Origin of the sequence: Photobacterium makurazakiensis (assembly GCF_050336715.1) — a bacterium.
Classification (GTDB): domain Bacteria; phylum Pseudomonadota; class Gammaproteobacteria; order Enterobacterales; family Vibrionaceae; genus Photobacterium; species Photobacterium makurazakiensis.
On the sequence record NZ_JAKJSJ010000009.1, the window covers coordinates 57,672 to 173,014 of the forward strand.

At 44.0% G+C, this 115,343-nt stretch carries 100 protein-coding genes and 1 pseudogene (2 of these 101 cut by a window edge); 41 read left to right on the forward strand and 60 right to left on the reverse strand.

Features of this window, described 5'->3' with window-relative positions; all coding sequences use genetic code 11:
* From L4D09_RS00610 to L4D09_RS00620, 3 genes are all read left to right on the forward strand, one after another.
* Nucleotides 1-812, forward strand: the 3' portion of a protein-coding gene (locus L4D09_RS00610; RefSeq protein ID WP_428455549.1) for an FMN-binding protein. 433 nt of this gene lie to the left of the window's left edge; 812 of the gene's 1,245 nt are visible here — the last part of the coding sequence; its start codon lies beyond the left edge, outside the window; the stop codon is at nucleotides 810-812.
* Entirely contained in the window at nucleotides 809-1,027 is a 219-nt protein-coding gene (locus L4D09_RS00615) for a hypothetical protein (RefSeq protein ID WP_428455550.1), read from the forward strand. The genes L4D09_RS00610 and L4D09_RS00615 overlap by 4 nt, the downstream gene beginning before the upstream one ends.
* Nucleotides 1,028-1,121: 94 nt before the next feature.
* Nucleotides 1,122-1,994: an AraC family transcriptional regulator gene (locus L4D09_RS00620; protein ID WP_428455551.1), complete on the forward strand. Its 873-nt coding sequence runs from the start codon at nucleotides 1,122-1,124 to the stop codon at nucleotides 1,992-1,994.
* A 168-nt stretch (nucleotides 1,995-2,162) separates the two neighbouring features.
* Here the strand turns inward: L4D09_RS00620 and L4D09_RS00625 are convergent, their stop codons facing one another.
* The 6 genes from L4D09_RS00625 to L4D09_RS00650 all read right to left on the reverse strand — a co-directional run bounded on the left by L4D09_RS00625 (nucleotide 2,163) and on the right by L4D09_RS00650 (nucleotide 8,947).
* Nucleotides 2,163-2,843, reverse strand: a complete 681-nt coding sequence (locus L4D09_RS00625) for a GntR family transcriptional regulator (RefSeq protein WP_428455552.1) — start codon at nucleotides 2,841-2,843, stop codon at nucleotides 2,163-2,165.
* Between the two features lie 230 nt (nucleotides 2,844-3,073).
* Nucleotides 3,074-4,357 (reverse strand): hypothetical protein, encoded by a 1,284-nt coding sequence (locus tag L4D09_RS00630; RefSeq protein ID WP_428455553.1) that lies wholly within the window; start codon nucleotides 4,355-4,357, stop codon nucleotides 3,074-3,076.
* A gap of 68 nt (nucleotides 4,358-4,425) precedes the next feature.
* Entirely contained in the window at nucleotides 4,426-5,931 is a 1,506-nt protein-coding gene (locus L4D09_RS00635) for a tripartite tricarboxylate transporter permease (RefSeq protein ID WP_428455554.1), read from the reverse strand.
* Nucleotides 5,932-5,946: 15 nt separating this feature from the next.
* On the reverse strand, nucleotides 5,947-6,414 hold the full coding sequence (locus tag L4D09_RS00640; RefSeq protein ID WP_428455555.1) for a tripartite tricarboxylate transporter TctB family protein: 468 nt from the start codon (nucleotides 6,412-6,414) through the stop codon (nucleotides 5,947-5,949).
* A 34-nt stretch (nucleotides 6,415-6,448) separates the two neighbouring features.
* Entirely contained in the window at nucleotides 6,449-7,429 is a 981-nt protein-coding gene (locus L4D09_RS00645; RefSeq protein WP_428455556.1) for a tripartite tricarboxylate transporter substrate binding protein, read from the reverse strand.
* Between the two features lie 567 nt (nucleotides 7,430-7,996).
* A complete protein-coding gene (locus tag L4D09_RS00650) occupies nucleotides 7,997-8,947 on the reverse strand; it encodes an RDD family protein (RefSeq protein ID WP_428455557.1) in 951 nt (316 codons plus the stop codon).
* A 301-nt stretch (nucleotides 8,948-9,248) separates the two neighbouring features.
* Here L4D09_RS00650 and L4D09_RS00655 point away from each other — a divergent pair, with 301 nt between their 5' ends.
* Nucleotides 9,249-10,016 (forward strand): hydratase, encoded by a 768-nt coding sequence (locus L4D09_RS00655; protein ID WP_428455558.1) that lies wholly within the window; start codon nucleotides 9,249-9,251, stop codon nucleotides 10,014-10,016.
* A 32-nt stretch (nucleotides 10,017-10,048) separates the two neighbouring features.
* On the opposite strand, the gene L4D09_RS00660 is transcribed toward L4D09_RS00655, so the two are convergent.
* The 6 genes and pseudogenes from L4D09_RS00660 to L4D09_RS00685 all read right to left on the reverse strand — a co-directional run bounded on the left by L4D09_RS00660 (nucleotide 10,049) and on the right by L4D09_RS00685 (nucleotide 15,937).
* A complete protein-coding gene (locus L4D09_RS00660; protein WP_428455559.1) occupies nucleotides 10,049-11,227 on the reverse strand; it encodes a hypothetical protein in 1,179 nt (392 codons plus the stop codon).
* Nucleotides 11,224-11,907: an ABC transporter ATP-binding protein gene (locus L4D09_RS00665; protein WP_428455560.1), complete on the reverse strand. Its 684-nt coding sequence runs from the start codon at nucleotides 11,905-11,907 to the stop codon at nucleotides 11,224-11,226. The genes L4D09_RS00660 and L4D09_RS00665 overlap by 4 nt, the downstream gene beginning before the upstream one ends.
* Nucleotides 11,908-11,920: 13 nt before the next feature.
* Nucleotides 11,921-13,137, reverse strand: a pseudogene (locus L4D09_RS00670) (ABC transporter permease).
* On the reverse strand, nucleotides 13,127-14,356 hold the full coding sequence (locus tag L4D09_RS00675) for an ABC transporter permease (protein WP_428455561.1): 1,230 nt from the start codon (nucleotides 14,354-14,356) through the stop codon (nucleotides 13,127-13,129). Before L4D09_RS00675 ends, L4D09_RS00670 begins: the two are co-directional and overlap by 11 nt.
* Nucleotides 14,357-14,396: 40 nt before the next feature.
* The gene (locus L4D09_RS00680; RefSeq protein WP_428455900.1) at nucleotides 14,397-15,161 is read right to left on the reverse strand and encodes an outer membrane lipoprotein-sorting protein; all 765 of its coding nucleotides are present in this window, start codon (nucleotides 15,159-15,161) and stop codon (nucleotides 14,397-14,399) included.
* Between the two features lie 92 nt (nucleotides 15,162-15,253).
* On the reverse strand, nucleotides 15,254-15,937 hold the full coding sequence (locus L4D09_RS00685; RefSeq protein WP_428455562.1) for a TetR/AcrR family transcriptional regulator: 684 nt from the start codon (nucleotides 15,935-15,937) through the stop codon (nucleotides 15,254-15,256).
* Between the two features lie 177 nt (nucleotides 15,938-16,114).
* On the opposite strand from L4D09_RS00685, the gene L4D09_RS00690 reads away from it, so the two are divergent.
* Nucleotides 16,115-16,429, forward strand: a complete 315-nt coding sequence (locus L4D09_RS00690; protein WP_428455563.1) for a hypothetical protein — start codon at nucleotides 16,115-16,117, stop codon at nucleotides 16,427-16,429.
* A gap of 100 nt (nucleotides 16,430-16,529) precedes the next feature.
* Entirely contained in the window at nucleotides 16,530-16,841 is a 312-nt protein-coding gene (locus L4D09_RS00695; protein ID WP_428455564.1) for a hypothetical protein, read from the forward strand.
* A 78-nt stretch (nucleotides 16,842-16,919) separates the two neighbouring features.
* Here the strand turns inward: L4D09_RS00695 and ygjK are convergent, their stop codons facing one another.
* From ygjK to L4D09_RS00740, 9 genes are all read right to left on the reverse strand, one after another.
* The gene (ygjK, locus tag L4D09_RS00700; RefSeq protein ID WP_428455565.1) at nucleotides 16,920-19,493 is read right to left on the reverse strand and encodes an alpha-glucosidase; all 2,574 of its coding nucleotides are present in this window, start codon (nucleotides 19,491-19,493) and stop codon (nucleotides 16,920-16,922) included.
* A 679-nt stretch (nucleotides 19,494-20,172) separates the two neighbouring features.
* Nucleotides 20,173-20,940, reverse strand: coding sequence for a uridine phosphorylase (udp, locus tag L4D09_RS00705; RefSeq protein ID WP_428455566.1), 768 nt, complete (start codon nucleotides 20,938-20,940; stop codon nucleotides 20,173-20,175).
* Between the two features lie 334 nt (nucleotides 20,941-21,274).
* Nucleotides 21,275-23,737 carry a zinc/cadmium/mercury/lead-transporting ATPase gene (locus L4D09_RS00710; RefSeq protein WP_428455567.1) on the reverse strand — a complete coding sequence of 821 codons (2,463 nt, stop codon included), beginning with the start codon at nucleotides 23,735-23,737 and terminating at the stop codon, nucleotides 21,275-21,277.
* Between the two features lie 203 nt (nucleotides 23,738-23,940).
* Complete coding sequence (locus L4D09_RS00715; RefSeq protein WP_428455568.1) at nucleotides 23,941-24,414, reverse strand: response regulator; 474 nt, start codon at nucleotides 24,412-24,414, stop codon at nucleotides 23,941-23,943.
* A gap of 9 nt (nucleotides 24,415-24,423) precedes the next feature.
* Nucleotides 24,424-25,749: an ATP-binding protein gene (locus L4D09_RS00720; protein ID WP_428455569.1), complete on the reverse strand. Its 1,326-nt coding sequence runs from the start codon at nucleotides 25,747-25,749 to the stop codon at nucleotides 24,424-24,426.
* Between the two features lie 11 nt (nucleotides 25,750-25,760).
* Nucleotides 25,761-27,176 (reverse strand): SLC13 family permease, encoded by a 1,416-nt coding sequence (locus tag L4D09_RS00725; RefSeq protein WP_428455570.1) that lies wholly within the window; start codon nucleotides 27,174-27,176, stop codon nucleotides 25,761-25,763.
* Between the two features lie 260 nt (nucleotides 27,177-27,436).
* Nucleotides 27,437-28,936, reverse strand: coding sequence for an MATE family efflux transporter (locus L4D09_RS00730; RefSeq protein ID WP_428455571.1), 1,500 nt, complete (start codon nucleotides 28,934-28,936; stop codon nucleotides 27,437-27,439).
* A gap of 65 nt (nucleotides 28,937-29,001) precedes the next feature.
* Nucleotides 29,002-29,418 carry a CBS domain-containing protein gene (locus tag L4D09_RS00735; RefSeq protein WP_428455572.1) on the reverse strand — a complete coding sequence of 139 codons (417 nt, stop codon included), beginning with the start codon at nucleotides 29,416-29,418 and terminating at the stop codon, nucleotides 29,002-29,004.
* 246 nt (nucleotides 29,419-29,664) lie between these two features.
* Complete coding sequence (locus tag L4D09_RS00740; RefSeq protein ID WP_428455573.1) at nucleotides 29,665-30,966, reverse strand: DUF945 family protein; 1,302 nt, start codon at nucleotides 30,964-30,966, stop codon at nucleotides 29,665-29,667.
* Between the two features lie 334 nt (nucleotides 30,967-31,300).
* Between L4D09_RS00740 and L4D09_RS00745 the strand changes: the two genes are divergently transcribed.
* The 4 genes from L4D09_RS00745 to L4D09_RS00760 all read left to right on the forward strand — a co-directional run bounded on the left by L4D09_RS00745 (nucleotide 31,301) and on the right by L4D09_RS00760 (nucleotide 35,675).
* Nucleotides 31,301-33,247, forward strand: a complete 1,947-nt coding sequence (locus tag L4D09_RS00745; protein ID WP_428455574.1) for an ATP-binding protein — start codon at nucleotides 31,301-31,303, stop codon at nucleotides 33,245-33,247.
* Nucleotides 33,248-33,255: 8 nt separating this feature from the next.
* A complete protein-coding gene (locus L4D09_RS00750; RefSeq protein WP_428455575.1) occupies nucleotides 33,256-33,756 on the forward strand; it encodes a response regulator in 501 nt (166 codons plus the stop codon).
* A 135-nt stretch (nucleotides 33,757-33,891) separates the two neighbouring features.
* Entirely contained in the window at nucleotides 33,892-34,884 is a 993-nt protein-coding gene (locus L4D09_RS00755; protein WP_428455576.1) for a 2-hydroxyacid dehydrogenase, read from the forward strand.
* A gap of 242 nt (nucleotides 34,885-35,126) precedes the next feature.
* Nucleotides 35,127-35,675 carry a hypothetical protein gene (locus tag L4D09_RS00760; protein WP_428455577.1) on the forward strand — a complete coding sequence of 183 codons (549 nt, stop codon included), beginning with the start codon at nucleotides 35,127-35,129 and terminating at the stop codon, nucleotides 35,673-35,675.
* A 90-nt stretch (nucleotides 35,676-35,765) separates the two neighbouring features.
* Here the strand turns inward: L4D09_RS00760 and dsdC are convergent, their stop codons facing one another.
* Entirely contained in the window at nucleotides 35,766-36,680 is a 915-nt protein-coding gene (gene dsdC / locus L4D09_RS00765; protein ID WP_428455578.1) for a DNA-binding transcriptional regulator DsdC, read from the reverse strand.
* Nucleotides 36,681-36,800: 120 nt separating this feature from the next.
* A complete protein-coding gene (locus tag L4D09_RS00770; RefSeq protein WP_428455579.1) occupies nucleotides 36,801-37,388 on the reverse strand; it encodes a TfoX/Sxy family DNA transformation protein in 588 nt (195 codons plus the stop codon).
* Between the two features lie 252 nt (nucleotides 37,389-37,640).
* Between L4D09_RS00770 and L4D09_RS00775 the strand changes: the two genes are divergently transcribed.
* The 3 genes from L4D09_RS00775 (at nucleotide 37,641) to L4D09_RS00785 (ending at nucleotide 40,397) form a co-directional block, all read left to right on the forward strand.
* Nucleotides 37,641-38,246, forward strand: a complete 606-nt coding sequence (locus L4D09_RS00775; RefSeq protein ID WP_428455580.1) for an LON peptidase substrate-binding domain-containing protein — start codon at nucleotides 37,641-37,643, stop codon at nucleotides 38,244-38,246.
* Between the two features lie 81 nt (nucleotides 38,247-38,327).
* Nucleotides 38,328-39,251 carry an HDOD domain-containing protein gene (locus L4D09_RS00780; RefSeq protein ID WP_428455581.1) on the forward strand — a complete coding sequence of 308 codons (924 nt, stop codon included), beginning with the start codon at nucleotides 38,328-38,330 and terminating at the stop codon, nucleotides 39,249-39,251.
* Between the two features lie 246 nt (nucleotides 39,252-39,497).
* Nucleotides 39,498-40,397 (forward strand): LysO family transporter, encoded by a 900-nt coding sequence (locus L4D09_RS00785; RefSeq protein WP_428455582.1) that lies wholly within the window; start codon nucleotides 39,498-39,500, stop codon nucleotides 40,395-40,397.
* A gap of 87 nt (nucleotides 40,398-40,484) precedes the next feature.
* On the opposite strand, the gene ptsG is transcribed toward L4D09_RS00785, so the two are convergent.
* The 14 genes from ptsG to yceD form a co-directional block, all read right to left on the reverse strand.
* Entirely contained in the window at nucleotides 40,485-41,915 is a 1,431-nt protein-coding gene (ptsG, locus tag L4D09_RS00790) for a PTS glucose transporter subunit IIBC (RefSeq protein ID WP_428455583.1), read from the reverse strand.
* A 460-nt stretch (nucleotides 41,916-42,375) separates the two neighbouring features.
* On the reverse strand, nucleotides 42,376-43,152 hold the full coding sequence (locus L4D09_RS00795; RefSeq protein ID WP_428455584.1) for a TatD family hydrolase: 777 nt from the start codon (nucleotides 43,150-43,152) through the stop codon (nucleotides 42,376-42,378).
* A gap of 50 nt (nucleotides 43,153-43,202) precedes the next feature.
* Complete coding sequence (gene holB, locus L4D09_RS00800) at nucleotides 43,203-44,165, reverse strand: DNA polymerase III subunit delta' (RefSeq protein ID WP_428455585.1); 963 nt, start codon at nucleotides 44,163-44,165, stop codon at nucleotides 43,203-43,205.
* Between the two features lies 1 nt (nucleotide 44,166).
* Nucleotides 44,167-44,796, reverse strand: a complete 630-nt coding sequence (tmk, locus tag L4D09_RS00805) for a dTMP kinase (RefSeq protein WP_428455586.1) — start codon at nucleotides 44,794-44,796, stop codon at nucleotides 44,167-44,169.
* 2 nt (nucleotides 44,797-44,798) lie between these two features.
* Nucleotides 44,799-45,809: an endolytic transglycosylase MltG gene (gene mltG, locus L4D09_RS00810; RefSeq protein WP_428455587.1), complete on the reverse strand. Its 1,011-nt coding sequence runs from the start codon at nucleotides 45,807-45,809 to the stop codon at nucleotides 44,799-44,801.
* Nucleotides 45,803-46,612, reverse strand: a complete 810-nt coding sequence (gene pabC, locus L4D09_RS00815; RefSeq protein ID WP_428455588.1) for an aminodeoxychorismate lyase — start codon at nucleotides 46,610-46,612, stop codon at nucleotides 45,803-45,805. Before pabC ends, mltG begins: the two co-directional genes overlap by 7 nt.
* A gap of 77 nt (nucleotides 46,613-46,689) precedes the next feature.
* Nucleotides 46,690-47,928, reverse strand: a complete 1,239-nt coding sequence (fabF, locus tag L4D09_RS00820; protein WP_428455589.1) for a beta-ketoacyl-ACP synthase II — start codon at nucleotides 47,926-47,928, stop codon at nucleotides 46,690-46,692.
* 85 nt (nucleotides 47,929-48,013) lie between these two features.
* Nucleotides 48,014-48,250 carry an acyl carrier protein gene (gene acpP / locus L4D09_RS00825; protein ID WP_016961388.1) on the reverse strand — a complete coding sequence of 79 codons (237 nt, stop codon included), beginning with the start codon at nucleotides 48,248-48,250 and terminating at the stop codon, nucleotides 48,014-48,016.
* A 157-nt stretch (nucleotides 48,251-48,407) separates the two neighbouring features.
* Nucleotides 48,408-49,142 (reverse strand): 3-oxoacyl-ACP reductase FabG, encoded by a 735-nt coding sequence (gene fabG, locus L4D09_RS00830; RefSeq protein WP_428455590.1) that lies wholly within the window; start codon nucleotides 49,140-49,142, stop codon nucleotides 48,408-48,410.
* A gap of 69 nt (nucleotides 49,143-49,211) precedes the next feature.
* A complete protein-coding gene (fabD, locus tag L4D09_RS00835; protein ID WP_428455591.1) occupies nucleotides 49,212-50,135 on the reverse strand; it encodes an ACP S-malonyltransferase in 924 nt (307 codons plus the stop codon).
* 87 nt (nucleotides 50,136-50,222) lie between these two features.
* Complete coding sequence (locus L4D09_RS00840; protein ID WP_428455592.1) at nucleotides 50,223-51,179, reverse strand: beta-ketoacyl-ACP synthase III; 957 nt, start codon at nucleotides 51,177-51,179, stop codon at nucleotides 50,223-50,225.
* Between the two features lie 5 nt (nucleotides 51,180-51,184).
* Complete coding sequence (plsX, locus tag L4D09_RS00845) at nucleotides 51,185-52,210, reverse strand: phosphate acyltransferase PlsX (protein WP_428455593.1); 1,026 nt, start codon at nucleotides 52,208-52,210, stop codon at nucleotides 51,185-51,187.
* Nucleotides 52,211-52,219: 9 nt separating this feature from the next.
* A complete protein-coding gene (rpmF, locus tag L4D09_RS00850; RefSeq protein WP_107349559.1) occupies nucleotides 52,220-52,390 on the reverse strand; it encodes a 50S ribosomal protein L32 in 171 nt (56 codons plus the stop codon).
* Nucleotides 52,391-52,409: 19 nt separating this feature from the next.
* Nucleotides 52,410-52,928: a 23S rRNA accumulation protein YceD gene (gene yceD, locus L4D09_RS00855; protein ID WP_428455594.1), complete on the reverse strand. Its 519-nt coding sequence runs from the start codon at nucleotides 52,926-52,928 to the stop codon at nucleotides 52,410-52,412.
* 301 nt (nucleotides 52,929-53,229) lie between these two features.
* Here yceD and L4D09_RS00860 point away from each other — a divergent pair, with 301 nt between their 5' ends.
* Nucleotides 53,230-53,811, forward strand: coding sequence for a Maf family protein (locus L4D09_RS00860; RefSeq protein WP_428455595.1), 582 nt, complete (start codon nucleotides 53,230-53,232; stop codon nucleotides 53,809-53,811).
* A 110-nt stretch (nucleotides 53,812-53,921) separates the two neighbouring features.
* Here the strand turns inward: L4D09_RS00860 and rluC are convergent, their stop codons facing one another.
* Nucleotides 53,922-54,875, reverse strand: a complete 954-nt coding sequence (gene rluC / locus L4D09_RS00865) for a 23S rRNA pseudouridine(955/2504/2580) synthase RluC (protein WP_428455596.1) — start codon at nucleotides 54,873-54,875, stop codon at nucleotides 53,922-53,924.
* A gap of 545 nt (nucleotides 54,876-55,420) precedes the next feature.
* On the opposite strand from rluC, the gene rne reads away from it, so the two are divergent.
* The gene (gene rne, locus L4D09_RS00870; RefSeq protein WP_428455901.1) at nucleotides 55,421-58,711 is read left to right on the forward strand and encodes a ribonuclease E; all 3,291 of its coding nucleotides are present in this window, start codon (nucleotides 55,421-55,423) and stop codon (nucleotides 58,709-58,711) included.
* Between the two features lie 367 nt (nucleotides 58,712-59,078).
* Complete coding sequence (locus L4D09_RS00875) at nucleotides 59,079-60,638, forward strand: SulP family inorganic anion transporter (RefSeq protein WP_428455597.1); 1,560 nt, start codon at nucleotides 59,079-59,081, stop codon at nucleotides 60,636-60,638.
* Between the two features lie 82 nt (nucleotides 60,639-60,720).
* Here L4D09_RS00875 and L4D09_RS00880 read toward each other — a convergent pair whose 3' ends face one another.
* Together L4D09_RS00880 and L4D09_RS00885 are read right to left on the reverse strand one after the other, a co-directional pair.
* Nucleotides 60,721-61,179 (reverse strand): low molecular weight protein-tyrosine-phosphatase, encoded by a 459-nt coding sequence (locus L4D09_RS00880; RefSeq protein WP_428455598.1) that lies wholly within the window; start codon nucleotides 61,177-61,179, stop codon nucleotides 60,721-60,723.
* Between the two features lie 68 nt (nucleotides 61,180-61,247).
* Nucleotides 61,248-61,943 carry a DUF3313 family protein gene (locus L4D09_RS00885; RefSeq protein WP_428455599.1) on the reverse strand — a complete coding sequence of 232 codons (696 nt, stop codon included), beginning with the start codon at nucleotides 61,941-61,943 and terminating at the stop codon, nucleotides 61,248-61,250.
* Nucleotides 61,944-62,079: 136 nt separating this feature from the next.
* On the opposite strand from L4D09_RS00885, the gene L4D09_RS00890 reads away from it, so the two are divergent.
* The 3 genes from L4D09_RS00890 to L4D09_RS00900 all read left to right on the forward strand — a co-directional run bounded on the left by L4D09_RS00890 (nucleotide 62,080) and on the right by L4D09_RS00900 (nucleotide 64,016).
* A complete protein-coding gene (locus L4D09_RS00890; protein ID WP_428455600.1) occupies nucleotides 62,080-62,847 on the forward strand; it encodes an adenosylcobinamide-GDP ribazoletransferase in 768 nt (255 codons plus the stop codon).
* 12 nt (nucleotides 62,848-62,859) lie between these two features.
* Nucleotides 62,860-63,465 (forward strand): cob(I)yrinic acid a,c-diamide adenosyltransferase, encoded by a 606-nt coding sequence (gene cobO, locus L4D09_RS00895; RefSeq protein ID WP_428455601.1) that lies wholly within the window; start codon nucleotides 62,860-62,862, stop codon nucleotides 63,463-63,465.
* Between the two features lie 116 nt (nucleotides 63,466-63,581).
* On the forward strand, nucleotides 63,582-64,016 hold the full coding sequence (locus L4D09_RS00900; RefSeq protein ID WP_428455602.1) for a phosphate-starvation-inducible protein PsiE: 435 nt from the start codon (nucleotides 63,582-63,584) through the stop codon (nucleotides 64,014-64,016).
* A gap of 404 nt (nucleotides 64,017-64,420) precedes the next feature.
* Here L4D09_RS00900 and L4D09_RS00905 read toward each other — a convergent pair whose 3' ends face one another.
* Nucleotides 64,421-65,464 carry a metal-dependent hydrolase gene (locus L4D09_RS00905; protein WP_428455603.1) on the reverse strand — a complete coding sequence of 348 codons (1,044 nt, stop codon included), beginning with the start codon at nucleotides 65,462-65,464 and terminating at the stop codon, nucleotides 64,421-64,423.
* 245 nt (nucleotides 65,465-65,709) lie between these two features.
* Between L4D09_RS00905 and L4D09_RS00910 the strand changes: the two genes are divergently transcribed.
* A complete protein-coding gene (locus L4D09_RS00910) occupies nucleotides 65,710-66,162 on the forward strand; it encodes a CBS domain-containing protein (protein WP_428455604.1) in 453 nt (150 codons plus the stop codon).
* Nucleotides 66,163-66,226: 64 nt separating this feature from the next.
* On the opposite strand, the gene L4D09_RS00915 is transcribed toward L4D09_RS00910, so the two are convergent.
* From L4D09_RS00915 to apbC, 3 genes are all read right to left on the reverse strand, one after another.
* Nucleotides 66,227-68,368: an AsmA family protein gene (locus L4D09_RS00915; RefSeq protein ID WP_428455605.1), complete on the reverse strand. Its 2,142-nt coding sequence runs from the start codon at nucleotides 68,366-68,368 to the stop codon at nucleotides 66,227-66,229.
* Between the two features lie 188 nt (nucleotides 68,369-68,556).
* On the reverse strand, nucleotides 68,557-69,201 hold the full coding sequence (gene udk, locus L4D09_RS00920; protein ID WP_428455606.1) for a uridine kinase: 645 nt from the start codon (nucleotides 69,199-69,201) through the stop codon (nucleotides 68,557-68,559).
* A gap of 216 nt (nucleotides 69,202-69,417) precedes the next feature.
* Nucleotides 69,418-70,509 carry an iron-sulfur cluster carrier protein ApbC gene (gene apbC / locus L4D09_RS00925; protein ID WP_428455607.1) on the reverse strand — a complete coding sequence of 364 codons (1,092 nt, stop codon included), beginning with the start codon at nucleotides 70,507-70,509 and terminating at the stop codon, nucleotides 69,418-69,420.
* Between the two features lie 180 nt (nucleotides 70,510-70,689).
* Between apbC and metG the strand changes: the two genes are divergently transcribed.
* The 10 genes from metG to L4D09_RS00975 all read left to right on the forward strand — a co-directional run bounded on the left by metG (nucleotide 70,690) and on the right by L4D09_RS00975 (nucleotide 83,816).
* Nucleotides 70,690-72,738: a methionine--tRNA ligase gene (gene metG / locus L4D09_RS00930; RefSeq protein ID WP_428455608.1), complete on the forward strand. Its 2,049-nt coding sequence runs from the start codon at nucleotides 70,690-70,692 to the stop codon at nucleotides 72,736-72,738.
* A 582-nt stretch (nucleotides 72,739-73,320) separates the two neighbouring features.
* On the forward strand, nucleotides 73,321-74,685 hold the full coding sequence (locus L4D09_RS00935) for a V-type ATP synthase subunit B (RefSeq protein WP_428455609.1): 1,365 nt from the start codon (nucleotides 73,321-73,323) through the stop codon (nucleotides 74,683-74,685).
* A 3-nt stretch (nucleotides 74,686-74,688) separates the two neighbouring features.
* A complete protein-coding gene (locus tag L4D09_RS00940; RefSeq protein WP_428455610.1) occupies nucleotides 74,689-75,312 on the forward strand; it encodes a V-type ATP synthase subunit D in 624 nt (207 codons plus the stop codon).
* The gene (locus L4D09_RS00945) at nucleotides 75,309-77,114 is read left to right on the forward strand and encodes a V-type ATP synthase subunit I (RefSeq protein WP_428455611.1); all 1,806 of its coding nucleotides are present in this window, start codon (nucleotides 75,309-75,311) and stop codon (nucleotides 77,112-77,114) included. Before L4D09_RS00940 ends, L4D09_RS00945 begins: the two co-directional genes overlap by 4 nt.
* Before the next feature lie 3 nt (nucleotides 77,115-77,117).
* Complete coding sequence (locus tag L4D09_RS00950; RefSeq protein WP_428455612.1) at nucleotides 77,118-77,567, forward strand: ATP synthase subunit C; 450 nt, start codon at nucleotides 77,118-77,120, stop codon at nucleotides 77,565-77,567.
* Between the two features lie 10 nt (nucleotides 77,568-77,577).
* Nucleotides 77,578-78,258 (forward strand): hypothetical protein, encoded by a 681-nt coding sequence (locus L4D09_RS00955; protein WP_428455613.1) that lies wholly within the window; start codon nucleotides 77,578-77,580, stop codon nucleotides 78,256-78,258.
* 45 nt (nucleotides 78,259-78,303) lie between these two features.
* Nucleotides 78,304-78,984 carry a DUF2764 family protein gene (locus L4D09_RS00960; RefSeq protein WP_428455614.1) on the forward strand — a complete coding sequence of 227 codons (681 nt, stop codon included), beginning with the start codon at nucleotides 78,304-78,306 and terminating at the stop codon, nucleotides 78,982-78,984.
* A 34-nt stretch (nucleotides 78,985-79,018) separates the two neighbouring features.
* Nucleotides 79,019-80,842 (forward strand): V-type ATP synthase subunit A, encoded by a 1,824-nt coding sequence (locus tag L4D09_RS00965; RefSeq protein WP_428455615.1) that lies wholly within the window; start codon nucleotides 79,019-79,021, stop codon nucleotides 80,840-80,842.
* A 553-nt stretch (nucleotides 80,843-81,395) separates the two neighbouring features.
* Complete coding sequence (locus L4D09_RS00970; protein WP_428455616.1) at nucleotides 81,396-82,715, forward strand: dicarboxylate/amino acid:cation symporter; 1,320 nt, start codon at nucleotides 81,396-81,398, stop codon at nucleotides 82,713-82,715.
* Nucleotides 82,716-82,943: 228 nt separating this feature from the next.
* Complete coding sequence (locus tag L4D09_RS00975) at nucleotides 82,944-83,816, forward strand: hypothetical protein (RefSeq protein WP_428455617.1); 873 nt, start codon at nucleotides 82,944-82,946, stop codon at nucleotides 83,814-83,816.
* A gap of 58 nt (nucleotides 83,817-83,874) precedes the next feature.
* Here L4D09_RS00975 and L4D09_RS00980 read toward each other — a convergent pair whose 3' ends face one another.
* The 6 genes from L4D09_RS00980 to lrp all read right to left on the reverse strand — a co-directional run bounded on the left by L4D09_RS00980 (nucleotide 83,875) and on the right by lrp (nucleotide 93,166).
* Entirely contained in the window at nucleotides 83,875-85,248 is a 1,374-nt protein-coding gene (locus L4D09_RS00980) for a YjiH family protein (protein ID WP_428455618.1), read from the reverse strand.
* A 247-nt stretch (nucleotides 85,249-85,495) separates the two neighbouring features.
* Nucleotides 85,496-86,788 (reverse strand): serine--tRNA ligase, encoded by a 1,293-nt coding sequence (gene serS, locus L4D09_RS00985; RefSeq protein ID WP_428455619.1) that lies wholly within the window; start codon nucleotides 86,786-86,788, stop codon nucleotides 85,496-85,498.
* Nucleotides 86,789-86,914: 126 nt separating this feature from the next.
* Entirely contained in the window at nucleotides 86,915-88,255 is a 1,341-nt protein-coding gene (locus tag L4D09_RS00990; protein ID WP_428455620.1) for a replication-associated recombination protein A, read from the reverse strand.
* Between the two features lie 130 nt (nucleotides 88,256-88,385).
* A complete protein-coding gene (lolA, locus tag L4D09_RS00995; RefSeq protein ID WP_428455902.1) occupies nucleotides 88,386-89,000 on the reverse strand; it encodes an outer membrane lipoprotein periplasmic chaperone LolA in 615 nt (204 codons plus the stop codon).
* A 67-nt stretch (nucleotides 89,001-89,067) separates the two neighbouring features.
* The gene (locus L4D09_RS01000; RefSeq protein ID WP_428455621.1) at nucleotides 89,068-92,271 is read right to left on the reverse strand and encodes a DNA translocase FtsK 4TM domain-containing protein; all 3,204 of its coding nucleotides are present in this window, start codon (nucleotides 92,269-92,271) and stop codon (nucleotides 89,068-89,070) included.
* Nucleotides 92,272-92,671: 400 nt separating this feature from the next.
* Complete coding sequence (gene lrp, locus L4D09_RS01005) at nucleotides 92,672-93,166, reverse strand: leucine-responsive transcriptional regulator Lrp (protein ID WP_428455622.1); 495 nt, start codon at nucleotides 93,164-93,166, stop codon at nucleotides 92,672-92,674.
* Nucleotides 93,167-93,322: 156 nt separating this feature from the next.
* On the opposite strand from lrp, the gene ald reads away from it, so the two are divergent.
* The 4 genes from ald to cydC all read left to right on the forward strand — a co-directional run bounded on the left by ald (nucleotide 93,323) and on the right by cydC (nucleotide 99,165).
* The gene (gene ald / locus L4D09_RS01010; RefSeq protein WP_428455623.1) at nucleotides 93,323-94,444 is read left to right on the forward strand and encodes an alanine dehydrogenase; all 1,122 of its coding nucleotides are present in this window, start codon (nucleotides 93,323-93,325) and stop codon (nucleotides 94,442-94,444) included.
* A gap of 186 nt (nucleotides 94,445-94,630) precedes the next feature.
* Nucleotides 94,631-95,596 (forward strand): thioredoxin-disulfide reductase, encoded by a 966-nt coding sequence (gene trxB, locus L4D09_RS01015; RefSeq protein ID WP_428455624.1) that lies wholly within the window; start codon nucleotides 94,631-94,633, stop codon nucleotides 95,594-95,596.
* Between the two features lie 82 nt (nucleotides 95,597-95,678).
* Nucleotides 95,679-97,451 (forward strand): heme ABC transporter permease/ATP-binding protein CydD, encoded by a 1,773-nt coding sequence (gene cydD / locus L4D09_RS01020; RefSeq protein ID WP_428455625.1) that lies wholly within the window; start codon nucleotides 95,679-95,681, stop codon nucleotides 97,449-97,451.
* Nucleotides 97,444-99,165 carry a heme ABC transporter ATP-binding protein/permease CydC gene (cydC, locus tag L4D09_RS01025; RefSeq protein WP_428455626.1) on the forward strand — a complete coding sequence of 574 codons (1,722 nt, stop codon included), beginning with the start codon at nucleotides 97,444-97,446 and terminating at the stop codon, nucleotides 99,163-99,165. Before cydD ends, cydC begins: the two co-directional genes overlap by 8 nt.
* Before the next feature lie 147 nt (nucleotides 99,166-99,312).
* Here the strand turns inward: cydC and rimJ are convergent, their stop codons facing one another.
* The gene (gene rimJ, locus L4D09_RS01030) at nucleotides 99,313-99,894 is read right to left on the reverse strand and encodes a ribosomal protein S5-alanine N-acetyltransferase (protein ID WP_428455627.1); all 582 of its coding nucleotides are present in this window, start codon (nucleotides 99,892-99,894) and stop codon (nucleotides 99,313-99,315) included.
* A 192-nt stretch (nucleotides 99,895-100,086) separates the two neighbouring features.
* Here rimJ and L4D09_RS01035 point away from each other — a divergent pair, with 192 nt between their 5' ends.
* A complete protein-coding gene (locus L4D09_RS01035; protein ID WP_428455628.1) occupies nucleotides 100,087-100,563 on the forward strand; it encodes a methylated-DNA--[protein]-cysteine S-methyltransferase in 477 nt (158 codons plus the stop codon).
* Between the two features lie 87 nt (nucleotides 100,564-100,650).
* On the opposite strand, the gene tyrR is transcribed toward L4D09_RS01035, so the two are convergent.
* The 6 genes from tyrR to pspA form a co-directional block, all read right to left on the reverse strand.
* Entirely contained in the window at nucleotides 100,651-102,186 is a 1,536-nt protein-coding gene (gene tyrR, locus L4D09_RS01040; protein WP_428455629.1) for a transcriptional regulator TyrR, read from the reverse strand.
* A 101-nt stretch (nucleotides 102,187-102,287) separates the two neighbouring features.
* A complete protein-coding gene (locus L4D09_RS01045) occupies nucleotides 102,288-103,331 on the reverse strand; it encodes a YcjF family protein (protein WP_428455630.1) in 1,044 nt (347 codons plus the stop codon).
* Nucleotides 103,328-104,725: a YcjX family GTP-binding protein gene (locus L4D09_RS01050; RefSeq protein ID WP_428455631.1), complete on the reverse strand. Its 1,398-nt coding sequence runs from the start codon at nucleotides 104,723-104,725 to the stop codon at nucleotides 103,328-103,330. Before L4D09_RS01050 ends, L4D09_RS01045 begins: the two co-directional genes overlap by 4 nt.
* Before the next feature lie 130 nt (nucleotides 104,726-104,855).
* Nucleotides 104,856-105,242, reverse strand: a complete 387-nt coding sequence (gene pspC, locus L4D09_RS01055) for an envelope stress response membrane protein PspC (protein WP_428455632.1) — start codon at nucleotides 105,240-105,242, stop codon at nucleotides 104,856-104,858.
* Nucleotides 105,239-105,469 (reverse strand): envelope stress response membrane protein PspB, encoded by a 231-nt coding sequence (gene pspB, locus L4D09_RS01060; protein ID WP_428455633.1) that lies wholly within the window; start codon nucleotides 105,467-105,469, stop codon nucleotides 105,239-105,241. The genes pspC and pspB overlap by 4 nt, the downstream gene beginning before the upstream one ends.
* A gap of 79 nt (nucleotides 105,470-105,548) precedes the next feature.
* A complete protein-coding gene (gene pspA / locus L4D09_RS01065) occupies nucleotides 105,549-106,214 on the reverse strand; it encodes a phage shock protein PspA (RefSeq protein WP_428455634.1) in 666 nt (221 codons plus the stop codon).
* Between the two features lie 167 nt (nucleotides 106,215-106,381).
* Here pspA and pspF point away from each other — a divergent pair, with 167 nt between their 5' ends.
* The 6 genes from pspF (at nucleotide 106,382) to L4D09_RS01095 (ending at nucleotide 112,863) form a co-directional block, all read left to right on the forward strand.
* Entirely contained in the window at nucleotides 106,382-107,443 is a 1,062-nt protein-coding gene (gene pspF, locus L4D09_RS01070) for a phage shock protein operon transcriptional activator (protein ID WP_428455635.1), read from the forward strand.
* A 137-nt stretch (nucleotides 107,444-107,580) separates the two neighbouring features.
* Nucleotides 107,581-109,203: an ABC transporter substrate-binding protein SapA gene (sapA, locus tag L4D09_RS01075; RefSeq protein ID WP_428455636.1), complete on the forward strand. Its 1,623-nt coding sequence runs from the start codon at nucleotides 107,581-107,583 to the stop codon at nucleotides 109,201-109,203.
* A gap of 1 nt (nucleotide 109,204) precedes the next feature.
* Nucleotides 109,205-110,167, forward strand: coding sequence for an ABC transporter permease (locus tag L4D09_RS01080; RefSeq protein WP_428455637.1), 963 nt, complete (start codon nucleotides 109,205-109,207; stop codon nucleotides 110,165-110,167).
* A complete protein-coding gene (gene sapC, locus L4D09_RS01085) occupies nucleotides 110,154-111,041 on the forward strand; it encodes a putrescine export ABC transporter permease SapC (RefSeq protein ID WP_428455638.1) in 888 nt (295 codons plus the stop codon). Before L4D09_RS01080 ends, sapC begins: the two co-directional genes overlap by 14 nt.
* A complete protein-coding gene (locus L4D09_RS01090; protein ID WP_428455639.1) occupies nucleotides 111,041-112,042 on the forward strand; it encodes a peptide ABC transporter ATP-binding protein in 1,002 nt (333 codons plus the stop codon). Before sapC ends, L4D09_RS01090 begins: the two co-directional genes overlap by 1 nt.
* The gene (locus tag L4D09_RS01095) at nucleotides 112,039-112,863 is read left to right on the forward strand and encodes a peptide ABC transporter ATP-binding protein (protein WP_428455640.1); all 825 of its coding nucleotides are present in this window, start codon (nucleotides 112,039-112,041) and stop codon (nucleotides 112,861-112,863) included. Before L4D09_RS01090 ends, L4D09_RS01095 begins: the two co-directional genes overlap by 4 nt.
* 93 nt (nucleotides 112,864-112,956) lie before the next feature.
* Here the strand turns inward: L4D09_RS01095 and pyrF are convergent, their stop codons facing one another.
* The 3 genes from pyrF to L4D09_RS01110 form a co-directional block, all read right to left on the reverse strand.
* Entirely contained in the window at nucleotides 112,957-113,652 is a 696-nt protein-coding gene (pyrF, locus tag L4D09_RS01100) for an orotidine-5'-phosphate decarboxylase (RefSeq protein ID WP_428455641.1), read from the reverse strand.
* Nucleotides 113,653-113,969: 317 nt separating this feature from the next.
* Nucleotides 113,970-115,139 carry a lipopolysaccharide assembly protein LapB gene (gene lapB, locus L4D09_RS01105; RefSeq protein ID WP_428455642.1) on the reverse strand — a complete coding sequence of 390 codons (1,170 nt, stop codon included), beginning with the start codon at nucleotides 115,137-115,139 and terminating at the stop codon, nucleotides 113,970-113,972.
* 3 nt (nucleotides 115,140-115,142) lie between these two features.
* Nucleotides 115,143-115,343: the 3' portion of a LapA family protein gene (locus tag L4D09_RS01110; RefSeq protein WP_428455643.1), read on the reverse strand. Its footprint extends 84 nt past the window's final position; the window shows 201 of its 285 coding nt (coding positions 85-285); the start codon falls outside the window, past its right edge — the gene reads right to left on this strand; its stop codon occupies nucleotides 115,143-115,145.

The following is a 115,343-nucleotide window of genomic DNA, read 5'->3' on the forward strand; positions in this document are numbered from 1 at the left end:
CGCAGAACATTAAAAAGGTGCTCTCTGTAGATGCGGTTTCTGGAGCCACACTCACCTCCGATGCCTATACCCTTGCGCTCAACCATGCCGCGGACCCTATTCGAGAACAACTTTACGGCTATCAGTTCACCGAAGCAGTACCCGCTTGGCATTATCTTAAATGGCTCGATGCCGCAGCATTGGCTTTCTTCGCCATGGCTGTTTGGGTAAACCGAACCCGTTCGGAGCATAAAACGAAGTTAAATTTCAGTTTGCTGGCAGGCTCGACTCTGATTTTTGGTTTCCATTCCGCTTCGCTCTACTCAGCGTCAACCATCGGCGGGTTTATGTTTGGAACTTGGTTAACTGGTGTCGCCGCATACACACCATTTATTTTATTGATATTGAGCTTAGGCTACATCCTCTATTACAACCGCAATATCTACTGCCAAAGTCTATGCCCGTTTGGAGCCGTGCAGCAATGCTTGGCCAAGGTTGGCAATGCCAAAGCCTCCCCTATTCGTCAGACATTTTTCATTTGGTTTCCACGATTTTTACTCCTCGTCACACTGTGTTTAGGCGCTTACTTCAGAAATCCTGCTGCCTTTATTTACGAACCGTTCGGTATCGCTTTCGGCATGGTTGGTGGGATGTACTTATTTATATTAACTGTGATGATCCTCCTAACCTCGTTAATCGTTCGACGCCCTTGGTGCCAAAGCTTGTGTCCGATCAATACCTTAACTGACTTTGTGGTATTCAATAAAAATTGGCTAAAACAACTCACAAAGCCGAAGCGTTCCGTACGAAAACAAAAGGAGGCCGCAAAATGAGACATCGTATTTCGCTCGCCTTTTATTGCTTGGCGTCTGTCATTATCTTGTTGCAACTATCCACCAGCTTTATGGCAATGATTGGTGATAACGATCAACATGCCGTGATCCATAGCGTCACGCGCCAAGTTGAACCTGTACCAGTAAAAACAAACGAAGCTCCCAAGATAGATTTCAAGCAAATGGCAAAAGATTTAGCTCAAGAGAAATACTGAAGTAGCGACTTTGTGATCTTTAAATATCGGGCACTTAAATTCAGTTTAAGTGCCTTTTTGTAAAACGAATTTGGATAAGCAACTGGCATGAGAAATGACTAGCAAGTGTGTACCACTAGAGCGCTTAAAACGCGATGCCGACCTAATAAACCCATTTATTAATCGGATATCAGATCTCTATCGAATTCGGGGAATAGAAACCGTTTCTCGCCCTCATCGGCTTAATTTCAGTGCCCTTGTTTATATCACTGAAGGAGAAGGACTGCATTTTGTTGAACACAAAATGCATTTACTCCGAGCTGGAACACTATTAGTACTTGGTAAGAACCAAATCCATGCTTTTGCCAAACAACGTACCGTCGATGGATATGTGCTTTCTTTTGATTGTAGTTTCCTCTCATCCAGCAATACCGACCCTTACTTTGACTTAATGCTTGCAGCCATGGGGCAAATCAATTGCGTCAGTAATGTAAGTGAGAATATTGGGTTACTGTTTAGCGCCTTAGTTTGTGAGTTCCAATCAGCTTCAGAGTTTCAAGATGAAGTTATTCGCAACCTCTTACGCTCAATCATCCTTAAAGCTGTCGTTCCAACTTACCAAGAGCAGTACCATCATGCTCAACGAGTTGGCAACAGTGAGTACTACCGCTTGAAAAAGTATATCGACGAGCACTTCCAAGACAGACCGACTGTGGCAGATATATCACTCGCCTTAGGCAAAAGTAGCAAGCAGCTGGATAAACTCGCCCGTGATCACGCCTGCCAGAGCGTAAAAGAGTTAGTCGATGAGCGAGTATTAGTTGAAGCCAAACGTCTGCTTGCTTTTAGCCAATATTCCATATCAGATGTTGCTAACCATCTTGGATTCAATGAAGCGACTAACATGGCAAAGTTTTTCAAACGCCAAACGGATATTAATCCGAAAGACTTTCGGCAGTTATGCCGGCTGGGATTGAAGAAAAGATAAGACGACTAACTCTTGATCCAAACTGACATCGAGTAAAAGCTCATCAACAATTTGCAGGCCAAATAATTTGTTTCAGAGAAGTGATTCAAGGCATACCGAGACAAAAGGGCAACGCCTTGAATTATTTAGATTCATGCCACCATCGAAAACCTGATGATACCCGCTCAACTAAATATTTAATTTGGTTTCTAGGTGGATCTGAAATGACTTTTGAATATGCTCTCGCGCAGCGGAACCCGCTTTTTCCACATCTCGGCTTTTAATTGCCTCGACTAATTTTGTATGTTCAGCGAGCAACGTTTCCGGCCTCCCTTCGGGAATATATTTGCTACCACGTAGCAATGCCATAGAGTCAGAAAGTGTATGAAAGACTTTGGTTAAAAAGCGATTATGACCACTATTGTAGATAGTATTATGCAACTCCCAATTAACTTGGTTGAGTGCTCGGTGATCATGTTTCACTTTTTCACTCTGCTGCAGAATATATTCCATCGTTGCTATTTCTGCATCTGAAGCATACTGCGCTGCAAATTTAGCGGCTATGGTTTCTAGCTCCTGCCGCAATGCGTATAGTTCAGCAACTTCTTGGTGATCAAGCTCCGCCACAACTGCACCGCGTTGAGGCTCTACAATTAGTCGACCTTCCGATTGTAGACGACGGAAGGCTTCTCGAACTGGTGTTCTACTGACGTTTAAAGTTTGGCAGATCTCCGATTCTCGAACGCGCTCACCAGGATGGTAGTTCCCCTCTCGGATCGCACCCAACACATACTGATACACCGTTTCACTCAGAGAGGCTCCCTTTAATAAAGTCTCACCACCACCCTTACCATTGGCTATCTCGCTCATACTTCCTTCCTCTAGCCTCTTTTTCCTTCGCTGGTGCATTGTCTACACCTTTAGAGTTATTACTGGTATACCCCCGCTGCATGATTAAAAGTAGATACATAGGCGATGAAGTAGCTAAATCACGTAAAACACATTGCCTTCTATTCTGTATTAGAACTCCATCAGTAAACGATTACTGAAACAGGCAATGCGTTTTATCGCACTTGTATACTTACAAGATATTTTCTCGCTTAACCTTGTTGCAAGAGCTCTGAAATATCAATGATATAACGTTGTCTGGTATTCTCGTGCACAGAATCCATGCACACCTTCGTGTAACAAGGACTAAAGCGAGGGTGTAAATCACATCGGTTATGCTTACCTAAATCCGGCGAGGTATAAAAACTGCCGATATTATATCGTATATCTTTATCAACATCATAAATGATAAGAAAACGTTCATTGGTCTCGGCATCAGGATAAGTGTCACTCAACAACCAACGGTCATTTCCTGAATAGCTCATATGCCCGTTCTCAGTTAAGCATTCTCGTCCAACAACACTCGCTTTTCCGGTAAGGTCATCATATAGGTGGTAATGAATACTACCGTTGTGCGGTCCCCAAACCATAATTGAAGTATCATTTCGCCAAACTGGATGAGAAATTTGATACTCTGATTTTTCGTAATCAAACGTCCCTACTGCGTTTAAGTCAAAGTCATCCGCCAACTGAGGCAGTGGATGATCGGTACACTCAAGCAATTTCAGATCACTACCATCTGGGTTAACAGAGAATAAACGGTGAAGGAAGCAAGTCTCATCTTCTACTCGCTCAGTCCAACGATGTAAAAACAATAATCGGCTCGAACCAGGGTTAATCTCCAAGTGCGTTACCCAATGAATCGCTTTTACCATTGATGGAACATGGTCAAATTCAGTTAGCTGTTTCAAAGAAACAATCAAGTGTGATTCACCCGTTTCGATGTCCATGTAATGGATACCATCGTCTTCCGGAGCCAGCGCTAACTCAGGCTCTTGCTCTGTCGCTCGATAGCCAATTGTTTTATGAGTCACTTCAAAACGGGAGTAATTAACGCACAAAGCATACTTACTATTTGGCGCAACAACATACACAGGCATTGGCAATGTGCGCTCTTCGCCTGTTTCAACATTATAGATCTTCGAACAAAAATCTGGGTAGATTGTGCCTTCACCATTCATTGCACGTGCGTTATATATGATTTCTCGGCCGTCTTTTCCTTCCAACCATTGCAGCTGACAGCCCATTTGCCAGTTCCAAGTTGTGGTTTCACCTACAACGCAATAATCATCGTTATTATTCAAGTCAAAGTAACCAACTTGTGCAACTTCAGAGCCATCAAGATCTTGGGTCATCATTTCAACACGGTTCGACAAAAAATAACGTCCAGTACGGTCCCATACATTCTTATTGTAGTAACCAAAAAAATGATGCTTATTAGCGTCACCTACACGACGTACAGGACATGGAAAATCAACCGCTGGAATAGTACTCATTGCTTTCTCTCTTTTAGAATATTTATTTGCTAGTGCCAATAAGGCTAACTTTAAGTGCTTCTAGTAAATTATTGCTCCAATGCTTTAGACGCATTTTTATGTTGTTTAATCCCCTGATATAAGGAGTAGGCACATAGCAATAAGATAATGATGGAAATAGGACGTGTAACCATTTGACCAGCAAATGCTCCAAGGTCATTTTGAACCAAAGCTAGCGAGCGAGCTAATTCACCTTCAGCCATCGAACCCAAAACTAATCCCAGCACCATTGGCGCCCGTGGGATGTGCATGAGTTGCATTAAGAAGCCCAATGCGCCGACAAACAACATGATATAGATATCTTCAACTGCGCCACGTATGGAATAAGAACCCACAACCGCCAAGGCAAGTATGGTCGCCGCAAGGATCGAATGTGGTAGGTGAATGACTCTTGAGCAGTACTTTGCGACAAAAAGCCCCACAGGAACAAACAACAGATTGGCAACGAACAGGCTAAAAATAAACCCGTAAGTAATATCTGCATTCATGGTAAACAATTCAGCGCCAGGACGAAGCCCATGGATCATGAGTCCACCCAAAAGTACTGCTGTCACTGGGTTGCCAGGAATACCTAAAGTGAGTAATGGGATGAGTGTGCCGCCAGTTACTGCATTGTTGGCTGTCTCACTCGCAACCAAACCTTCCGATGATCCTGTACCAAACTTTTCAGGCGTTTTAGATGCGCGCTTCGCAGCATCATAAGACAAGATTCCACCGACACTACAACCCACACCAGGTATAATTCCAACAATAACGCCAATGACACTTGAACGAAGAACATTAAGCTTTTGTTTAAGCATGTCAGGCATGAATGAAAATGGATTATGCTTATCCATCGAACTCTGCGTGGTAGATTGCTGATTGCGACGGGCAATGATATTGATCACTTCTGGTATGGAGTACAAACCGATAAGTGAAACAATTAGTGGAATGCCATCGTAAAGTGCTGGTGCATTGAAAGTAAAACGCATTTCACCAGTCAGTGGATGACTACCGACAGTTGCCATAAGCAAACCACATGCGCCTGCGATAAGCCCTTTTTCAATAGCCCCAGCAGATAATGAAGCTATGACTGTGATACCAAACACCGCGAGTAAGAAATATTCTGTTGGGCCGAACATCAAAGACAGCTCTGCCAAGGTTGGGGCAATCAAGAGAAGCGCGATAACACTGACAAAGCCACCGATACAAGAGGCAAACGTAGCAAGCGCAAGTGCGCGTGTTGACTGACCCTTTTTCGACATCGGGTGGCCATCTAACAATGTTGCCACCGCCGCCGACGTACCTGGAATATTTAGCAAAATAGCGCTGATGGCACCACTGTAAGTGGAAGCTACATAGATCCCTCCTAGCATCCCCAAGCCTATTTGAGGCGGCATAGAAAATGTGACAGGAATAAGTAGCGCCACCGCCATTGTGCTTGTCAGGCCAGGGAGTAACCCAATCATTACTCCGCCAATTACACCAGCTGCAATCGCAGCCAACATATAGACATCCATCAAGGCTCCGAAGCCAAGCATTAAGTTATCAAACATAATTAAGCTCCAAAGTTAATAGAAGAACAGGCTTTCTGGTCTACTGACAGAAAGTAGCTCGAAGAAAACAAAGTAAAGACCTGCACTGAGTCCGACGGCGAGTGCAAGTACGGGAATCACTTTTCGATAGCCTAGTGACCACATCGTACAGGCCAAAAATAGTGCCGTTGCTATCTCATAGTTAACCAAGCTAACGGTGAGGGCATAAGCGATAATTCCACCGAATACGCCTAGCGCAGATTTCACCTGTATACGTTCGTCTGCCGATAGTCCTACGGGAATAGTGTCGCTACTCTTCGCATCCTCATTGGACTTACGGCTTTGGCGTAAGAGGATCAAGGCCGCCAACGCTAAGATGAAAAAACCTAGTGTTATCGGAAAGTAAGAAGAGTCATACGAATATTGATTGGCCGCGCCAATTACCACGATGGCGATGACAATCGCCCCCCATGCCGTCAACTTATCCCGGTTTAATGTAAACATTTGTGCCTCCTTACACTGCCGTTATATTTTGATGTTACTTAAGCAGATCGATGTACTGCTCAACAGACTCAGCAGCCTTTCCTAGATATACATCAAATTCTTCAGCATTCATGTAGTTGAGTGGCATACCCACTTGATCTGCATAAGAAATGAATTCTTCATCTTGCATAACTTTCTCAAATGCCATCTCAAGTGCTTTCTTTCTCTCTACAGGAGTACCTTTTGGCACAGCGACTCCCCTCATCGCAGCTCCAATTGATGGTACTTCGATCCCCGTAGCTTCTTGAACCGTTGGTACATCTGGCAGGTAAGCAAAGCGTTGATCTGCGAATACAGCGAGCACTTTTAGTCGGCCATTTCTTACATGATTTGCAGCAGACGTAGCTGATGGGATGGACGCGTCAACCTGATTACCAAGCGTTGCAGTCACTGCCGGCCCAGAGCCGCCGAATGATACGAAGTTAAACTCTGCACCAAGTTTTTGTTGTGCGATCATCAGTTGTAATTGGTTGTTGGACTGTGGGCCATCACCACCGATATTCAGTTTGCCAGGGTTCTCTTTCGCTTCTGCTAGGAGCTCTTCAAAAGTATCGTATGGGCTGTCAGAACGAACGGCGACCACAACAGGATCAACCTGTATGTTGGCAATTGCTTCAAAGTCTGAAAACTCATAAGGAACGTTATTTCTCAACATCTTCACCATATACAGCGAAGGTAAGTTGATGAAACCAATCTTATAACCATCATTTTTGGAACGCGCTAGATCTGAGAAACCGATTTGACCACCTGCTCCTGGTTTATTTTGAATGATTAAGCGTTGACCTAAATACGGTTCAACATGTTTCGCGAGTAGCCTTGCTGCGGTATCTGTTCCTCCACCAGCTGAGTAGGCCACCACCATTGATACTGGCTTGCGTGGAAAATTGTCATCTGCCACTGCAACATTGGTAAATGCAAACGAACTTGCCAACGTAGCAACTAATGACAGCCCAGCGAATTTTAGTTTCTTAATCATGTGTATTTCTCCTTAAGTACACAAAGCCAATTAACCTCAGGTAATAAGCAAATCACCTCTTTTGTGATATCAACTTTTCAACATGTATTTAACATTACTTGATTGTATACATTTAAGAACATTTGGTTCAATAGGCATTTTATTTGTATTTAAAACAATGGAGCATCGATCACAAAATGACCAACTCATCAATAGCTCGTCAAAATAACTGTAACAAAACAACACAACCCATTTGATCGGGCGTGAAAGCGTAAAGGATTTTGGGCGGTGCGAGGACGGTTACAGTGGCATGATCAACAGACTGATGAAAAGAAAAGGTACAGTGAAAGCTTCCCCAATTCGGTATAACCTTTGGCATGGTAGCTGATGTGGCGACCACTCTTGGTTTCAATGAAGCGACTAACATGGCAAAGTTTTTCAAACGCCAAACGGATATTAGCCCGAAAGACTTTCGGCAATTATGCCGGTTGGGGTTGAAGCAGAGGTAAGCCTAGCAAACGAAAATTTAAAGGGGAAAATAGCGCCAAAAATAATAATAGCGCTATATAGTTGATTCGATCAGAGAATTTATGTTGCTTCCTCGTTAAGCAAATCCAGTGGAGAAAATTGATGAGTATGGCTAAACCACTTTGACCAAACCCCTAAATCATAACCATATATCAATGTTACATTAACAGAATCTTTATTAATTGACTCACTGTAATTATTAACAGCTATTTTCCCTAAATCTTTAGCAATCACGACATCATCAATATTAGGATTATCTAGAAAAACTTGTATATTGATATATGTTGTAGATTTATCGACTTCTTTAGTCGTATATAAATTGAACTCACCTAAAGTCACATTTGCATCATTAACATATGGTAATTCTTGCATTGTTTTACTAACAGCTAATAGTTTATCGTAATCATTATTTTGATTAGACTGTAAAATAAAATATGGTGTAACCATTGATGCAACAAGTATCAATCCAACAATATATAAATGAGGTTTCCAAATAATACCTTTACTCTGAAAATTAGTATTGGCCTTCACGACATATGTTTTCATAATCAAATCATGTAACGTTTGCCGTGTAACCCTATTAAATACATACAAATAAGTTATTGAAATCAATCCGCCGAAAACTAATAGTGAAAGTGGGTACATCAAGAATGAGTACTGACCTAGATAATCCAGCGATGTACCATTAAGGTAAAATGGTATAGAAAATATAATATATCTAATAAAGGATGTAGTAAGGTCGATTGAATGATTATTTTTGTTTACCACTCGTATATTTAACAATTTCTTACCTAACGTTTGCCCATTACAAACAACGCTATTCATTACTCCAAAATACATAGTTGCAATAGATAAACCAAAAAGCTTCCCCCAATCTCCTATCTGCACAAATATACTTTCAAATAGACTTCCTAAGATAAAGCCGACAGTACCAAGAATAAGGGCATCTATGAATAATGCCACTAATCGTCGCCTAAAACCTGAAATACAATTCTCACCAACTTTATCCATAAATAGTCCTATTCCCTTTTATATTTTAAACTCTATAACATACCAACAATCAATATTCGTATATAATCCTATAAGATCAAGTGTTTATTTGAAAAGTTTTAGAGAAAGCGAGGTTAGAACACATTTCATCCTACAGTAACAATTTTACTGCAAGCTAAATGAGCAAAAGAACTAACTGAGTGCCACTAACCAAGTTAAATCACCAAGGCCTATAACAACTCCTGAACAAAGCATTAATTTCACTATTCAACCTTGGTAAATCCAGATAAAATACAAGGATAAACACCAAAGGTAATACAATATGACTAAAGTATTTTTTGAGCAAGCTGCAACCGAGCTGCTTAATCGCCGCGTTGCAGGTACCAAAGCACCGCGCCTTGCCGAGCAACAACGTCCAACCAACGTGGATGATGCTCTGCAAATACAATCCTCGATGATCGACCAATACAGTGATGAAGTTGGTGGCTGGAAGTGCTTGCTACCGCTCGCTGATGACAAGTTCGTTGTTGCGCCAATTTTTGCAGATACAGTACAGCGAGGTGAAAATTGCCAGCTGTTCGCTGATAACAATAAAGCCCGTATCGAGCCAGAAATCGCGTTTATTCTTGCAGCCGATCTGCCAGCTAACCCTGAAGGGTACAGTGAAGCACAAATCAATGAGGCGATTGGGTCATGCCATATGGCACTAGAGCTGATGCAGGCTCGTTTTTCAGATGACAGCGGTGCTGAGTTCTATGAAAAGCTTGCAGACTGCTTAGTAAACCAAGGGATGTTTATTGGCCCACAAGTTGAACGAGAAAAAGCGTTCTCTGCGGCAAAAATTGATATTACGGTAACTCAAGGTGAAGAAGTGCAAACCTTTAACGGTGAGCACCCAAATAACTTACCGCAAAGTCCAATTTACTGGTTGATCAATTATATGACACGTCGTGGTATACATTTCCATGCTGGCGAAGCCATTATTACCGGTTCATACTGCGGTATTGTTGAAGTCGCATTCAATCAGCCTACGACCATTAACTACGATGGTATTGGTGAATATCAGGTGACGTTTACAGAAAAAGCCTAATTTTAGGTCGCTTTTTTTAGGGGGTCTTCCCCCTAAAAACTCCACCTAAGTTGCCCAAACACCAAGGTACTGGCGCTATCGCCAAACAGGCTATTGCTACTGCCATCAAAACGCTGGATCACCCCTAGTAACTGCCAATCATCAGCTAAAGAATAACTGTTACTGGCGCCGACAAAAAACGAGCCATCGTCATAATATGTCGCCGAGAACGTTAGCCGGCTCAGTGGCGAAATATCAAAACTGGCATCAGCATAACCTGTCCAATTGGTAAAACTTAAGGTACGAGCTGATAGCGGTAAGTTTAAGAATGCGACCGCGTTGGCTGGATCTTGCGGATTAGATATATGCAGCACTGATGCCCTTGCCATCCAGTTACGGCGTCCGCCTAAACTGTAATCGACCTCAACAGTGGTAACGCTGCTCGATTCAAGATCTTCATCTTGCCAACTATCTTGAGTGGGTTCAAACCAACTCCACTCACCGCGTACCCCTGCCCCTTTGATATCGCCTGCGAAGCCTGCGCCAATAACATAATCAAGTCGAGCCTTTCCTAATAGTAATTGGTAATCCCAACCTTGATGGTTAAACAGGTAACGCCCAGCGTAACTGGTTAAATCACTGTCTGAATTTGGGTTATACACAACATCGACTGAGCTAGCAAAGCCTAACTTTCGGCTGCCCATTACCGCATCACTGCCGGGGTGCTCTTCATAGTCAAAGTCGTAGATTGAATAGGAATTGAAAATATCATTGGGGTTCCACAACGTCGACATCGCCCAATTAATACGAAAGCGTCCACCACGTAATTGCCACTCATCATTACGCCAATCAAGGTAGAGTCGGTCAAACTGACTGTTGCCGACCACACCCTTTTTATCTAACCAGTTTTTCGATAAGTCCATATAACCATTATCGAACTCAATCAGCTCACCATAGCCATCAAGTTCTGCGGTATCGCCAAATAGTAGCCGGTTACGCATGCCCGCATTGAACCGCAACTGCTCATTGAAACGGTATTCAAAGTTAAAACGCTGGTGAATAAGGTTATCGACCCCCGAGCTTTCACCATCAGGCACTGTTGCTGTCGCCATGTATTTTACATAGCCATTAAGATCCCACGCTTTTTCAGACGCTAAGCCAGGAATTTGCGCTAACGTATGTGACGAAGCGCCAGCCACCAGCCCAACGGTTAATAGCGCAGCTCGGTTCATTGCCGACGATCCTCTTTAAGCTGACCATCTTCAAAGACGATCACTCGCTTCGCCCGCTTGATCACTCGCGGATCGTGCGTCGAAAAAATAAACGTCGTGCCCTCTTTTTCATTGAGCTGCTGCATGATATCGAGTAGCTCGGAAGTACTCTTTGCATCAAGATTGGCCGTAGGCTCATCTGCCATGACAAAGCGAGGCCGCGGTGCCAGTGCTCGGGCTACCGCAACACGCTGCTGCTGGCCGCCAGAAAGTTTTGCTGGTCGCTTGTGCTTTTGCGTTTCTAACCCAACTTCATCGAGAAGATCACTCGCCCGTTGACGACAAATCGCTTCATCATGACCTTGTAACTGCATCACAAATTCGACGTTCTCAAGTGCGGTTAGTACCGGCAATAAGCTGTAATCTTGAAAAATGAACCCGATATGATCACGCCTGAAAGCAATCAACTTTTTTTCGTCCAGCGTACAGATATCACAATCATCAATTTGCACTGAGCCCGATGTTGGCTTATCGATACCACCAACCATATTTAGTAAGGTGGTTTTCCCTGAGCCTGACGGTCCCATCACTGCGACAAACTCACCCTGCTCGATGATGAGATCAAGGTTTTGAACCGCATGGACGGGAAAATCACTGTCTGGATTGTAGGTTTTACGTAATTGATTAATTTGAATTGTCATTCGAATTTCTCCATCAGTGCTTATTCGCCATGGCTTCAGCAGGATGCTGCTTAAGAATTTGTCGTGCAGGGTAAAGCGCAGCTAGTGTGCTTGCCGCAACCACTGTGATAAAAATCATCAGGTACTCATTGGCAGATACTGTTGGATAGAGCACGGTATCGACGCCAAATGCCCCTAGCCCTTCTGCCATCACACCTAGTGAAATACCGGTATGCCCCAATGTGGTAATGGTTAACAGACTGACAATTAGTCCTAATACCGCGCCCGATATTCCAAGCAATGCGGTTTCTAGTAGTATCAAGGTAAATATTCGGTGCTTTTGCATTCCCACCGCCATCAATACCCCAAACTCACGGGTACGTTCAAATACCGACATCAGCATAATATTGACGATGCCAAAGCCCATTGCCAGTACAAAGATACCCAGCATAATGGCATTACTGGTACCTTGCTGGTTAATGATGGATGCCAACATTGGCTGAATTTCTTTCCAATCTCGTACGGTATTACGAGATGATATTTGCTCTGCAAGGGATTAGCCAATGCAAACGCCACATCATCATTGTCAAACAGAATAGCAATCTCATGCGCGCCTTCAATACCCGCTAAAGCTGTAAGATCGGTACGGCGAACATAGATATTACTATCATCAAAGCTGGTTGACGGTGTTTTAAAAATCCCCCGAACACGGAATGCAGCACCGCTTACATCACCGCTGGCATCGGTAAACGTCAGTACAACTTTCGAGCCTACTCGGAGTTTTAAACGACTCGCTGTTTTTTCTGAAACCAATACCGGATTACGCCCTTCTTCATCCAACCATTCGCCCTGTTGAACGCTGCTGGCAATTGGCGTCACATTCGCTTCCGCATCAATATCTATTCCATTGATCCGCACGCCTCGGGTACTGCGTGCCGAAGCGACCATGCCATCGGCAATAAAACGAGCCGACCAGCCTTTAACTTGGGAGAGTTGCTCAATAGCAGCTTCAACAGAAGCTAATTCTACCAGCGTATTTTTAATATCTGGATCATCGATATAGGCTTGATTGTGCACCTGAATATGGCTGGTCTGCCAAGCAATGGCATTGTGGATCATGTTCCCATATAGCCCTGAAATAAAACCGATGATCCCCACAACGCCAAATAAACCAAAGATCATCGCCCCAAGCATAATGCTGGTGCGCAGTTTATTTCGCCATAAGTTGCGCCACGCAAGTTTAATCAGCATGACTGCCTCCCTTTAACGCACTGACCAATTCAAGGCGCTGAATACGCCACATTGGATAGACCAAACAAACAACGAGTAATGCCAATACAATCATCACTTGGTTCATCATCAGCTGTGGGTCTAGAGCGATCGGTAGTATAGGATCCCAACCCATTTCTATGACCATTTCGGCGGTCTCGCCAGTAAGTTCAATCGGATTGGCATAAAACCAGAGTAAAAACGGCAAGGTAACAATAAAGCCAATCACCACGCCAAGTACGCCGATAAAGGCAGATTCTAGAGCAATCAATGCCAATAACTTTCGCCTTAACATACCCGTCGCCAACATCACTCCGAACTCACGCTGGCGCTCTAGCGTCATCATCAATAACGTGGCAAATAAACCAAAGCCAACAATGCCGTACAGCAAATACATCATGAAGATACCACCGGCTTTATCCATGAGCATTTGCTGCGCCATTTCAGGTGACAGGTTTTGCCAATCGCGCACCAATGCCTGATCGTTATAAGCAGCTTCAAGCTGATTTAAAGTAATGGGTAATTGATTGAGTTCATGGGTGTCCATTACCCAAGCCGTTACTTGTTCACCAGTACTATAAAGTGTCTGTGCCAAAGTAATGGGTAAATACACTAATTGGTTATCAAGTTGAGATACCGGAAAATCCAGAATGCCCTTTACACGGTACAAACCCGCAGCTGTTTGCCCACGATAACCTTGCCCATAAAGCACAAGTTCATCGCCAATCGAGATATTAAAGAAGCGTGCTAATCCCTCGCCTATTAACACTTGCTCATCCTTCGCATTTAAAAATTCACCTGCAACAAGCTTGCTTGATATACCGGAATATTCATTTTCTAGTTCAGGATCAACGCCCAATACCATCACCCCTTTCGATTTATCACCATAAGCACCAAGCGCAAAGGACTCGATACGTGGTAATACCCGTTCAACGTTACTGTTGTCATACATTGGATCGGTGAATGCTGGCGTCATCGGCAGTAGATCATCAATGCTCTGACTCTCGTTAAACTCAGGATGCTGTAACTGTATTAATCCAGTATAAAAACGTGCGGCATTTTCAATATTGTTGGCATAGGTACCTTCTTGCAAGCTGCGCATAAACAGCGACAAAGCCAGCGCCAGCGCCAAAGCCGAAGCGGTGAGCACTGTTCGCCGTTTTTGTCGCCAGAGGTTGCGCCACGCCAATTTAATCAACATAACTCATCCTTGTTTTCGATCGTGCTGTTCAAGGTAAAAATCAGTCTCGCAATGCCTTCATCTGACTTTGTGAGAAGAAACTGTCTTTAATAGCGAAATCAAACTGTGCTTGATGAGTAATGATTTCTGTTTTGTTCCCAGGCTTATCCGCAGGGATCATCTGCATCCGAACAGCGACTTTCCGGCCCCCCATCGGCTTAATATCGAAGGTCTTCATGGTATTGACTAGCTCATCAAACTCATCGTAAAACTCAACTTTACGTTGCAGGTAACTGCTGGTTGAGATCCACAGCCTTACTTTACTCCATACCACTGGCGCATTTGGCTTGGCGACGGCATCAATTACCCATGCTTGCTCGCCATCAAACGTCGACTTTTCAACTAGGCTATGGGTGTAATCCACCACAATGGAAGATTGATTGATTAAATCATCATTGGTGAAATCCGATCCCATCCAAGATTGCCCCAGCATCGACGGTGCAATTTTGATCACTCGCTCGATAGTTGGTAACCAGTTCCACATTTCACGATAGCGTTTGAGCGATGCACTGCCCTTATCTTTGGCTGGTGCTGTGACCAAAACCAATGATAAATCTTGGCCTTTGGTCCATGTTTTCATACTCATGGTACGTGTCCAATCGGGGCGAATAATGCGCATAGTGGCTTCGGTATAACTCGAATCACCTCGCATTTGTTCATCTGATTTACGGACAATATCTGTCGCAGATTCTGCACTCGCTAATGAAGATGACAAGCCTATGGCAGCCAAAAAAAACCAAACAAATACACGCTTAAACCCCGCCATATTTTTCATGATATTCACCTTTATCACTCCGCTTTCAACAAGTTGCCATCTGTTAAAGTCGTCTCTTCAAATAACAATCTGTTCAACCTGAACTACTCGGTAGTAAACCAAGTCTGTAACAGTTCATTATCGATAAGTGGCATTGTGCCTTCTTCCGCTCCCAACATGCGTTCTATGGCCTGCTGAGTTGCTTTTACTGACGGCATTACGTCTTCTACTGTGAGTGTTTCTATACCGTGATTGAGCAGCTGCTGAGTCAACGTTTCCGAGAAACTAAACAACACAGACACCATTAGCTGCGCAGTCATTTCTGGCACAGGGACAACAAACACCCCTTCACTATTGCCTTGTTTAATAATGATTTGATAATAGTCAGCCAACAGCTTACTGGTTCTTTGCATGACATTATGTTTGAGCTGGATATTTTCATCCATATTGATGATTTTTGTATAATTCAGCATGATGTCGCGCTGATCTAATTTCCACTGATTTGAATGACGGAGCATTTGTTGCCACTTATCCAGTGCACTTATGGTCGGATCTTCAACCAATCCACCGATCATTTGCCGATATTGCTCAAGCAGGTTGTCGCTCCACGCTGTTAACACTGCTTGCTTTGAATCAAAGTGGTGATAGAACGCCCCCTTGGACACTCCGACTTCTTTAATTAGGTCATTCACCGATGTACTGGCATAGCCTTTGGTAAAAAACAGTTTATTGGCTGCTGCAATGAATTCCGCCCGACGCTCTTCAGGGCTCTTAACAATTCGACTCATAACTCGGCTCTCACATACATGTATTTTGTTGACCTCATACAACCGACCGACGGTCGGTATGTTGTTAAATTATACAAAAAACCGAGGTCTTCGCAGTGATCATATCCACAAATTCTTTGTGGTTGATTCAAAATCGCTTCGTTTAATCGGGGTATACTTATAAAAAAGGAGCACAATATGCGAAAAATCATATGGGGAATCGCCTTCTTAATGATGGCTATATCAACCATGGCAACAGCTAACATGCGGATTGTCGACACGCCAGCAGGCAGCTGGGTAAGTATTGAAGAAAATGGCGAACCCGTTAGCAATGCTAGTGTACAGGTCTCGAATGTTCCCAGTATTGCCAACACTACCTTCAAGACCAATGAATATGGTGAAGTCTATATTCCAATTAGTCTGCGCTTCAGCCGCAGCGTCACTTTCACCGCCATCACACCTTCAGGAAATGAATTTAAAGCGCTTAGAGCACGTGATGCCAACGACGAGTAATTTTCTTACTGACGCGATTTTGTCTCAAAGCTAAACGGTGTTATCTATACTGAACCTGAAGCAACTTTAATGTCAAAGTAAGTTGTTCTGAGAGGTTTACATGACATTTAAACAAGTAAGTATCGCCGCTTTAATGCTTTCAGCCAGTACATTAAGTTGGGCTGATATTCGTATTGTCGACACCCAGTCAGGCAGCTGGGTTCGTGTCACTGAACAAGGTAAGCCAGCAGCTAATGCCAGAGTGAGTGTCAGTAACCACGCTAATCGTGGGAAAGTATATAAAACCAATGAGCATGGAGAAGTCTTCATTCCTTTATATACTCGAACTTCGAGTACGCTAACGTATTCAATACTGACTGAAGAATGGAATGAATACACCAGACGGAGTCTTCATACCGATAGCTTTAACTAAAAAAGAAGCCAGCTTAAAAGCTGGCTTCAAATCAATGGCTCATCATATAGAGCGTCATGATGGATTCATTCATCACCATCAGTTCTTAAAGAACTCACGATAGAGCATGTACATGTGTGCGGCACTCCAAGAGAAGTTAGTCGCACCCTGTACCGCCCCCGTTTCAGGGTTATAGTTCTCGCGGATAGCTCCGTCCCCCGTCATTCCCTCTGCATTAGCGAATAACTCATTTGCCATATGGGTAGCCTCTGCACCGTAGCCATATTGCTCCATGGCACGCACACCAAAGTAGAACTGATCGAGCCATACACGTCCACGCCAATAGATATCAGCATGATAAGCAGGGTTGGTTTGCGAAGCTGTTGGCAAAGAAACCCCTTCACCCAAGTACTTCTCAGATGTATTAAACTCATCGGCATTCATCATAGTGGCAACCACTTTATCTGCCAGCTCCTGAGTAGCCGCACCGTTAAACAATGGTCCCCAACCTTCTGGACCACGACCTCGAGCCGTGATCGGTTCACCAGCACAAGCAATGCCATTTTTCATTACCGGTACAGGCTGACCATTTACATCTACATTCATGCTGATGTCATAATAAAACTCAGAATCAGCATCAAACATACAGGTATTGATGTAATCCTTAATATTGGCTGCACCATCAAGGAATTCCTGTGCTCGATGCTTATCAGGAACGTTATCTGATACCAAGTTGGCGATTTCAGCCAGATACTTATTATCGGAATACATGTAAGACGCCTGATCGACCGATTCCTGCAACATTGAGAAACCTAGTAGCTCGCCAGACTCAGAGCGGTTCTCAGCAAAGCGAACTTCCCAATCTTTCTTCGCTAGTTCGACATCGCCACCGTGTTCGACATTGGCATAATCTTGAAGCTGCTCTGGCGTTATAAAGCCAAAGCGAGCAGCATTATCCATACCGGATTCCCAGCCCGCGGCCTCCTGAGCACCAACGTGTAGCTCATCATAAATGACGTCATCAAGAATGGTATTGTAGTTATCCATTCCCTTAACTTTGTAGCTGTCACCGTCTTGCTCTATTACATCATCTTTAAATCTGTCATTGAGATCTTCAGTCGTTGTCACCCAAACATACATATGGCCATCATCGGTATTGTGGGCAGGATCAACCGCTGCGCCATACTCTGGCACGCCATTGCCATTATGGTCGCGGTTCGTCAGCCACCAGTCATGATAAGCCACCAGTTTAGGATACATTTCATCAATCCACGCTTGAGCATCTGCAGGGCGATCAAATTCGTTCTTCAGCGCGTTATACACTTCCATCACAGACCAAGCAGCCAGCGAGGGTTTGGTGTTTCGCTCGTTCCAGTTTTCTGAACCTGCACCACCACGGTTTTCTGGCAGCGTATAAGTCACAACGTCTAAAAGGTAGCCTTTATCTTGCGGACGTATTACGTCATCTTCTTGCACTTGGTATTCAAATACCGTGCGGATGTTATCCATCGCCACATCAGGGTTGAAGTGCGCCATCGCGTAGGCTTGCTTCCATGTATCCCACGGCCAAGTTAAGTTACCCGAGAACCAACGTGCGGTTACCGATGGTGTGACTGTCGACTGGTGCACATCACCTGCAGCAGAACGCCAATTACCATTCAATGTCATGATCGCCTTCACCCCGACACGCGCCTGCTCTTCTGTGGCCTGCTTGTTAATCATCCCTGATTGCAAGTAACCTTCCCAACGCGCATCTGCAGCTAGCATATATGGTTGAGGGTTATTCAAGATATCTGCAATTTTTGTTTGCTCGCGCGTCGCTTCTTCAGCATTGTGTAGGTTTGAGTAAGTGGTATAAATGGTAGCACTGTCATTTGCCTGAACAGCTTGCTGCGCAGCAGAGGCATAGGAAGTATCATTCGGCATAATATGTGTCTGAGTGGCTACCGAGCGCGCAATGCGGAATTCTGCATCATCATCGTTACGGATAGCCCAATTGCCTTTCATATCACCAAATGAGATTTTCACACCATTATCAAGGGTTGAGATCTGACGATTATAGCCAGGGTACATCTGATCGACTGATTTGGTTTCATTGCCAGATGTTGACAACGCTTTTTGCAATAACTCACCATCCCACAATAATTGCAGATCCATATCTTGGTTGGTTAAATTGGTAATTTTAGTTTCAACCAATGAGGTACGGTCAGTCACAAAGCGAAGCACCATTTGCACTTCAACGATATCTGTTTTTAATATTTGTACTAATGCACCAGGCGTACTGTATATCTCCGCATCAGCAGAAGATAAATCAATGATATTGCCTGTCACTTTGTCGGTAAGGTGCAACTTGTCAAACTCTTGACCCGACATAAAGTGAGCATATTCTTGAGTGACTTGCATGATGCCGCCAAAAGCACCGTAACCTTTCTCATCAGCAGGTAATAAGTGGCCGTGCCATGCGCCATTATCAACAAAAGCATTATAATTAAGATTACTGTATTCATCGTAATCACGTAGGTATTCCGGCGAACCGGTGCGGTCGATTACATTGGTGAAATCGCTATTTGGTAGCCCCGCCGTTTTCTCGGTTTTACTACTACTGCTATTACACCCAGCTAACGCAATGGCTGAACCGATTACTACTGCTAGACAAGTTTTACGAAAAGTCATTCAGAATCCCCCGATAGACGCTCACCGTTATTACCTAATTGGCTTATGTTTTAATGCGAGCGGTATTTTTATTGATGCTTCTCAGCACGTTAAAATCTGGAGGGGATAATAGAAGGTAAAAGATTAACTAAAATAGATCGAAATCACAGTAAATTTTTTTACCAAGATAAATATCAAAATCCATTCGCATAAAACCCATTCAATACTGAAGTATCATTCACTTATATAAATATAAGTTGACTCAATGTCACAATGTTATTTTTACCAATTTTAACTAAAACGAATCAAGATCACAGGGAGGTTTATACTTTGTTCGTAACAAAAACTATTGATAAATAAGCATATTGTAACCGACACAATTAGATAAACTTCACACTTATTCCAGTAAAACTTAGTAATAACCAACCGTTCGTAATAATACGAATATAAATAGAGGAATAAAGAACACAAATGTTTCATCAACATTGCGAATGTAACATTCTTCTCGTGTATAAAAATAACAGTTTATAGCAGAAATGTAATTGCATATTCATGCGACATTTTTTTGTGATTTTTGGGCATGACTCATTAAGTTATATATCTGATAATTTCGATAACGTTATTCAATTTAATTTTGAAGACATAAAAAAACCAGTGCAAAGCACTGGTTTTTAAATTCTAAGCTAGTAACGTGATTGAATTACTCGGCTAACATCTTGCGTGCAGCTTCTACAACAACTTTGATAGAACGCGCTTCTGTTACTTTCAACGTTGCATGATCAGGTGTTTCTTCCTGAGTACGGTTGATAATAACACCCGCCACACAACCCGCACGTAAGCCAGAGCTCGCACACATTGTTAGCAATGTTGCAGATTCCATTTCAAAGTTAAGCACACCCATTTCCTGCCACTCTTTCATTGAGCCTTGGAAACGGCGAACAACACGGCCAGAGAACGTATCGTAACGCTCTTGACCTGGGTAGAAGGTATCACTCGAAGCTGTTACACCAGTATGTACTGTTGCACCATCGTCATCACAAGCTGCTTTCATTGCAGTCGCTACGGCGAAATCTGCAACCGCAGGGAATTCCATTGGTGCAAAATGTAGGCTTGCACCGTCTAAACGCACAGAGCCTGTCGATACAATCATGTCACCCACATTAATATGAGGTTGGATTGCACCTGTAGTACCGACACGTAGGAAGGTACGTACACCCAACTGCGCCAGTTCTTCAACGGCGATTGAAGTTGAAGGACCACCAATACCCGTCGAACATACAACAACAGATTTACCATCTAGCTTAGCGCGGAACACCGTGTACTCACGAGAGCTCGCTAAAAATTCAGGGTTATCCATTAGGTTGGCAATTTTTTCAACGCGAGCAGGATCGCCAGGAATAATGGCAAGCTCTGCACCGTTAAGGTCCGCTTTATTTACACCAAGATGGAAAACTGCGTTGTCAGACATAATCAGATCCTTTCATTATTATTGCCGCAGATATAGGGGGAACAAGATTAGCGGCTACACTTAATTATTGTTTTGGAAGTACTCTTTCAACTTTATCGCAAAAGAGTGCTCGCGAAACACCAAATAACGATAGCCTATAGCCGCCAGCATTTGAGTGACATATGTCACACAAACAGAAAAACAAACAATTTCAAATTACATTTTATTGTGACAGAGGCCTCACTCAATCGTTATCCTTTGCGAGCTATCACATTTCTCTCTATGAGCGCAGATAGAAAAAAGGCACCACTTTCGTGATGCCTTTCGCTGGGTACTAAGCTTGTAACAACTTTATTTAGTCATCCGCTTTAAATTTCAACAACCTTAATGCGTTCAATGTAACCAACGCAGTCGCCCCGCTATCGGCCAGTACCGCCACCCAAAGTCCAGTCAAGCCAAACAGTGTTGTGATAAGGAATACCCCTTTTAAACCGAGTGCCAAAATGACATTCTGACGAATATTCGCCAACGTCGCTTTAGATAGAGCAATCATCATTGGCAGTTCAGAAATTCGATTGTGTGTTAGTGCCGCATCTGCAGTTTCCAACGCTACATCTGTACCGCCGCCCATGGCAATACCAATCGAGGCTGTTTTCATTGCAGGTGCATCGTTGATGCCATCACCCACCATAGCAACACGCTTGGTTTGATTTGCCAATTCAACTTCTTTCACTTTATCTTCTGGCAATAAACCAGCACTGAAATCAATGCCGATTTCTTTGGCAATTGCTGCTGCAGCTCTTGGGTTATCGCCGGTTAGCATTACAGAGTGAATACCCATCGCCTTCAGTGCCTTAATGGCTTTCTCACTGTCTTCACGTAAGTTGTCTCGCCATGCAATCAGTCCCACAGGCTGCTGGTTACGGACAGCAACAACCAAGGTTTTACCTTCACCTTCTAGTTGATAAGCTTGCGCTGTCTGCGACTCGGTCAGCTCAACACCTTGTGGTAGACGATCTGCTGCTGCAAGTACCAACAAGTCACCGTCTGTAATACCCTGAATACCACGACCTGCTAGTGCTTCACGCTGCTCTGCTTCTGTTACCATTAAACCCCGTTGCTCTGCTGCATTAATTACTGCTTTTGCTAATGGGTGAGCCGAACCCATTTCTACCGCAGCTGACTGGCGAAGTAACTTATCTTCATCACCATCCCAACTCACGATATCAGTCATTACAGGCTTACCTTCTGTTAGCGTACCTGTTTTATCAAATGCAACAGTTTCGATATGACCAAGTTGTTCAAGGGCAGCACCACCTTTAATCAATGCTCCTCGACGAGTTGCTGCAGCTAAACCTGACGTAATTGCGGCAGGAATAGAGATAACCAGAGCACAAGGGCAAGCAATAAGTAACAAGGTTAAACCTTTATATAGCCATTCATCCCATGCTTGGCCAAACATCAGTGGTGGGATCACAACAACCAACGCTGCGAGTACAATCATCGCAGGGGTATACCAACGGCTAAATCGGTCGACAAAACGCTCCAGCGGTGCCTTACGAGACTCTGCATCCTCAATAAGGTGCAAGATGCGATCAATGGCGTTATCACCCTGCTCTGATGTGATTTTTAAGCGAACGACTCTATCGGCGACTAAGGCACCAGCCATCACTTGTTCGCCAGCCAAACGATCGACAGGTACAGACTCCCCCGTTAGCGCACTTTCATCAAAACTGGCAGCAGCATCCAACAGTTCAACATCGGCAGGAAGACGTCCACCCGGTGCAACTTCAATGATATCACCTTGTTTTAATTCATCTGCTGGCACTTGTCTTTTCGTACCATCGGCTTGGATCACTGTCGCTTCTTCCGGTACCAGCGCCATCAAGGCTTTCACACCGCTACGCGCTTTAGCAGATGCATAACCTTCAAGTCGTTCACCAATCAAGAACAACAGCAACACCATCGCGGCTTCAGCTGTTTCCCCTAAATACAGCGCACCTATTGCAGCCACACTCATTAAGGTTTCAATAGAAAACGGCGAGCCACTTTTTGCCAATACTACCGCTTTACGCGCAATCGGGAGCAACCCTAAGATTGTCGTTGCCGTAAATGCAATTAATCCCAAAGATTCAGATTGTTTGCTGATAACAAATGACACCACCATCATTATGGCGATGAAGAAAACAGGCAGGTTTTCTTTAATAAGGCTTGCAGGTGTTTCTGGCTCAGCCTTCGCTTTACTGGTAAGAAGGTTGAAGCCTGTTTCTTTGGTTTTTGTGATAATTTCAGTGGTGAGTTCATCCGACTCACAGTTCACCACCAACTTTTCGGTTGCAAACATTACTTTCGCGGAGATAACGCCGTCGATAGCCGTTATGGCCTTCTCTAGCTTACTGGCACAGCTTGGACAATCCATACCGCCGACTTTCCAGCTTAATGTCACGCTATGCCCATCATTTGTCAGTGAACTTTCCTCGTCATCACTCTCTATGTCAGCTGTTTGCGAACAACAGCCGGACGATGCGCAAGATGTCGATGACGATGACGATGACGAGTTTACAGTTTCTGACGCTGCTACCTCTGCGGAAGTAATTTTAGCAATGTTAAATCCAACAGATTGGCCGGAAGCAGGATCATCATCAGCGGTTAAATCTGACTCTTTACTTCGGTTAGATTTTACAGCTGTAGATTGGCAGGTGTCAGATGAGCAGCAGTCGTCAGCTTGGTTATTCTCAACTTGTACTGATGTACCTGTCGCCATCGCAGGCTGAGCTGCGTGAACATGTAGCTTTTTATTATTGCATTGGGCGCACATTGTAATTTTCCTTGTTTTCGTTATTGGCAATCATCGCCAATACCTAAACTATAAACCTTAGAGCTGGGTCTAAGGTCAATAAATAAATCGCTTTTTTACTCCCTTAATACGCCGAAATAACCCATAAAGCATTTTTTTATCACCCATAAAAAAAGCCCACCACTCCGGTAAGTGATAGGCCTAATAGTATTTAATCTGAATGATTAACTTAACCGTCTAAATACCACGGCATTATCTAAAATATCCATCCATGGTTGATAATCTAAGCCCATATCAAAGATATATTCAGTAATTAAGCTTCTGGCCGTCATTAGCAGTGCATCAGCCTTCCATGGCTTCTCGAAGTAACTTTCAATTCGAGCACGATTGATCGCCGCAATGGTATCTTGATGGGTGGCTTGACCTGTAAGCAATACTTTCTTTGTACGGATGAAACGGTTGTCTTGCGATATTTCAGTTAACAACTCGACACCCGTTTTACCTGGCATTACATGATCTGATATGACGAGTGCAATGTATTCACCTTCAGCATCCAGTTCATCCATCAGCTCTAGTGCTTCATCAGCTGACTCACAGTCTTCAACATTAAAGAAGTCGCCTAAGGGCGCGAGATCTTTTAATACTGCACTTAGTACTTCCCTTTGATCATCTACACAAATGACATTTAGCTTTTCCATAACCATCCCTTACGCGATTGGCAATTTAATACGAAATTTTGTTTTATCTGGGTCACTTTTCAAGGCAATCGTCCCGCCATAACTATGTACTAGGCGCTGCACAATAGAGAGCCCCAAGCCAAGGCCAAATGACAACCCCCCTTTTTTGGTGGTGAAATTTGGCTGAAAAACTTTTCGGCGTGTTGCCTCATCTATCATTGGGCCATTGTTACTGATAGTAATAAGCAGTCGATTTTTTGAGTGACGTGTAATTATCTCAATCTGTGGTTCCGTGGTTTCATCCATGGCATCACAAGCATTCTTTATAATGTTGACCCACACCTGCACTAATTCAGTGGTACTTGCAGTAATGGTTGGTAATACCGCTGGCCGTAGTACAACATTGACCCTGCGCAAATTACTTTGCAGCAGTGATAACGATTTATGAATAGTATCGTTCACATCAACCTCTGGTTGACGAATGTTATCAGTACCGCCAAGTTGTTTAACTGAACGCACAATACTTGCAGCATGCTTAGAGGCTAACCGCATATCATGCAAGTCTCGGCCGATATCCCAATACCGCAATGCATCATCAAGATTATTAAGCCAATAATCAGGCACATCTCCGTGAGGTAATGCTCGGGCAAGTTGCTTCGCCGTATCACGATCTAAAGCGTGTTTTTCTTGCAACGTTTTAGCGCGCTTTCGCACCTCTGCCGAGGTCGAAGATTGACCGTCACAAATACCTAAATCAAGGAACGGGCTCACTTCTGGTTTATTCTCTTCCAAGAAATGGCATATACCGCTCTGTATCCCTTCCGTTTTACTGCTGAGCACTCCTACAGCATTATTTAGCTCGTGAGCAATGCCTGCCGCCAGCTGACCTAGTGTGGTCATTTGCTCAGCGGCATACAGTTTTTGTAACGCCTTTTCTTTTTCGATGGCTTGTAGTCCAGTCAGCATTTGGCGTTGTGCCAATTCATGCACCATCACGGGCATAAACTGTTCACTCAACGAGCCGTAGACTTCAGGTTCAACCGCTGCTGTCGCTCTGTCGATCCAAGCCAACTCGCTGTCTTTTTCTGCAATGACTGTGGTTGAAGCCATCAACGTTTTTGCAAAAAAGCTGTGCACCCCAAAGAACATGCCTTGCTTAGCCTGAAACACTTTAGCAGTAACACCGCTAGTTTCACTTTGTAGGTAAGCAGATAATTCACCGTTTTTTACCCAATAGAGTTTGTCATTAAACCCATCTTGTTTAAGAATTTGAGTTCCGGCCTTTACCGCCTCGATACGAGACGGTTCGCGAAAATAAACATCTATAATACGCTGCAGCGCTTCTGGTTGGTGCATCGACTTTCTCGTTAAATGTGGTCAATCATATGTAATAGCCAGATCATGACAAAGCTCATAAATACACCCACAACACCTATAATGACGCCAACTCGCGCCATTTGGTTACTTTGAACATGCCCAGTTGCATGCGCTAGTGCGTTTGGCGGTGTACTGATAGGCAAAGACATGCCCAAAGAAGCGGCAAAAGTCACGACAAGAATAAGGGTTATCTCGCCACCTAATGGAACCAGAGATGTCATCGACACACCCAATGCGGCCATGATTGGCATCAATAAGTTCGCGGTTGCGGTATGCGACATGAAGTTTGCCATGAGCAAACACAGTAGTGCCGACCCGCCAAGTACAACGTACGGTGAGAAGTTATCAAATGGAATGCTATTCACCATGAGCTTGGCAAGGCCCGTTTGATCAAGTGCTAAACCAAGTGCTATACCACCAGAGACTAGCCACAGCACATCCCACGAAATTTTCTTCAAGTCTTCTTTATTTATGATTCCTGTTAGCGAGAACACTGCCACTGGGATCAATGCGACCGTATAAGAGTTCATACCGTGACTTGAGCCCATCAGCCAAAGTGTAATGGTCAGTGCAAATGTCACGTATACCGTAATGGCTTTAGGTGTTTTCAAGAACTTACCTTTAATGGTTAGTTCAATTTTTTCTTGTTTCGCAGGGTATAGCGCGTTAATAAGCAACCAAGCAAATACCAGCAAAATAGCCACAAACGGCACCCCAAAGAACATCCACTCGCCGAAGGTGATCATATTTTCAGCACTTAGGTATTTCAATGCAATGGCATTCGGGGGAGTACCAATCGGAGTACCGATACCACCAATATTCGCGGCAACGGGAATACACAAGGCGAAAGCAATCTTACCTGGGTCTTTATTACCAAATAACGCAATCACAGGGGCAAGAATAGACAACATCATTGCTGTTGTTGCCGTATTTGACATGAACATCGAGAAAATTGCGGTGATCAGCATCAAACCAAACATTACATATTTAGGCTGTGTTCCAAATGGTCTTAGCAAAACACGAGCAAGGTTCACATCTAAGCGGAACTTGGTCGCAGCCATGGCCAGAAAGAATCCACCAAGAAATAGCATGATGATCGGGCTGGCAAACGTTGCCATGATATCGCTATGCTTAAGCAGCTCACCAAAATGGGCCTGCCCTTCTCCGCTACGGAAAAGATATAACCCTTTATCTGAAAGTAATAAGAGTTCGAGTACGATTATCACCACTGAGGTGGCGTAAATCGGGATGGGCTCCATCACCCAGCATAAAGCTGCCAGTAAGAAGATCGCAATAACACGTTGTTGAATAACAGTTAAGCCTTCAACAGGAAATGCAGAAGCAGGAAGAAGTAAAATTAACAGTGGTACTAAAACCGGTATGATATACCGTAGATATGGACGCATGATGCCATTATTCCCTTAAAACTAAAAATCACCCTTTGTATCTGTCTTCATCCTTGATGATGGGTTGTTAGTGGAAGAAACAACAACAGACACAAGCTGCTACCTGCAAGAGTCAATTTGCAGCTAACCTAAAATACGTATGGGTTGATTTTGCGTTCATTCGGGTTTTATTTCACCGAATTAGATCAATAAACTGGTGAAATATAAATCTTTTTTAATGATTATCTAATCAATATTTAGCTCTTAATTGAGCTGTAAATTCACTTAATTTCACTTGTTAAAGGTTCCTCTACCGTATCTTCTTGTCCCATATAGGTTCGAGATGAACAAAATGGGGTTAATGGTATGCTCGGTTCAAGCACTTCAAGTTCTGATTGGCGTTGCTCATGTTCTTGAGCCATGACTTTAACCTGCCGCAGTAGCAATACAACGCCAATAACACCAAAGACAATAGACCCTATCGCCTGACCAATTAACACTCCACCAGCCCCGCCTATTGCACCACCAAGCATCACAAAAGGAATCGTACCGAGTGTTGCTTTCCCCATGTTTAAGGCTGTTGACCATGTAGGGCGATTTAAGTTGTTAAACGCAGCATTGGCTACAAACAGTGCGCCATTAAATATAAAGGTTATTGCCACATAGGTGCAGAAAATAGAAAGTAGGTAGGCAGCATCCCCTTGTAAACTGAATGCTGCAATTAAATAGTCTTGAATATTCCACAAAATAAATGAGACCAACACGCAATAAGCCGATACGAATAGCATCGCATCTTTTAAGGTCCGGTTGATCCTATCCCAGCGTAAAGCACCAAAGTTTTGCCCAATAATTGGTCCTATCGCGCCCGATAATGAAAACACGAGTGCAAACATCACTGGCATCAAGCGGCCAATTACCGCATAGCCTGCAACAAAGTTTTCGCCATACTGCGCAATGTTGCTAGTGACAATCGCATTACCAATAGGTGTCGCTGTGTTGGTTAAAATAGCAGGAAACGCAAGATATGATATCGCAGGTAACGTAGTAAAAAAGGACTTAATCGCAGGCTTAGCAATGAGGTTATGGTGAACAATCACGGCATGCAGTGAAAAGACCATTACCGCAAGGCGGGCAAACACTGAAGCAATCGCCGCACCTTCAACTCCCATCGAAAAACCAAATATAAACAATGGGTCTAATATCGCATTTACCCCACCACCAATTAACGTCGCTACCATTGAACGGCGGGCATCACCAATACCGCGTAATGCTGCGCCTGCTGACATAGAGATAGCGATCATCGGAGCGCTAGGTAGTAAAATAGTCAAATAATCAGTTGCTGCCGCTGCGACTTGTCCTTTTGCTCCAATCATCGCAAGCAGTTGGGGCAAATTCCACAGCATTAAGCTGACCAAAATACAACTGATAATAAATGCAAAGATCATGACATTTACCGCCAAGTTCCTTGCTTTTTCTTTCTCATTCCCCCCTAATGCCCGCGACACAAGTGCGCCCATAGCAATAGAGGTACCGATTGACGCCGAGGTAGAAAAAAAGATCAGCGTTCCGGCAAAGCCAATCGCGGCAGCCAACTCGATTTCACCAAGTAAACTAATGAAAAACATATCGAGTAAATCGACCAAAAACAGTGCCATCAAGCCAATAGCACCTGTACCTGACATCACCACGATATGTTTCATTGGTGATCCCGTTACAAACTTAGCTTGTGTCTCACTGTTTTCTTGCGTTTCTGCCACACCGACTTCCTTTCTGCGGGTCATTATTCATATTGATTAAAATAAAGAAAGGCGCATAAATAGCGCCTTTCTTTATTTTTCGAACAATTTTATACTGGGTGCTTAAAGCAATCACCAATTTGATTACTAATGGCAGTAAGTACATCGCGACGTGTAATTACCCCCACTAATTGGCCTCTTTCGACCACTGGGTATATTTTTGGCTTTTGCCCTGCCATCGTATCGGCAAGCTCAATGATTGAATCATCTGGCGAAACTGTTAATACATCTGGTCGCATGCATTCTTGTACATTATGGGTATCCTGACAGTGATAGCCCACTTTCAACAATTTATGGATCATGTCTTGTTCTGACAAGAAACCCACGACTTTCCTTGTTTCATCCACCACAGGCCCACCAATTTGCTTGGCTGTAAGTAGTTTATCTAACGCTTGTGATAGTGACATTTTGGGATCAAATGTTACTGGGCGCGCATTCATGTAATCTCTTACTTTTAACGACTCCATGCATCCCCCTAATTCCGTTGTTAATGCTGATAAACAGGCAATTCGTGTACTTATAGCCTGCTTCGTATTGTCTCGGATGGCAGCTATCCTTTTAAATAAGGTAATCTCCTCCGCTTGATATAAGTGTCGTCTATTTCGTTGAAATTACTAAATTGAAATCATCAATTTCATTAATAGTTTTTATCTATGAAATGAAAAAACCGCCTAAGACGGCGGTTTCTTCAGTTTTGGAGTCGCTTGTTGTGCTTACATAAACAGCATAAATAACATGGCTAAAGGCAGCTGATCGCCAGATGCCAATACAACCTTATCCCCTTCAATTTGCATTTTTAGGGAATAATGCGTATCTGATTTTTCTGCAATGCTATTTTTAACCATCATTTTGACACGCTCTAACAACATTGGATCTGCTTCAACCAAAGCTATTGGCAAATTAATATTAATTTCGCCATTCAGTTTTTCAGCAAGCTGACCAACATTCTCAGAAATACTCATAATCCCAGGAGAAAGCGTTAAGTGAATATTGCTGTCAACATCACCTTCTGGGGTCGTGACACTCAGATCACTAATTGAAAACGACAACCCTTTTGCTACCAGCAAATCAAGTGCACGAGACACTTCTTGTGCTTCCAGCTCTGTTAGTTGACCTTCCATAGAGTCAGATAAATCACCAAGGCGGCTGATAGCTGGGTAGTTCAAGTCAGAAAATGCCATTTGGAAGTTAAAGTCACGGTACTCTTTACCATTAAGCAAGGTTATTTTTCCGGCTTTAATCGCATTACTGTTAGTGAGTAACGGCTCTTTTATCTCTTCTGTTGGTTGAGTCAGCACATTATTCATTGCTACTGAAATATGCTCAGCATCGACGCTTTGTTCTGATGCGATATCTTTAAAGCTAACACTGTCTAACGACATCTCTTGATGACCAATCCAGAACTGGCCTTCTAAAATGCCTTCACCACCACCTTGCAGTCCTTTTAACGACATCGCCTCATTAGCATCGGTCGTCAATTCAGCAGATGGTAACGTATAGCTGAAATCGCCAGCACCTTTGGCATTAACGGTTCCTTCCATAACAAAGGCGCTAATGTCAGCATTACCACCATGAAATTCGTCCGCTTTTATAGGGTTAATCGTAAACGTAAAATCGGTTTTACGCGTTAAGGCCGTTGATGTGGTAAACGTAGCAGGTGCAACACCCTTGCCCCAAAGCGCTTCAGCAATTGGTTTTAGCTCATCATCAACCTGAAGTTCACTGGTCGAGCTAACACCCATAAAATCATGGGTGATCTTATGTGCGACGTACCAAACCGTGGGTAGGCCTTCATCTTCGAAAATATATTTAAGTTCATCTTTTACTTCAATACGAGAAACCGCATCAGAGCCAAGATAGCCGCGATCGTAATCGTCATTGGTAACGGAAAAATACGGGTTTTCGTATTTACCAACAGTATCCATGTATATTTGCTCACCGACTAGCCCAGTGGCAAATGGCCAACAGAGTGCAACAACAACCGCACCACCAACCGCACCAATTTTCCTCAACATTACTATACTCGCCCCACATTCGAAGATGAAAAATCAAGTCTATCACAGCTTTCTGAACAGTCTATTTATCAATAACTAAACCGATTAGATATCTACCCAATAACTAGGCCGTGTTGCCGTTTAAAACCAATATTGAAACGTCAACACGCCCTAATAGGTACGACGCAGGTATCAAGTTTTAAATAAAGTCAGACTCCGCTCTGTTGACCTAAAACACTTTGCTATCTGGCTCTCAGTCTACACTGCTGATTTATTGTACACTTTTAGAATAATAAGATGACAGCCAACCGCTGATACTGTTACTAAAATTACGATGAATAAGAAGGACTTGAGGGTGAACAATTTTGTAATTATTTGTCTTGATGACGACCCTAAGGTTGTTGAACAACTTAACCAAGATCTTGCAGAGTTTTCCGAACTTTTTGATATTTGTAACGCGTATAGTATTGCAGAGGCAAATGACACCCTCACATTTGTAGAGCAAAACAATCAACGCGTAGCACTCGTGATTTGTGATAATGAACTCGGTGTAGATAAAGGCGTCGACTTTCTCGTAAAGCTAGATCAGTACCCTGCAAGTCAGCAGGCGCGTTCACTGCTTCTTAACGATAAACCTCAACTTGATGCCATTATGCAAGCGGTTAACGAAGGGCGGCTCCATTACTGTTTAACCAAGCCTTGGAATAAAAAGGAACTTGAGCAAGTTCTGATAAAAGAACTAACCAGCTTCATTCTGAAACACCAAGATGAAGATCTACTGAAATACAGTCAATTATTGGACCACCGCCGTATACTCAACGCTCATATTGAGCGTCAAATGAACAGATTCCGCTCGGACTTCATTCAAGATACAGACACGCTAGACGATGCGTCTCTTGCCAGTCAAGTGGCTAATGCATTGCAAGACTTCTTCCATGGCAACGATGAAAACCGTGCATGCCGACGTTATCATGAAAACCATGTTCTCACTCAAGAAGGCAAACCGAATAATGTCCTCTGGTTTATTACTAAAGGTGAAGTAGCGCTCTATAAAAAAGAYGAACACGGTAACCGCCACGAAGTTGCTCGTGTCAGTGCGGGAAATTTAGTCGGGGGCATGTCTTTTGTTACGGGAGAGCCTTCTTTTYCCACTGGGCTTACCTTATCAACAACCGATGTGATCAAGCTGGATCGTCAGCTCTTTAACAAAGTGATGCACTCACGCAGTGAATTACTGCCTTTATTTACCAACTTGCTACTGCGTAACTTTAATCGTCGCCTGCAAGGCAGTATTAAGACCGAACTCCGCCTACAGCAAACGCTGAAATCGTTAGATGAAGCCTATCATCAACTTATTGATAAAGAAAAAATGGCAATGCTCGGTCAGTTAGTCGCGGGGGTTGCCCATGAGTTGAATAACCCTGTTTCTGCAATATTGCGTGGAAGCGACACGCTAAAACAAACCATCAATAAAATTACCGATACGCCGCTTGATCAAAATAACCAAAACCGAGGTAATTTCATTTTACAGCAGGCTTTGCAATCACGTCCGCTATCCACCTCTGAAGCCCGTCTTCGCGCGAAAAAGCTAGCCACATCATTGGGTGATAGGCAATTGGCAAGAAAAGCCGTCATTATGGGGCTTGATGATGATGAGCACATCACGCAATGGTTGCTCCCACAAAAGGACGTACTTCCCTCTGTCCTATCGGAATGGGACAACTATTATCAAACGGGGAACTTTCTTCGCTCGATTAATGTGTGTGCTCACCGTATTGCCGATTTAGTCAAAAGTCTAAAAAGTTATGCTCGACAGGATGACGAATCACTACACAGCATTGATATTCATGAAGGGATTGAAGACACGCTGGTCATTTTTGAAAATAAACTCAAACGACATCATGTCATTAAAGAATATAGCCAATTACCCCCACTATATTGTCAGCCTATTGCTTTACAGCAAGTATGGACAAATCTCATATCCAATGCGCTCGACGCAATTACTGAACCGGGACAAATACGCATTGCAACTCGACTTGCCCCCTATCATCACAGCCAAGCGGGGCAACATGCTATAGAAGTCATTGTTGAAGACAGCGGCAAAGGTATTCCACCAGAGCAACAACAGCAAATCTTTGAATTAAATTATACAACCAAGCGTGAAGGCAACTTCGGCCTTGGTATCGGATTATCTGTTTGCCAACAAATAGTCCAGCAACACAATGGAAATATAAAGGTTGAGTCAGAGCAAGGACGATTCACCAAAATGATTGTGACATTGCCTTTAAACGAGGCCAAATAGGAGGCTATATGAAAAAGTATCTCATCCTCTGTGTTGATGACGAACGCGAAGTCCTCGATAGTGTCTTGAATGATCTTCGTGATCTTGAAACACACTTCATTATTGAGGCTGCAGAATCGGTTGATGAAGCGAAAGATGTTCTCGCCGATGCCATTGCGGATCACACCCCACTCGCTTTGATCCTTTGCGATCACATCATGCCAGGTGAAAAAGGGATCGATTTTCTCATCGAATTAAAGCATCAAGAAGAATCCTGTCATGCACGCAAAGTGCTGCTTACTGGACAAGCCGGTTTAGAGGAAACTATACAAGCGGTTAATAATGCCAGTTTAGATTATTACATCTCTAAACCTTGGGATGGTGATGCACTCTATAAAACAGTAATCGATCAGCTAACCAACTACATGATTGCTAGCGAACAAGAGCTAATGCCTTGGATTCAGGTGCTTGATACTGATCGAGTGATGAAAGCCATGAGTGATCGGCGTTTAAGCTTTTCTGATACCTGATTTTCATAGGACAATTTGTCATACAAACCTTTTCGGATTAACGCAATAATGTTATCTTGATCACATAATAACTATGGTTCAATTACACTGTTTCTAAATCCGTTATTTGAAATGGTGTATCCGAAAAGGTGACCTATGAAAGTTGCAGTCTTTAGCACCAAGAAATACGATCAAACATCATTTGAAATCATCAACCAGCGATACAACCACACGCTGGATTATTATGATTTTCGCCTCACTGAACAAACCGCGAAAATGGCACAAGGCTATGATGCCGTCTGTGCGTTTGTAAATGATGATCTTAGCCGCCCCGTTCTTGAGTTACTCGCAGCCAATAATGTTCGCCTTATTGCTATGCGTTGTGCTGGTTTTGATAAAGTCGACCTTAACGCTGCACGTGAGCTAGGGCTTCAAGTAGTACGTGTACCTGCTTATTCGCCAGAGGCTATTGCAGAGCATACTCTCGGCTTGATGCTTAGCCTTAACCGACGAATTCACCGTGCTTATCAACGCACGCGGGATGCAAATTTTTCACTTGAAGGACTAACTGGATTTAACTTTCATGGCCGTACTGTGGGTGTCATCGGTACGGGTAAAATAGGCATTGCGACCATTCGTATTCTAAAAGGCTTTGGCATGAACATTCTTGCCTATGACCCTTACGAAAATCCTATCGCCGCCGAACTAGGTGTGCAGTACACCACCTTAGATGAAATCTACCAACAAGCTGATGTCATTACCTTGCACTGCCCAATGACACAAGAAAACTATCACATGCTAAATGCTGAATCCTTTGCCAAAATGCGCGACGGCGTGATGATAATTAATACCAGCCGCGGTGAATTACTGAATTCTAAGGATGCCATTGAAGCATTAAAAAGCAGTAAAATTGGCTCTCTCGGTATTGATGTTTATGAAAATGAAAAAGATCTCTTCTTTGAAGACAAATCTAATGATGTGATCAAAGATGATATCTTCCGTCGTTTGTCTGCGTGCCACAATGTACTGTTCACAGGTCATCAGGCATTCTTAACTGAAGAAGCACTGGGTAATATTGCAGATACTACACTCAGTAATATTACCCATTTTAGCGAGAATACAACCTCGGGTAATGAGTTAGTTAAGTAACAGCATCGTTTATTCATGCAGGTGTCACCGCCTGCATATTTTCTCTTTGTCAAAAAGAGGCATGTTTAACTATCTGCAAAACCTAAGTAAATCTCACCGAAAATAAGATCATGTTGTGATTTTTCCTGCATTTTTTTGCTTGGGCAAAAATAAACCACAAAAAAGTCCTTTAAAAATCTATGATTGCCCGTTGTTGTCCATTAAAATGGCTGCAATATTTTTAGCCCATTGGACTAATAGTCATGCGTAAAACTCTTATTGCCACGGGAATGATCCTGGCATCACTTTCAGCAACTCATGTGAATGCACAATCCACTATGAGTAACTTTAGCTACGATTACGCTGAAGCGCGTATTGGTATTAGCCCACTGACCTACGGTGCTGGTTTCAGTAAATCTATCCACCCAAATGCTCACATTGTGGGTAGTATCGATACAGAGTTTGATAGCGATTGGGATGCTGCATTGGGTGTAGGCTTTCACGCACCAATCAACAACTGGGCAGACGTTACTGGTGAATTAAAAGCGCGCAACGCAAAAAACAAAGGCCGCTTTGACAGCTCTGCGGGCAAAATGGGTATGGAAGTTAACCTAGGTATTCGCCAATGGTTAGGTCCACAGCTTGAAGTGGGTGGTAATATTGGCCACTTGAACATTGATGACTACGAAAAAGTCATTGGTAACATCTACGCTCGCTTCCATGCTACTGAGCTGTTCTCAATTGGTGTAACGGGTCGTTTTAATGAAATTTATAGCGATCAGGTAATGCTTACAACGCGCTTTAAGTTCTAAGGCACGTTGCTGAAAAATAGCATGAAATAAACATACTAAAATAGCCCTCACGTTTCACCTAGAAACGTGAGGGCTATTTTATTTCTAATACTAAGCTGAAGTGGCAATCACATCTTCAAGCCACTCAATGAATGCTTTTACCCTCGGTGAAGATGACATTTCTTTACGGCAAACCAAGTAGTAATTTAGGGGGGAAGCAACAGGTAAAGCAAAAGGCGTAACCAGTCGCCCTGTTTGAAGTTGCTCTGCAATAAATGACTCTCGCCCTATCGCCACACCAATTCCTCTTTCAGCAGCTTGCAACGCTAAATCAGAACGGTCAAACGTACAACCGGCTTCTGGTAAGGGTATACCACTTTGCTGTGCCCAATACTGCCATTCATCGTTACGACCAGCTCGAGCCCAAGGCGCTGCATCGTGTAATAACATGCAGGAGGCCAATTTTGTAGGATTCCCGTATAAGCCATGTTCAACAGCATAATCATGGCTACATACTGGCAGCATACTTTCAGCCATTAGCTTTACAGTATGTAACCCCGTGTACTTACCATCACCAAAGTACACCGCACAATCGAAAGACTCTGTTTGAAAGTCAACCAGTTCATTACGAGTACGCAAATGAAGACGTAAAGCAGGATATTTGTCTATAAACGTTTTAAGACGAGGTAACAACCAGCGTTGAGCAAATGTAGGCGGCACTGACACATTAAGATCACCACTGAGTTCTAACGTTTTCAGATCTCTAATTTCATTCGCAATATCACCGAAGTTATGAGCTACCACTTCTTTTAGCCGTTTACCTTCTTCAGTTAATATCAATTTACGTGGCTGACGGATAAATAATTGAACCCCTAAGGCATCTTCAAGGTTTTTAATTCGATGGCTCACAGCACTTTGCGTCAAGCATAGTAATTCTGCGGCGCGTGTAAAGCTCATCTGATCTGCCGCGATTAAGAAGCAGTGTAGGCCCGACAGTACAGGTCCGGTCAAGCGAGGAAGGCGCATATAAACACATAAAGCAAAAAAGTGGTCGTGCCATCATACAACAAAAAAGTCACCTGTTTTCAAGTGACTTATTTAATTTTGGAAAATATGCACAACTCATATTAATGCATATAACGAAACTTAATCAATTGCACGTAATAAGCGCTGTTTATGGTCGTCTTTTAGTAAGGACCAATGGCAGCCATCAATGGCACCGGCAAACATCCATAGCAATTTAACATCGAGATCTTTTCCGTGGCTTTGACGTACCTTTTGATACACTTCAACAGCGCCGAGCGATATAAAACTGGTTACGTCAGGTATACCTGCTTTTTTTACCATTCGTTCCAATGTCAACCTCATGTTCGGTAAGTCTCTAAGGCGCCTGCTTTTTTCTGATGTTTTAAAGGCTTTCTCTGATACGGAAATTCCAATCGATTCTTCAACTAGCAGCGAGCACTGTCCACGATTGTGTTGGTATAATTCAGTAATATCATAATAATTCACCACAGCTGTAGTGCTACGTTTAATGTGCCTGAATTTCTCACAGCCTAAATGTGATAGCTGTTTATCCAGCTTCTCGCCACCACGTAAGAACAAAGCATGTTCAGTTATAATCGCGTACATTGCACCGCTGATAAAAATGCCTGTCCCGCCAAACATTGAACGTTTCTCAAAACTACCAAATTCGCGAAGATAATTAAAAAACTCATCCTTGAAATCTTGCACAGTATTTCTCCCGTTAAACGCTATTGGTCCTAATTATCCAGTAACGCCAAACAAATAAGCGTCAACAAATTGACAATGGCACAAGACTGCTATCATTTCCACATATGAAACAGCGAACACTTGAAAGTGAGATTTTGGACATATTACTGAGCGCGAAATAAGCATAATGTGGCAAAAACGACCTGATTTTTCATGCGGCTTTATTCGTTATCTTACACTTTAACGCTCACTTCATTCTTGTCAGTAGCGTCTATGTTTAAAGTATCATTAGAGGGAATAGTCATGGGTGAGATAGCACTTTATCCATCAAGTCATCATGTACTTCCAGGCGGAAGAGCTGACATTAAAATAGCTGAGGAGCGTTACCACCGCATGCTAAAAGAATCACTGGCAGGTAAGCGTTGCTTGGCACTTTGTATGCTGAACGAACCAGAAGTCGACCATGCGATAAAAACAATTCCGGCCATTGTGACACTCTGCGATGTGATCAATTTTGATATGCATAGCAATGGCGTGTTAAGCATTACCATAGAAGGTAGCCAAAAAGTGCGCTTATTGGGGGTTTCAATCGAACATGACGGCTTATTTCACGGTGAATACACAACGATTGCTAATTGGTCCTCACAGCCCTTAAGAGCGCCACACATCGATCTAGCCGAGAAATTGGACTTTTTGTTTCAAACTATGCCTGAAGTGGGCACTTTATACCCATCGCCTGAAATGAGTGATCTTAGCTGGGTATGCCAACGATGGATCGAAATACTCCCGTTAGAGGTTCACTATAAACAGTTACTCATAACTCAAGATACCCCCATGCTCACCGTTCGGTTTCTACATAAATTATTTCAATTAAAATAATACAATTTCCAAGTATTTTGACTATTTAAATGAACCAACAACCGATAGAATACCCGCATCTTAATAGTGTATGAATTTGTAATGGCACACGTAAGTTTTTTTTGGCTTCAACCCGAGCATGACAAAATTGTCAAAGGATTAGAATCGGAGTTTTTCTCCTTGGTGAAAAATGCCGTAAGAGAAGACCGATTAACCCTCCCCCCAATTCCAAACGTATTAGCTCAACTTCAAAACCTCTGTAACGATAATGAAACCACAGTACGCGATGTAGCACAGCTTTTACTTGATGATCCCGGTATCGCGGCTTACATCGTAAAGATATCCAATACGATGATGTTCAATCGCCGTAATATCGTTTGTCATGATATTTATACTGCAGTTAGTCGATTGGGTATCCTTCGAGTTAGAGACATTATTACCGTTAAGACTATTGAAGAATTAAAAACCCGCCATACCTTTAACACTGAATGTAACAACCTTTTAGTACAAAGTGCTATTCGTTCTCGCCAGCTCGCTGCAACCATGGCACTTATTGCACATGGCTTAGCCAACCACCCAGAGTTTCCGAAATCTGTTGAGCCTGAAAAAGCCCTCCTTGCCGGCCTATTCGCCGATATCGGTCTATTTAGCCTTATTAGCCAGTATCAACACTATCTTGATAACGGTAACTACCTTGATCTTGATATCGCAAAATTTATTTTTGAACATTGCTGCCAAGATGCAAGCCTGTTAATTCTAAAGCACTGGAAGTTTGATGACGACTATCTAGAAGTTGCCTCTAATAAACCGACCGCCTACAAGGCTGCCCCAGAAGCGACGAACTATTTAGATATAGCACGTATGGCTAACCACCTTCTAATGTATAAAAATAACGATGCAGACATTGATGTCCACCATGTTGAACTCGATCTAACAGGCGCCGAAGTCATGTATGATTTGACCAATATGCCAGACAAAGAATTCAATCATCAATTAAGTATGGTAATTAAAAGTAGTGGATTCTAATCCACGTACGCAGATTCAACACTACGCTAAACACTTATCATTTTCTGAGTTTATAAAGCATATTGACGCTTTCTAAACTCAGCTGATAAGCTGCCTACATTCAACTTATTACATATTGTTAGTATCTCTTCCCACATTTACTAAAGGTGCAGAATCAAGCATCTTAAAATTAGTCTGGGATTCCAACGTAGAAAGGCTCTCTACGTCGATACTTATCACCGATATCAACATTGTTATAGGATCAACATGTTCTCGGGAATGCTCTATATTTTCCTTCCGTTAATTATTGGCTACTTTATTCAAGTCAAAAAGCCGGTAGTACTAGACTTCATCAACACCCAAACTAGCCGCTTAGTCTTAGTGATTCTTTCGCTTATGGGGCTCAGCCTGGCTGGTCTAGACAACCTCAGTGAAAACTTAAATCAAATTCTTATCTACACAGCCGTATTCTTTGTGTCTATTAGTACCTGTAATTTACTTGTTTTACCGTTGATCGATAAGTTAGCACCGACCAATACTCAGCAAGATCACCGGACTATCCCATTAACAACAATGATGATGGAGTCTGTAAAGTTAATCTTTGCTGTGGCTGGAGGCTTAGTTATCGGTTTATTCAGTGGTATTGATTTAAGCTGGGTTGATCAAGCAAGTGAAGTCATTTTGCTGTTACTGTTATTTCTAATCGGTATTCAGCTACGTAATAGCGGGATGACCTTAAGGCAAATCTTGCTCAATAAGAAAGGGATCGCGATTGCCTCAGCCATTCTACTGACCTCTTTACCTGGCGGGCTTATTGCTGCCCTCATTCTAGAGATCCCATATAATCAGGGGCTCGCTATGGCATCAGGCTTTGGTTGGTATTCATTAGCGGGTATTTTGATCGGCGATAGCCTTGGGCCGGTATTCGGTGGGGCAGCTTTCCTTAACGAACTGCTCAGAGAATTAGTTGCTCTGAGTTTAATCCCTATCATTATTCGTCGCTATCCGTGTACAGCAATTGGCTATGCTGGTGCTACCGCAATGGACTTTACCCTTCCAATCATCCAGAACAGCGGTGGCATTCGCTGCGTGCCAATCGCAATTGTCAGCGGGTTTATTCTCAGTCTGTTAGTGCCATTTTTAATGCTATTCTTCTTATCACTATAACGGCAAGTTACTGTAGTTTATAAGCATTACCTCAAACGCAAAAAGGGAAGCCGAAGCTTCCCTTTTGAATTGAATCAGTAATTCGTATTAGTTGTTACGAATCCACTCATCCATATCTGATTTCAAGTTATCAGACTTAGTACCGAAGATTGCCTGAACACCACCACCAGCGATAACAACACCCGCTGCGCCTAGTTTCTTCAGACCGTCTTGGTCAACATTATCAACACTTGCTACAGAAACACGTAGACGTGTGATACAAGCGTCAAGGCCAGTGATGTTATCTTTACCACCGAATGCAACAACTAGGTCTTTCGCAAGGTCAGTACCTGTTGAAGCTGAACCCGCTTCTTCTGTTTCATCTTCACGACCCGGCGTTTTAAGGTCTAGCTTAATGATTACTGCACGGAATACTGTGTAGTAGATTGCAGCGTATACAAGACCAACAACAATCATTAGACCCATTTTCTGAGCGTTTCCAGATAGTACTAGGAAATCAATCAGACCATGTGAGAATGACGTGCCGTGTACGAAGCCTAATGTGTTAGCTACAACGTATGCAGAACCAGCTAGTAGTGCGTGAATTCCGTATAGTACAGGAGCTACGAATAGGAAAGCGAACTCGATTGGTTCAGTAATACCTGTTAGGAACGATGTTAGCGCAGCAGAAACCATGATACCCATTACTTTCGCACGGTTTTCAGGTTTAGCACACTGAGCGATTGCGATAGCAGCAGCTGGTAGGCCGAACATCTTGAACATGTAACCACCCGCTAGCTGACCGAAGCCATTACCTGCGATACGAGAAGCTTCATCAGCAACTAGGTAACATGTTAGAACACCATTCTGAGTTTCGCCTGCAGCGTTAACACAAGTACCTGCTTCGAAGAAGAATGGAACGTTCCAAACGTGGTGTAGACCAAATGGGATCAGTGAACGCTCAATGATACCGTAGATACCAAATGCAACGGTTGGGTTCTGGTGAGCAGCCCAATCAGAGAACGATGCAATTGCGCCGCCAACTGGTGGCCAGATGATAGATAGTAGAACCGCAAGACCAATGGCACAGAAACCTGTCATGATTGGTACAAAACGTTTACCCGCAAAGAAGCCTAGGTATTCTGGCAACTGGATGCGGAAGAAACGGTTGAATGCCCAAGCAGCAACACCACCGACAAGGATACCACCAAGTACACCTGTATCGATTGATTCTACGCCCATAACGCCGGCCATAACACCTAGCGTTGCCGCCATGATGCCGTAACCAACAATCGCTGCAAGACCTGCAACACCATCATTGTTTGTGAAACCTAGTGCTACACCTACTGCAAATAGTAGTGGCATTTGGCCGAATACAGAACCACCAGCAGATTCCATTGTTTGTGATACAACTTCTGGTAGCCAGCTAAAGTTTGCCGCGCCGACACCTAATAGAATACCCGCTACCGGCAAAACCGATACAGGCAGCATAAGCGCCTTACCGACTTTTTGCAGGTTAGCAAAAAGGTTCTTAAACATATTGTGCTCCTGAGTGAATGATTAAATCAGAAATTAAATCAGTGCCTACGACCTACCCCCGTAGTCTTTAATGTAAGCACTGCTTTTCTTTATTTTGACAGCTTTAGTATATGTTGCGGCGCTAAATATAACTTGATGACTATCAAAAATGCCAACACCGTATGAAATATAATTTCAAAACTAAATATAGATCACAATGGGGAAAACACATAAAAACCACAAAAACAACACGCAAGGCATTGTTACAGAAGGATAAATAACCACTAAAAATAACTTTTAACACCCTGTAATTATCTTTCAGTACTGTAAGCTATGTTACTTAACGTTACGAAATTACATTCTTGATAATTTCAGCCTAAATAAGCAATTCTGGTACGTTTTTTTTGAGTTATTAAAATAAAGTGATTGAAGTGCAAATTTTGATATAAAAAAAGGAGCTTTCGCTCCTTTTTTTAATTAATTAACGTTCGGCTCGCGAAAAAAGCTTAAAGAAGTTATCGGTCGTTATTTTTTCGACCTCAGCGACAGAAACACCTTTCAATATAGAAATATATTCAGCAACCTCTTTCACATAAGCGGGCTGATTTTGTTTTCCACGATAAGGGATTGGCGCAAGATAAGGGGAATCGGTTTCAACCAGTAAACGTTCCAGTGGTAGTTGGCTCACCACATGTTTTAGCTCACTGGCTTTATTGAAAGTAACAATGCCTGAAATTGAAATATAAAAGCCTAGCTCAATCGCTTCTAGCGCCATTTCCAAACTTTCAGTGAAGCAATGTAACACGCCACCGCATTTTTCTGCGCCTTCTTCGCGCAGGATCTGCATAGTATCTTCACGTGCCATACGCGTATGAATAATTAGTGGCTTATTCAACTCTACCGCTAAACGTACATGCTCGCGAAAGATGTGTTTTTGCTGCTCTGCTAGCTCTGGTTGGTAGTGATAATCAAGCCCCGTTTCACCGATCGCAATTACTCGATCATGCTGCGCATATTCTTTCAGCTGGTCGAAATCAAAGCCCGCTTCAATGTCCAATGGGTGTACCCCACAAGAAGCGAATACATTTTCATGCGGTGTAATCATTTCCATCATTGCTGGGAAGCTTTTCAGCGTAACCCCGACTGATAAAAAGTATTCAACGCCACGAGCTTTGGCTTTAGCCAACACATCATCAATCCCTGTATGAAGCTGCTCGTAATCTAATTTATCCAGGTGACAATGCGAATCAACTAACACGTCGTTTTCCTCAATTTTCAAAAAACCAGCAATTTTGCTGGGATATATAATTACTGTGACATAAATCCAGTTAACCATTCCACCAACAATAGCTCAGTATTCAAGCCCGTGTGGTGGTCAAGTTGCTGAAATAGTGCATTCGCTTTTCGACTCTGGCTCATCAATACCGCAGGCGTAACCATTGAGGCCGCCTGTTGAATTAATGGCAACGATTCACTATGCACTAAATGTGAACTCACGCCCTGTTGTAGCTTTAAACAATCAACCATGAAGTAGCTTAACCACTTTAGGCTATGGTGCCCTTCGCTATTGCATAGCCCAGCAACATCATAAAGGCCGATATAGGGGGGTTGTAAAAACGCCGCAAACGCTTCTAATAATTTTGTATATCGAATATCTTGCCCTTGTTCGATAAATTGCAACGTTGCGAGAGGGGCACAATTGTTTAACCTGACGGTTTCAAGCTTGATGCTTTGCATCAATTGCTTTTCAACCCAACGTTGCGTTTGCTCTTCATTTGGCATCGCCAATCGCCATTTGTTACAGCGACTGTTGATTGTTGGCAATAAATTATCAAGCGAAGATGCCATTAAAATAAATTGGCATCCAGCAGGCGGCTCTTCCAAGGTTTTAAGCAAAGCATTGGCTGCAGCCTCCCCCATCGCATCAGCATGATCAATCATAATAATACGCTCACCACCCAACTGCGATGTTTCAACAGCCCAACGATTACATTGGCGAATAGCATCGACACCTATTTGCTTGCCTTGCTGCTCTGGTGCTACATGGTGAAAATCAGGGTGAGTACCCGCAGAAAAAAGTTTACAGCTATGGCAAACGCCACAAGGTTCCGTAAGCCCGTTTTTACACAAAACGGTATGCGCTAACTGTTTACCGAGTGCTTCCCGTCCACTACCCAGCGGGGCTAGCAGTAAAACAGCATGATGAAGACGCTCTTGGTCAAGTAGCTGTTGCCAGTTTTGCCACAACGATTCCTGCCATGGATAAAGCATATTACTGTTGCTCCAACCAACGCTGTAATGCTGACGTTATATCAGCCGTTACACTCTCTAACGATTGACTTGCGTCGATAATTGCAACGTTGGGATTATTCTCTGATAGCTCAAGAAAACGAGCACGAGCACGGTGGAAGAAATCAATATTCATTTTTTCAATACGATCAAGCTCTCCACGCCCACGCGCTCGACCAAGACCGACCACCGGATCAATATCCATGTAAAGGGTGAAATCTGGACGGAAATCGCCTAAAACCGTATCGCGAAGGCTTTCCATTACTTGGCGATCAAACCCGCGCCCTCCCCCCTGATAAGCTTGCGAAGACATATCATGTCGGTCACCAACAACCCAATGACCACCTTCCAATGCTGGTTTTATGACATTCTCGACCAATTGTGAACGAGATGCATACATCAATAGCAGCTCAGCCATATTCGTTAATGGCTCGTCAGGGTGGCCTTCTTTCACTAAGGTGCGCATTTGCTCAGCTAACGGAGTACCGCCAGGTTCACGGGTAGAAGTAACATCATTGATGTTATTATTTGCTAATACCTGTATCACTTGCTTGATAGCGGTACTTTTACCTGCGCCTTCAAGCCCTTCAATTACAATAAATTTGCCAGTCATTCTTATTTTCTTAGTGTTTTTAGGTAAGCACGTACAGCACGGTTGTGCTCAGTCAATGTTGTCGAGAATTTATGGCCGCCTTTGCCATCTGCCACAAAGTAGTAGTAACCACTTTCCTCAGGCTGTACCGCAGCAAGTACAGAAGCCCTACTCGGCATTGCAATCGGCGTTGGCGGCAAACCCCAAATGGTATAAGTGTTATAAGGTGTAGGTGTACGCAAGTCACGCTTACGTATATTGCCTTCGTATTTATCACCCATACCGTAAATTACCGTTGGATCCGTTTGCAGGCGCATGCCTTTATTTAAACGGTTCATAAATACCGCTGATACGATAGTACGTTCATCGTCGACTGCGGTCTCTTTTTCAATAATTGACGCCATTATCAGCGCTTCATACGGCGACTTAAGTGGAATGTCTTTGTCTCTTGCATCCCACGCCTCACCGAGTAACACTGTCATATCTCGATAAGCACGGGTTAATATTTCTAGGTCAGTTGTACCAACGGTATAATGGTAAGTTTCAGGTAAAAGGTAGCCCTCAAGCTTTTCAACATCAGCACCAATCACTTTGGCAATCTCTGCTTCTGTCATGCCGTCACTCTGATGTATTACGTATGGTGCCTCACTCAGTTGAGCCAACCAATCAACAAACCGATCGCCTTCTACCAGCGTAATAGCAAATTGATGCTCACGGCCTGTTGCAACTAACGCCAGCACATCACGCAACGTCATGTCCGTTGTAATCAGGTAACTACCCGTTTTTAGCTGTGCCAACTGTGGTTCAAGTCGAGGAATCCAGCGTGTCCATTCTGATGCCGCGACAATGCCTTGATTATCTAATTGATTTAGCATGCCTCGGTATGACGTGCCCGCTTTGACCGTGAATAATACATCGTCAGTCTTTATTACCGTTTGCTCAAGAGAAAGCTTTACCTGTTGGTAAGACCACCCCGCTGCTCCTGCTGCAATAACGCCCAACAGAACAATCACTATCATCAACTTCTTTAGCACGTGTACAACCTCTTGTTTATTGCATTAAGCGCTGAGCGCTCAACAAATTCTATTCCATCTATTTCATTTACAGGCACTAACGCCATCAGGGCATTAGTAATAAAGATTTCATCAGCACAAAGCAAGCGCTCAAGGGGGGTTTTGACAAACTCTAAACAATAACCCAGCGCGTTAATAATCTCGATAACATGGCGACGCATTACGCCGTGAACACCCGACAGATCAAGTAACGGTGTATACACTGTTTGGCCTATACGCCAAAAGATATTCGATGCCACCGACTCCATCACGCACCCGTTCGCGTCAAGTACCACGGCATCTTGAAAACCTAATCGTTCAGTTTCTTGCTTTAGCAGCACCTGCTCGAGGCGGTTTAAGTGTTTATGCCCTGCCAACATAGGGGATATTGATAAACGTTGTTGACATACCCCTAGAGTGATCCCTGCTTGCTGCCATTGCTCATAATGTGCAGGCCATGCGAAATCAGACACCACAACCTGTGTTAATTGACAGCCTTGTGTACTGTAACCACGCCCGCCACTGCCACGGCTGATCAACACTTTTATCCCGCCTTTCTCAGGGTAACGCTGTGCGAGCCCTAACACATTGGCTTCTACTTTCGACCAATCCGGTTCTGCCAGCGAAAATGCTCGAACCGTTTTTTTTAAACGCTCTAAATGAAAAGGCCACAACTGTACTTGCCCTTGCTCGACCAACATAGTGGTAAAGCAACCGTCGCCGTACTGTATGGCTCTATCAGTTACTGCAATTTGTGATTGGCATTCACCATTAATTAGGATCATCGCTTATCCATTCTTCGAACATAAAAAAACGGCTCGGTGCAAAACACCAAGCCGTTTTATAATAACACAGGTTATCGTTAGATTTTCTTAAACAACAACGAACCGTTTGTACCACCGAAGCCAAATGAGTTACAAAGTGCATACTCAAAGCTTGCTTGGCGAGCTTCACCTGGAACGTAATCCAGATCACAACCTTCATCAGGATTGTCTAGGTTGATTGTTGGCGGAACAGCCTGATCAACCAGTGCCATAGCAGTAATAATTGATTCAACAGAACCCGCAGCACCTAATAGGTGGCCAGTCATCGATTTAGTTGAAGAAACCATAACATTATCAACAGCCGCGCCCATCGCACGCTTGATGCCTAATGTTTCAGCAACGTCACCCGCAGGGGTAGACGTACCGTGTGCGTTAATGTAACCAATTTGGTCTGCATTGATGCCAGCATCACGGATAGCCGCTTCCATTGCTAAAGCACCACCAGAACCATCTGCACTTGGAGAGGTCATGTGGAACGCATCGCCGCTCATACCAAAGCCAACAAGCTCAGCATAAATTGTGGCGCCACGCGCTTTTGCATGCTCATATTCTTCAACAACCATCATGCCAGCACCATCACCAAGTACAAAACCATCACGGTCTTTGTCCCATGGGCGAGAGGCTGCTTGTGGATCGTCGTTACGGGTAGAAAGTGCTTTTGCCGCAGCAAAGCCGCCCATGCCTAGTGGCGTTGATGCTTTTTCAGCACCACCCGCTAGCATGGCATCTGCATCGCCATAAGCAATCATACGCGCAGCATGGCCAATGTTATGAAGGCCAGTAGTACATGCCGTAGAGATAGCGATGTTTGGACCACGAAGACCATGCATGATAGACATGTGGCCTGCGATCATATTTACAATTGTTGATGGCACGAAGAACGGGCTAATTTTACGCGGGCCCTTCTCCATCAATGATTGATGGTTTGCTTCAATTAAGCCAAGACCACCAATACCAGAACCGATTGCTACACCAATACGGTGTGCATTTTCTTCAGTGACTTCAATACCAGAATCTTTTAATGCTTGTACGCCTGCTGCAATGCCGTACTGGATAAATAAATCCATTTTACGAGCATCTTTTTTAGTCATGTATTCTTCACAGTTGAAGTCTTTGACCAAACCAGCAAAACGAGTAGCGAATGCACTAGCATCAAAATGTTCAATAGTGCTGATACCGCTAGTACCGGATAAAAGGGCTTTCCAAGATGATTCTACAGAATTACCTACCGGTGATAGCATACCCATGCCAGTAACAACTACGCGACGCTTAGACACGATTAATTTCTCCGGGAATTGAGGGTGAAACAGAATTCAAAAGAAAATCAGGCGGTCATGGTGACCGCCTGGAGGGAGTTCTTAATTACTCAGAAGCGCCAACAACGTAGTCGATCGCTGCTTGTACTGTAGTAATTTTTTCAGCTTCTTCGTCTGGGATCTCAGTGTCGAATTCTTCTTCAAGAGCCATAACTAGTTCAACTGTATCTAGAGAATCAGCACCTAGATCGTCAACAAAAGAAGCTTCGTTCTTAACTTCAGCTTCGTCCACACCTAGTTGCTCAATAATGATTTTTTTTACGCGTTCTTCGATGTTGCTCATTAATCTATTTCCTTAAAACAAGAATTCGCTAATGCGATTTGCTGTAGTTTATTCAATACTGCAAAAGTTGCAATACTCAACATGCTGGTCAAACCACGATTTTCACTGAAAACTRGTTGAGTTTGACTTGCATCATCAAGTTATGCAACTTTTTTGATTAAATCATGTACATGCCGCCATTTACGTGCAGCGTTTCGCCGGTTACATAACCAGCATCTTCTGAAGCTAGAAACGCTACTGCTGCAGCAATTTCACGCGGATCACCAAGACGACCAGCTGGTACATTAGATAATGTTGCCGCTCGCTGGTCATCATTTAATGCTTTGGTCATGTCCGTTTCAATAAAACCTGGAGCCACAGCATTCACTGTAATACCACGAGAAGCAACTTCACGCGCCATTGACTTAGTAAAGCCAAGTAGACCTGCTTTTGCAGCTGCATAGTTTGTTTGGCCTGCATTACCCATAGTGCCAACCACTGAACCAATGCTAATAATACGACCATGACGTTTTTTCATCATTGCACGTAGAACAGCTTTAGACAGACGGAAGATCGATGTCAAGTTAGTATCCATGATATCTTGCCATTCGTCATCTTTCATACGCATTAACAAGTTATCACGCGTGATACCGGCATTATTTACCAAGATATCAACATCACCAAACTCTGTTTTGATCTGCTTAAGCACTGCTTCAATTGACTCAGGAGAGGTTACATTAAGTGCAAGGCCTTTACCATTGTCACCTAAGTAAGTGCTGATAGCTTCAGCACCATTCTCTGACGTAGCAGTACCGATAACAGTCGCACCACGCTCTACTAAGATTTCAGCAATAGCACGGCCAATACCGCGGCTTGCACCTGTTACTAGTGCAACTTTACCTTCCAGGCTCATTGTTATTCCTCTTTTTATGTTATTTATGTTGCCCGCCAATGATTTACGTAATAACAGGCAGCATTATCATTACTTTGCAGCTTCTAGGCTTGCTGTATCATTTACAGCCGCACCGCTAAGTGAACGATTAATACGTTTCGTAAGGCCAGTAAGTACTTTACCAGGGCCAAGCTCCAACAAAGACTCTACGCCTTCTGATACCATACGTTCAACAGACTCAGTCCAACGAACAGGACTATGAAGCTGCTTAACCAACGCTTGCTTAATTGCAGCAGGATCTGTCTCTGTTGCAACATCTGCGTTGTTGATAACAGGTAATGCTGGTGCAGAGAACTCAATACTTTCAAGTGCAATTGCAAGCTTTTCTGCTGCTGGCTGCATTAGTGCACAATGCGATGGTACAGAGACAGGCAAAGGCAGCGCACGTTTCGCGCCCGCTTCTTTACAAAGTACATTTGCACGCTCAACCGCTTCTTTGTTACCTGCGATAACAACCTGACCAGGAGAGTTGAAGTTAACAGGCGAACAAATTTGATCTTGTGCTGCTTCTTCACATGCTTTTGCAATCGCGTCATTATCTAAGCCGATGATAGCCGACATTGCCCCAACACCAGCAGGCACCGCTTCTTGCATCAGTTGACCACGAAGCTCAACCAATTTAACTGCCTCTTTAAAGTCAATTACACCTGCACAAACAAGCGCAGAATACTCACCCAAGCTATGGCCAGCTAGCAATGCAGGCTGTTCACCACCCTGCTGCTGCCATACACGCCAAATAGTAACAGACGCTGTAAGCAAGGCAGGTTGAGTACGGTGTGTTTGATTTAGATCTTCTGCTGGGCCATTTTGTACTAACGCCCATAAGTCATAACCCAGCGCTTCAGAAGCTTCAGCAAAAGTTTGCTTAACAATTGCAAACTGCTCTGCTAACTCAGCAAGCATACCAACGGTTTGAGAACCTTGCCCTGGAAATACAATCGCGAACTTAGACATTCGAGAATCCTTATTAGGTTGTTTTATCAACATGAACAACAACGTTAGCCGCTATATAGTTCGTTCATGTCATCAATAATATTTAACTTAAAACTTTACAAGGGCGGAGCCCCACGTAAAGCCGCCACCAAAGGCTTCCAACAGCAATGTTTGACCACGTTGGATACGGCCATCTCGTACTGCTTCATCTAAAGCTGTAGGAACCGTCGCCGCCGAGGTGTTGCCGTGGCGATCAAGTGTGACAACAACTTGATCCATAGACATCGACAATTTTTTCGCCGTTGCCTTAATAATACGTAAGTTTGCTTGGTGGGGAACCAGCCAATCAAGCTCTGATTTATCCATGTTATTCGCTGCTAGCGTATCTTTTACTAAATTAGATAGCTGCGTTACCGCGACTTTAAACACTTCATTTCCTGCCATGTACAGCCATTTATCATCGCTAAATGCTTGACCATGTTCAGGAATAGCAAGGCTAAGGAGACCACCAAAGTGACCATCAGAATGAAGGTGTGTTGAGATAATACCCGGCTCTTCACTTGCGCCAATAACAACTGCACCAGCGGCATCACCAAACAAGATGATCGTGGAACGATCGTTAGGATCGCATTTGTGTGATAGCGCATCAGAACCGATCACAAGCACATTTTTAGCCATGCCTGTTTTAATGTGCTGATCAGCAATGCTCAATGCATATACAAATCCAGAACAAGCTGCGGCGATATCGAATGCTGGGCAGCCTTTAATGTCTAACATGCCCTGAACTTGGCAAGCCGCTGAAGGGAATGAATGGCTCGCACTGGTCGTAGCAACAATAATTAGATCAATGTCTTCTTTTTCAATACCCGCCATTTCAATCGCGTTTAAAGAAGCTTGATACCCCATAACGGCAACTGTTTCATCAGCTGCAGCAATGCGTCGCTCTCGAATACCAGTACGCGCAACAATCCATTCATCGCTGGTTTCAACCAATTGCTCTAAGTCAGCGTTAGAACGCACTTGTTCAGGCAAAAAGCTGCCTGTACCTAAAATTTTGCTATGCATAACGACTAGTAATGCCTCTCGAGTAAGACTTCTTCCAAACGGTCACTGATTTTGCTCGGTATTTGCCGTTTGACCTCGTGTACCGCTTCACCAATCGCATTGGTAAATGCGGTTGTATCAGCACTTCCATGGCTTTTTACCACTATACCGCGCAATCCTAACAGACTCGCCCCGTTATACTGGTCGGGGTTCAACTGTTTCAAACTATTAAATAGGTCACTAAACAACCATTTAGCAATTAACCTTTTGAGTGGATTACGGGAAATGGCACTTTTAATGTTATCGATAAAAAGGTTTGCTACACCTTCACTGGTCTTGAGGCTAACATTACCAACAAAACCATCACAAACAATAACATCCGCTTGTCCGCTATAAAGTTGGTTACCTTCAATATAACCGATGTAGTTGATATCTGGCGACTCTGACAGCATTTCAGCACAGCGCTTAACCAGATCATTACCTTTGATTTCTTCTTCACCAATATTCAGCAATGCCACTTTGGGCACATGCGGAAGTCCCTGCTCAGCCAAGACCGTCCCCATAACAGCAAACTGAAATAGGGTATCTGCATCACACGAAACATTGGCGCCTAAATCAAGTAACCATGTTTTATGTTGCGTACGTGTTGGGATAGCCGAAACTAATGCAGGACGATCAACACCAGGAAGTAACTTAAGTATAAAACGTGATAATGCCATCAAGGCTCCGGTATTACCGGCACTGACACAAGCGTCAGCTTGACCTTCCGATACATATTCCAATGCCATACGCATTGATGAGCCTTGGCTACGGCGTAAAGCTTGTGACGGACGGGTATCGTTGGCGATGACATGGTCGCAATGGACAATGCTAAGTCGAGGGTGATTCGATTGGTTTAGAAGAGATAGTTGAGACGTGATCGCACTTTGATCACCAAAAAGAATAAGTTTGAGCTCTGGGTATTGTAACAATGCCTGCACGGAGGCAGGCACTGTTACTTGGGGACCGAAATCCCCACCCATTGCATCAAGTGCAACGGTAAGACCACTCAAGGTTCAACCTTATTTGTTGATAACCTTACGGCCACGGTAGAAACCGTCAGCTGTCATGTGGTGACGTAGGTGAGTTTCACCACTTGCAGAATCTACAGATACAGCTGCAGTTGTTAGTGCATCGTGTGAACGACGCATACCACGTGCTGCACGTGATTTTTTGCTCTTTTGTACGGCCATTAACCCTACTCCTGTTAAATTACTTACTTAGATTTTTCAATACTGCAAACGGATTCGGACGCTCATCAGCAACGGGGATATCACCAAATGTCATGTTTCTGCCACTGGCTTTACAGTCAGCGTCATCATGCATGGCAATTTGAGGCAACTCTAAAATCAACTCGTCTTCGACGATTTGAATTAGATTGATTTCACCGTTTTCATCGACATCAGCCGGCTCATAAGCTTCCGGAAAATCATCTGCTTCCTCTGGTTTGAGGAGCGGACTATAACAGAAATCAACACTATAAACGTGTTTGAAACCTTCCTGACATCGCTGACAGGTCAACTCCACTTCAACATCAGCGCTACCGCGCATAAATGCCAAATGACGTTGGTCAAAGTCAAATGATAAAGTGACGTTTGCATCACGTGTTACGCTCTGAGTTGAAGCTGCTAGGCGCTCAAGTAATTCGACTTTGATGATACCATCGTAATCGAGTTTTTTTTGAGCAGCACGAACTGCATCAACCGTTAGCGGCAATTTTACCTTTTGCATAGGGCGCGAATATTAGCCTTCTAATGTGTTTGAGTCAAAGGAAATGTGCGTGAATTAACGGCATTTAATCAATTCATATACTCTGCATTGATAACCAATAGCTCAGCACAAGCACTTCCACCATTTTGTCTGTTATCTGACTGACAATAAACAGGTTGATAACACACCATCAAGTGCACAAATAACACACAAAATCTGACGAAGTGAACGACAAACCGACCTTGCCACTTAACATTATAACGTAGCGCTCAGCCTTTATGGTCGCTAGACTACCACAACCTTGTACAACCCGGTAACCATCATGGCTCAACCGTTACTTCTGGCTTCAACATCTCCATTCCGCAAAGAACTGCTTAATAAACTGCGTCTCTCTTTTGATACAGCTAAGCCTCAAACTGATGAAACACCGCTTATAGATGAGTCTGCCCAAGCCCTTGTATGTCGTCTAGCTGAAAGCAAAGCACTCGCTTGTGCCCCAGCCCATCCAAATCATTTAATCATTGGGTCTGACCAAGTTTGTGTGATTAACGATCGTATTATCGGCAAACCACATACCGTTGAAAAAGCTTGTGAACAATTAAAAGCAGCCAGCGGGCAAACTGTTACCTTCTATACAGGCCTATGCCTATACAATGCAGCCACTCAAACCAGTGAGATCATTTGCGAGCCTTTTCATGTGACCTTTCGTGAGCTTAGCGATGATGAAATCCGCCGCTATGTCGAACGTGAGCAGCCACTTAATTGCGCAGGTAGCTTCATGTGCGAAGGGCTTGGTATTGCTCTATTCGAAAAGTTAGAAGGTCGCGATCCAAACACCTTAATTGGACTCCCCCTGATTGCGTTATGCGAAATGCTCAGCAAGCAAGGCGTTTCCGTTTTATAACTGCATTTTTCTATAAACAAAAAAGCAGCAAAGTATCCTTTGCTGCTTTTTACTAAGCGACTTATCACACCGACCAACAACAAAATGTTGCCATGGTATTTCGCTTGACGTTATTTGTTTGCTTTTATACGTAGCTGCTCAACAGCCTTCGCCAGCTTTGACTCCATTGGTGCACTAATATCCATTAACTCTTCAGTATTTGGATGAGTGAACTTAATGTTCGCTGCATGAAGGAAAAGTCGGTTGAGTCCCGTTTTTTTCGTGTAAGCATCAAAACGTGGATCACCATAGCGATCATCCCACGCAATTGGGTGACCCGCATACTGGCAATGCACACGAATTTGGTGTGTACGGCCGGTTATTGGGCTAGCCTGCACCAATGTCGCCTGATCCAATCGCTCAATCACTTTATAGCGCGTATCTGATGCCTTGCCGTTAGGGTTTACCCGCACGATGCTGTTGACTTCATTCTTCAGTAATGGCGCCGTCACCTTTTTACAACTTGCCTTCCACTCACCCATGACTAACGCAAAATAATACTTCTGTACTGTCTTATTACGGAACTGCTCTTGCAGTTTACGTAGTGCAGAGCGCTTCTTAGCGATCAATAAGATGCCAGAAGTATCACGATCAATACGATGCACCAATTCCAAAAAGCGTGCGTCTGGGCGTAAAGCGCGCAGTGCTTCAATCGCGCCAAACTTCAACCCGCTACCACCATGTACCGCAGTACCTGATGGTTTATTCAGAATCAGCATGTGGTCGTCTTCATAAATAATGCACGACTCAAGCTCTGAAACTTTGTCAAGCTTTGTACTAATCGGCGCCTTATCTTCTTTTTCCGGTACTCTAACCGGTGGTACCCGAACAAGATCGCCGTCTTGTAGTTTATATTCAGGTTTTATACGTTTTTTATTTACTCGCACTTCGCCTTTACGCAAGATACGATAAATCATACTTTTTGGTACGTTTTTAAGCCTTGCAAGAAGGAAGTTATCGATCCGCTGGCCAGCAAAATCATCGGTAATTTCGATGAAGTGCACTTTAGGTTTATCATCTTTCATAGCCAAGCATTGTATACAAAAGTGAATAAAAGAGATAACCCTTCCTGTATCTATTTCATCTAAGCTTTCTTACAAAAACAACTAACTCATCAATTTTAAGGACTTTAAGCATAACTCTTACACAAAGCAGATTGCCGCAAAAAAGCCACCCTGCTATCATTGCCTGCAAGAGTAGGAAAAAAAGCCTACTTTGTTAACAGGGTGAGCAGATTACCACCCAAGTGACTATTTTATATACCGCTCTGACGAAAAGCGCAGCATATGGCGTAAGACGTTAATTTCTTCGGAGTGTTTTTTAGTGTTTTTACTGACTTTTTTTATTGGTGTGACAGATACCGCCGTGAGATACGGTGAGCCAGCTGTATATTTTTCAGATTTAATCATCTTGATACAAGTTGGATACAACGTGTTGCCATATAGCACCCCTGAATTCCAGCCGTGAGGTTGCATTTATAGATCAGACTTGGGGTCGGGCACCATCAATACAAACTCGTCACTGAATGCGCTAACACAACGACAAAAACGAGTACAATATAATGAAAAGAATGTTGATTAACGCAACTCAGAAGGAAGAGTTGCGCGTCGCATTAGTTGACGGGCAGAAGCTTTTCGATCTTGATATCGAAAGCCCTGGCCACGAATCTAAAAAAGCAAATATCTACAAAGGCCGTATCACACGAATCGAACCAAGCCTGGAAGCAGCGTTCGTTGACTATGGTGCAGAGCGCCACGGTTTCCTCCCTCTTAAAGAAATCGCCCGTGATTATTTCCCAGCTGACTATACCTATCAAGGCCGCCCTAATATTAAGGAAGTGCTAAAGGAAGGTCAGGAAGTAATCGTTCAGGTTGACAAAGAAGAGCGTGGTAACAAAGGTGCAGCCCTTACGACATTCATCTCTCTAGCTGGTAGCTACCTTGTCCTAATGCCTAATAACCCTCGAGCTGGCGGTATTTCTCGCCGAATCGAAGGTGAAGAGCGAACTCAACTTAAAGCAGCATTAAGCACATTAGAACTTCCTCAGGGAATGGGTTTAATTGTTCGTACTGCGGGTGTGGGCAAGTCAGCAGAAGACCTAGAGTATGATCTTAACTATCTACTTAACCACTGGGATCGCGTTAAAGATGCAGCAGAGTCTGCACCAGCACCGTTCCTGATCCACCAAGAAAGTAATGTCATTGCACGTGCTATTCGTGATTACCTTCGCCGTGATATCGGTGAGATTGTTATTGATAGCAAAAAAATCTTTGACCGTGCACATGATCATATTCAGCAAGTTCGCCCTGACTTTTTGTCTCGTGTGAAACTGTATGAAAACACAGATACACCACTTTTTAACCACTACCAAATTGAGAATCAGATTGAATCAGCGTTCCAGCGCGAAGTTCGTCTGCCATCAGGTGGTTCAATTGTCATCGACCCAACAGAAGCACTAACATCGATCGATATCAACTCAGCCCGTGCAACAAAGGGTGGCGATATTGAAGAAACAGCACTTCATACAAATCTAGAAGCTGCAGACGAAATTGCTCGCCAATTACGTCTTCGTGATCTTGGTGGTCTAGTTGTTATCGACTTCATTGATATGACGCCTGTGCGCCATCAGCGTGAAGTTGAAAACCGCTTACGTGAAGCTGTTCGAATGGACCGCGCTCGCGTACAGATTGGTCGTATCTCACGTTTTGGTTTGCTTGAGATGTCGCGTCAGCGTCTAAGCCCATCATTGGCTGAAGCAAGTCACCATGTGTGCCCTCGTTGTACTGGTACTGGTGTTATTCGTGATAGTGAATCTCTATCGTTGTCGATTCTTCGTCTAATCGAAGAAGAAGCACTTAAAGATAATACATCGCAAGTACTAGCCATTGTGCCCGTAGCCATTGCTTCTTATTTATTAAATGAGAAACGTCGCTCTGTACAGCACATTGAAAAGTCTCATGATGTACGTGTAATTATCGTACCGAATGCCGACATGGAAACACCTCACTTTGAAGTGGTTCGTGTTCGTAGTGGTGATGAACATGACACGTTGTCATACCATCTTCCAAAAGCGCTTGATGCACTAAAAGAAGCAGAAGCTGCTGAATCGGCACCACAAGAGCGTGTTGTGAAAAAGCGTGAAGAACCTGTATTACAAGGCTTCACCGCACCACCTCAAGCACCAGAAAAAGCCAAAGCGAAGGCCAAGCCTCAGCCACAAGCTAAACCTGCTGCTGCACCTAAGGTTGATGAAAAGCCAGGTCTCTTTAGCCGCCTGTTCTCTGCTATTTCTAACTTCTTCTCAAGCCCTGAGCCAGAAGTAAAGGAAGAGAAAAAAGACACTGGAAAACAAAATACCCGTCGTAACGATCGTAAAGACAGTCGTCGAAACCAAGACAATCGTCGTGGCGAACGCCAAGATGGTCGCCGAGGTGATCGCCAAGATAACCGTCGTAATGCTAAAGACGCGCCTCGCCGTGGTCGTCAGGAACGTCCAGAACGCCCTGAAACCCAAGATGGTGAGCGTAAACAAGCTAACGAACAGCGCCAGCAACGTCGTCGCAATGAAAAAGCGAAGGACAAGCCAGAGCAGCAATCAGACAAACCTGTTCAACAGCGTAAAGACAAAGAGCAAAAGCGTCAGTCTCGTCGTGAAGACATTCAAGCGCAAAAGCAACAGCGTCGCACTGAAGAACAAACTGAGAAAACGGCTAAGCCAACAGTAGAAGAAAAGCGCGAACAAGAGTTTGAAAAAGCGAGTAAGGTGAAGCAGCGTCGTCAACGCCGTGATCTTCGTAAGAAGGTACGTTTTATTGATGAGCAAGAGCAGGCTCCTATCGAAACAGTTAATGCAGCACCTGTTGTTGCAGAAGCGGCTCAAACTCCGTCTCCGATTCAAGAAATTGGCACTGCAGTAGCTCAAGAAGCCAAAGCAACCGATGATCACGCTGAGCAAAAAGGTGAAAAAGGCGAACAAGAAAACGGCCAACGTCGTAATCGTCGCTCTCCTCGCCACCTACGAGCAAGTGGTCAGCGTCGCCGCCGCATCCGTGATAACCGTCCTGAAAATGGCGATAACATGGAAAAAATGGTAACAGATGCTGTTGGTCATGCTGTTGAAGAAGCAACTGATACATTGAATGATATTGAAAATGTGGTAACGATTGTTGAAAAACCAACGTCATCACGTCCAGTATCAGGTGTTGCATCGCCAGAAATGGCTATGGGTAAAGTTTGGCAGAGTGCTAAAAAGGTACCTGTTGCTGCAGTTGAAGAAGCAGCGCCAGTTGCAGAAGCGCCAGCTAAAGCAACTGTTGCAGAAACACCAGTTAAAACACCTGTAGCAGAAGCACCAGTAGCAGAAGTTGTTGAAACAACATCCACTCTCGGTGGTGTTGCTCAACCAGAGCTAGCGATGGGTAAAGCATTCCCTCTACGTGAAGAAGCGCCTGTAAGTGCTGATACAACAGTAGAAGCAATTGCTACACCTTCAGTAGAAGAAACCCCAGAGATTGAACCTGCACCGGTTGAAACTGTAGTTGCCGAAAGCGTTACTGTAGAAGAAGCACCGACGGTAGCTCCGGTTACTGAAGAAGCGCCAGTTGTAGTTGAAGCAGCGGCACCAGTTGTAACGCCTGTAGAAGTCGTTGCGAAGGTTGAAGCACAGCTTGTCACTGCAACAGCACCTCGTGGTCGCCATGCTATTGCGCCTACGGTTAAAGCTCCTGCGCCTGCTGAAAATGCAAACGCTGAAGTTGTAACGATAGCGCCACTTCGTGAGGCACGTTTTGCAGCTCGCCAAGCGGGTAGCCAAACGGCAACGAATAGTGCTCAAGCACCAATGAGCAAACCTCTAGGTTAATGCTATAACCCATTGTAAGTTTGCTTAACAGCACTTAAAAGCCATGCTTATTAGCATGGCTTTTTTTTACCTTCATTTTCCAACTGCTAACAACTCTCCTAAGCCAAACTAACTCTGATAAGTTACTTAATCAAAATTCAACTTTTACATAATGAGACAAATAGAAATCACTAATTACATAATTCATAAAATATCCAGAACTCACACCCTTCCTTACAATCACTGTTGCTACGGGTAAAAATTCAACTTGAAAGTTGAACCATCTCACATCTTTCTGTAGGATCCTCCAACTTATTAGCTCTTTTAAAAGTGGATGCACTGATGCAACCCGGCTAAACCCACCAGAACCGGATAAAAACTGAATAACATGTTCGAATTCCCTCAATTTTCGCGACAATCCGTCAAAAATGACGTCCTTTCTGGGCTTACTGTTGCGTTAGCACTGGTACCGGAAGCTGTAGCTTTTGCTTTCGTTGCTGGCGTTGACCCTATGGTTGGCCTATATGCTGCCTTTATCGTCGGTTTCATTACGGCCGTTATTGGTGGTCGTCCGGGTATGATCTCGGGTGCAACGGGCGCTATGGCTGTTGTCATGGTGAGCTTGGTCGCTGAGCACGGTATTCAATACCTATTTGCCGCCGTTATGCTTGCAGGTGTTATCCAAATACTGGCAGGTATTTTCAAGCTAGGTAAATTCATTCGGATGGTGCCTCATCCAGTAATGATCGGTTTTGTTAATGGTCTAGCAATTGTTATCTTCCTCGCCCAACTAGGCCAATTCAAAGTACCGGATGCTTCTGGTGCACTGCAGTGGATGCAAGGTACTGAGCTATACATCATGCTTGGCTTAGTTCTATTAACGATGGGCATTATTCACTTTTTGCCAAAACTAACCAAAGCTGTGCCATCATCACTTGTTGCAATTATTACTGTTACGGTTATGGTGCACGGCCTTGGTCTTGATACTCGTACCGTGATCGACTTCGTTCGCAGCATGAGTGGTAACGACAGTGCGACACTGGCAGGTTCACTACCCACATTTGCCATTCCTGATGTTGGCTTCAACATGGAAACCTTAAGCATCATCCTGCCTTATTCTTTAGTCTTGGCAGCGGTAGGCCTGATTGAATCGCTACTAACCCTGACGGTTATTGATGAAATGACAGGAACACGCGGACAAGGTAACCGTGAATGTGTGGGCCAAGGCGTTGCCAACGTGACTTGTTCAGTGTTTGGCGCGATGGGCGGTTGTGCGATGATTGGTCAATCAATGATCAACATTAATTCTGGCGGCCGTGGTCGACTATCAGGTATATCTGGTGCTGTTGGTCTACTACTATTCATTTTGTTTGGTTCTTCTTTAATTGAAGTGATCCCACTAGCAGCGCTTGTTGGCGTCATGTTCATGGTTGTTATTGGCACCTTTGAGTGGGCAAGCCTTAAAATGGCGCGCAAAGTACCTAAACATGACTTTTTCGCTATCATCCTTGTGACTGGTGTAACGGTTGCTGTCGACCTTGCTATGGCTGTTATTGTGGGTGTGATTTACTCTGCACTAGTCTTTGCTTGGGAGCATGCAAAACAAATCTATGCCTCAAGCCACATCGATCAAAATGGCTCAAAAGTCTATGAAGTAAATGGTCCACTGTTCTTCGGTTCCGCATCCCACTTCCTTGAGCTGTTCGATGCTAAAAACGACCCAAGTGACGTTATTATCGATTTTGCTAAATCACGCGTTGCCGACCACTCTGCGATTGAGACTATCGATACCATTGCAGAGCGCTATGCAACTCAAGGTAAAACCTTGCACATTCGTCATTTAAGCCCTGAGTGCCGCTCTTTATTGAAAAAAGCCGGCAACTTGGTTGAAGTTAACATGATGGAAGATCCAACTTATAAAGTTGCGACAGATACCCTAGGCGGTTAAGCCATACCAACTGCCAATTCATAAAAAACGCCCGCAAATGCGGGCGTTTTTGTTTGTATCATTTGTGCTGTCACAACTTTGATCAGCTGATGCTATCGAGTACAGCATCTGAGGCATCTTCAATTAAATCAAGCACGACTTCAAATCCATTCTGGCCGCCATAATAAGGGTCCGGGATCTCTCCGGCGTTGTTGTTATTACCATAGCTTAGAAATAACCGTACTTTCGATTGATAAGCGTTTGGGCATATAGCCTTCAAGTCTGCTAAGTTCGCATTGTCAGCCGCTAAAATAAGATCAAATTGTTCAAAGTCTTCGAGCTTAATTTTACGCGAACGAATAGTATCAAAGTGATATCCCCTCGCCTCACCAGCCTCGGTAGAACGTCGATCAGGCTTGCTCCCTTGGTGGTAACCAATCGTGCCAGCAGAGTCAACTGTCAACGATATTCCTCGCTGCAACGCTTTACTACGCAATACCGCTTCGCCTGTTGGAGAGCGACAGATATTGCCCATACACACGACCAGTATTTGAAAAGCCATTCATCTATTCCTTGATCTGTTGGATAAAAACAACCCTCTGAAAAGTCTAAGGATCACTTAATTAAAGGCTACCCTTCTTCACTCTGCTCATTTAACTTCGCAGTATAAGCAGTCATACGTATAAAATGGACAATGTCTTGCGTAAACCGCTCTACCGTTTCTTTAATTTGCTCATATTCAAGCTGAACGGTGTCATTTTCTAGAACATCTTTGGCTAACAACACACTCACACGTTCTGCTAACAATTCTCCAGAAAGACTGTCTGATAGCTGAGATTCCACAAGAATACGTACATTACGATCACGGATACCCAGCAACGCTTTAGCCCCACCAATCAGTGCCCCATAAGGTAACACTTCTGTAATTTTCAAATCTTCGAAATCTGTACTTGCGCGGGTTATTTCAACCCGCAGAACGGCAGTACGTCCACTTGGGCTTTCAACTATCGGTACACCATTAGAGAGTTCTTGCTTTAAGATATCAGTTAAACGTGCAGATACTCGTTCCAATACAAAGCTAGGTAGCTGATGATCTGCTTTGGCTTTTTGGTTCAAACCGACAGGTTCAATCTGCAACTGCCGATAATAAGATGACTTTAATTCTGGAGAGACCCACTGTAAACCTGTTGCATCTTCAATGTACTCGACTTCAACTAAATCTTGTTTGCGTTCAATCAGGCTTTCCGCCTGTTCTTGTTCTGTCGGTAAACGACTAGAGCAACCTACCATGACACTCAAAGCGGCCAACAACATCATTGTGCGCATTTACACTTCCCATTTAAAAGAACGATATACTATAAAATAGTTTACTCGATATTTTAGTTAAGCTGGTATCACTAATTTGTTAAAATGGCGCATTAACAATATTTAAGCACTTAATTGCATTAACCGGAACGCCTTCATGAAGCAACAATGGCAAATATTCTTAGTAGCGCTTGCTTTTTTTACCCGTATTCCTATTCCGGATAACATTCCTTATTCATCAGAACGCCTTAATCAAGCTAACCGTTACTTCGCCCTTGTCGGAACACTTATCGGTGTACTCACGGCGCTACTTTTCCTATTGATGCAGAGTGTTTTCCCGCTCACTATCGCTATCGTCATGTCGATGGCCTTTAGCTTACTGCTCACAGGCGCGTTCCATGAAGATGGACTAGCAGATGTCTTTGATGGGTTTGGCGGTGGTTGGAACCCCGAACAAAAGCTCGACATAATGAAAGACTCACGCCTTGGGACTTATGGTGCTTCAGCACTCTTCATCGCTCTTGGACTAAAGTGGGCAACACTGAGTGCCATCGCTAGCCACAGTGTCACCCTAACCGCCTTATCGTTCGTCGCTATGCACACACTTAGTCGAGCGGTGGCAGCGAGCCTAATCTTCAGTTACCCCTATGTACGGCTTGATGAACAAAGTAAAGTTAAACCCTTGGCAAATGAGCAAAGCCAGTACGATTTGTGGGTTTTAATTTTAACCAGTTTAATTATATTACTCTTATTACCCCTCAATACTGCCCTGTGCTTAATGGTGGTATTAGCCATTGTACGCACGGGTTGTGGTCGATGGTTCAACAAGCAACTTGGGGGTTATACCGGTGACTGCTTAGGCGCAACACAACAACTTTCAGAAATCGCTGGCTATCTGATTATATTAGCGACTGTTACATCATAATTAAGGACTCTCATGGTTGATCAAACGCAGAAAGACGATCGTTACAAAGCACGACAACAAAAAGTAAAAAGTGAAGTGGATGCCCGTGTCGACGCTGCACAAGAAGAGAAAGGGATCTTTCTCGTTATTACCGGAAATGGTAAAGGTAAATCAACCTCAGGGTTTGGCACTATCGCAAGAGCGGTTGGCCACGGGCAAAAGTGTGGGGTTGGCCAGTTTATTAAAGGGACATGGGATTGCGGTGAGCGCTCACTACTAGAACAACATGGCGTTAAATTCGCTGTGATGGCCACAGGGTTTACCTGGGAAACACAAAATAAACAAGCAGATACTGAAGCTGCACAACAAACATGGGCTGAATGTAAAGAAATGCTGGCCGACGACAGCTACGACGTCGTATTACTTGATGAACTTACTTACATGATAACGTATGGTTATGTACCACTTGAAGAGATTCTAGAGGCGATTAGCCAGCGCCCTGCTATGCAGTCCGTCGTCGTGACTGGCCGTGGTGCGCATCGTTCTTTAACTGAGCTTGCCGATACTGTCTCTGAAGTGCGTAATGTTAAACATGCTTTCGAGAACGGTGTAAAAGCCCGCAAAGGCGTTGACTGGTAGGCGATTCGCAACAAATAGATTCTTTTCTTGCTGATCTAAAATATAATGACAACGAACACAGCTCACGGTGAATTAAATCAACGTGAGCATAATAAAAAATGTCATTAGGATTTATCATGCCTTCACAACTACCGAAGGGCTTTAGTCGCCCTTTTCTTAAAATCTTTCATATTCTAGAAGCCATTTTACTGGTTGCGATTACACTCGCAACCATAGCGGCAATGACCAATGAATTTGTCAATATCTATGTCAACAGACAGATCCAACTTACCGATATTCTGCTGATGTTCATTTACCTCGAAGTGCTAGCCATGGTTCAGCAGTTTGTCACCAATGGTAAAATTCCAGTTCGTTACCCAATCTACATTGCGATCATGGCAATTGCGCGCTACATCACTTTAGGGATGAAACAGTTGGATGGGGTCTATTTAGTGTGGTTGTCATTGGCTGCTTTTATTCTGGCTGCTGCAACATTAGTGATTCGCATTGGCCACCATTACTGGCCATATGAAAAAGTGACTGAACCACATAAGTGCCAGTCAGAAGATTAACAACAATGAACAAGGGGGCACTCTTTTGCCCCCTCTCGAATTCGAATATTCATTATTTCTGGTCTTTTTTTCGTAACTTTTTCTTATAGAAGTCCATCGCTTTCTCTACCGCTTTTCCATGCATCCTTGCTCTGAGCGCATCAAAATCTACTCTTTTCATTAATACCTCAATAGCTTACCTATCGACCAACACAATAATAAATATAACACTTTTAAGCATTTATGCTTTTTTCATCACCGCCTAAATACCAAAAAGAACTAAAAATGTCGGTACTGTCTCACCAATAAGTAACTACTTTTCACATTCAAATATAAAAAATGCCAACAAGAATGCCGATCGAGAACCTTTCAATAAAGTTCAGCTCTTTTTCCTTTAAGGAAAATAGAGCTGAATTTATTTGTGATCAGTTACGTGCTGTTTCACCGATGCTTGGACATTCTGATATATGACACAAATTCGCATCGATATCTTGATTGCCAAGCACCCTTAGCCACAATGTCGGAATATGCTTTAGCCTTACTGACGGGCTGCTGATTTGAACCGGTGAAACCACTTCCCATCCCTTTGCTAAATCATTATTAGCCAGAGCAAATTGAAACGGCATATAGTCAGCCATTCCCAGACGTAAGTCAGTCGCGATCAGCTCTGACTGATGTTGCTCATACTTAATGAAACCACCAGTAAAGTGCGCAAGCATTTGTTGATGCTCTGAAGATATACCATCAGGCCAAGTACCAAGTGGCTTTTCAATAAAATCAATATTCGTGCTGTCATCAAGCAATGAGGACAAGCCTTCGAAGTAGCTCTCGTCCCCTTTTACGACGATACGCCATAGCACTGTATTTAATGGCGTCGGGGTAATGAATACAGGCTGGTTGGCTAACGATGTGCCAGCTAATTGTTGCTCTACCCGCTGCTCAATCATATTCATGGCGAACACTGACCAGCCAAGATAGAGTGAGGAAACAACCAACCCAGCACCGCACAACTTAGCCATACGATCGCGCCAGAGTAAACTTGCTAACAATACGATTAGCAGCGGTACAGTATAAAGTGGGTCGATAATAAAAATACTGGAGATGGCAATAGGCGTATTTATTGGCCAGAATAATTGCGTGCCGTACGCAGTAAAAGCATCAAGAAGTGGGTGCGTAATTAAACATGCCGCAACCAATAGCCACAACTGTGTAAAGCTAAAACGTGTTGGCCGCCACTTTTGCCATAATCCACTTAATAGCAATGAAAATGGCAACAATACAAATAAAGAGTGACTGAAACCACGATGCTTCACCATATCTGACACAGGATCACCGTAGCTTAGCAATACATCCAAATCTGGCAACGTACCTAACGCTGCCCCGACTAATAATATTTTGGGAGAACATTTCTTCCCTGCAACCAGACCAGCAACCGCTGCACCTAATGCCATTTGTGTTACCGAATCCACTTTCACTCCTTTAGATACCAATCAAACCGTTTCTCGTTATATTCGTTTGATCGTATAAATCTAGCTTTGACTTTATTGGCACACATTAACAGAAAATCATCATTTATTGATACGTGAAACGCGTGAGTCAATTCACATTCAAGGCTCAGTAAAAGTAAAAATCAGGGCTTGCTCGCAGTTAAAACAATGATATTTAGCTAGGGTAATCAAGCAACCTCCATTCAAATAGACAAAGGGAAGATGCAATGCCAACAAAAGTATCTGAATACATGACGCAAAAGCTTATTACAATCCAGCCGGATGCTGGACTTCGTGAAGCCTTTTTCTTGATGAAAGACGCATCAATTCGGCACCTGCCTGTTATTAGTAAGCAAGGTGAACTGGTCGGGATTGTAAGTGACAGAGAGCTAAGACGACCTCAATGGGTCGATGAGTCACCAGAGATCGGCCACGAGTATGATTTAACCGATGATCTGCATATTCGTGATGTCATGTGCAAAGATATTATTCATGTTCGCACCTACGACACCTTAACCAAGGCCATTGGCACTATTTTAGATAACCATGTAGGTGCAGCACCAGTCTTGAATAAGGCTGGTGAGCTGGTTGGAATGTTGTCCGCTATCGATTTACTAAAAGCTTTTCAAGATAGCCTTGAGAACCAAAAGTCATTGAAAAAGAAAAAACAACCTGCTTAAAGCCATAAAGAAAGAGCCAGCGATTCGCTGGCTCTGCTATCCCCAAAAATAAACCTAAAAAGTGTTAGTTAAATAGCCCTTTTATCAGTTTATCGGCGGCCTTCTTAATGTCTTCATTTTGCGCTTTATCACCTAATAACTTCTCAAGACCACGCTCGACTTCTTTTTGCGCTTTCTTTTCAAGCTCATTGTTTTGCTTAAGCAACTGAGCAATGTTTAAGGCAAATGTAGGCTGCTCCCAGTTACCTTTCACATCAATAGGTACGGTAAGATCTGCCACTTCATCAATTTCCTTACCACCTTGACCTTTGCTCGTTGCAACAACAGAGGCACTGATATTGAAGTCGATCGCTTCAGACACCAAATTGGTACTCCCCTTACCAGCAACACGTAGCAATGGTGAGTCGATATCAAGGTTATTGGTAGAAGCTACCCCTTTGCCAATATTGAAGGTTGCCTTCATTGCCGAAAAGTCTGTTTTCTTCTCTTCCTTAACGTACTCTGTTTTTTGGCCTTTCAGTGTTGCTCTCGCCTCACGGATCATTTCTGGCACGTTTACACCATAAACAGCACCGTCAGCAAAATGAATATCAATATTACCTGCAATATTCTCACGCATTCGCGCTTCAGCTAAACCCGTACCACTTAACTTCACGGTAATATCGCCCTTACCGGCCAGTACATCTTTTTCTACCACATCAATGAGCAATGGCTGAACCTGCACACCACGGATCAACTTGGTAACACTGTAGCGGGGTAGCTTGCCGTTCGCATCGATAGTCGCTTTCGTCTGTATCGTGCCGTCATAAAGTTTGGCATCTAACTGCTTTAAGTTCAGCACACCATCGGCAATGGCAATATTAATCGCCACATCGCTTAATTTGGCATTTGCTGCTTTAAACTGTCCAACCGCCAATGTGCCTGCGAGGTCGATGGTTTTCAAAGCAGAGAGATCGGGTTCGCGATTTTTATCAGCTTTTGACGCTGTAGCACCCGCAGTATTAGTACTATCACCAGACGTTGAAACTTGTGTTTCTTGTGTCGTTGATGCACCAGTTCCTAAGAAATGGTCAACATCAATGGCATCAGAAGCTAAGTCAAAACGGATAACTGGGATATCTGCCGATTGAAATGAGCCTTTACCTGTCAATGCCAGTTCATCAACATTGGTTTCCATATTTGTGAACTTAGCCAAGCCTTTCGGAACGTTATAGCTAGCATCAGCCACCAGCTTGATCGCCATCTCAGGACGAGGCAATGATGCCCCTTTAAGGTCAGAAGTTAACGCAAGTTGTTCCAGCTGAATGTTCTCAAACGCTTCATCTACGCTTAATCGAACTGAGCCATTGGTATTAAACGCCAAATCGGGTACTGAACCCTGTAGGGTGAAAGTCACGTTTGACCAGCTGCCCAGTTTGAATTGGTCTACGTTAAGTGATACTGACTGAATATCATTAGCGGTGTCTTTCGCTGACGCAGTCAATGCCAATGATTTAAATTCAGCACTATCCAAGGTTTCAGCCAGCATCAATTCAGTTTCGCCCTGTGCCGCGAAGTTAAGCTCACCACTGACACCTGCGATATCAAATTGCGCTTTTGCCCACTCTCCCGGCGCAAAACGGCTTAAGGAAAAGTTAAGCTGAGAAAGCTCTGATTTGGTACCTAGTTTATCGTCTTGAACAATCGCGCTGGCGCCTACAACCTCAACACTTTCTAAAGAAATAGCCCAGCTTAAACCCGCTTCAGTATCTGAGGTTGATGACGGTGTAGAAGTCGTTGTATCTAGTTGTGGAGAAGATTCTGTTACTTCGCTTGGTTGCCCGATACCATCCAAGTTTGTCACACCTGAAGCCAGTGTCTGAATGAAAACATGGCCACCTTGAAGGCTAACGTTGCCAATTTCCAGCTGCTGCGAAAATAAAGGTATCACCGACACCGAGAGTTCTGCACTATCAAACTGAACTAAATTTGGTTCTGCAAAACCTTCAGGGTTTCTAAATTCTGTTTTACCAATATCAAAGCCTATACTCGGGAAGAAACGCCAACCAATATCGCCGGAAATAATCAATTCACGTCCGGTATTCTTCTTCACTTGTTCTGCAATCAAAGGCTTAAACTGGTTTGGATCGACCAGTGCAAGTAAAGCCGCAATACCGATGACCACCACCAGTACAACTGCCAATAAGGCAAACATTATCTTTTTCATTGTATCCCCAAATCATCCATGCCTGTAACGAGATTAAACGTTGTTATCGCAATAAGACAATATATTTTAAGTATTTGTTCATCTTACCAATCTGCATATAAAAAATATCAACCATATGTCAGATAAAAAAATAGGTGGCTATAAAAGCCACCTATTCGAATTTTGATAACAAATTGATAATTTGCTAATTATGCACGCAGTAACTTACCAATGTGTGCTTTCAACACATCAATGGCAATACGGTTTTTACCGCCGCGAGGGACGATGATATCAGCGTACTGCTTCGATGGTTCGATAAACTGCATGAACATTGGACGTACTGTTTTTTGATACTGTACAAGTACCGACTCCATTGTACGACCACGCTCAGCAACATCACGCTGCAAACGACGTAGCAGACAAATATCTAACGGCGTATCCATAAATACACTTGCATGCATGATTTCACGCAAGCGTGGATCAGTCAGTAGCAAAATGCCTTCAAGAATAATCACCTTCTTAGGCGTCAATGTAGTCGTAGCTTCCATACGCGTATGTTCACTGTAGCTGTACTGTGGTACTTCTACTGCTTCTCCGCGGATAAGCTTCTCTAAATGGTCACATAACAAATCATGATCCAACGCACTTGGGTGGTCATAGTTTGTTTTTACCCGCTCTTCCATGCTCAGGTGACTTTGATCGTTATAGTAACAATCTTCCGTAATAACACCGATCTGATGATCGCCTACTTTTTCTTTTAACTCTTTATAAACAGTACTGGCAATCAAGCTTTTACCGGATGCAGACGCACCTGCAATACCGATAATGACGCATTGGTGTGAGTTTTCAGACATATCAGAAAGCACCTGTAAACAACGTGGCGAGGTGAAAAATACCGACCTAAATAACTTATTATAGCCGTAAGACTCAAACAGTTAGTGATTCAACATCGGTAAAATTGGCATAAATAAACCGCCTGATTATAGGCAGTTGTCACCACAGATGCCAGAAAAAATGCGGCATCCACGGCGTTTGGCTATAAAGTCAACGGTATGCTAACAAGCAATGGTTTACATTGTACGAATTGTGATCTGTTCGGCAACAGGTGTCCCCTGCCAATACAACCTACTTGCCACTGAGCCGGCTAAATTGATGTATGTTTGAGCATGCTCAGATTCAGGATCAGCAGCAACCGTTGGCTTACCGTTATCAATGTCTTCACGGATCTTAATGTGCAAAGGTAATTGGGCAAGTAACGGTACTGAATATTCCTGTGCCATTCGCTCTGCACCACCAGTACCAAATATTGCTTCATGGTGACCACAGTTACTACAAATGTGATAGCTCATGTTCTCAACAATACCGATGACAGGTACGTCTACTTTATTAAACATGCTGACCCCTTTAATGGCATCTGCAAGTGCTAAGTCCTGAGGTGTTGTTACAATCACAGCACCTGTCACTGGGATCTGCTGTGCGAGTGTTAACTGGATGTCACCCGTGCCCGGCGGCATATCTATAACTAAATAATCCAGATCAGGCCACCACGTTTCAGCAATGATTTGGGACAATGCTTTCGATGCCATCGGGCCACGCCAGATTGTTGCGCTTTCTGCTGGTACTAAATAACCAACAGAGTTAGTAAATAGGCCACATGATTCAATCGGCATCATCATTTTGCCATCAGGGGACTGTGGCTTTTCATCAACTGTTCCCAACATCATCGGTACAGAAGGGCCATAAATATCAGCATCTAGCAGACCTACTTTCGCTCCCTGAGCTTGAAGCCCTAGTGCAAGGTTGACAGACGTCGTTGACTTACCCACCCCGCCTTTTGCAGAGCTTACTACGATGATATTCTTAACGCCTTTTAACGCTGTTTTTTCACCACAAGCTAAAGGCACAACACGAGTCGTAATCGAAAAGGCAACATTCGCTGGTATATGGTGCTGTTGTTGCTCTGCCTCAATCCACTGTTCAAGTAACTCGATCACAGAGGCAGCAGCAAACGGTAAAGTTATCGATATTTTGCCATCAGCAGCAACCGAGACAACATTTGGAGTATCTGCCCATTCCGCATGTAGCCACGGATGATCAAACTGATTTAGCCAACGGGTAATATCAGTTACATATTCAAATCGGATGATAGAATCACTACTCATGTTTTTTAGCGCTCCCTTTTTGCTCTTAGTTTTTGTTCTTTATCTTCATCCTATCACCAATGCCCATTTATCGCCCTTATTTACGCGGATTATCAACAGATCATCCTAGGCAACACGTTATCCATCAGGTAGTATTTACAGCTACGTTTTTATTACCCATCATGAGCGAAACAAGACATTATGGCTGCAAATCCAAGAAAAATTCTGGTGACCTGCGCCCTGCCGTACGCTAACGGTTCTATCCACTTGGGCCACATGCTTGAGCATGTGCAAGCGGATATTTGGGTGCGCTATCAGCGCCTTCGCGGCAACGAAGTTCATTTCATCTGTGCAGACGATGCACACGGTACTCCAATCATGCTTAAGGCCCAGCAGATGGGTATGGATCCTGAGCAGATGATTGCCGAAGTGAGCAAAGAGCACCAGGCTGACTTTGCTGGCTTCGATATTAGCTTTGACAACTACCACAGCACACATTCAGACGAGAACCGTGAGCTTGCGTCGTTCGTTTATACTCAGCTAAAAGATAAAGGCTTTATTACTAGCCGCACCATTTCTCAGCTGTTTGACCCTGAGAAAGAAATGTTCCTGCCTGACCGCTTTGTAAAAGGCACATGTCCGAAGTGTAAATCTGAAGACCAGTACGGTGACAACTGTGACAACTGTGGTGAAACCTACAGCCCAACTGAGTTGATCAACCCGAAATCTGCCGTTTCAGGGTCAACACCTGTAATGAAAGATTCAGAGCACTTCTTCTTCGATTTACCTCAATTTGAAGACATGCTTAAAGAGTGGACCCGATCAGGTGCACTTCAAGACGAAACTGCAAACAAAATGCAGGAATGGTTTGAATCCGGTCTACAGCAGTGGGATATCTCACGTGATGCGCCATATTTTGGTTTTGAGATCCCAGGTGAAACAGGCAAATACTTCTACGTATGGCTTGATGCACCAATCGGCTACATGGGCTCATTCAAGAACCTATGTGACAAGCGTGATGATCTAGACTTCGACGAATTCTGGAACAAAGATAGCTCAACAGAGCTTTACCATTTCATCGGTAAAGATATCGTCTACTTCCACAGCCTATTCTGGCCTGCGATGCTAGATGGTGCTGGTTTACGTAAGCCAAACAACGTATTTGTGCACGGCTATGTGACAGTAAACGGCGCAAAAATGTCTAAGTCTAAAGGTACGTTCATTAAAGCGGGCACTTACCTTCAGCACCTAGACCCTGAATGTCTACGTTACTACTACGCAGCGAAACTGAATAACCGCATCGATGATCTTGACCTTAACCTTGAAGATTTCACTCAGCGTGTAAACAGCGATGTTGTGAATAAGATCGTTAACCTTGCATCACGTAATGCAGGCTTCATTGCTAAGCGTTTCGACGGCAAGCTGGCAGATAACTTTGCTGAGCCTGAGCTATACGCTGAATTTACCAGTGCTGCTGACCGTATCGCTGAGCTTTTTGAAAACCGTGAATACAGCCGTGCTATCCGTGAAATCACTGCGTTGGCTGACAAAGCAAACCAATACGTTGATGAAAAAGCACCGTGGGTTGTTGCGAAGCAAGAAGGTAAAGATCAGGAGCTACAAGAGATCTGCTCTGTCGGTATCAACCTGTTCCGCGTTCTTATGACGTACCTGAAACCAGTTATGCCTCAGCTAGCTGAGCGTACTGAAGGCTTCCTAAACGAGACGCTAACGTGGGAAGCTATTGCGACCCCGCTTACTGGTCACGAAGTAACTAAATTCAAAGCACTGTTCAACCGTATCGATCCTAAGCACGTTGCTGCAATGGTAGAAACATCTAAAGAAGATGCTGCGGTAGAACTAGCAGCGAAAGCGCAAGCTGAAGCGGCGACAAAAGGCCCATTGGACGATGAGCCAATTGAAGCCGAAATCGAATTCGACGATTTTGCTAAAGTTGACATGCGTATCGCTAAAATTGTCTCTTGTGAAGAAGTGCCAAAAGCCAACAAGCTACTGAAGTTCCAGTTGGACATCGGTGGTGAAATGCGTCAGGTATTCTCAGGTATCAAATCAGCTTACACACCTGAAGAGCTTATCGGCAAGCACACTGTAATGGTTGCCAACCTTAAGCCACGTAAGATGAAGTTTGGCATGTCTGAAGGCATGATCCTAGCTGCTGGCCCTGGTGGCAAAGATCTTTGGATCCTTGAACCACACGAAGGCGCACAGCCTGGTATGCGAGTAATGTAATACACCTTCGCAAGTCAGTTCTTAAAGCCAGTCATCTCGACTGGCTTTTTTTATGCCCATTATCGCCACAAGACATAAAACCACGAAAAAACCAAACCTCGCTACATTTCATTAACATAAAAGTCATTTACGTTTTTTACATATGTTAAATGTCTAAAAATTAGTGATTTCTTACTTTTCAATTTTGAAAAGTACCAATCGAGTCGCAAAAACAAAATAATTTTACAGAACGCAACAAAGTAAAAACCAACATAAAACACAACTTATTTAATTAAAATCAATAGGTTGAATAATAAATTCAAAAAGACACACCAATATTACCTTAATCAATACCCCTATTTAATCCGATGAATAGTATCGACTTTACCGATGTGACAGAAATCATTTATTACAAAAAATCACAGACTGAAACAACTAGCTGATACCAAATGCATGTGAGAAGCATAGTCTTAGCAACTGTGCTTTGAACTGAAACCTCACCTTGGAAAGGTAAGCAGTTTAAAAGCGTATGAAATAATGAAAAATTGCGTTAAGCACTTTCATTAAAAAACTCTTTTTTTGGGCAGTTATCAAGGTATTGTAATGCCACAGAGTCTATTACGTTATACCAATATACTCAGTATTGTTGGTGATTTAATCCGGGTAGAAGTACCCAACTTATCTTCAAGTAATGCGAAAGCCAAATATGGCGATCTCGCAATGATTGAGCAAAACGGTGAAAACCATTCACTCGCTCAAATCATCAAAATTGATAATGAAGAAGTTTCATTACAGGTATTTTCAGGCTGTAAAGGCCTTTCGACTAACGCTGCTGTTTGCTTCTTAGACCAGCCGATGCAGGTGACGTACTCGCCTAACGTGTTAGGCCGTATCTTTAATGGTGCAGGTCAACCTATCGACAAAGGTCCGGAGCTAGAACACGATCCGAAAGTTGAAATCGATGGCCCATCCGTTAACCCTGTGCGTCGTACCCTTGCATCGCGCATGGTTCGCACAAATGTACCGATGATCGATGTATTCAACACACTCGTTGAATCGCAAAAAATTCCTGTCTTCTCTGTCGCGGGTGAACCGTATAACAAATTCATGGCACGTGTTGCCATCCAAGCAGAAGCTGATGTTGTCGTCTTTGCTGGTATGGGTTTGATTTACGATGATTACCACTTCTTCAAAACTCAATTCGAAGAAGCAGGCGTATCTTCACGTACCGTCATGTTTGTTAACCAAGCCTCAGACCCAACGGTAGAGCGTATACTCGCTCCCGATATGGCACTGTCAGTCGCTGAACATTTCGCGGTTGAAGAAGGCAAGAAAGTACTGGTTCTGCTCACTGACATGACCTCTTACGCAGATGCGATGAAAGAGATCGGTGTATCAATGGATAAAATCCCATCTAACCGTGGTTACATGGGTGATCTTTATTCTCAGTTAGCAAAGCGCTATGAGAAAGCCTGTGACTACAAAGGTGCAGGATCTGTAACCCTTCTTGCGGTTACAACAATGCCAGGTAACGATGTTACCCACCCAGTGCCTGATAACACGGGCTATATCACCGAAGGTCAATTCTACCTTCATGATGGTGTAATCGACCCATTCGGCTCTCTTTCTCGCCTTAAGCAGATGGTTGTGGGTAAGAAGACTCGCGAAGACCATGGTGCGTTAATGGATGCGCTGATTCGCTTGTATTCTGAAGCTGTTGAAGCGAAACAAAAAGAAGCCATGGCTTTCGAACTCTCTGAATATGACCATAAAACGCTTAAGTATGGTGATCTATTCAAGAATAACTTCATGTCACTTGACGTTGATATGTCTTTGGAAGATGCGCTCGACTTTGGCTGGAAAATCCTTGCTGACTGCTTTGATCCAGAAGAAACGCTGATTAAAGACAGTTTGCTAGATAAATACTGGCCTACGAATCAGTCTGCTGAACAAGCAGCGGAGGCATAAGCCATGGCAAAGGTAGCACTCAATAAAAGCGCGTTAAACCAACAAAAACGTAGCTTGAAAACATATAACCGCTACCTGCCTGCGTTAGAGCTGAAGCGTCAACAACTAATGATTGAGCGTAAAAAAGCCGAAAAAGCATTAAACGAAGCGAAGCAACGTGTTGCTGATCTCCGAAAAATTGTTGAAGAAACAATTCCGATGCTGGCCTGTAAAGAGATTAGCGTTAACAACTTAATTAAAGTGAATAACGTGACGCTTGATACGCAAAATATTGTTGGTTGTCGTGTGCCAATTATCAAAGATATTGATCTTGAATTGACACCGTACAGCTTCTTAGCTCGCCCACATTGGGTTGATAGTGTTGTTCGCCAACTGAAAGAGATGGTTCGTTTACGTGTTGAACTGTCTGTCTTTCAAAAACGCTATGAATTGATCAGTCACGCAACTCGCGTTACTAGTCAGCGTGTGAATTTATTCTCTAAAGTTCTGATCCCTGAAACAAAAGAGAATATTCGCCGTATCGGGATCTACTTATCAGATCAAGATCGTGCTGCTGTAATGAATGCGAAACTGTCGAAACAAAAAGTGTTAGCGCAGCAAGCTAAAACGCAGGGAGGCCAAGCATGAGTATTAAACGTCTAAAACGTCTAACCCTAGGTGGTCAAGCGTCTCGTCGTGAAGAAACCCTCATGGCTCTGCAGGCACTCGGCTGCATGCATTTGATTCCACTTAGTGAAGATAATGCACAAGCAAACCGTGCCCTCGCGATGCAACAGCCAACTGATGCCAGTGAAGCACTAGCTTGGCTTAGCCGCGTAGAACGTCGCCGCCGTTCAGTGACCGATAAAACCTTGGTTGATATCGATGAGCTGGTCGCACAGATTTTGCAAAACAAGCAGGCAATACGCCAGCAGCAAGACAAGCGCGACATGTACAAAGAACGTATGCAGCTCTTGCGTCCATGGGGGGAGTTTACACTACCTCAATTGGACAGCATTAACGGTCTACGTTTTTGGTTCTACGTTATGCCACTAAAGCAAATTGATTTGCTTCGTGACGTAGAAACACCGTGGCAAGAAATCCATCGTGATCAGAAAAGCGCATTCATTGTGCTGGTCTCTGAAAATGAGCCTGATGAACCTGCTATGCCAGTCGAACGTTCACACGTTGGTCATAATAGCTTGTCTGAAGTTCATGAATTAATTGAAATTTCAGAGCAGCACTTAGAAGACCTTTATGCTGAGCGGGAAGCTTTGACTCGCTGGGTCTACCCATTGAGCCAATCATTAGCAGCAAGCCAAGATCACGCTGAATTATTGTTAGCCTCTTCTGGCGTACAAGATGAAGGCGACTTTTTCTTAGTTCAAGGTTGGATGCCAGCCGATCAAGAAGAGACCGTGATTGAGCTTGCAGAAGTCTACGGCAGCGCCGTGCTGTTTGAAGAACCAAAAGCGGAAGACGAGCCTCCAACATTGTTAGAGAACTCCGATCTTACGGGTGGCGGTTCAGAAGCAATGAGCTTCTTCCAAACCCCGAACTACCGAGCGTGGGACCCAGGTAACTTGGTGTTCTATTCATTCGCATTGTTCTTCGCAATGATCATGAATGACGTTATGTATAGTGCCATTTTCGGCCTGATTATCTTGTTCTTCAAAGACAAGTTAACCGCGTCGAACGAAGGTAGCCGCTTAATGAACCTCGGCCTGTTTATGTCAGGGATAGGTATCGTTTGGGGTGCACTTTCAGGGAGTTACTTTGGGGTTAGCCCCAGTGACGGTAGCTTCTTGGGCTTCTTTAACATCATCGATATGAACAACTATGCTGCCATGATGAAACTCTCGGTATTCATAGGGGTTATGCATCTTGTTATTGCTAACGTAATGACCGCCTATATCAACCGTCCGCATAAACGTGCATTAGCCCCTCTTGGTTGGGCGGCGCTAATGTTTGGTGGCATGTTGGTATGGTTTGGCATGACAGGCACAGTATGGACATGGTTTGGTAAGTACTTAGGTGGCTTAGTCATGCTCGGCGGTGCAGGCATGGTTTGCGTCTACAGCAGTGAGCGCGAAGTTAACAGTAAAAAAGACTTACTGCTACGCATATTCGATGGTGCTAAAGCGATCTACAACATCACGAGTGCATTCGGTGACATCCTCAGCTATATGCGTCTATTCGCACTGGGTCTGTCAGGTGCATCACTGGCGATGACATTTAACTCACTAGCAGGACAAGTTGTTGAAGCCCAGCCCGTTTCAGGGGTGCTCTTCGGGGGTCTGATACTGCTGCTTGGCCATGTTCTTAACTTCGCACTTTGTATTATGAGTGGCGTGGTTCACGGCATGCGTCTAAATGTAATTGAATTTGTAAACTGGGGCCTCTCTGATGAAGGTTACCCGTTCAAAGCTTTTCGAAAGAAAGAGGATTAAAAAATGGAACAATTTGTTATCGCACTAGGTTGGTTAGGCGCATTCGCTCCAGTTGCACTTGGTGCTATCGGTTCAGCTATCGGCTGTTCAGTTGCAGGTCAAGCAGCTTGTGGCGCAATGCTAGATGTTGAATCAGGCTACGGTAAGTACATCGGCCTATCTGCGATGCCATCATCTCAGGTTATCTACGGTATCGTAATCATGTTCTCGCTTTCTGCTATTGGCGTAAGCCCAGAAACAGCTGGCGGCCTGTTCGGTATCGGTCTTATGACTGGTCTAGCACTACTTTTCTCGGCGGTATACCAGGGTCAAGCAGTATCAGCGGCAATCAATGCATCGAAGAACAAGCCTGAAGTATTCGGTCTGTCTATCGCACCAGCTGCAATCGTAGAAGGTTTCTCAGTATTTGCCTTCGTATTCGCGCTAGTAATGGGCTCGAACATCGGCGCTTAAGGAATAGACCATGACTGTAGAAAATCAAAACGCACCGGTATCTGCGGGTATCCAGCAACTGGTGGAAACACTGCGCCAGCAAGGCGTTGATGCGGGTAAAACATCGGCAGAGCAGATCATTGCAGAAGCACGAGAAGAAGCCTCAACACTGGTTGCTGAAGCACGTGATAAAGCGGGTAGTATTCTTGGCAATGCACGTAAAGAAGCTGACTTCATTACGATTGCAGGTCAACAGGCATTTGATATGGCAAAACGTAATGCCGTACTTGAGCTTAAAACGTTCCTACAAGATGAGTTTAGCAAGCAAATTCAAGCTACCGTTGGCAAAGAACTTACGGATGAAACATTGCTTAAGCAAATGATCATCGAAGTTGCAGGTCGTAATACCATTGAGTCTGAAGAAGCTGTTGATGTCGTTTTACCATCAAAAGTAGTTGGGGTTGACGAATTACGCTCAAATCCAGAAGAGATGACAGAAGGAAGCCTAATGTATTTCGCTGTAGCGCAAGCTGCTGAAATGCTTCGTGAAGGTGTATCGTTCAGCGTTGACGCTGATAACACCAATGCATTGGTATTCCGCCTGAAAGACAAAGATATTGAAATTGAGTTGTCTGAAGAAACTGTTACTCAAATGATGCTAAACCACCTGCAGCCACGTTTCCGTGCACTGCTGGAAGGCATTGTTAAATAAGACGGCTGAGGCAGGTTTACCTGCCTCTCCATCAAAGGAGCGAATATGTCGAATAAAGCATACCATGGTCTGCTGACTTCGCTACCGCACATCGATTCACTGTTTGATAGTAAAGTAACGCCAATTTCACGCTACCAGCTTGAACGTCGTTTAAGCGCATTGTCTTTCGATGAAAGAAAGACCCTAGACATGATTGAAAACCTCATGCACTGGGATCAAGGCAAAAATGATATTGAAGAAGCAGAACTAATCAAATTTGCAACGCGCGCACGCGATGCAGTGAACAGTAAGGTACTTCGTGACCTTATCGATTGGCGGTTAGATATGCGTACAGTGGTTGCCGCACTTCGTCGTAAAAAAGCAGGGGAGAAAGCCCCTTCTGAGCCACGTTGGAGCTTTGGTACCCGCTATGAATATATCCGTCGTAACTGGAATATTCCGTATTTTAATCTGCAGTTTACTTTTCCGTGGCTACCTGATGTCGCTCGGTACATGGAAAATGACCAAAGCCTAGAGCTTGAAAAAGAGCTACTTAATGCTGTTTGGCATGAGCTAGATCGCGCAGGTAGCAGCCAACGTTTCAGCTTTGAGGCTGTCGTGATTTATTTACTACGTTGGAACTTAGTCTCTCGCTGGACCACTTATAATAGTGAACTTGCGATTGAGCGATTCGACCAACTAGTCGAAGATGCACTGGGCGATTTCGCCAGTAATCTGCCAGATTAAGACAAATTAAACAGGTTGTTCAATGAGCACTGAAATGACTAATAAAACACCTACTGCACACGTTACTGCCGTTATTGGTGACACCCTAAAGATCCGTCTAAACCCTGAACTTAAGGGTGCACTGATCAAAAACGAAGTTGTTTACGTAATTCCAAACCGTAAACAAACCGAAGGTGCTGACGAACAGCTAATGGCTGAGGTTCTGCGTGTAAATGGTGATAGCGCTGATATCCAAGTCTATGAAGACACACGTGGTGTTGCTGTCGGCGATGCCGTTATCCAAAGCGGTGAAATGTTAACCGTAGATTTAGGGCCTGGGATCCTGTCTCAAATCTATGATGGCCTACAACAGCCGCTTGAGCGTTTAGCCCAAATCCACGGTAAATTTTTAAAACGTGGTATGCACGTTGACTCGCTAGACCTAACTGAAACTTGGGCATTCAACGCTAAAGTGCGTCAAGGTGATAAGTTACGTGCAGGTCAATCGCTAGGTAGCGTTCAAGAAGGCCGCTTCACTCACCAAATTATGGTGCCATTCCATATTAAAGGTGAAGTAGAGGTTACTTGGATTCAGGAAGGGAGCTTTACTGTTGATACAGTCATTGCGCATATTTCTGATTCAAAAGGCAAAGAGCACAAATTGACCATGGTCCAAAAATGGCCAGTACGTCAATCTATTGCCAATACCCTTTCTGTTGAAGGTAATACGACGCGTGAGTTCCCATCGGAGCCGCTAGTAACAACGACGCGTACTATCGATACCTTCTTCCCGATTGCCCGAGGCGGTACAGGCTGTGTGCCAGGGCCATTCGGTTCAGGTAAAACCGTACTTCAACACGGTATCTCTCGTTACTGTGACGCAGACATCGTAATCGTTGTTGCGTGCGGTGAGCGTGCGGGTGAAGTGGTAGAAACAATTGAAGAGTTCCCTCACCTGCCCGATCCTAAGCACGGTGGAACGCTAATCGACCGTACGGTTATCATCTGTAATACGTCGTCAATGCCTGTTGCTGCTCGTGAAGCATCTATCTATACCGGTTTGACGCTAGGTGAGTACTACCGTCAGATGGGCTATAACGTGTTGGTGTTAGCTGATTCAACTTCACGTTGGGCACAAGCAATGCGTGAAACATCGAACCGTCTGGAAGAGATCCCTGGTGAAGAAGGTTTCCCTGCATACCTTGATTCATCAATTAAAGGTGTTTACGAACGCTGTGGTGTGATCAACAACGAAGATGGCGAAAACGGCTCATTGACAATGATTGGTTCAGTATCACCAGCCGGTGGTAACTTTGAAGAGCCAGTTACACAGTCAACGCTAAGTACGGTCAAAACGTTCCTAGGTCTATCTTACGAGCGTGCTTATAAGCGTTTCTATCCGGCGATCGACCCGTTAATTTCATGGTCTCGTTACCTTGACCAGCTTGAGCCTTGGTATGCTGAACACATCAGTCCTGAGTGGGTTCCTACGATCAAAGAGATGAAGAAGCTTATCGTAACTGGTGATAGCATTGGTAAAATGATGCAGGTGACGGGTGAAGAAGGTATATCTATTGATGATTACGTGACTTACCAGAAGGCACTACTTGTTGATATGGTTTACCTACAGCAAGATGCATTCGATGACGTTGATGCTTCATGCAGTTTCGAGCGTCAGCAATTCGTCTTTAACAAAGTTGTTCACATTACTCGTCAGAATTACAACTTCAACAATAAAGATGAAGCACGTAAGTTCTTCACAGGTATGACACGTTACTTCCGTAATTTCCACTTCGCGAAGGAAAATACGGCTGAATATAACGACTACATTCAACGTATTGATATGTTACTTGAAGATACGCTAAGCCCAGTGCTCTAACGACGGTAAAGTAGCACCCTATCACAGCCCGCATACCTGAAACTTTCAGCCGCGGGCTGCACACGCTTGCTATCATACGTACTCACCGATGAATAATTAAGTGCATCATTGCGACTTAATAGCTATACCTGCCAGCAATATCCGAAAATATATGCCTTAGATCTAATTATTTACCCAAAGGCAAGCATGTTAACTTATCAATTACACTTGATAACAACATAACTGTTATCAAACTGAAACACTACGAAAAACAATGTTAATGGTTGATTCTATCGTTAGCCTAAATATCTCACCAACTCGGTTTAAACGAAGCTTATTTTCGCTCAACACGAAACCATAGTAGAAAAAGCGAGCTATTATTACGTCACAAGTTAATTTATGGTTAAATTTCATGTTATCAGAACATCATTCTGTACTGAAAAGTGTGATCCGAAACATAGCTTTGACTTCGCAATAGCATTTTACTTCGCGTTAACACCTAAAGTGCTGTTAACCTGCTCCGCGCTCTGGTGAATGAATTACAGAGTGAATAATTATAAGGAGTGTTCTTTTAATGCAAACACAAAAGAAAAAAATGTCTCTTACTGGCCGCATAGTTCTCGGTATGGTATTGGGCATATTGACAGGATTCGCTATTCGCTCACTTTTTGCTGAAACTTCATTTGTATACGAATACATAGTGGATGGCCTGTTTGATGTTGGTGGTTCTATCTTTATCGCCAGCTTACAAATGCTCGTCGTACCACTTGTTTTTGTTTCGCTTGTGTGCGGAACAAGTACACTAAAAGATATCAGTACTCTTGGCCGCCTTGGTGGTAAGACCCTTGCTTTCTACATAACAACAACAGCAATTGCTATCACACTTGCACTGGTAATGGGTAATATCTTCCAGCCAGGAGCGGGTGCCGACCTTGCAGCAGCATCAAACTTTGCATCTAAAGAAGCACCATCTTTGGGCCAAGTTATCATCAACATGTTCCCAACTAACCCAATCAACTCAATGGCGCAAGGGAATACGTTACAAATTATCGTTTTTGCAATCTTGTTTGGTGTAGCGATCAGCGCAGCAGGTAAGCCTGGTGAGCGCATTGCGAGCATCTTTGCTGATTTAAACGATGTAATCATGAAGCTTGTTGCTTTATTGATGAACATTGCGCCATACGGTGTGTTCTTCTTGATGGCAAGATTGTTCACAGGTCTTGGTCTGGATGCGATTTTCAATCTATTCGGTTACTTCTTGGTTCTGTCTTGTACACTATTGCTTCATGGTTTTGTGGTATACGGCACCCTATTCAAAGTATTCACGGGTTTAAGCCCTAGAATCTTCCTGAAGAAAATGGAAGATGCGATTATGTTCGCTTTCTCAACGGCTTCTTCAAATGCCACTATCCCAGTGACCATGGAAACGGCAACAAAACGCTTAGGCGTTAAAAACCGTATTGCCTCTTTCACTGTACCGCTCGGTGCCACCATCAATATGGATGGTACAGCGATCATGCAAGGTGTTGCGACAGCCTTTATTGCACAAGCTTTCAATATTGATCTAACCATGGGTGATTACTTAATGGTAATTGCTACAGCAACGCTAGCTTCTGTTGGTACTGCTGGTGTTCCAGGTGTTGGCCTAATCATGCTAGCGATGGTTCTGAACCAGGTTGGCCTACCTGTTGAAGGTATCGCAATTATCATGGGTGTTGACCGCCTACTTGATATGATCCGTACTGCGGTTAACATTACTGGCGATAGCTGTGTGACATGTATTGTCGCGAAAACAGAAGGTGAGCTAGATGTTGAGCGTTTCAATGACCCGCATGCAGGTGAAAAAGAAGAAGAAATTCATCTTCACCCAACACCAAAGACAAATGCGTCATAACATAAACGTGATATAACGCTAAGATGGTAATAGAAAGGCTCTTCGGAGCCTTTTTTGCACCAATACCCTTCTATTTCGCACTGATATGGTGCGTGACTAAAAAGTCCTGCTCATAATCAATTTTAACGCATTGATTTTATGTAGATAAATACGAATTAACATAATGTGGTAACGGCATAACATTTGCTGGGGTTTCTCTATCGACCTTAATTGTGTCATGGAGGCCATATGTTCTATTTAATTATTTCCATTATCATCACAATCACGATCATTAGTGCTTGGGTTTATCATGTAAGGCTGCAACGTCATCAACTTAATAGCCGCTTCAATCAGATCATTGGCTTAAGACAGCTAATCCACTTACTTCGTTTTCACCGCCGCCAAACACATCATCAACTTTGCAATGCCCCCCATGCTCATCTGTATCAACCAGCCTTAGCTGAGTCAATGGCTATTCAATCTCTAATTCGTTCCTTACTAAGTCAAGCTGAGCATAACAATAAACCTATGTATCGCCTTTTAATGCAACAAATATCGAAACTACTCGATGAATGGCCGCACTATTCAATACAGCGTAATCAAACCATACATGGAAAGACCATTCGTCATGTGCTTTACCTCATTGACGACACAATTACACAAACACTAATTGCAGCAGATAAAGACACCATTTTTAAACAGTACCAATCCGTATGGCCAATAACACTCAATGCAATAGATAGCCTTAGCCGCTTCCGGTACACCATTCATTATTATTCGAATCATAGTGATAAAGATATTATGGAAAGAGAGCTTAATCTGCACCTGAAAATATTACATCGGCGGCTAAAGCAAATTGCCATACCCTATACAGAAGTGATTGAACTGCAAATACTCGAAGAGCTAACAGCGCAATTTAACCAAATTGACTTACGGCATCCAGAGACTATCAAAGTAGAAAGTGAACTGTATTTATTTTCTTTACAAGTTTCAGATGTGCTGTTCCAGTTTTATGACCATGTCTTAAGCGAAATAGGTAGGGAATTATCGATAAAGATGCCAGCAGTAACCATGCATGAAGAACAGGAAGGGAAAAAGGTTATTCACCTTTTAACCCGCTAAATCGCATTTTAACATAAAGCAATTTAGCGGGCTTTTTAACAGCTATGTGATGTCTGAATTAGAATATCCAGTGAGCAACCATAGCGATAATCGGCAGTGTAACTAAAGTACGCAGCATGAAGATTGCAACTAACTCAAGAAAGTTAATTGGCACTTTACTGCTCAAGATCACTGAGCCTGTTTCTGACATAAAGATCAGCTGAGTAACAGATAGCGCCGCCACAATAAACTTAGTCATATCGGCATCAATGGTTGAAGCTGCAATAATCGATGGCACATACATATCAGTAAAACCAACTAAAACCGTTTGTGCTGCAGCCTGTGCTTCTGCCACATTAAGTAGCTCTAGTAACGGCACAAATGGTGCACCAAGCAAAGAGAACAACGGTGTGCCTTCAGCAACAATTAGACCCATAGTACCCACAGCCATTACGACAGGCAGTACACCAATAACCATGTCTAATGCGTTATGAATTCCTTCTTTCGCTACTGACCCTAAGCTTTTCACTTTGCTCGCCCGCTGTAGGGCTAACTCTAAGCCAAAGCTCATTGCTGAGTGCCCTTCTGGCACTAGCTCATCGTCACGGTTCGGTTTAGTCCCGTCAATGTACACATCTTTCTTGTAAGAAAGTGGCGGTAAAAACTGAATAACCATGGCAGCAGCAACGCCCGACAAACAAATGGCTAAGTAGAAAGGAACAAAATAATTTTGTAACCCTACTTGAGTTAGTACAACCAATGAGAAGGAAATACCGACTGGTGAAAACATTGTTGCAACGACCGCAGCTTCACGTGCCGTGTATTTTTTCTGTTCGTACTGCTTACTGGTTAAAATAACCCCAACAGTTCCGTCACCTAACCACGAAGAAATACAGTCAATGGCCGCACGTCCTGGCAACCTGAAAACTGGACGCATAAATTTACTTAATAAGGTACCCAATAACTCAAGTAGGCCAAAATTCAGAAGAAGAGGTAGTAACAGGCCAGCAAAGATAAAAGTAACAAAAAGCGATGGTAACAAATCGTTTAGTACTAACCCCCCCGTATTACCATCCCAAATCATCTCAGGTCCAACTTTGTATAGCGCCACAAGGGTAAACACCGCACCAAGAGAACGAATCACCAGCCAAGTTGGTGTCAATATAAACAGCCTTGTCATTAGCGGAGACTGCGTCACAAAGGCAGGTTTTACTGAGCTCGCAATAACAGAGAAAAGAGCTGAAAAGCATATAACCGCGGCGACTGTTGGAAGAATCGCTTCACCCAGTAACGCTTTAAAGCCTTTCGCCATTAATGCTAATGGAAAAGTAAAATCACCATTTACGGTTAATGGAGCAAGGAAAAAAAACAGCCCCAGCAATGATGGGATTGCAAACATCAGCACGTTCCGGCTGGTCTTAAGTTTCTCTTGGGCTAATAGTGTATCGCTCATCTGACTGCTCCCTAGATGATTATTATTTCACTTATAGTGAATAACTTTTCTTTTGAGTGATTATATCGATAAAAATTTCAGACTCAACAACAAATGAAGATTAATTCACATTTAAAGCATAAAAAATCAAAAACATTCCACTATAGCCTTTCTTTCGCCCTGCCCCCGAACATGCTTGAACAGTCAGATATAAAAAAACCCAGCCAACTGGCTGGGTTTTCATATCTAATATATAGCCAATCGGCAATTAGCCGATGTGCGTTAGCCCACCCATGTACTTACGCAGTACTTCAGGGATAGTGATACGGCCGTCAGCTTCTTGGTTGTTTTCAAGAATAGCAACCATCGTACGACCAACAGCTAGGCCAGAGCCATTCAATGTATGAACAAGTTCTGGCTTCTTCTCACCTTTACGGCGGAAGCGTGCTTGCATACGACGAGCCTGGAAATCACCACAGTTCGAACATGAAGAGATTTCACGGTAAGTTTCTTGCGCAGGAACCCAAACTTCTAAGTCGTAAGTTTTAACCGCACCGAAACCCATGTCACCCGTACATAGAATCACTTTACGGTAAGGCAGTTCTAGTAACTGAAGTACTTTCTCAGCGTGGCCAGTTAGCTCTTCAAGAGCAGCCATTGAGTCTTCAGGGCGCGTGATCTGAACCAATTCAACTTTGTCGAACTGGTGCATACGAATAAGACCACGCGTATCACGACCATAAGAGCCAGCTTCAGAGCGGAAACACGGCGTATGCGCTGTCATCTTGATTGGCATATCAGCGTCATCAGTGATGGTATCGCGCACCATGTTTGTAACAGGTACTTCAGCCGTTGGGATCAAAGATAATCCCTGGCCTTCTTCTGTCGCAGGCTTAGTATGGAAAAGATCTTCGCCAAACTTCGGTAATTGACCAGTACCCAGCAAGCTTTCTTTGTTTACAAGGTATGGTACATACATCTCAGTGTAGCCATGCTCATCGGTATGTAGATCAAGCATGAACTGCGCAATTGCACGGTGTAGTCGTGCAAATTGACCTTTCATCACAATAAAGCGAGCACCTGAGATTTTTACTGCGCTTGCAAAATCAAGTCCGCCAGCCATCTCACCTAGGTCGACGTGATCTTTCACTTCAAAGTCGTAAGTCTTCGGTTGACCCCAACGAGAAATTTCAACGTTTTCGTCTTCGTCTTTACCTTGTGGTACAGAGTCATCCGGTAGGTTAGGTACCATCTGTGTAATGGTGTCTAGTTCAGCTTGAAGCTCTGCAAGGGCTTTCTTTGCTGCGTCTAGTTCAGAACCAAGGTTACCGACTTCAGCAAGGATTCGCTGAGCTTCTTCGTGATCACCTTTCGCTTTTGCTTGGCCAATGGACTTCGATCGCGAGTTACGCAGTGCCTGAAGATCTTCTGTTTTGATTTGAAGTGATTTACGTTTTTCTTCTAGAGAACGTAATAGTTCAACATCAAGAATGAAACCACGGCGCGCTAATTTTTCTGCTGTTGCGTCCAGCTCAGTTCGAAGTAATTTAGAATCTAGCATGCTTATCCTGTGCTCGTAATGTTCTAAAGGCACATTATTTAATCAAATTGGTGACTAAATAATTTTTAATTCAGAGGGCGTTAGGCAACCTAACGCTGATCCCTCAACGATACCCAAAAAGCCCTATTATTGATAGCGTTTTGACGGGCTTTTTGCATCCAATGAAGCGAGATAATCTAATTTCTCAGCAATTTTGGTTTCTAAGCCTCGGTTTGTTGGCTGGTAGTATCGCGTTCCTGCCATTTCCGGAGGGAAGTAGCATTCTCCCGCAGCGTACGCGCCCGGTTCATCATGAGCGTAGCGATACTCTTCGCCATACCCCAATTCTTTCATCAGCTTTGTGGGTGCATTACGAAGGTGATGAGGCACCTCATAATCAGGATGATTCATTGCATCAATTTGAGCTTGCTTAAATGCGGTATACACAGCGTTACTTTTTGGTGCACTGGCGAGATAAACAATTGCCTGAGCAATGGCTCGCTCCCCTTCATAAGCACCGACCCGAGTAAAGCAATCCCAAGCTGATACTGCAATTTGCATAGCGCGAGGGTCTGCATTACCGATATCTTCAGATGCAATAGCAAGTAAACGTCGAGCGATATATAGCGGATCGCAACCAGCCTGTAGCATACGCGCAAACCAGTACAGTGCACCATCTGGGCTAGAGCCTCGAATTGATTTATGCACCGCTGAGATCATGTCGTACCATAAATCGCCTTTATTATCGAAACGGCCAATTTTCTCACCCGCGACTTCCGCCAATAATGCCAACGTCACTTGCTTGATACCTTGCTCGTCTTCATCGGCCATATCAATAATCTGCTCAAGGTAATTGAGCAACATACGTGCATCGCCTCCCACCAAGTCAGCAAGGCGAGCTTTGACATCATCAACAAAACAAACGTTGGTGGCACTGATACCGCGTTCGGTATCTGCCAGCGCTTGTTCGATAACCTCAAGAATTTCATCCGCTTCTAAAGACTTCAGTTTGTACACACGGGCACGCGACAACAATGCATTATTCAGCTCAAACGATGGATTCTCGGTCGTTGCGCCAATGAATGTCACCGTGCCATCTTCGATATGTGGTAAAAATGCATCCTGCTGGCTTTTGTTAAAGCGATGCACCTCATCAACAAACAAGATGGTACGGCGACCCGCCATCTTGTTATCTCGCGCCTTATCAATGGCAGCACGAATATCTTTAACGCCTGATGTAACAGCAGAAACCCGTTCAACTTCTGCATTTGCATAATTTGCAGCCACTTCCGCTAAAGTCGTTTTACCAGTGCCCGGAGGCCCCCAAAGGATCATTGAGTGCAAGTGACCAGCCTCTAACGCCCTACGCAGCGGTTTACCCTCACCAAGGATATGTTTCTGGCCAATGTATTCTTGTACTGTTCGTGGCCGCATACGTGCAGCTAACGGACGAAAGTCCGACGAAAAATCTAAACTGAAGTTATTCAAGATAACAACTCCTCATTACCGACAGGGCGAATAACAATCCACCCAGCTTGAAATACGAAAAAGGTGGCACCTAAGCACCACCTATTTAATTCTAAACACATTGTTCGGCTAAAAATAACCGACCCTGTGATTAATTGCGCTGATCATCCAGCTCTACACCTTGAGGTGGGGTAAAGCGAAATAAGTCAGATGCTGGTGTCTGTTTGGTGAATTGCGAAAGCGTAAAGCTACTACGCTGACCATCTTGCTCTACAATTGAAAATTCGCGAATTTCACCTGTACTTGCAACCGTTACAATGAATTTCCCCATAGACGATGCACTACTTTTAGGTGTTAACGTAAACGTATCTGATGTTTGCGCGACATTATATTGCTGCCAGTCTTTTGTGCTATTACGGGTAAGCAAAACAAACGGGGTTTGCTCTGTTGCCTCATTAAGCCACATAGCGGTAACTTGCTCGATAAACGGATTGTAGTACCACAATGTCTTACCGTCAGAAACTAACAAGTTTTCATCTGGCGTTTCTGTATTCCAGCGGAATAAATTTGGTCGCTTAAGGGAAATATCGCCTTCACCTTCATCCAATAAATCCCCCTCGGGGCTGACAACTTTTTGCTTGAAGTCAGCACTAAAGGCATTCACTTTCCCTAAACGCGTACTCAGCTCTTGTTGCGGGTTTGCCCAAGCACTAACAGAAAACACCATGGGTGCAGCAATAAATAAAGTGAATAACGTTTTTTTAATCATTGGGTGACCTTTTTAGATTTGCAGCCAGTATGTTGGCTGCAAATGAATGTTAAAAACAAATTGACTAGTCGCGAGGCGGCGGCGCTGGCGCGATAACTTCACGGTTACCATTATGTCCAGGCGCACTGACTATCCCGTGAGCTTCCAATTGCTCAACAATACGTGCTGCACGGTTATAACCAATCTTAAATTTCCGCTGCACACCTGATACTGAACCACGACGAGATTCAGTCACAAAAGCCGCAACTTGATCGAACAGCTGATCTAAATCATCATCGCCAGATACTGGCGCTTCCCCAGGCAACAGGCCTTCTGTTCCTTGGTCTGCTTCTAGAATACCTGTTATATATTGTGGTTTGCCACGCGCTTTCCAGTCATTAACAACATTATGTACATCATCATCTGAAGCAAAGGCGCCGTGTACACGCACGGGGTGGTTTTGTCCTGCTCCTAAATAAAGCATATCACCCATACCTAACAATGATTCTGCCCCACCCTGATCCAAAATGGTTCGTGAGTCAGTTTTCGTTGAAACAGTAAATGCCATGCGGCTTGGAATATTTGCTTTAATCAGGCCTGTAATAACATCCACTGATGGTCGCTGTGTTGCAAGAACGAGGTGAATACCTGCCGCTCGCGCTTTTTGCGCTAGACGAGCAATCAATTCTTCTACCTTTTTCCCGACAACCATCATTAAGTCAGCAAATTCATCAACAATCACCACAATACTTGGCATTTTTTCCAGTATTGGTGGGTATTCATCCATGCTATCACCCGGCTTCCACAACGGATCGTGTATAGGGTGCCCTGCGGCGGCAGCCTCTTCTAGCTTGGCATTAAAACCAGCAAGGTTACGTACCCCTACCGCAGCCATCAGCTTATAACGACGTTCCATTTCACCAACACACCAACGCAAGGCATTACTTGCATCTTTCATGTCAGTAACCACCTCGGTTAACAGATGAGGAATACCTTCATAAATAGAGAGTTCAAGCATTTTCGGGTCAATCATGATAAAGCGGCAATCTTCAGGCTTACACTTATACAGCAAGCTAAGGATCATCACGTTAACCCCAACCGATTTACCAGAACCCGTTGTACCAGCAACCAGTAAGTGTGGCGTTTTACTCAGGTCTTCAACCACCGCTTCACCCGCGATGTCATACCCAAGTACAATCGGCAGTGCACCTTTTTTATGTTGGAAGTTATCACTATCAATAACTTGAGACATATAAACGGTTTCACGATTGACGTTAGGTAGTTCCAAGCCGATATAAGGCTTACCAGGAATAACCTCGACCACACGTACTGCCGATGCCGACAATGCACGCGCTAAATCTTTTGCTAATCCTGAAATACGGCTTACTTTTACTCCAGGAGCAAGATCAAGCTCATAGCGCGTAATAACAGGGCCTGGGTATACACCAACGACCTTGGCTTTAATTTTATAATCCGCCAGTTTCGATTCCACCAACATCGCGGTCTGCTTGAGCTCTTCTTCACTCGCGGGCTGAACGTTCTGTCTAGCCGGTGCCAGTAAATCCACGGTTGGCATCGGACTTGTTGGCGCAGGCAGATCGGCATCTTTCTTCATTAAGAATGGGTTATCTAACCCTGCAGCCTGTGCCTGTGCTTTTTGTGCATCACGAATTTTTTGCAAAAATTCGTCTTCGTCACTGAGGGTTTCATCGGTAACAGTGCCGCTTTCACGTTCTGCTCGTTCAAGCTCAGACAACCCATCTTGCACACCAATTTCTATCTCGTGGTCAGGCATCAATGCTGCCTGAGGTTGAGCCGATGGTACGGGGTCTGTCTCTATTGGTGCTGTTTCTATTTCTTCTGATGTTACAGCTTCAGCCTGAACTGAATGTGAACTACTCAGCTCAGAACGATGACTTTGCATTTCAGTCGTGATTGGCAGTAATGGCTTATTCGGCTCTACGATGCTATCAGCAGTAATGTCAGCAGTACCCTCAGCTGCGATATCCATCGGCTGATTTAGAGGCTCACTATCCGTAGCCCCCTCTGCGTCATTCATATAAACCGTGAAGTTTTCATCTTTATCCAACTCACGTTCAAGATCCGCTATCGTCATGCCCTTCGCCTGTTGCGTGGACGTAATTTCCACCAGCGGTTCATCAATAACAGCTTGATTCACATGGCTATCAACCACTTCAGCCGCCACGGCATGAGTCAACACAGGCTCTGCAACAGATGCTGTAGCCGGCGCTATTTTTTCTACTTTACTTACTGAATGTGTAATCGGTGCTGTTTCAATTTCAGCCACGGCCACTGGCTGTGGTACAGGTTGCGATACCGCTTGTGTTGTTTCCGGCGTTACCGCCTGATTTTGCTTTCTTGCAGGCATCACGATAACCGGCTCTGCCGTCGCAGACTGTTGCTCCCACGCTTGAGTTTCAGCAAGCAATGGATCAACGGTTTCGTTCACCAGCTCATTAAACTGGGGTTCCTTGCGCGCGAATACATTGCGATCATTAACACGAGGCAGTTCTTTAGCTGTACTCGACGTGGCAAGTAACACGTCATCGGCATCAGGTTCACTGTCTTGCTGCTGAACAAGTTGCTTACCAAACTCAGTTTGATGTTCATCGGGAATTTCAGCGGCAAAAGGCGTCAATGTTTCAGACTTATCAGAGCGTACTTTATTCAGAAAAGCTGCGCACAGCCCTAATGTTCCCTCACCTAGCCTATCAACGATAGTCAGCCAAGAGATCCCTGTGAATAAGGTAAAGCCCACAGCCCAAAAGAACATTAAGACAAGGGTCGCCCCCAACAGGTTAAACATGGGTAAAGCCATGTTAGACACAACATCACCAATCACCCCGCCGGAAGAAAAGTACCAAATATCATCAAAGTTCAAGTCCGCTAACGCACAGCTGGTTACAAACAACAGTAGTAAACCAAGTAAACGTGTACCGTAAATCATGTAGTCAATAGCGACTTGCTGCTCACGACGCCGGAAAAGTACCCAGGCCGTTAAAACAATAACAGCGGGTAATGGGTAAGCCAGTGAGCCTAGAGTGAAAAAGAAGGTATCAGCAACAAACGCACCTAGAGCCCCAGCCTTATTCTGAACGGGTCCCTCCCATGCTGTTTGTGACCAAGATGGATCAGCCGGATCAAACGATAACAAGGCGACCATGATGAAAACCGCCGACAATATGCCGATGATTAGAAAGCTTTCCAGTAAGCGCTGTCCCCCGGAAAGGCGAATTTTAGGCAGCTTCTTGCCCTTAACTTTCCTCAAAAAACACTCCGATGTAACTAATAAATTGCCATGCAGCACTGTTGTATCAACACCATGTAGGTGATCGTTCTGACGAAGCAGATTTAACAATGCTAGATAACATAAAAACTTATGCCCTATCTTATACTAAACCATGCGGCTTTTTGACTGTTTGCCATCTTTGAAAAGTAAAGAAATGGTGATTTTCTGCGAATTATGAATAAGATTTACTTTCATGAATGTCTGTTGAAGGGAAGTCATCGTATTTATGCGACAAACATTAGCAGTAAAACATGAACATGAGGTCAATGGAATAAAGTGAAAAACGAAGTTGAAGTATTAAAAACAAATCAAGCGACTAGAAAGTCGCTTGATTAATCAGAATATCTGCAGCGTATGCCAAAGACTTTAGGATTACAGGTTAACGCGTTTTAATAACCAAGTTATTGGTTTGCTTAACCTCTTCCATTACCACATAGGTACGGGTGTCGTTAACACCAGGAAGACGAAGTAATGTCTCACCTAGTAGTTTACGGTATGCCGACATATCTGATACACGTGTCTTCAACAAGTAGTCGAAATCACCAGAAACAAGATGACACTCCTGAATATCTTCTAGTTCCTGTACTGACGAATTGAACAACTCAAATACGTCTGCTGCACCACGATTAAGCGTGATTTCAACAAACACAAGTAACGACGCATCAAGATATTGAGGGTTTAAAAGCGCAGTATAACCACTAATGTAGCCTTGACGCTCTAATCGACGCACGCGCTCAAGGCACGGCGTTGGGGATAGTCCAACACGTTTGGATAGCTCAACATTCGAAATTCGACCGTCTTTTTGCAGTTCATTCAATATATTACGGTCAATACGATCCAATTCCTTGGATGGTTTCTTCTTGGTATCTACCATTTTTTATTCCACCTTCTTACTTCCTTGCAAAAAAATATACTACAACTTTCCAAATTTTAGAATCAAATACTCTAACTAGCCAACTATACTGCCATTAGATCTGCATTTACATCCTTGTCTATAGCCAATCATACTGAGTACCAAGGGAGAAGCAGGATGATCATTGGTGTACCCAAAGAAATCAAAAATCACGAGTACCGGGTGGGCTTAGTAACCAGTAGTGTTCGTGAGCTCGTCTCACTCGGCCATCAAGTACTTATTGAAACCCATGCCGGTGACGGTATTGGGTTGACAGACCAAGACTATGAAAGCGCAGGCGCTGTTATTATTTCTAACGCTAAAGAAGTTTTTACCAGATCAGAGATGATTGTCAAAGTAAAAGAGCCTCAAGCAGAAGAAAGAGCCATGCTTTCTAAAGGGCAAATATTATTCACCTATCTACATCTTGCCCCAGATTTTCCCCAAACAAAAGACCTAATCGCTAGCAAAGCCATCTGTATTGCTTACGAAACAGTCACCGATCGCACTGGAAAGCTACCTCTTTTAGCCCCAATGTCAGAAGTTGCTGGCAGAATGTCTATCCAAGCAGGGGCACAAACACTAGAGAATTCTAATGGAGGACGAGGACTATTACTAAGCGGTGTCCCCGGTGTTGAACCAGCCAAAATCATGATCCTCGGTGGTGGCGTCGTAGGCTCTAGCGCAGCCAGGATGGCTCTGGGCATGCGTGCTGATGTCACTCTACTTGACCGGAACCTTGAAACATTGCGTGAATTAGATCGTGAGTTCCAAGGTCGTATAAAGCTCGTTTATTCAACCGAAGAGGTAATTAATAAACTGGTCCCTGATACCGACATGATTATCGGCGCGGTACTGATTCCGGGGGCTGCAGCACCAAAACTGATCACCGCCAAGCATGTAAAACAAATGAAGCAAGGCTCTGCTCTAGTCGATGTTGCTATTGATCAAGGCGGCTGCTTTGAAACATCCCACCCAACGACTCACACTGACCCAACTTATATTATTGATGGCGTAGTACATTATTGTGTTGCCAATATGCCGGGTGCCGTCGCCAGAACATCGGCATTTGCACTTAACAACGCAACATTGCCTTATGTGATTAATTTAGCAAATAAGGGGTATAAAAAAGCACTGATTGATGATCCAGGATTTTTAGCTGGGATGAATGTCATCTATGGTAAGGTCACCTGCAAAGAGGTCGCGGAAGCATTCGATTTGCATTATACCGATCCAATTGTCGCTCTTAGCATGAATTAGAATAAACACTCTTATGCCTATAAATAATCTCATATGAAAAAACATTATAATAAGAAGGGATAACTGAATAGCCGTTATTCCTTCTAGCTCCCTCTTCTGTTTCTGAAATCCCCCTTTCAATAGCGACCCAATTTACCTACAATCACCCTTCATAAGATAAATATCTCATTTCAGTCTGGAGAAGTAATGAGTAACGTAAGACATTGTAAACTGCTCATCCTTGGTTCTGGCCCTGCTGGTTATACAGCAGCTGTTTATGCTGCTCGTGCAAACCTTAACCCGGTAATGATCACCGGGATGCAACAAGGCGGTCAGCTAACAACAACGACTGAAGTTGAAAACTGGCCGGGTGATGCTGAAGGCCTTACAGGTCCTGCTCTGATGGATCGCATGAAAGATCATGCTGAAAAGTTTGAAACAGAAATTATTTTTGACCACATCAGCGAAACTGATTTTAGTCAGCGTCCGTTTCGTCTAAAAGGTGACAGCGGCGAATACACCTGTGATGCTCTCATTATTTCTACTGGTGCTTCAGCTAAATATCTCGGCCTTGAGTCAGAAGAAAAATTCAAAGGTCGTGGTGTCTCTGCATGTGCGACATGTGATGGATTTTTCTATCGTAACCAGAAAGTAGCGGTTGTAGGTGGCGGTAATACCGCAGTTGAAGAAGCGCTTTATTTATCCAACATTGCTTCTGAAGTTCACCTAATTCACCGTCGCGATTCATTCCGCTCAGAAAAAATCCTGATCAAACGCCTGATGGATAAAGTCGAAAATGGCAACATTATCCTACACACCGACCGCACACTTGATGAAGTGCTAGGTGATGACATGGGCGTAACGGCTATGCGCATTAAAGACACCCAGTCTGATGCAACAGAAACCATCGAAGTGATGGGTGCATTCATAGCCATTGGCCACCAGCCAAATACCGATATTTTCGCAGGCCAACTCACCATGGCAAACGGCTATATCAAAGTACAATCAGGTACTGAAGGTAATGCAACTCAGACAAGTGTTGAAGGTATTTTTGCTGCGGGTGATGTTATGGATCACACTTACCGCCAAGCAATCACATCAGCCGGTACGGGTTGTATGGCCGCTTTAGATGCCGAGCGTTACCTTGACGCTCTAGAAGAAGAAAAACAATAATACATACCGGCCACGTACTTCTACGTGGCCGTTTTTTGCCTTCATTATTAGCTTGCATTAGCAAGCGGCTCAAGATTTTAATATGGATAAAGAATTACAACGCGATTTGACCAAGTGGTTAAAGTCACAGAGCAAACTAGCCAAGCGCTGGTTAATGTTCAGTGTCGGGCTTGGTTTTCTATCGGGACTACTACTTGTTGGCCAGGCAGCCTTGCTTGCCCACATTTTGCACCAACTCATTATGGAGCACACTGATAAATACCAACTGGTCAGTAGCTTCATCAGTTTATTTATCATCATAGGCTTGCGTGCCGCCTGTAGTTGGGGTCGAGAAATCTTCGGCTACCGCTGTGGAGAGCAAATTCGCTTACATATTCGCCAGCTTATTTTACAGCGACTCCAAAGCCTAGGGCCTGCGTATATCAAAGGTAAGCCTGCTGGGGTATGGGCAAGCCTAGTGCTAGAGCAAGTTGAGGAAATGCAAGATTTCTTCTCTCGCTACATACCGCAAATGTCAATTGCAGTGCTTGTACCCTTGGTCATTTTATTCGCGGTCTTCCCGCTGAATTGGGCTGCCGGACTTATTTTCCTCATTACTGCACCGCTTGTGCCGATATTTATGGCACTGGTTGGATTAGGCGCAGCTGATGCTAACCGTCGTAACTTTAAGGCTTTACAGCGTCTTTCTGGTCATTTTTATGATCGCCTTCAGGGGCTATCGACGCTACGCTTGTTTAACCGAGCAGAAGCCGAAGCGGATAACTTGCATGCTGCTTCTCATGTCTTACGTAAGCGTACGATGGAAGTACTACGTATGGCGTTTCTATCGTCTGCGGTACTTGAGTTCTTCGCCTCTATTTCAGTCGCAATTGTTGCCGTTTACTTCGGCTTTGCCTTTATCGGCGAGCTAAACTTCGGCCACTACGGCATTCCGATCACCTTATTCACCGGTCTGTTTGTCCTTGTACTTGCCCCTGAATTTTATCAACCACTACGTGATCTTGGTACGTTCTACCACGCAAAAGCCCAAGCCATTGGTGCTGCAGAGTCTATTGTTGAGTTTCTAAACGCTGAAGTGGATGAAATGAGTCAAGGTGATAAAAACCTCGACTCACCTGAAACCATTAAAATTTCAGTGGAAAGCCTAGAGGTATTAAGCCCCGAAGGACAAGTGCTTGCAGGACCATTGAGTTTTGATATTAACGCTCGTGAACAAGTTGCGCTTGTTGGGCCAAGTGGCGCAGGTAAAACCAGCTTACTGAATGCGTTATTGGGTTTCTTGCCGTATCGAGGCAGCATAAAAATTAACGACATAGAGCTTAAAGATCTCGATCATAGCCAATGGCGACAAGCGATTAGTTGGGTCGGTCAAAATCCTCTATTACTGCATGGAACTGTGCGCGACAATATTAGCCTTGGCAACCCACTGGCGACCGATGAGCATATCACTCAAGTTGCTAAGCAGGCACATGCCGAAGAATTTATTCTACGCCTCGAGCAAGGCTATCAGCATCAAGTTGGCGACCGTTCAGGCGGGTTGTCGGTAGGCCAGGCGCAACGTATCGCTGTCGCACGAGCGATGCTGCAAAGTGGTGCTTTTTGGCTACTCGATGAACCGACTGCAAGTTTAGATGCAAACAGCGAACACCTTGTACTTGAAAGCTTGAAAGAAGCAGTTAGGGGCCAAACAACGATGATGGTAAGCCATCGCCTTGATCAGCTATCAGCGATGGACCGCGTACTTGTTATGGAAAATGGCAAGCTGGTTCAAAATGGTCACTTCGACCTTATTCGCCATGACGGATTATTATCTGACATGTTGGCACACACTGATAAGAGGGATCTCGATGCGTGATTTAATCCCTTATTTAAAACTCTACCGTAAGCACTGGTTCGGGCTGACGCTTGGCATGCTACTTGGTTTAGCGACGCTATTGGCCGCTATGAGCCTCTTAACCCTATCGGGGTGGTTCATTGCAGCATCTTCGGTTGCAGGGCTGACCATTGCCCGTGAGACCTTTAACTACATGTTGCCAGGTGCTGGTGTTCGTGGGTTTTCAATGGCACGAACTGCAGGACGCTGGGGAGAACGTGTCGTCAGCCATAATGCAACATTCAAGCTATTGGCTGATCTACGTTTATTCTTCTTTCGCAAACTCACACCATTAATCCCAGGTCGCCAAGCAAATCTACGTGACGCTGACTTGCTAAACCGATTAGTTGCCGATGTCGATGCAATGGATCACATTTACCTTCGACTGGTAAGTCCGTTGATTGTCGGTGTCATTGGCCTAGTTGCGATCACGGGGTTTATAGCTTGGTTTGATTTAACACTCGGTTTAACGTTGGGTGCCATACTGCTGGCATTGATGCTGAGCTTGCCAGTTATCTTTTACCGTCTTGGCAAGGTGCATGGTGAAGCATTAACATTCGCCAAAGCCAACTACCGCGTTAAGTTGATGGACTGGATCCAAGGCCATGCAGAGCTGTTACTGTTTAATGCCGAAGACCGTTATTACCAGCAGGCGTTGAATGAGCAAACCTCGTTACTTGCAGCTCAGCGCAAAATGGCGAACCTAACTGGCCTCGCGAATGGCGTTCTCATGGCGGCCACAGGTTGGACATTAGTCCTGATGACCTGGATTGCCGCAGATGGTGTCGGCGGAAACCCACCGGACCCATTTATTGCCATGGTTGCTTTTGCCACAATGGCAAGTTTTGAACTGATGATGCCAGTTGCAGGTGCTTTCCAGTACCTAAGCCAAACATTAACATCAGCACGCCGATTGAATGAAATTATCGAGGCGACCCCTGATACACCGTTTGACCCAAACGGTCATCAAGCTGAAGCGGTTGGGGCTATTGATATTAACAATATCAGTTATACCTATTACGGTAGTGACAAGCCTGTGGTAACCAACGTTTCACTGTCGATAAAAGCCGGCGAAAAAGTTGCATTACTCGGTCGTACGGGTTGTGGTAAATCAACACTGCTACAATTACTGACTCGTAACTGGGACCCGCAACAAGGCAGCATCTCCCTTGATGGCGTGGCATTACCACAATGGCACGAATCGTCACTCCGTAATGCCATTACCGTTGTGAGCCAGCGTGTCGATGTCTTCAATGGCTCACTGCGTGAAAACCTTGTTTTGGCAAAACCAAATGGCACCGATGACGAATTTAAAGCCGTTCTTGAAAAAGTCGGCCTTGAAAACTTACTCGATGGTAAAGGGCTTGATACTTGGTTAGGTGAAGGTGGGCGTCAAATATCAGGTGGTGAACGACGCCGTATCGGTATTGCTCGCGCCTTGTTGCATGATGCACCTATCTTATTGATGGACGAACCAACAGAAGGGCTTGATCGTCGTACAGAGCAACAAATCATCGCTCTGTTACATCAGCATGCCAAAGACAAAACCGTGCTATTCATTACCCACCGTTTGGTTGGCTTAGAGCAAATGGATAATATTTGCTTGATGGATGAAGGGCAGATCACCGAGCAAGGCAAACACAGTGAACTAATGGCGCAAAATGGCCGCTACGCTGACCTATGGCAACGCATCTAACTGACACAGATATCATTTGACACTGAGCTAGGTGCTAGGTGCTAGGTGCTAGGTAGCCATTGAGATAAAAACGAGAGTACTCTACTCTCGTTTTTTTTCGCTTTGATTTCATCGGTAGCCATTCAAAGCGCAGTTAAACAAAATGCGTTATACCGGAGAAACCCAATCTGGATTCATTCTTGCCGTTAAGATGTGATCTTCCCACTGACCATTTATCAGTAAATACTTTTTGGCCCGTCCTTCCGCTTCAAAACCGCATTTCGCCAATACCGCAGCACTACGCTCATTATGCGGCATATAGGCGGCCATAATTCGGTGAAAGCCTTGCTCTTTAAACATCCATGCCACAGTCTCTTCCAGCGCCTTTATCATAACGCCACGCCCTTGCCAGGATTGATCTAATGAGTAACCGACATGACATGCATAAAATGGATGACGGACTAAATTACTGTAATTCACAACACCCGCAATTTCTTGGCTGCCCTTTTCTTGAATCACAAAATAATATGCCAGCTTATGTTTATGCAGTTGCACCAGTTGATCTAAGCGTATCCCCCAGCCAACCTCGGTAAAGAAGGCTTCTTCACGCAAAGGCTCCCAAGGCTTCAAGAAGGCCCTATTACGCTGATAATAAGCCGTTATTGCTTTAACGTCTTTGGGAGTAATCAAACGCACTTTGAATTCATCCAAGTCAATGACTGCCGAGCGATTTAAAATTGATTCAAACAATGCCCCGACTCCCGTTATCTGTCCGTTTGTACCTAAACGGTAACATAGTGAATTATTATTAACTATAAACTTATGATAGAACAAAGAATTCAGACTATTAGTGATCCAAGATGATAATCAAAGCTGGTATTAGACTATGATTGAATCATAATCTGTACCAGTATTTTACCGCTAACCAACACAGTGATGATTATGTATTACGACTACCTTGATACGGTATTGGGAAAAGTATATCTCTTAGCAGATGAGCAAGGACTAAGGCTTCTCACCATCGCAAGCGGTGGTTTTAGTCCAGACAACCGGTGGGAACATGACCCCGAATTCATGTCACCTTTCATCAACCAACTACAAGAATATTTCCAAGGGCAACGCAAACAGTTTACTCTCCCCCTCGCACCACAAGGTACGACATTCCAATGCCAAGTATGGAATGCTTTACAAGAAATCCCCTACAACAGCCAACGTTCCTATCATCAAATTGCCGAGAAGATTGAACATCCATGCGCCATTCAAGCTGTCGGAATGGCAAAAAATGTTAATCCCATCCCAATCATTATTCCCTGTCATCGAGTCGCCTCAGAGCAAGAAGCGCAAGAGAGTTGCCGCTATGATGAGTCGGTAATTACCCAGTTAAGAGCACTGGAAAGTGGCGAGATAAGCTTAATTTAATCGTATGTGTTAGCCGAGACAAAAAAAGGGGAAACCACTATTGCGGCTTCCCCTTTTTTCTTGATGATATAAATAATAGTCGACTGGCTAGGACTTATTAATACTGTACTCACGTAACTTGTTTGCGACTGCGGTGTGAGACACCCCAAGGCGCTTCGCGAGCTTACGTGTTGATGGGTAGCTACGATACAAGCTATTTAAAATACCTGATTCATAACGTTTCATGATCTCATCCAAAGAGCCATCCAAGGTCTCTTCGCTGATCACTGTGGTTGATTCATTTTCAGGTAACTGAACATCATCAACGCAAATTTCCGGCCCTTCGAGCTGAGTCATCGCTCGGAACAGGACATTCCTTAACTGTCGAATATTGCCCGGCCACGAATACTGGCTTAAGTATTGAGCGACCTCGCTTGAAATACCCGGTTTAGGCTGTTGTAACTCTTGAGCAAACTGCGATAAAAATAAATCAGCCAATGGGACGATATCAGCCGTTCGTTCACGTAGCGGTGGAACAAAAAGCGACAATACATTTAGACGATAAAAAAGATCTTCACGGAACTGTCCACCAGCGACCAAATCAGGCAGCTTTTTCTGGGTCGAACAAATTACACGAACATCCACCTTCATTTCTTTCTCTTCGCCCACTCGACGGAATGTACCATCTTGTAAGAAGCGAAGGAGCTTTATTTGAAGGTGTTCAGACATCTCACCAACCTCATAAAGGAAGGCTGTACCACCATCGGCTTGTTCGAAGATACCTTTTTTACCCGGTTCAGTTGCCGTGGCAGCCAAACCAAACAGCTCAGTTTCGGCCGCATTGTCGGGCATAGAAACACAGTTAACTAACAAGAACGGCTTTTCTCGGCGTAGCGAACGCTGATGGCAAGCTCTGGCCAGCATTTCTTTACCTGTCCCTGTTTCACCTTGGATCAACAATGGTGCATCAAGCAATGATAATTTCTTCGCTTGAGACAGCAACTGTTTAAAGCGTGAAGACTGGCCAACCAGGTGCTCAAAGCCGTTGTCGCCACTTAGCTTGCGCATGGCAACTGGCATTTTGGCTTCAGACAATGATTTAAGCAAAATAACAGCACTAGCGAGTACTTGCTCTTCACTCTCGTCGGTTACATATACCGGCATGACTTCCATCATGTAGTCAAGGCCAGAGAGCACAACCATTTCACTACGCTGGCTTGCTTCATCCGCCTCTAACCATTGGTGGATATTGAACCCAACAAATGACTGAATATTTTCACCGACAATCTCACCACGCGTTTTGCCTAATAAGGTTTCAGCAGCGTCGTTGGCAAGATCAATCTTGCCATGTAGATTAATCGAGAAGAATGGATCCGGTAATGCTTCAAGCAATGCTTTCAATTCTTTATGTTCACGCTCACTTGGCATGAACTGAATCTTCCGTACATCTGTCACGCCATCTAACTGACGGATCTGTGACATCAAATGACTAAATTGCTCAAATTCAATCTCAGGGCAATTGAGGTAAATGATACCTACACGGTCAATTTCAATGCCTCGCAAGTCAATTTGCTGGCTAGCAAGAATATCCAGCAACTCACGGGTCATACCAAGTCGGTCTTCACAAAAGACTTGTAGCCTCATATTTATCTCTTCCAAAGTGTCAGGAATTGTTGACACATGAAGTTTGCGCTTTCACTGCCACTCAGTCAAGACACTGAACACCGATGCTGTGCCCTAAGCCACTATTTTTCTGCTGATTCTTGTTGGCGAGTAATTCGCAATAGCAAATCTTTACGAATTTCACTCAATTTCGGCTGCTGATCATCTTGCCATGGCAGTGGGCGCATCAAGCTAATTGCTTTTAGTCCTAGTCGTCCGGTCAATAGTCCAACACCAACCCCCTGAGCCACACGAGTTGACATTCGCCCCGCAAGATCCATCGACAGCATATCCATGCCTGAATCAGCGATCACTTCACTTGCGCCCGCCACAGCCATGTTAGCCAGTACCAATTTTACCAATCGAATACGAGACCAATACCCTAGCTCAACACCGTATACTGCAGACACCTGCTCTATCAAACGGAAATTACGCCATGCCACCAGCAACATATCAGCAATTGCCAGCGGGCTAACCGCCACCATCACCGCAGCTTCACTGGCATATTTCGCCACCAGCTTACGTGCCAGTGTATCTTGTTGACTCAAGACCATTTTATCGTACAGCTGCATAACCTCACGGTCATTATGTGTTGCTGCCAACGATTGAAGCCAACGCTCATAGCCAGCGTGCTCATCTTGAATATTGCCTTTATTCGCCAATTTAGTGCAGAACGCTTTGGCTTGGCCGATTCCATCAGCATCGAGTAAAGCTTGAGCTTGCTCTCGTTCACTTTGTCGCTGTTTTAAGCGACGTAACGTAATAAGCTCTCTCCCCAGCGCCGTTATACCTGTTGCGGCAATACCTGCAACAATGACACTCCAGCCAAGCGCTAACCAATCTCCCGTTTGGTAGGCTGTTGCAACATAATCAACAGTCTGCCACCCCACCATTACGGCGCCGCCGACTAGCAAGCCTTTCAACCAACCTGAACGCCGTTTAGGTTTAGCGGCTAACGTACGTGACAATGTCTCTTCAAGCTCATTATCGCCATCATCGACCACATCAGGCATAAATGTATCTTGCTGCGCGAACTGCATCTGGGAGGTCAGTTCATCGTTCGTTTGCTGAGCTTGTTCTGATTCTGGCTCATCAAAAACAATTTTCTGTTTGTAAGTATCATTCATCGTAATTTATCTCCCAGCAAATACTCCAAAGCTTTATCCATCCGAATATGCGGCAATGGTTCATCGCTTTGTTGTACTAGTGGCCTGAAGTTAATAAAGTCAAAGCCTGACTGTTGCCAGAAAATATCGTTTGGCAATCTCCTAGGTACCTCTCCTGGAAACAAGGTTTGTGTCTCACCATCAAGCGAATGCCCTCTTAATGCTGGGACTTGTTTGCCCTGATAATCGACAAATCCCGGTTCAGTTGCCTGAATCGACGATAGGCTGAGACAGTCCATTTTGATCCCTTCAAAGGATGCTGTTTGCCATGCTTCATTAACCAGTTGCTGCAATAAGCTCACCATATTGGGGTGTTGTTCTGGCGTGACATGATCCGCTTTGGTTGCCGCAAATAACACCTTATCAATACGAGGTGCAAACAAACGACGCATCAAGGAACTACGCCCGTACTTAAAGCTCTGCATCAGTTGGTCAAGCGCCTGACGCATATCACCGAATGATTCAGGGCCTGCATTTAGTGGTTGTAAGCAGTCCACTAAAATTATCTGGCGATCGAACTTGGAAAAGTGCTCTTTATAAAACGCCTTGACTACATGCTGCTGGTAATAACGGTAACGACTTTTAAGCATACCGATATTGGTATCTTCACCCGCGTCAGCTAGTTGTTGTTCTGTATATTTGTCGAGCCAGATCATAGGGAAAAACTGTAAAACAGGTGCACCTGCTAGCTCACCAGGAAGGACAAAACGCCCCGGCTGAACCCAATGCAAACCACCCTCAGCCTTACAACGGTATAAATACTCAGTGAAACGCTGGGAAATCGCTTCAATCACGGACTCATCGGCAGGGGCTAATGGATCAAACATGTCTCCCATCTCAAGCCAATCAGTCGCCAACTCTAACCGCTTACCTTTAATCACTTGCGCTTGCTGCTTAGACCAAGCCATAAAATCAAGATCAAGTAGCGGCAAATCCAGCAACCACTCTCCTGGGTAATCAACAATATCAAGATATAAGGTGGCAGTTTCTTGCAGTAATTTCATTGGCCCTTTTTGCGGCTTATAGCGTAGTGCCAATCGCGTTTGACTCACATCTCGGGTCGGCTCGGGCCAAGATGGCGGGGACGATAAGAGAGAATTGATACCCTCTTCATAAGCAAATTTGGGCACATGCATATCTACCTGTGGGACACGCTTAGCACCCAGTAAGTGACCTTCTCGCACAGCACTAAACAACGGCAATCGCGGGTTTGTACTGACATGCATCAGTTGGTTTACCAGTGAAGTAATAAATGCCGTTTTACCCGCACGGGATAGCCCCGTCACCGCCAAACGCACATGGCGGTCTAAACTTCGATTCACTAGCTTATTCAACTCATTACCAATTCGATTCATCGTTATTCCTATGTGCGTCAATCACTCAGTAAACGGTAGCAAATTACTGATTAACCTTCGATGAATCAGTAATTCAGAATAAAGAAAAAGCAGGCTAACGCCTGCTTCTTAAAAAGGGAACCTGCCAAAATCACAGGTTACGAAATTCTCGGTCAACCTTAAACGCTGATGAAGTCACGTAGGCTTCCATTTTTCGTAAATCTTGTTCTATATCATTAAGTTCAGATTCAACGTTTTGCAAAATTTGGCTGGCGGGCTTTCCTGCCTGCCATGGCTTTTGCTTTACATGATGTTCACGAAATATATATTGCTGATAGCTTCGTTCTTCAGGCATTTTATCGAGGATTAAGCACGCTGCGATATATGCCAAGGTCACAATAAAACCAACGCCGAGTAGGAAGGCTGACACGGTCAGAATACGTACCAACCAAATTTCCATACCAAAATATTCGGCTATACCAGCACAAACACCACCTAACTTGCCATTTTTCGGGTCACGGTAGAGGGTCTTACTCATTGCTTGCTCCTCCATTGTGGTGCTTCTGCATCAAGGATACGTTCCAGTGTTACAATTCGATCTTGCATTTGCTCTGCGCGGGTGACCAGCGCTTGTAGCTTCTGGTGATCATCGCCTGATAACCCTTCACTCGCATTTTTTTTACTACGGTAGTGCAGGATCAACCACAACGGGGCAACAAAGATCATAAACACTACTAGTGGACCAACAATAAACCCCATAGACATTTTCTTTCTCCTTATCCGCGCAGAATCAAATAATTACCTTAATTACACCATCATACCAACAAAGTAAGAGAGCCGTGAATTACTCCTTATCCTTAATGTTGGCTTTCATGCGCTCGAGTTCTTTTTCAATATCATCTTGTGCTTGCAGGTTGGCAAACTCATCCTCTAAGTTTTTACCTTTCCCCATATTGTAGCTATCTGCTTCCGCTTCCATTTCATCAATACGGCGCTCGTACTGTTCAAACTTCGATAAAGCTTCATCCACTTTACCGGTATCGAGCTGACGGCGAACATCACGACGTGTACCAGCCGCTTTATGGCGCATAACCAACGCTTGTTGGCGGGCACGGGTTTCTTGCAGCTTACGCTCTAGTTCGGCAACCTCTGAGCTTAGTTTTTCAATGGTGTCTTCAACCAGCTTAAATTCTTCATTCAGTGTTAGCGCAACATCATTAAGTTTCTGCTTTTCAATTAATGCAGCACGCGCGAGATCTTCACGGCCTTTCTGCAGTGCAAGGCTCGCTTTTTGCTGCCAATCTGCAGACTGTGCTTCAATCGCTTGAATACGACGATGAAGCTCTTTTTTATCAGCTAACGCTCGCGCTGATGAAGTACGTACTTCAACTAAAGTGTCTTCCATCTCTTGAATAATCAAGCGGATCATTTTTTGCGGATCTTCTGCTTTATCCAGTAATGAGTTTACGTTGGCATTCACAATGTCAGCAAAACGAGAAAAAATACCCATAATCAAATCTCCAATCAGTGTTGCTAGGGATAGTCCTAATACATAGCAAGTTATTACAACAACCGTGCCAACTTTTTGTACATTTAATATCAGTCACTTAGCTTTACAGCTTCTATTCCCCCCTGCTATGTTATGAGTATATACGCCAACAGTTAGCGAGATTGACCATGCAAAAAACAGACAATCTTATTGGGGAGTCCGAAGCTTTTCTAACCGTGCTCGATCACACCTCTCGGCTCGCACCTCTTAACAGGCCGGTGCTAATCTTAGGCGAACGGGGAACCGGCAAAGAGCTCATAGCCCAACGCATGCACTACCTTTCTCGCCGTTGGGATCAGCCGCTTCTTTCGCTTAATTGTGCTGCGCTCAGTGAGGGGGTAATTGACTCTGAATTGTTTGGTCATGAAGCTGGCGCATTTACTGGTGCAAAAGGCCGTCACCAGGGCCGTTTTGAACGTGCAGAAGGTGGCACCTTGTTTTTAGATGAGCTCGCTACCGCCCCATTGGGGGTTCAAGAAAAGCTACTGCGCGTTATCGAATATGGAGAATATGAACGGGTTGGTGGCAGTAAAACTTGCCAAACAAACGTAAGGTTAATTTGTGCAACCAATGAAAACTTGCCGCAATTAGCTGAAAAAAAACAGTTTCGAGCAGACTTATTGGATCGCCTTGCCTTCGATATCATTCACCTCCCCCCGTTACGGGAACGCGGTGAAGATATCATCCCACTGGCCGATTATTACGCCGTCAAGATGTGCAGAGAGCTTGGTTATAGTTACTTTTCGGGCTTTACCGCTGAAGCTACCCAACAGCTGCAACACTACCCATGGCCAGGAAACGTCCGAGAATTAAAGAATGTCGTCGAACGATCTGTCTTCCGTCATGGCCTAGAAGATGAGCCCGTTAATGACATTATCCTAGACCCATTCAAAGCGCCTTGGGAAGAGCTTTCCTCTGCCTCTACTCCACAGCAAACATCAAGCCAAGGCCAAGCGACCTCAGAGCAACACGCTATACAACATGATACCCAAAGCTCCCTTCTTACCCCATCATTACCCATTGATTTTCGCCAGTGGCAACAAGATCAGGAAATGGCATTGATTCAACAAGCACTTGAACAGGCGCAATTTAATCAGCGGAAAGCCGCCGAACTGTTATCTTTAAGCTACCATCAACTAAGGGGCTTACTCCGAAAATACCAGCTCGTGGGTAATTCAGATATTGAGTAATGCCGCTTATGCTGTTTCCTTTGTAGGAAAATAAGCATAAAACACCTACTATTATCAGGTAATTTTATGAGATGACTTGGTGACAGAGTGGGATAATGTTAAATTTATAGTCTTGTTTTCAAAAAATTTCTTATCTTATGAGCGCCTATACTCGTCTTCTGCTTGCATGCGTTGGCCTAATTAGCCTAGTTGGCTGTAGTGAACCAGAGCAAGACAATGATATTCGTAGCCGTGGCTTCGTCTATTGTGGGCAAGATACGCCAACAACGTTTAACCCTCAGTTAATCGATGGTGGCTTAACAGCTGACACGCTTGCTGCGCAAATCTTTGACCGGCTCCTGATACTTGATCCGGTCAGCCATCAGCCCTTACCTTCATTAGCCAGCCATTGGACTGTCAGCGATGATGGTTTAGTTTATCGATTTACGCTTCGCCGAGGGATTGAATTCCAATCAACTGATTGGTTTAAACCTACACGCCAACTGAATGCACAAGATGTGGTGTTTAGCTTTAAGCGAGTCATAGACCCAAGTCACCCATTTCATGATATCTCAGGCGGTCGCTACCCTTGGTTTGAAAGCCAAGGTTTTGAATATTTAGTCGAAAATGTCGAGATGATTGACTCACACACCGTCGAATTCAGCTTATCGCGCCCAGATAACGCTTTTTTATCTAACCTTGCAACAACGTATGCCGTTATTCATTCGCAAGAATATGCCAATAGCGTACTTCGTGCAGGTAAACCTAATCAACTAGACATGAAGCCCGTTGGCACTGGGCCATTTTATCTAGAGCAATACCTACCCAATGACTTAATTCGCTTGAATCGCCACTCAGATTACTGGCAAGGCAGTGCTAAAATGGAACAGGTTGTATTTGATATTGCAACCCGAGGTACTGGCACCCTCGCGAAGTTACTAAGTAAGGGGTGTGATGTTTTATCATCACCTGTCGCGAGCCAGCTTCCTGTGATCAGCGAAAATGAAGACTATGAGCTCATCGCGCAAACAGGCATGAATGTCGCCTTTCTTGCACTCGATAATACTCAGCCAGAGCTAAAAGATGTACGAGTTAGAAAAGCAATCAACCATGCAATTAACCGTGAAAATCTTTTAAATTCGGTTTATTACGGTACAGGCACACAAGCAAAAAGCATTTTACCGCCAATGTCATGGGCCTATAACCGCAATAGCCAAGCATTAGATTATGCCCCCTCTAAGTCACTCGCGTTACTCAAAGATGCTGGCTATGATAAAAACTTAAACCTGACACTTTGGGTACCACTCGAATCCCGCCCGTACAACCCAAGTCCCCGTAAAACTGCCGAGTTAATACAAGCCGATCTCAATGCGGTGGGTATTCAAGTTACGATAGTGACTCAGGATACCGTGAGTAGATTAGGGGCTACTGATAAATTCAACAGCGACTTAGTTTTAACGGGGTGGGTTGCGGATAATGGCGATCCAGATAATTTCCTTCGCCCACTACTTTCGTGTGACGCAAAAATGGTGGGGTTAAACGTTGCGAACTGGTGCGATCTAAATTTTGACAATCTATTAGAATTAGCGTCACGGACAACCAAACTTGATCAACGTTTAAATTACTACTATTTAGCGCAGGATATTCTTGATCAGAAAGTACCTATTATTCCGCTTGCTCACGGCGTTCATTTTCAAGTACACCACCAATCGCTCAATGGTTTAACCATGAGTCCGTTTGGCACCCGCTCCTTCTCAACGGTTTATCGGGGCGATAACTAATATGTTTATCTATACCATTCGACGCCTAAACTTATTTTTCATCACGCTACTGATCCTCACTCTCGTCGGCTTTAGTTTGCTTCGCCTTGACACCGACTCTTTTTGGAGCGGCCTACCTTTTTGGACAGGCTGGAGCATTTACCTAGAGAACCTTTTTTCAGGCAACCTAGGACTTAATCTACAAGGAGAGCCTATTTTAAATGAGGTCTTGACTGTCTTCCCTGCGACGTTAGAGCTATGTTTCTTTGCCTTTGTTTTATCACTAATTACCGGAATTCCACTCGGCACACTTGCAGGGGTGAAACGTGGAAAGCCGATCGATACCTTGATTTCATCGGTGGCATTAATCGGCTACTCCATTCCATTATTCTGGTTAGCTGTTTTATTGATCATGCTATTTTCGCTTGAACTCAGCTGGCTGCCCGTTTCTGGTCGCTATAATTTGCTTTACGAAATTGATCATGTCACAGGCATTGCGCTTATCGACGTGATGTTATCTGACAAACCCTATCGTGCTGAAGCGATTAAAGACGTGATTAGCCACCTGATCTTGCCAACCCTTGTCCTTGCATTAGCCCCCACCACAGAGGTTATTCGTCTGACTCGTGCATCAGTAACAGACATTTTGGATCAAAACTTTGTTAAAGTTGCCCAAACTAAAGGGCTATCAATGTATGAAATTATCATCAGGCATATTCTAAAAAATGCCATTCCACCCATTATTCCTAAATTAGGCATGCAGTTTTCAACCATGATGACGTTTGCAATGCTAACAGAGTCAATTTTTAATTGGCCGGGGATCGGTCGCTGGCTATTAGACGCGATTTCGACCCAAAATTATGTAGCAATCCAAGCAGGTGTTATCACCGTCGGTAGCTTTATCCTGATTGCCAATATCCTGTCAGATTTGATGGGAGCCTTCGTGAGTCCGTTAGTTAGGAAGGAATGGTATGCTATCAAATAACATCTATCAGGAAACCAAGATCCCAACACAATGGGAGCGTGCATGGCATAATTTCAGATCAAATTCGCTGGCCATATTCGGTTTCTGGTGTTTATTACTGCTTATATTCTTAACACTCATCTCCCCTTGGATTGCACCTTACGTGCCAGTCAAACAAGTCGGCGAGCTGCTCATGCCCCCTTCTTGGGATGCAGCAGGCCATGTCGAGTACTTCTTTGGCACTGATGACCTAGGAAGAGATATCCTGAGCCGCCTACTGATAGGCTCTCGTATCACTTTTGGCTACGCAATACTTATCGCCGTCGCTTCTGCCGTCATTGGTATTGCGATTGGTGTGATGGCTGGCATGACCCGAGGCTTAAAGTCGAGCTTTTTAAACCACGTTCTTGATACCGTGCTTTCAATACCCTCGCTATTGTTAGCCATTATCGTCGTTGCGTATATGGGTCCTGGCGAAACCAATATTTTATTAGCCATTTGGCTTGCGCTTATCCCGCGTTTCATTCGTGCCGTCTACACTGCGGTACACAATGAAGTCGAAAAAGATTACATCATGGCTGCGCGCTTAGATGGTGCAAACGATTTTTACTTGCTCTACAACTCGATACTGCCGAATATACTCACGGTGCTCACCAATGAGCTTACCCGTGCCATTTCTATTGCGATACTTGATATAGCCGCATTAGGCTTCCTCGGCTTAGGCGCCCAAGCACCATCACCAGAGTGGGGAGCCATGCTAGGTGACTCTATTGAACTTATTTATCTTGCACCATGGACAGTGACCCTACCCGGCCTTGCCATTACGTTTAGCGTTTTAGTAGTAAACTTAGTAGGAGAAGGACTCCGCCAAGCGATTAACGCGGGGATAGACTAATGCCATTACTTGATATTCGTAACCTGACTATAGAAATTGATACACCGCAAGGCATGGTGAAAGCCGTGGAACGTATGAGCCTTACAATAAATGAAGGTGAAATTCGTGGCCTTGTGGGTGAGTCTGGCTCAGGAAAAAGCCTTGTCGCGAAAGCCATTGCAGGCGTAGCCAAAGATAATTGGCGTGTTAGTGCAGATCGCCTGCGCTTGGGTGATATTGACTTACTTGCTTTATCTCCTCGTGAGCGAAGAAGAGTTGTAGGACGCGAGATCGCGATGATATTTCAAGAGCCGTCCTCATGCCTTGACCCTTCTGAACGTGTCGGCGAACAGCTCAGAGAAGCAATACCCTCAACCTCATTTAAGGGACGATTTTGGCAACGGTTTAAATGGCGTCAAAAACAAGCGATTGCGTTGCTACACAAAGTGGGGATCAAAGATCATAAACAGATAATGAGAAGTTATCCGTACGAATTAACCGATGGTGAATGCCAAAAGGTTATGATTGCTATGGCCATTGCTAACCGACCACGCCTACTCATTGCCGATGAACCCACCAATGATCTCGACCCTATAACTCAAGCTCAAATATTTCGACTACTCAGCCGTATGAACCAGCTCGGCAACACCACCATATTATTGGTAAGCCATGATCTCACGACGGTTACCCAATGGGCTGATCGAATTACCGTCATGTACTGTGGTCAGTCGGTTGAATCGGGTAGTAGAAAGCAATTATTAGGTACACCTCACCACCCATATACAGAAGCACTACTACGAGCAATGCCTGATTTCAATTTAGACATTCTGCCCCATAAAAGTAAGCTAGAAACCTTACCCGGTTCGATTCCTCCACTTCAGCATTTACCTATTGGCTGTCGGTTAGGACCTCGTTGTCCGCATGCGCAGCGTAAATGTGTTGAAGTACCAAAACGAAGAAAAGTTAAAAACCATAAATTTAGCTGTCACTTTCCGCTAAATATGGAGGAAACGAAAAAGTGAGTTCACTACTTGAAGTCGAAAGTCTTAAAAAAGACTACCACTACCGTTCAGGCTTATTCCGTCGCCGTACCATAGAGGCGGTGAAGCCTGTATCGTTTTCATTGGAAGCCGGTGAAACTATCGCATTCATGGGTGAAAATGGCTCCGGTAAGTCAACGCTAGCCAAAATGTTATCTGGTGTTGAGGAACCTACCGAAGGGATCATCCGAGTAAATGGTGAGCCCTTAGCCCACCGAGATTATCAAACACGCTGCAAATTGATCAGGATGATCTTTCAAGATCCGAACACATCGCTAAACCCGAGAATTCAGATTGGTAAGATCTTGGAAGGGCCACTGAAACGAAACACCAATATGACCCCGCAAGCACGTGAACGGCGAATAATGACTACCCTTAAGCGAGTTGGTTTACTCCCTGAACATGCCTACTTTTACCCTCAAATGCTGGCAACAGGGCAAAAACAGCGTGTATCACTCGCCCGCGCGCTGATCCTGCAGCCTTGTATTATTGTTGCTGATGAAGCGCTAAACGGGCTTGATATGTCAATGCGTTCGCAGATCATCAACCTACTGCTTGAGCTACAAGAAGAAATGGGGTTATCGTATATTTATGTATCACAACATATGGGTGTTATTAAGCACTTTACTGACAAAGTAATGGTGATGCAGCATGGAGAGGTAGTTGAACAAGGAAACACCTTAGAGGTCTTCAACAACCCGCAGCACTCGTTAACTCAGAAGCTTATTGATAGCCACTTCGCTGCGCCATCCCATGATCGTACAAACCGCATTAGTAGTGCCACACCTAAGATTGGGTGCTAACTCATAAAATTTATCAGATAATTATTTAGGCAACAAAAAACGCCCGGCAAGCCGGGCGTTTATATATTCAGAACTTAGCTTATTAAGTAATTGCTACGCCAACGTCTTATTGATTTCAGCCAGTACTGCTGCAGGGTTTTCTGCTTTCGTGATTGGGCGACCAATCACCAAGTAATCAGAGCCAGCTTGTACTGCTTCCACAGGTGTCATTACGCGACGTTGATCACCAGCGGCACTGCCTGCGGGGCGAATACCCGGTGTTACTAGCTTAAACTCTCCACCAAGCTCATTTTTCAATAAGCTTGATTCATGTGCCGAGCAAACGACACCATCAAGTCCGCTGTTTTTCGTTAAACGAGCAAGGTTCAATACATGCTCTTGTGGCTCACACTGAATACCAATGCCACGGAGATCTGACGCCTCCATGCTGGTCAAGACTGTCACCCCAATTAATAACGGGCGATCTTTGCCAAATGGCTCAAGGATTTCACGTGATGCCGTCATCATGCGCTCACCACCCGTCGCATGGACATTGACCATCCATACGCCTAATTCAGCAGCCGCTGCGACTGCACGTGAGCAGGTATTTGGAATATCGTGAAATTTCAAATCAAGAAATACAGAATGGCCCCGATCATGCAGATTACGCACAAAGTCAGGGCCAAAATAAGTAAACATCTCTTTGCCAACTTTAAGTCGACAACTTCCCGGTTCGATACGGTCAACAAAGGCTAGTGCTTCATCTTGGCTTGGGTAGTCGAGAGCGACAATCACTTTTGGGTCTAACATGGCATCTCCTGCTTAGTCATAAGGTCAAACTTGCTCAGCGAGCTGAGCGCGGTCAGAATTTTACAGTAAATTTGTTTTTTTGCGAGTATAAATTCATTATTTGTTTCAAGGCGTCAAAAGTAGCACTCTTTTATACTAGCCAATCGTTTGTTAAATTAACCAAGATAAAAAACGCGACTAAAATAGGGAATTCTCGCTGTATTATCTTCATCATCAATAAATACCGTCCAAAAGCCACACTTGTAGGCACAAAAAAGCCCACTCGTATTACGAATGGGCTGAAAGCTTTATAATCATCAATCTAAATGGTGAGTATCTTACTCTCCATCCAATCCTCGAATTGGCTTGATCGCGCCCCAACCTTTGCAAGAGGGGCATTGCCAATATAAAGAATGTGTTGCGAACCCGCACTGACGGCAACGAAAATGAGGCTTAATTTTTAGTTGCTCACCCACTAAGCCACGTAATGTTGTCAAACTGTCTTTTGCTCGACCTTCTTCAGCTTCGTCAAGATGATAGTCCATCAATTGATAGAACCCCTTCATTGTCGGGTTTTTCTGCAACTGACGTGTCATGAAGGTCTGTGCCATAATTGCCCCTTCACGCTTGGCAATTTCATCAGCAAGCATTAACTCAGCGGTCGATCCTGCTTTTTGTTCAACGCAGATTCTTAAATACTTTAGCCAACCCGACTCATTGTTGGTCGCTTCATAGCATTCTAATAACAGTGGCAGAGATTCGCTGACAAATTCAAGATCTTGTTCAGCAACGCGCTCAAGTTGTTTAGCTGCGGCTTTATACTCTTCATTGGCAATCAATATTTTTGCCAACATTATGGTTGCACGTACACAGGTCTTATCTGCACTAACGGCTTTCTTAAGTAACTGCTTGGCTTTATCTGGGTTTTGCGCGCTCATCTCAAGCATTGCCATTTCACACCAGTAATGGGCGATATCATGCTTTAGCTTGGTCTTCCCCATCTTCACCAACTGTGCGGCCATTTCAATCGCCTTTTCCCATTCACGGGTTTGTTGGTAGATAGTAAGAAGTTGTTGTAACGCCCCTTTACGGTGATCGGGTTCATCGAGCAATTGTTCGAAGATTTTCTCAGCCCGGTCAAAAAAACCAGCTACCATGTAGTCTTTAGCTAGTTGCTGCAGCGCCAAGTTGCGCTGGTCGATGGTGAGATTAGGGCGGGCAATTAAATTCTGGTGGATGCGTATAGCGCGATCAACTTCACCCCGGCTACGGAATAGATTTCCTAGAGCCAAGTGAGTATCAATCGTTTCACTATCAACTTGGAGCAGTTCAATAAACACGTCTACGGCTTTATCAGATTGATCTGACAGCAATAGGTTCAAACCAGTGACATACTGGCGTGACATGTGATGAGACTGCTCCTGTTGTTTAGTACTCGCGTTCCTATTACCCATGTACCAGCCATAGGCGGCAGCAATCGGTAATAATAGGAACAACAGCTCAAGCATTCATTATTCCTTTACAGGCTCTGCACGAAGCTGATTAATTTCTTTCTGCTGCTTTTCAACTTTTTTACTTAGGCGATTTTTAGTAAAACGCGTTTTGAGATATAGCATGCCACAGATTAGCCAGCCAATCGCAAACCCGGAACCGAAGACAATCCCTAATAATGTTGAAAGTTGAAACTCACCCTGAGCAATCAGAAAATCAAA

Bases quoted from the DNA above. Each gene is read 5' to 3' on its own strand.
- L4D09_RS00935 (WP_428455609.1), top strand. From the start codon at position 73,321: ATGCCACAGAGTCTATTACGTTATACCAATATACTCAGTATTGTTGGT.
- L4D09_RS00620 (WP_428455551.1), top strand. From the start codon at position 1,122: ATGACTAGCAAGTGTGTACCACTAGAGCGCTTAAAACGCGATGCCGAC.
- L4D09_RS00840 (WP_428455592.1), bottom strand. From the start codon at position 51,179: ATGCATAGCAAAATTTTAGGTACAGGCAGCTTTTTGCCTGAACAAGTG.
- L4D09_RS00685 (WP_428455562.1), bottom strand. From the start codon at position 15,937: ATGAGTCGAATTGTTAAGAGCCCTGAAGAGCGTCGGGCGGAATTCATT.
- L4D09_RS00665 (WP_428455560.1), bottom strand. From the start codon at position 11,907: ATGACAATTCAAATTAATCAATTACGTAAAACCTACAATCCAGACAGT.
- rpmF (WP_107349559.1), bottom strand. From the start codon at position 52,390: ATGGCCGTACAAAAGAGCAAAAAATCACGTGCAGCACGTGGTATGCGT.
- L4D09_RS00785 (WP_428455582.1), top strand. From the start codon at position 39,498: ATGTTCTCGGGAATGCTCTATATTTTCCTTCCGTTAATTATTGGCTAC.
- L4D09_RS00720 (WP_428455569.1), bottom strand. From the start codon at position 25,749: ATGCACCAACCAGAAGCGCTGCAGCGTATTATAGATGTTTATTTTCGC.
- L4D09_RS00730 (WP_428455571.1), bottom strand. From the start codon at position 28,936: ATGACCCGCAGAAAGGAAGTCGGTGTGGCAGAAACGCAAGAAAACAGT.
- L4D09_RS00980 (WP_428455618.1), bottom strand. From the start codon at position 85,248: ATGAGCGATACACTATTAGCCCAAGAGAAACTTAAGACCAGCCGGAAC.
- pyrF (WP_428455641.1), bottom strand. From the start codon at position 113,652: ATGTTAGACCCAAAAGTGATTGTCGCTCTCGACTACCCAAGCCAAGAT.
- L4D09_RS00650 (WP_428455557.1), bottom strand. From the start codon at position 8,947: ATGGATAAAGTTGGTGAGAATTGTATTTCAGGTTTTAGGCGACGATTA.
- pspC (WP_428455632.1), bottom strand. From the start codon at position 105,242: ATGAGTAAGACCCTCTACCGTGACCCGAAAAATGGCAAGTTAGGTGGT.
- rluC (WP_428455596.1), bottom strand. From the start codon at position 54,875: ATGAAAGATGATAAACCTAAAGTGCACTTCATCGAAATTACCGATGAT.
- L4D09_RS00970 (WP_428455616.1), top strand. From the start codon at position 81,396: ATGCAAACACAAAAGAAAAAAATGTCTCTTACTGGCCGCATAGTTCTC.
- L4D09_RS00655 (WP_428455558.1), top strand. From the start codon at position 9,249: ATGACTAAAGTATTTTTTGAGCAAGCTGCAACCGAGCTGCTTAATCGC.
- L4D09_RS00900 (WP_428455602.1), top strand. From the start codon at position 63,582: ATGCCTTCACAACTACCGAAGGGCTTTAGTCGCCCTTTTCTTAAAATC.
- L4D09_RS01045 (WP_428455630.1), bottom strand. From the start codon at position 103,331: ATGAATGATACTTACAAACAGAAAATTGTTTTTGATGAGCCAGAATCA.
- L4D09_RS01080 (WP_428455637.1), top strand. From the start codon at position 109,205: ATGTTTATCTATACCATTCGACGCCTAAACTTATTTTTCATCACGCTA.
- L4D09_RS00635 (WP_428455554.1), bottom strand. From the start codon at position 5,931: ATGTTTGATAACTTAATGCTTGGCTTCGGAGCCTTGATGGATGTCTAT.
- L4D09_RS00630 (WP_428455553.1), bottom strand. From the start codon at position 4,357: ATGAGTACTATTCCAGCGGTTGATTTTCCATGTCCTGTACGTCGTGTA.
- L4D09_RS00640 (WP_428455555.1), bottom strand. From the start codon at position 6,414: ATGTTTACATTAAACCGGGATAAGTTGACGGCATGGGGGGCGATTGTC.
- L4D09_RS00645 (WP_428455556.1), bottom strand. From the start codon at position 7,429: ATGATTAAGAAACTAAAATTCGCTGGGCTGTCATTAGTTGCTACGTTG.
- rne (WP_428455901.1), top strand. From the start codon at position 55,421: ATGTTGATTAACGCAACTCAGAAGGAAGAGTTGCGCGTCGCATTAGTT.
- L4D09_RS00940 (WP_428455610.1), top strand. From the start codon at position 74,689: ATGGCAAAGGTAGCACTCAATAAAAGCGCGTTAAACCAACAAAAACGT.
- L4D09_RS00780 (WP_428455581.1), top strand. From the start codon at position 38,328: ATGGCACACGTAAGTTTTTTTTGGCTTCAACCCGAGCATGACAAAATT.
- L4D09_RS00675 (WP_428455561.1), bottom strand. From the start codon at position 14,356: ATGTTGATTAAATTGGCGTGGCGCAACCTCTGGCGACAAAAACGGCGA.
- tyrR (WP_428455629.1), bottom strand. From the start codon at position 102,186: ATGAGGCTACAAGTCTTTTGTGAAGACCGACTTGGTATGACCCGTGAG.
- L4D09_RS00760 (WP_428455577.1), top strand. From the start codon at position 35,127: ATGCGTAAAACTCTTATTGCCACGGGAATGATCCTGGCATCACTTTCA.
- L4D09_RS01035 (WP_428455628.1), top strand. From the start codon at position 100,087: ATGTATTACGACTACCTTGATACGGTATTGGGAAAAGTATATCTCTTA.
- tmk (WP_428455586.1), bottom strand. From the start codon at position 44,796: ATGACTGGCAAATTTATTGTAATTGAAGGGCTTGAAGGCGCAGGTAAA.
- sapA (WP_428455636.1), top strand. From the start codon at position 107,581: ATGAGCGCCTATACTCGTCTTCTGCTTGCATGCGTTGGCCTAATTAGC.
- L4D09_RS00690 (WP_428455563.1), top strand. From the start codon at position 16,115: ATGCGAAAAATCATATGGGGAATCGCCTTCTTAATGATGGCTATATCA.
- trxB (WP_428455624.1), top strand. From the start codon at position 94,631: ATGAGTAACGTAAGACATTGTAAACTGCTCATCCTTGGTTCTGGCCCT.
- L4D09_RS00885 (WP_428455599.1), bottom strand. From the start codon at position 61,943: ATGCGCACAATGATGTTGTTGGCCGCTTTGAGTGTCATGGTAGGTTGC.
- pspA (WP_428455634.1), bottom strand. From the start codon at position 106,214: ATGGGTATTTTTTCTCGTTTTGCTGACATTGTGAATGCCAACGTAAAC.
- L4D09_RS00695 (WP_428455564.1), top strand. From the start codon at position 16,530: ATGACATTTAAACAAGTAAGTATCGCCGCTTTAATGCTTTCAGCCAGT.
- L4D09_RS00775 (WP_428455580.1), top strand. From the start codon at position 37,641: ATGTTTAAAGTATCATTAGAGGGAATAGTCATGGGTGAGATAGCACTT.
- cobO (WP_428455601.1), top strand. From the start codon at position 62,860: ATGGTTGATCAAACGCAGAAAGACGATCGTTACAAAGCACGACAACAA.
- L4D09_RS00965 (WP_428455615.1), top strand. From the start codon at position 79,019: ATGACTAATAAAACACCTACTGCACACGTTACTGCCGTTATTGGTGAC.
- fabD (WP_428455591.1), bottom strand. From the start codon at position 50,135: ATGTCTAAGTTCGCGATTGTATTTCCAGGGCAAGGTTCTCAAACCGTT.
- L4D09_RS00740 (WP_428455573.1), bottom strand. From the start codon at position 30,966: ATGTTGAGGAAAATTGGTGCGGTTGGTGGTGCGGTTGTTGTTGCACTC.
- yceD (WP_428455594.1), bottom strand. From the start codon at position 52,928: ATGCAAAAGGTAAAATTGCCGCTAACGGTTGATGCAGTTCGTGCTGCT.
- ygjK (WP_428455565.1), bottom strand. From the start codon at position 19,493: ATGACTTTTCGTAAAACTTGTCTAGCAGTAGTAATCGGTTCAGCCATT.
- L4D09_RS00945 (WP_428455611.1), top strand. From the start codon at position 75,309: ATGAGTATTAAACGTCTAAAACGTCTAACCCTAGGTGGTCAAGCGTCT.
- L4D09_RS00715 (WP_428455568.1), bottom strand. From the start codon at position 24,414: ATGGAAAAGCTAAATGTCATTTGTGTAGATGATCAAAGGGAAGTACTA.
- L4D09_RS00915 (WP_428455605.1), bottom strand. From the start codon at position 68,368: ATGAAAAAGATAATGTTTGCCTTATTGGCAGTTGTACTGGTGGTGGTC.
- sapC (WP_428455638.1), top strand. From the start codon at position 110,154: ATGCTATCAAATAACATCTATCAGGAAACCAAGATCCCAACACAATGG.
- ald (WP_428455623.1), top strand. From the start codon at position 93,323: ATGATCATTGGTGTACCCAAAGAAATCAAAAATCACGAGTACCGGGTG.
- fabG (WP_428455590.1), bottom strand. From the start codon at position 49,142: ATGAGCCTGGAAGGTAAAGTTGCACTAGTAACAGGTGCAAGCCGCGGT.
- cydC (WP_428455626.1), top strand. From the start codon at position 97,444: ATGCGTGATTTAATCCCTTATTTAAAACTCTACCGTAAGCACTGGTTC.
- metG (WP_428455608.1), top strand. From the start codon at position 70,690: ATGGCTGCAAATCCAAGAAAAATTCTGGTGACCTGCGCCCTGCCGTAC.
- pspF (WP_428455635.1), top strand. From the start codon at position 106,382: ATGCAAAAAACAGACAATCTTATTGGGGAGTCCGAAGCTTTTCTAACC.
- udp (WP_428455566.1), bottom strand. From the start codon at position 20,940: ATGTCTGACAACGCAGTTTTCCATCTTGGTGTAAATAAAGCGGACCTT.
- L4D09_RS00975 (WP_428455617.1), top strand. From the start codon at position 82,944: ATGTTCTATTTAATTATTTCCATTATCATCACAATCACGATCATTAGT.
- udk (WP_428455606.1), bottom strand. From the start codon at position 69,201: ATGTCTGAAAACTCACACCAATGCGTCATTATCGGTATTGCAGGTGCG.
- L4D09_RS00910 (WP_428455604.1), top strand. From the start codon at position 65,710: ATGCCAACAAAAGTATCTGAATACATGACGCAAAAGCTTATTACAATC.
- L4D09_RS00735 (WP_428455572.1), bottom strand. From the start codon at position 29,418: ATGGAGTCGTTAAAAGTAAGAGATTACATGAATGCGCGCCCAGTAACA.
- L4D09_RS00960 (WP_428455614.1), top strand. From the start codon at position 78,304: ATGTCGAATAAAGCATACCATGGTCTGCTGACTTCGCTACCGCACATC.
- lrp (WP_428455622.1), bottom strand. From the start codon at position 93,166: ATGGTAGATACCAAGAAGAAACCATCCAAGGAATTGGATCGTATTGAC.
- L4D09_RS01050 (WP_428455631.1), bottom strand. From the start codon at position 104,725: ATGAATCGAATTGGTAATGAGTTGAATAAGCTAGTGAATCGAAGTTTA.
- L4D09_RS00955 (WP_428455613.1), top strand. From the start codon at position 77,578: ATGACTGTAGAAAATCAAAACGCACCGGTATCTGCGGGTATCCAGCAA.
- L4D09_RS00660 (WP_428455559.1), bottom strand. From the start codon at position 11,227: ATGAACCGAGCTGCGCTATTAACCGTTGGGCTGGTGGCTGGCGCTTCG.
- L4D09_RS00860 (WP_428455595.1), top strand. From the start codon at position 53,230: ATGGCTCAACCGTTACTTCTGGCTTCAACATCTCCATTCCGCAAAGAA.
- serS (WP_428455619.1), bottom strand. From the start codon at position 86,788: ATGCTAGATTCTAAATTACTTCGAACTGAGCTGGACGCAACAGCAGAA.
- holB (WP_428455585.1), bottom strand. From the start codon at position 44,165: ATGCTTTATCCATGGCAGGAATCGTTGTGGCAAAACTGGCAACAGCTA.
- pspB (WP_428455633.1), bottom strand. From the start codon at position 105,469: ATGTCTATGGGGTTTATTGTTGGTCCACTAGTAGTGTTTATGATCTTT.
- L4D09_RS00750 (WP_428455575.1), top strand. From the start codon at position 33,256: ATGAAAAAGTATCTCATCCTCTGTGTTGATGACGAACGCGAAGTCCTC.
- L4D09_RS00755 (WP_428455576.1), top strand. From the start codon at position 33,892: ATGAAAGTTGCAGTCTTTAGCACCAAGAAATACGATCAAACATCATTT.
- dsdC (WP_428455578.1), bottom strand. From the start codon at position 36,680: ATGCGCCTTCCTCGCTTGACCGGACCTGTACTGTCGGGCCTACACTGC.
- cydD (WP_428455625.1), top strand. From the start codon at position 95,679: ATGGATAAAGAATTACAACGCGATTTGACCAAGTGGTTAAAGTCACAG.
- lapB (WP_428455642.1), bottom strand. From the start codon at position 115,139: ATGCTTGAGCTGTTGTTCCTATTATTACCGATTGCTGCCGCCTATGGC.
- L4D09_RS00890 (WP_428455600.1), top strand. From the start codon at position 62,080: ATGAAGCAACAATGGCAAATATTCTTAGTAGCGCTTGCTTTTTTTACC.
- pabC (WP_428455588.1), bottom strand. From the start codon at position 46,612: ATGATCCTAATTAATGGTGAATGCCAATCACAAATTGCAGTAACTGAT.
- apbC (WP_428455607.1), bottom strand. From the start codon at position 70,509: ATGAGTAGTGATTCTATCATCCGATTTGAATATGTAACTGATATTACC.
- L4D09_RS01090 (WP_428455639.1), top strand. From the start codon at position 111,041: ATGCCATTACTTGATATTCGTAACCTGACTATAGAAATTGATACACCG.
- L4D09_RS00725 (WP_428455570.1), bottom strand. From the start codon at position 27,176: ATGCGTCCATATCTACGGTATATCATACCGGTTTTAGTACCACTGTTA.
- L4D09_RS00875 (WP_428455597.1), top strand. From the start codon at position 59,079: ATGTTCGAATTCCCTCAATTTTCGCGACAATCCGTCAAAAATGACGTC.
- L4D09_RS00950 (WP_428455612.1), top strand. From the start codon at position 77,118: ATGGAACAATTTGTTATCGCACTAGGTTGGTTAGGCGCATTCGCTCCA.
- L4D09_RS00880 (WP_428455598.1), bottom strand. From the start codon at position 61,179: ATGGCTTTTCAAATACTGGTCGTGTGTATGGGCAATATCTGTCGCTCT.
- L4D09_RS00615 (WP_428455550.1), top strand. From the start codon at position 809: ATGAGACATCGTATTTCGCTCGCCTTTTATTGCTTGGCGTCTGTCATT.
- L4D09_RS00680 (WP_428455900.1), bottom strand. From the start codon at position 15,161: ATGGCGGGGTTTAAGCGTGTATTTGTTTGGTTTTTTTTGGCTGCCATA.
- acpP (WP_016961388.1), bottom strand. From the start codon at position 48,250: ATGAGCAACATCGAAGAACGCGTAAAAAAAATCATTATTGAGCAACTA.
- L4D09_RS00625 (WP_428455552.1), bottom strand. From the start codon at position 2,843: ATGAGCGAGATAGCCAATGGTAAGGGTGGTGGTGAGACTTTATTAAAG.
- L4D09_RS00710 (WP_428455567.1), bottom strand. From the start codon at position 23,737: ATGTGCGCCCAATGCAATAATAAAAAGCTACATGTTCACGCAGCTCAG.
- ptsG (WP_428455583.1), bottom strand. From the start codon at position 41,915: ATGTTTAAGAACCTTTTTGCTAACCTGCAAAAAGTCGGTAAGGCGCTT.